This window comes from Pseudacidovorax sp. DMC4 (genome assembly GCF_056314265.1).
Window position 1 is genome coordinate 278,989 of the sequence record NZ_JBQUYR010000001.1, and the last position, 112,736, is coordinate 391,724.

The 112,736-nt window shown below is 69.2% G+C and carries 95 protein-coding genes (2 of these 95 only partly in view); 36 read left to right on the forward strand and 59 right to left on the reverse strand.

Features of this window, described 5'->3' with window-relative positions; all coding sequences use genetic code 11:
* Nucleotides 1-638, forward strand: partial view of a TonB-dependent siderophore receptor gene (locus tag ACT54X_RS01225; protein WP_294366394.1) — the 3' end only. Its footprint begins 1,606 nt before the window's first position; only the last 638 of its 2,244 coding nucleotides appear in the window; its start codon lies off the left edge, out of view; its stop codon occupies nt 636-638.
* Between the two features lie 935 nt (nt 639-1,573).
* On the opposite strand, the gene ACT54X_RS01230 is transcribed toward ACT54X_RS01225, so the two are convergent.
* From ACT54X_RS01230 to ACT54X_RS01240, 3 genes are all read right to left on the reverse strand, one after another.
* On the reverse strand, nt 1,574-2,428 hold the full coding sequence (locus ACT54X_RS01230) for an alpha/beta hydrolase (protein WP_294373736.1): 855 nt from the start codon (nt 2,426-2,428) through the stop codon (nt 1,574-1,576).
* A gap of 99 nt (nt 2,429-2,527) precedes the next feature.
* The gene (locus ACT54X_RS01235; RefSeq protein ID WP_017760462.1) at nt 2,528-2,725 is read right to left on the reverse strand and encodes a YgaP family membrane protein; all 198 of its coding nucleotides are present in this window, start codon (nt 2,723-2,725) and stop codon (nt 2,528-2,530) included.
* A 41-nt stretch (nt 2,726-2,766) separates the two neighbouring features.
* On the reverse strand, nt 2,767-3,114 hold the full coding sequence (locus tag ACT54X_RS01240) for a carboxymuconolactone decarboxylase family protein (RefSeq protein ID WP_476344570.1): 348 nt from the start codon (nt 3,112-3,114) through the stop codon (nt 2,767-2,769).
* Between the two features lie 118 nt (nt 3,115-3,232).
* On the opposite strand from ACT54X_RS01240, the gene ACT54X_RS01245 reads away from it, so the two are divergent.
* The gene (locus ACT54X_RS01245; protein ID WP_294373749.1) at nt 3,233-3,544 is read left to right on the forward strand and encodes an ArsR/SmtB family transcription factor; all 312 of its coding nucleotides are present in this window, start codon (nt 3,233-3,235) and stop codon (nt 3,542-3,544) included.
* Between the two features lie 5 nt (nt 3,545-3,549).
* Here the strand turns inward: ACT54X_RS01245 and ACT54X_RS01250 are convergent, their stop codons facing one another.
* Nucleotides 3,550-4,449 carry a LysR family transcriptional regulator gene (locus ACT54X_RS01250; RefSeq protein ID WP_476344572.1) on the reverse strand — a complete coding sequence of 300 codons (900 nt, stop codon included), beginning with the start codon at nt 4,447-4,449 and terminating at the stop codon, nt 3,550-3,552.
* Nucleotides 4,450-4,576: 127 nt separating this feature from the next.
* Here ACT54X_RS01250 and ACT54X_RS01255 point away from each other — a divergent pair, with 127 nt between their 5' ends.
* A complete protein-coding gene (locus tag ACT54X_RS01255) occupies nt 4,577-5,857 on the forward strand; it encodes an alpha-hydroxy acid oxidase (protein WP_476344573.1) in 1,281 nt (426 codons plus the stop codon).
* On the opposite strand, the gene ACT54X_RS01260 is transcribed toward ACT54X_RS01255, so the two are convergent.
* The 5 genes from ACT54X_RS01260 to ACT54X_RS01280 form a co-directional block, all read right to left on the reverse strand.
* On the reverse strand, nt 5,829-7,937 hold the full coding sequence (locus tag ACT54X_RS01260) for an ATP-binding protein (RefSeq protein ID WP_476344574.1): 2,109 nt from the start codon (nt 7,935-7,937) through the stop codon (nt 5,829-5,831). The genes ACT54X_RS01255 and ACT54X_RS01260 overlap by 29 nt on opposite strands.
* 153 nt (nt 7,938-8,090) lie before the next feature.
* On the reverse strand, nt 8,091-8,729 hold the full coding sequence (locus ACT54X_RS01265; protein WP_476344575.1) for a DUF2894 domain-containing protein: 639 nt from the start codon (nt 8,727-8,729) through the stop codon (nt 8,091-8,093).
* On the reverse strand, nt 8,729-9,397 hold the full coding sequence (locus tag ACT54X_RS01270) for an OmpA family protein (protein WP_476344576.1): 669 nt from the start codon (nt 9,395-9,397) through the stop codon (nt 8,729-8,731). The genes ACT54X_RS01265 and ACT54X_RS01270 overlap by 1 nt, the downstream gene beginning before the upstream one ends.
* Before the next feature lie 205 nt (nt 9,398-9,602).
* On the reverse strand, nt 9,603-12,611 hold the full coding sequence (locus tag ACT54X_RS01275; RefSeq protein WP_476344577.1) for a DUF802 domain-containing protein: 3,009 nt from the start codon (nt 12,609-12,611) through the stop codon (nt 9,603-9,605).
* Nucleotides 12,608-13,339 carry a DUF3348 family protein gene (locus tag ACT54X_RS01280; protein WP_294373765.1) on the reverse strand — a complete coding sequence of 244 codons (732 nt, stop codon included), beginning with the start codon at nt 13,337-13,339 and terminating at the stop codon, nt 12,608-12,610. The genes ACT54X_RS01275 and ACT54X_RS01280 overlap by 4 nt, the downstream gene beginning before the upstream one ends.
* Nucleotides 13,340-13,475: 136 nt before the next feature.
* Between ACT54X_RS01280 and ACT54X_RS01285 the strand changes: the two genes are divergently transcribed.
* The 5 genes from ACT54X_RS01285 to ACT54X_RS01305 are packed head-to-tail and all read left to right on the forward strand — an operon-like array spanning nt 13,476 to nt 21,592.
* Nucleotides 13,476-15,086, forward strand: a complete 1,611-nt coding sequence (locus tag ACT54X_RS01285; protein WP_476345088.1) for an efflux transporter outer membrane subunit — start codon at nt 13,476-13,478, stop codon at nt 15,084-15,086.
* Nucleotides 15,087-15,107: 21 nt separating this feature from the next.
* On the forward strand, nt 15,108-16,346 hold the full coding sequence (locus ACT54X_RS01290) for an efflux RND transporter periplasmic adaptor subunit (RefSeq protein WP_476344579.1): 1,239 nt from the start codon (nt 15,108-15,110) through the stop codon (nt 16,344-16,346).
* Nucleotides 16,343-19,519, forward strand: a complete 3,177-nt coding sequence (locus tag ACT54X_RS01295) for an efflux RND transporter permease subunit (RefSeq protein WP_476344580.1) — start codon at nt 16,343-16,345, stop codon at nt 19,517-19,519. The genes ACT54X_RS01290 and ACT54X_RS01295 overlap by 4 nt, the downstream gene beginning before the upstream one ends.
* Nucleotides 19,519-20,217 carry a heavy metal response regulator transcription factor gene (locus ACT54X_RS01300; RefSeq protein WP_114804383.1) on the forward strand — a complete coding sequence of 233 codons (699 nt, stop codon included), beginning with the start codon at nt 19,519-19,521 and terminating at the stop codon, nt 20,215-20,217. The genes ACT54X_RS01295 and ACT54X_RS01300 overlap by 1 nt, the downstream gene beginning before the upstream one ends.
* A 4-nt stretch (nt 20,218-20,221) precedes the next feature.
* A complete protein-coding gene (locus ACT54X_RS01305; RefSeq protein WP_114804361.1) occupies nt 20,222-21,592 on the forward strand; it encodes a heavy metal sensor histidine kinase in 1,371 nt (456 codons plus the stop codon).
* 216 nt (nt 21,593-21,808) lie between these two features.
* On the opposite strand, the gene ACT54X_RS01310 is transcribed toward ACT54X_RS01305, so the two are convergent.
* The 6 genes from ACT54X_RS01310 to ACT54X_RS01335 form a co-directional block, all read right to left on the reverse strand.
* A complete protein-coding gene (locus ACT54X_RS01310) occupies nt 21,809-23,056 on the reverse strand; it encodes a porin (protein WP_476344581.1) in 1,248 nt (415 codons plus the stop codon).
* Between the two features lie 211 nt (nt 23,057-23,267).
* Nucleotides 23,268-23,903 carry a class I SAM-dependent methyltransferase gene (locus ACT54X_RS01315; protein WP_476344582.1) on the reverse strand — a complete coding sequence of 212 codons (636 nt, stop codon included), beginning with the start codon at nt 23,901-23,903 and terminating at the stop codon, nt 23,268-23,270.
* Nucleotides 23,904-24,037: 134 nt separating this feature from the next.
* Complete coding sequence (locus tag ACT54X_RS01320; protein WP_476344583.1) at nt 24,038-25,465, reverse strand: carboxylesterase/lipase family protein; 1,428 nt, start codon at nt 25,463-25,465, stop codon at nt 24,038-24,040.
* A gap of 58 nt (nt 25,466-25,523) precedes the next feature.
* Nucleotides 25,524-26,516 (reverse strand): Bug family tripartite tricarboxylate transporter substrate binding protein, encoded by a 993-nt coding sequence (locus tag ACT54X_RS01325; protein WP_476344584.1) that lies wholly within the window; start codon nt 26,514-26,516, stop codon nt 25,524-25,526.
* Between the two features lie 60 nt (nt 26,517-26,576).
* Entirely contained in the window at nt 26,577-27,266 is a 690-nt protein-coding gene (locus ACT54X_RS01330; protein WP_476344586.1) for a TetR/AcrR family transcriptional regulator, read from the reverse strand.
* A 169-nt stretch (nt 27,267-27,435) separates the two neighbouring features.
* On the reverse strand, nt 27,436-28,359 hold the full coding sequence (locus ACT54X_RS01335; RefSeq protein ID WP_354321778.1) for a LysR family transcriptional regulator: 924 nt from the start codon (nt 28,357-28,359) through the stop codon (nt 27,436-27,438).
* Nucleotides 28,360-28,492: 133 nt separating this feature from the next.
* Between ACT54X_RS01335 and ACT54X_RS01340 the strand changes: the two genes are divergently transcribed.
* The 6 genes from ACT54X_RS01340 (at nt 28,493) to ACT54X_RS01365 (ending at nt 35,679) form a co-directional block, all read left to right on the forward strand.
* A complete protein-coding gene (locus ACT54X_RS01340) occupies nt 28,493-29,704 on the forward strand; it encodes an MFS transporter (protein WP_476344589.1) in 1,212 nt (403 codons plus the stop codon).
* Nucleotides 29,705-29,795: 91 nt separating this feature from the next.
* Nucleotides 29,796-30,611: a 2,5-didehydrogluconate reductase DkgB gene (gene dkgB, locus ACT54X_RS01345; protein WP_476344591.1), complete on the forward strand. Its 816-nt coding sequence runs from the start codon at nt 29,796-29,798 to the stop codon at nt 30,609-30,611.
* A 37-nt stretch (nt 30,612-30,648) separates the two neighbouring features.
* Complete coding sequence (locus ACT54X_RS01350) at nt 30,649-31,647, forward strand: LysR family transcriptional regulator (protein ID WP_476344593.1); 999 nt, start codon at nt 30,649-30,651, stop codon at nt 31,645-31,647.
* 210 nt (nt 31,648-31,857) lie between these two features.
* Nucleotides 31,858-33,399 carry an AMP-binding protein gene (locus ACT54X_RS01355; protein WP_476345090.1) on the forward strand — a complete coding sequence of 514 codons (1,542 nt, stop codon included), beginning with the start codon at nt 31,858-31,860 and terminating at the stop codon, nt 33,397-33,399.
* Nucleotides 33,400-33,413: 14 nt separating this feature from the next.
* On the forward strand, nt 33,414-34,628 hold the full coding sequence (locus ACT54X_RS01360) for an acyl-CoA dehydrogenase family protein (protein ID WP_476344595.1): 1,215 nt from the start codon (nt 33,414-33,416) through the stop codon (nt 34,626-34,628).
* A gap of 64 nt (nt 34,629-34,692) precedes the next feature.
* A complete protein-coding gene (locus ACT54X_RS01365) occupies nt 34,693-35,679 on the forward strand; it encodes a tripartite tricarboxylate transporter substrate binding protein (RefSeq protein ID WP_294373796.1) in 987 nt (328 codons plus the stop codon).
* A 169-nt stretch (nt 35,680-35,848) separates the two neighbouring features.
* On the opposite strand, the gene ACT54X_RS01370 is transcribed toward ACT54X_RS01365, so the two are convergent.
* The 4 genes from ACT54X_RS01370 to ACT54X_RS01385 form a co-directional block, all read right to left on the reverse strand.
* Nucleotides 35,849-36,991 carry a zinc-binding dehydrogenase gene (locus ACT54X_RS01370; protein WP_476344597.1) on the reverse strand — a complete coding sequence of 381 codons (1,143 nt, stop codon included), beginning with the start codon at nt 36,989-36,991 and terminating at the stop codon, nt 35,849-35,851.
* A gap of 239 nt (nt 36,992-37,230) precedes the next feature.
* Nucleotides 37,231-38,754 (reverse strand): tripartite tricarboxylate transporter permease, encoded by a 1,524-nt coding sequence (locus ACT54X_RS01375; protein ID WP_294373801.1) that lies wholly within the window; start codon nt 38,752-38,754, stop codon nt 37,231-37,233.
* Between the two features lie 16 nt (nt 38,755-38,770).
* Nucleotides 38,771-39,196, reverse strand: coding sequence for a tripartite tricarboxylate transporter TctB family protein (locus ACT54X_RS01380; protein ID WP_114804351.1), 426 nt, complete (start codon nt 39,194-39,196; stop codon nt 38,771-38,773).
* Between the two features lie 368 nt (nt 39,197-39,564).
* On the reverse strand, nt 39,565-41,586 hold the full coding sequence (locus ACT54X_RS01385; RefSeq protein WP_354321521.1) for a DNA repair helicase YoaA: 2,022 nt from the start codon (nt 41,584-41,586) through the stop codon (nt 39,565-39,567).
* Nucleotides 41,587-41,758: 172 nt separating this feature from the next.
* Between ACT54X_RS01385 and ACT54X_RS01390 the strand changes: the two genes are divergently transcribed.
* The gene (locus ACT54X_RS01390; protein WP_476344600.1) at nt 41,759-42,586 is read left to right on the forward strand and encodes a PP2C family protein-serine/threonine phosphatase; all 828 of its coding nucleotides are present in this window, start codon (nt 41,759-41,761) and stop codon (nt 42,584-42,586) included.
* A 118-nt stretch (nt 42,587-42,704) separates the two neighbouring features.
* Here the strand turns inward: ACT54X_RS01390 and ACT54X_RS01395 are convergent, their stop codons facing one another.
* The 9 genes from ACT54X_RS01395 to ACT54X_RS01435 form a co-directional block, all read right to left on the reverse strand.
* Entirely contained in the window at nt 42,705-43,376 is a 672-nt protein-coding gene (locus ACT54X_RS01395; protein ID WP_294373809.1) for a hypothetical protein, read from the reverse strand.
* Nucleotides 43,373-44,479, reverse strand: coding sequence for a cell division protein ZapE (gene zapE / locus ACT54X_RS01400; RefSeq protein ID WP_294373811.1), 1,107 nt, complete (start codon nt 44,477-44,479; stop codon nt 43,373-43,375). The genes ACT54X_RS01395 and zapE overlap by 4 nt, the downstream gene beginning before the upstream one ends.
* Nucleotide 44,480: 1 nt before the next feature.
* Nucleotides 44,481-45,911, reverse strand: a complete 1,431-nt coding sequence (gene lpdA, locus ACT54X_RS01405) for a dihydrolipoyl dehydrogenase (RefSeq protein WP_294373812.1) — start codon at nt 45,909-45,911, stop codon at nt 44,481-44,483.
* A complete protein-coding gene (locus tag ACT54X_RS01410; protein WP_294373814.1) occupies nt 45,908-46,141 on the reverse strand; it encodes a DUF2283 domain-containing protein in 234 nt (77 codons plus the stop codon). The genes lpdA (ACT54X_RS01405) and ACT54X_RS01410 overlap by 4 nt, the downstream gene beginning before the upstream one ends.
* Complete coding sequence (locus ACT54X_RS01415) at nt 46,138-46,380, reverse strand: hypothetical protein (RefSeq protein ID WP_294373816.1); 243 nt, start codon at nt 46,378-46,380, stop codon at nt 46,138-46,140. The genes ACT54X_RS01410 and ACT54X_RS01415 overlap by 4 nt, the downstream gene beginning before the upstream one ends.
* A 20-nt stretch (nt 46,381-46,400) precedes the next feature.
* Nucleotides 46,401-47,669 (reverse strand): 2-oxoglutarate dehydrogenase complex dihydrolipoyllysine-residue succinyltransferase, encoded by a 1,269-nt coding sequence (gene odhB, locus ACT54X_RS01420; RefSeq protein ID WP_294373818.1) that lies wholly within the window; start codon nt 47,667-47,669, stop codon nt 46,401-46,403.
* Nucleotides 47,670-47,776: 107 nt separating this feature from the next.
* A complete protein-coding gene (locus ACT54X_RS01425; protein ID WP_234192088.1) occupies nt 47,777-50,650 on the reverse strand; it encodes a 2-oxoglutarate dehydrogenase E1 component in 2,874 nt (957 codons plus the stop codon).
* Between the two features lie 210 nt (nt 50,651-50,860).
* A complete protein-coding gene (locus tag ACT54X_RS01430; RefSeq protein ID WP_294373825.1) occupies nt 50,861-52,762 on the reverse strand; it encodes a propionate--CoA ligase in 1,902 nt (633 codons plus the stop codon).
* 150 nt (nt 52,763-52,912) lie between these two features.
* Nucleotides 52,913-53,515 (reverse strand): isochorismatase family protein, encoded by a 603-nt coding sequence (locus tag ACT54X_RS01435; RefSeq protein ID WP_295380527.1) that lies wholly within the window; start codon nt 53,513-53,515, stop codon nt 52,913-52,915.
* Between the two features lie 263 nt (nt 53,516-53,778).
* Between ACT54X_RS01435 and ACT54X_RS01440 the strand changes: the two genes are divergently transcribed.
* Nucleotides 53,779-54,453 (forward strand): alpha/beta hydrolase, encoded by a 675-nt coding sequence (locus ACT54X_RS01440; protein WP_294374158.1) that lies wholly within the window; start codon nt 53,779-53,781, stop codon nt 54,451-54,453.
* 64 nt (nt 54,454-54,517) lie between these two features.
* Here the strand turns inward: ACT54X_RS01440 and ACT54X_RS01445 are convergent, their stop codons facing one another.
* The gene (locus ACT54X_RS01445; protein ID WP_476345092.1) at nt 54,518-55,597 is read right to left on the reverse strand and encodes a PQQ-dependent sugar dehydrogenase; all 1,080 of its coding nucleotides are present in this window, start codon (nt 55,595-55,597) and stop codon (nt 54,518-54,520) included.
* Nucleotides 55,598-55,849: 252 nt separating this feature from the next.
* Between ACT54X_RS01445 and ACT54X_RS01450 the strand changes: the two genes are divergently transcribed.
* Nucleotides 55,850-56,392 carry a C40 family peptidase gene (locus ACT54X_RS01450; RefSeq protein ID WP_234192093.1) on the forward strand — a complete coding sequence of 181 codons (543 nt, stop codon included), beginning with the start codon at nt 55,850-55,852 and terminating at the stop codon, nt 56,390-56,392.
* A gap of 272 nt (nt 56,393-56,664) precedes the next feature.
* Here ACT54X_RS01450 and ilvD read toward each other — a convergent pair whose 3' ends face one another.
* The 4 genes from ilvD to aceE all read right to left on the reverse strand — a co-directional run bounded on the left by ilvD (nt 56,665) and on the right by aceE (nt 64,979).
* Nucleotides 56,665-58,524 carry a dihydroxy-acid dehydratase gene (ilvD, locus tag ACT54X_RS01455; protein WP_354321518.1) on the reverse strand — a complete coding sequence of 620 codons (1,860 nt, stop codon included), beginning with the start codon at nt 58,522-58,524 and terminating at the stop codon, nt 56,665-56,667.
* Between the two features lie 174 nt (nt 58,525-58,698).
* Complete coding sequence (gene lpdA / locus ACT54X_RS01460; RefSeq protein WP_476344605.1) at nt 58,699-60,528, reverse strand: dihydrolipoyl dehydrogenase; 1,830 nt, start codon at nt 60,526-60,528, stop codon at nt 58,699-58,701.
* A gap of 12 nt (nt 60,529-60,540) precedes the next feature.
* Nucleotides 60,541-62,220, reverse strand: coding sequence for a dihydrolipoyllysine-residue acetyltransferase (gene aceF / locus ACT54X_RS01465; RefSeq protein ID WP_476344607.1), 1,680 nt, complete (start codon nt 62,218-62,220; stop codon nt 60,541-60,543).
* A 44-nt stretch (nt 62,221-62,264) separates the two neighbouring features.
* Nucleotides 62,265-64,979, reverse strand: a complete 2,715-nt coding sequence (aceE, locus tag ACT54X_RS01470; RefSeq protein ID WP_476344609.1) for a pyruvate dehydrogenase (acetyl-transferring), homodimeric type — start codon at nt 64,977-64,979, stop codon at nt 62,265-62,267.
* A 191-nt stretch (nt 64,980-65,170) separates the two neighbouring features.
* Here aceE and ACT54X_RS01475 point away from each other — a divergent pair, with 191 nt between their 5' ends.
* The 5 genes from ACT54X_RS01475 to ACT54X_RS01495 all read left to right on the forward strand — a co-directional run bounded on the left by ACT54X_RS01475 (nt 65,171) and on the right by ACT54X_RS01495 (nt 72,170).
* Nucleotides 65,171-67,765 (forward strand): PAS domain-containing sensor histidine kinase, encoded by a 2,595-nt coding sequence (locus ACT54X_RS01475; RefSeq protein ID WP_294373852.1) that lies wholly within the window; start codon nt 65,171-65,173, stop codon nt 67,763-67,765.
* Nucleotides 67,766-67,782: 17 nt separating this feature from the next.
* A complete protein-coding gene (locus tag ACT54X_RS01480) occupies nt 67,783-68,406 on the forward strand; it encodes a response regulator transcription factor (RefSeq protein WP_043115575.1) in 624 nt (207 codons plus the stop codon).
* Nucleotides 68,407-68,492: 86 nt separating this feature from the next.
* Entirely contained in the window at nt 68,493-69,347 is an 855-nt protein-coding gene (folD, locus tag ACT54X_RS01485) for a bifunctional methylenetetrahydrofolate dehydrogenase/methenyltetrahydrofolate cyclohydrolase FolD (RefSeq protein ID WP_294373866.1), read from the forward strand.
* Between the two features lie 97 nt (nt 69,348-69,444).
* Nucleotides 69,445-71,520: a M3 family metallopeptidase gene (locus ACT54X_RS01490; protein WP_294373868.1), complete on the forward strand. Its 2,076-nt coding sequence runs from the start codon at nt 69,445-69,447 to the stop codon at nt 71,518-71,520.
* Nucleotides 71,517-72,170, forward strand: coding sequence for a glutaredoxin family protein (locus ACT54X_RS01495; protein WP_294373871.1), 654 nt, complete (start codon nt 71,517-71,519; stop codon nt 72,168-72,170). The genes ACT54X_RS01490 and ACT54X_RS01495 overlap by 4 nt, the downstream gene beginning before the upstream one ends.
* A 30-nt stretch (nt 72,171-72,200) precedes the next feature.
* Here the strand turns inward: ACT54X_RS01495 and rpiA are convergent, their stop codons facing one another.
* Entirely contained in the window at nt 72,201-72,887 is a 687-nt protein-coding gene (rpiA, locus tag ACT54X_RS01500; protein WP_294373873.1) for a ribose-5-phosphate isomerase RpiA, read from the reverse strand.
* Nucleotides 72,888-72,929: 42 nt separating this feature from the next.
* Here rpiA and ACT54X_RS01505 point away from each other — a divergent pair, with 42 nt between their 5' ends.
* Nucleotides 72,930-73,991: a quinone-dependent dihydroorotate dehydrogenase gene (locus ACT54X_RS01505; protein ID WP_294373875.1), complete on the forward strand. Its 1,062-nt coding sequence runs from the start codon at nt 72,930-72,932 to the stop codon at nt 73,989-73,991.
* A gap of 58 nt (nt 73,992-74,049) precedes the next feature.
* Here the strand turns inward: ACT54X_RS01505 and ACT54X_RS01510 are convergent, their stop codons facing one another.
* The 3 genes from ACT54X_RS01510 to ACT54X_RS01520 all read right to left on the reverse strand — a co-directional run bounded on the left by ACT54X_RS01510 (nt 74,050) and on the right by ACT54X_RS01520 (nt 75,530).
* On the reverse strand, nt 74,050-74,754 hold the full coding sequence (locus ACT54X_RS01510) for a phage holin family protein (RefSeq protein WP_294373876.1): 705 nt from the start codon (nt 74,752-74,754) through the stop codon (nt 74,050-74,052).
* Nucleotides 74,755-74,803: 49 nt separating this feature from the next.
* A complete protein-coding gene (locus tag ACT54X_RS01515) occupies nt 74,804-75,115 on the reverse strand; it encodes a glycine zipper domain-containing protein (RefSeq protein WP_017760725.1) in 312 nt (103 codons plus the stop codon).
* A gap of 202 nt (nt 75,116-75,317) precedes the next feature.
* A complete protein-coding gene (locus ACT54X_RS01520; RefSeq protein ID WP_476344613.1) occupies nt 75,318-75,530 on the reverse strand; it encodes a hypothetical protein in 213 nt (70 codons plus the stop codon).
* 289 nt (nt 75,531-75,819) lie between these two features.
* Between ACT54X_RS01520 and ACT54X_RS01525 the strand changes: the two genes are divergently transcribed.
* The 4 genes from ACT54X_RS01525 (at nt 75,820) to ACT54X_RS01540 (ending at nt 79,448) form a co-directional block, all read left to right on the forward strand.
* Nucleotides 75,820-76,443 carry a YitT family protein gene (locus tag ACT54X_RS01525; protein ID WP_234192105.1) on the forward strand — a complete coding sequence of 208 codons (624 nt, stop codon included), beginning with the start codon at nt 75,820-75,822 and terminating at the stop codon, nt 76,441-76,443.
* Between the two features lie 158 nt (nt 76,444-76,601).
* Nucleotides 76,602-78,125 carry a polyhydroxyalkanoate depolymerase gene (locus ACT54X_RS01530; protein WP_476344615.1) on the forward strand — a complete coding sequence of 508 codons (1,524 nt, stop codon included), beginning with the start codon at nt 76,602-76,604 and terminating at the stop codon, nt 78,123-78,125.
* 20 nt (nt 78,126-78,145) lie between these two features.
* Entirely contained in the window at nt 78,146-78,799 is a 654-nt protein-coding gene (locus ACT54X_RS01535) for an RnfABCDGE type electron transport complex subunit B (protein WP_294373891.1), read from the forward strand.
* A gap of 13 nt (nt 78,800-78,812) precedes the next feature.
* A complete protein-coding gene (locus ACT54X_RS01540) occupies nt 78,813-79,448 on the forward strand; it encodes a LysE family translocator (protein WP_294373894.1) in 636 nt (211 codons plus the stop codon).
* 72 nt (nt 79,449-79,520) lie between these two features.
* Here ACT54X_RS01540 and ACT54X_RS01545 read toward each other — a convergent pair whose 3' ends face one another.
* Genes ACT54X_RS01545 through scpA form a run of 6 tightly spaced genes read right to left on the reverse strand, consistent with a single transcriptional unit; the run spans nt 79,521 to nt 87,934 of the window.
* Nucleotides 79,521-80,009 carry a VOC family protein gene (locus tag ACT54X_RS01545; RefSeq protein WP_294373897.1) on the reverse strand — a complete coding sequence of 163 codons (489 nt, stop codon included), beginning with the start codon at nt 80,007-80,009 and terminating at the stop codon, nt 79,521-79,523.
* Nucleotides 80,006-81,034, reverse strand: a complete 1,029-nt coding sequence (bioB, locus tag ACT54X_RS01550; RefSeq protein ID WP_294373899.1) for a biotin synthase BioB — start codon at nt 81,032-81,034, stop codon at nt 80,006-80,008. The genes ACT54X_RS01545 and bioB overlap by 4 nt, the downstream gene beginning before the upstream one ends.
* Nucleotides 81,035-81,058: 24 nt before the next feature.
* Nucleotides 81,059-83,113: an acetyl-CoA carboxylase biotin carboxylase subunit gene (locus ACT54X_RS01555; RefSeq protein ID WP_476344618.1), complete on the reverse strand. Its 2,055-nt coding sequence runs from the start codon at nt 83,111-83,113 to the stop codon at nt 81,059-81,061.
* Between the two features lie 20 nt (nt 83,114-83,133).
* A complete protein-coding gene (locus ACT54X_RS01560; RefSeq protein ID WP_294373905.1) occupies nt 83,134-84,666 on the reverse strand; it encodes an acyl-CoA carboxylase subunit beta in 1,533 nt (510 codons plus the stop codon).
* Entirely contained in the window at nt 84,663-85,769 is a 1,107-nt protein-coding gene (meaB, locus tag ACT54X_RS01565; protein ID WP_476344621.1) for a methylmalonyl Co-A mutase-associated GTPase MeaB, read from the reverse strand. The genes ACT54X_RS01560 and meaB overlap by 4 nt, the downstream gene beginning before the upstream one ends.
* A gap of 11 nt (nt 85,770-85,780) precedes the next feature.
* Nucleotides 85,781-87,934 carry a methylmalonyl-CoA mutase gene (gene scpA / locus ACT54X_RS01570; RefSeq protein WP_476344623.1) on the reverse strand — a complete coding sequence of 718 codons (2,154 nt, stop codon included), beginning with the start codon at nt 87,932-87,934 and terminating at the stop codon, nt 85,781-85,783.
* 139 nt (nt 87,935-88,073) lie between these two features.
* Between scpA and ACT54X_RS01575 the strand changes: the two genes are divergently transcribed.
* Nucleotides 88,074-88,721 carry a GntR family transcriptional regulator gene (locus ACT54X_RS01575; RefSeq protein WP_476344624.1) on the forward strand — a complete coding sequence of 216 codons (648 nt, stop codon included), beginning with the start codon at nt 88,074-88,076 and terminating at the stop codon, nt 88,719-88,721.
* Between the two features lie 96 nt (nt 88,722-88,817).
* Here ACT54X_RS01575 and dusA read toward each other — a convergent pair whose 3' ends face one another.
* Nucleotides 88,818-89,831 carry a tRNA dihydrouridine(20/20a) synthase DusA gene (dusA, locus tag ACT54X_RS01580; protein ID WP_476344626.1) on the reverse strand — a complete coding sequence of 338 codons (1,014 nt, stop codon included), beginning with the start codon at nt 89,829-89,831 and terminating at the stop codon, nt 88,818-88,820.
* 233 nt (nt 89,832-90,064) lie between these two features.
* Between dusA and ACT54X_RS01585 the strand changes: the two genes are divergently transcribed.
* Together ACT54X_RS01585 and ACT54X_RS01590 are read left to right on the forward strand one after the other, a co-directional pair.
* On the forward strand, nt 90,065-90,577 hold the full coding sequence (locus ACT54X_RS01585; protein WP_476344628.1) for a MarR family winged helix-turn-helix transcriptional regulator: 513 nt from the start codon (nt 90,065-90,067) through the stop codon (nt 90,575-90,577).
* Nucleotides 90,574-92,100: an MDR family MFS transporter gene (locus ACT54X_RS01590; RefSeq protein ID WP_476344630.1), complete on the forward strand. Its 1,527-nt coding sequence runs from the start codon at nt 90,574-90,576 to the stop codon at nt 92,098-92,100. Before ACT54X_RS01585 ends, ACT54X_RS01590 begins: the two co-directional genes overlap by 4 nt.
* 19 nt (nt 92,101-92,119) lie before the next feature.
* Here the strand turns inward: ACT54X_RS01590 and ACT54X_RS01595 are convergent, their stop codons facing one another.
* Complete coding sequence (locus ACT54X_RS01595) at nt 92,120-92,566, reverse strand: hypothetical protein (RefSeq protein WP_295373352.1); 447 nt, start codon at nt 92,564-92,566, stop codon at nt 92,120-92,122.
* Nucleotides 92,567-92,922: 356 nt separating this feature from the next.
* Between ACT54X_RS01595 and ACT54X_RS01600 the strand changes: the two genes are divergently transcribed.
* Nucleotides 92,923-93,327, forward strand: coding sequence for a hypothetical protein (locus ACT54X_RS01600; protein ID WP_476344633.1), 405 nt, complete (start codon nt 92,923-92,925; stop codon nt 93,325-93,327).
* On the opposite strand, the gene ACT54X_RS01605 is transcribed toward ACT54X_RS01600, so the two are convergent.
* The 10 genes from ACT54X_RS01605 to ACT54X_RS01650 all read right to left on the reverse strand — a co-directional run bounded on the left by ACT54X_RS01605 (nt 93,322) and on the right by ACT54X_RS01650 (nt 102,994).
* Nucleotides 93,322-95,040: a cation:proton antiporter domain-containing protein gene (locus ACT54X_RS01605; protein WP_476344635.1), complete on the reverse strand. Its 1,719-nt coding sequence runs from the start codon at nt 95,038-95,040 to the stop codon at nt 93,322-93,324. The genes ACT54X_RS01600 and ACT54X_RS01605 overlap by 6 nt on opposite strands.
* 133 nt (nt 95,041-95,173) lie before the next feature.
* Nucleotides 95,174-95,911, reverse strand: coding sequence for an acetoacetyl-CoA reductase (phbB, locus tag ACT54X_RS01610; RefSeq protein WP_017758534.1), 738 nt, complete (start codon nt 95,909-95,911; stop codon nt 95,174-95,176).
* Nucleotides 95,912-96,141: 230 nt separating this feature from the next.
* Nucleotides 96,142-96,642 carry a disulfide bond formation protein B gene (locus tag ACT54X_RS01615; protein WP_294373941.1) on the reverse strand — a complete coding sequence of 167 codons (501 nt, stop codon included), beginning with the start codon at nt 96,640-96,642 and terminating at the stop codon, nt 96,142-96,144.
* Nucleotides 96,639-97,745, reverse strand: coding sequence for a sulfate/molybdate ABC transporter ATP-binding protein (locus ACT54X_RS01620; RefSeq protein ID WP_294373945.1), 1,107 nt, complete (start codon nt 97,743-97,745; stop codon nt 96,639-96,641). Before ACT54X_RS01620 ends, ACT54X_RS01615 begins: the two co-directional genes overlap by 4 nt.
* A 68-nt stretch (nt 97,746-97,813) precedes the next feature.
* Nucleotides 97,814-98,719 carry a sulfate ABC transporter permease subunit CysW gene (gene cysW / locus ACT54X_RS01625; protein WP_476344638.1) on the reverse strand — a complete coding sequence of 302 codons (906 nt, stop codon included), beginning with the start codon at nt 98,717-98,719 and terminating at the stop codon, nt 97,814-97,816.
* Nucleotides 98,720-98,780: 61 nt separating this feature from the next.
* Nucleotides 98,781-99,668, reverse strand: coding sequence for a sulfate ABC transporter permease subunit CysT (cysT, locus tag ACT54X_RS01630; protein ID WP_476344640.1), 888 nt, complete (start codon nt 99,666-99,668; stop codon nt 98,781-98,783).
* A gap of 4 nt (nt 99,669-99,672) precedes the next feature.
* Nucleotides 99,673-100,683: a sulfate ABC transporter substrate-binding protein gene (locus tag ACT54X_RS01635; protein ID WP_476344642.1), complete on the reverse strand. Its 1,011-nt coding sequence runs from the start codon at nt 100,681-100,683 to the stop codon at nt 99,673-99,675.
* Nucleotides 100,680-101,258 (reverse strand): RBBP9/YdeN family alpha/beta hydrolase, encoded by a 579-nt coding sequence (locus tag ACT54X_RS01640; protein WP_476344644.1) that lies wholly within the window; start codon nt 101,256-101,258, stop codon nt 100,680-100,682. The genes ACT54X_RS01635 and ACT54X_RS01640 overlap by 4 nt, the downstream gene beginning before the upstream one ends.
* A 13-nt stretch (nt 101,259-101,271) precedes the next feature.
* Nucleotides 101,272-101,913: a peroxiredoxin gene (locus ACT54X_RS01645; protein WP_294373963.1), complete on the reverse strand. Its 642-nt coding sequence runs from the start codon at nt 101,911-101,913 to the stop codon at nt 101,272-101,274.
* Between the two features lie 154 nt (nt 101,914-102,067).
* The gene (locus ACT54X_RS01650) at nt 102,068-102,994 is read right to left on the reverse strand and encodes a LysR substrate-binding domain-containing protein (RefSeq protein ID WP_354321491.1); all 927 of its coding nucleotides are present in this window, start codon (nt 102,992-102,994) and stop codon (nt 102,068-102,070) included.
* 118 nt (nt 102,995-103,112) lie between these two features.
* On the opposite strand from ACT54X_RS01650, the gene ACT54X_RS01655 reads away from it, so the two are divergent.
* Nucleotides 103,113-103,736 carry an FMN-dependent NADH-azoreductase gene (locus tag ACT54X_RS01655; protein ID WP_294373970.1) on the forward strand — a complete coding sequence of 208 codons (624 nt, stop codon included), beginning with the start codon at nt 103,113-103,115 and terminating at the stop codon, nt 103,734-103,736.
* A gap of 91 nt (nt 103,737-103,827) precedes the next feature.
* Here ACT54X_RS01655 and metE read toward each other — a convergent pair whose 3' ends face one another.
* The gene (gene metE / locus ACT54X_RS01660) at nt 103,828-106,170 is read right to left on the reverse strand and encodes a 5-methyltetrahydropteroyltriglutamate--homocysteine S-methyltransferase (RefSeq protein ID WP_476344647.1); all 2,343 of its coding nucleotides are present in this window, start codon (nt 106,168-106,170) and stop codon (nt 103,828-103,830) included.
* A 70-nt stretch (nt 106,171-106,240) separates the two neighbouring features.
* Between metE and ACT54X_RS01665 the strand changes: the two genes are divergently transcribed.
* Entirely contained in the window at nt 106,241-107,167 is a 927-nt protein-coding gene (locus ACT54X_RS01665; protein ID WP_476344649.1) for a LysR family transcriptional regulator, read from the forward strand.
* A 6-nt stretch (nt 107,168-107,173) separates the two neighbouring features.
* Here ACT54X_RS01665 and ACT54X_RS01670 read toward each other — a convergent pair whose 3' ends face one another.
* The 3 genes from ACT54X_RS01670 to ACT54X_RS01680 form a co-directional block, all read right to left on the reverse strand.
* A complete protein-coding gene (locus ACT54X_RS01670) occupies nt 107,174-107,731 on the reverse strand; it encodes an NADPH-dependent FMN reductase (RefSeq protein WP_294373979.1) in 558 nt (185 codons plus the stop codon).
* A 127-nt stretch (nt 107,732-107,858) separates the two neighbouring features.
* Nucleotides 107,859-108,776 carry a serine O-acetyltransferase EpsC gene (epsC, locus tag ACT54X_RS01675; protein WP_017758690.1) on the reverse strand — a complete coding sequence of 306 codons (918 nt, stop codon included), beginning with the start codon at nt 108,774-108,776 and terminating at the stop codon, nt 107,859-107,861.
* 172 nt (nt 108,777-108,948) lie between these two features.
* Nucleotides 108,949-109,968 (reverse strand): sulfate ABC transporter substrate-binding protein, encoded by a 1,020-nt coding sequence (locus tag ACT54X_RS01680; protein ID WP_234192760.1) that lies wholly within the window; start codon nt 109,966-109,968, stop codon nt 108,949-108,951.
* Between the two features lie 162 nt (nt 109,969-110,130).
* Between ACT54X_RS01680 and ACT54X_RS01685 the strand changes: the two genes are divergently transcribed.
* The 3 genes from ACT54X_RS01685 to ACT54X_RS01695 form a co-directional block, all read left to right on the forward strand.
* Entirely contained in the window at nt 110,131-110,406 is a 276-nt protein-coding gene (locus tag ACT54X_RS01685; protein WP_058643489.1) for an oxidative damage protection protein, read from the forward strand.
* A 59-nt stretch (nt 110,407-110,465) separates the two neighbouring features.
* Complete coding sequence (mnmC, locus tag ACT54X_RS01690) at nt 110,466-112,340, forward strand: bifunctional tRNA (5-methylaminomethyl-2-thiouridine)(34)-methyltransferase MnmC2/FAD-dependent 5-carboxymethylaminomethyl-2-thiouridine(34) oxidoreductase MnmC1 (RefSeq protein ID WP_476344653.1); 1,875 nt, start codon at nt 110,466-110,468, stop codon at nt 112,338-112,340.
* Nucleotides 112,341-112,415: 75 nt separating this feature from the next.
* Nucleotides 112,416-112,736: the 5' end (the start) of a transglutaminase family protein gene (locus ACT54X_RS01695; protein ID WP_294373996.1), read on the forward strand. 594 nt of this gene lie beyond the right edge of the window; only the first 321 of its 915 coding nucleotides appear in the window; the start codon lies at nt 112,416-112,418; its stop codon lies off the right edge, out of view.

Consider the following 112,736-nt stretch of genomic DNA (forward strand, 5'->3'; position numbering starts at 1 on the left):
GCGACGCCAACAACAACCCGCTGGCGCCGGTGACGGGCAGCAATGCGGAGATCGGCATCAAGGGCAACCTGCTGGACGGTCGCCTCACGGGCAACTTCGCGATCTACGAGACCAAGCAGGACAACTTCGGTGTGCGCGACTCCAGCGTGCCGGCCGGCACGCTGCCCGATAACAGCTCGGCCTACCGGGCGGTGGACGGCACGCGCTCGTACGGCTTCGAGGCCGAACTGGCCGGCTTCGTGACACCGCGCTGGCGTGTGAGTGCGGGCCTGACGCGCACGAAGGTGGAGCGCAATGCGAGCGACCTGATCTACGCCAATTTCCCGGAATATCTGCTGCAGTTGTCGACGGACTATCAGCTGAGCGGCCCGCTGTCGCCGCTGTCGGTGGGCGGCGGGCTGCAGTGGCAGACCAAGATCGAGGGCTTCAACATTCCGCATCCGATCCTGGGCACGGTGACGGTGACCGATCCGCCGGTGGCGGTGCTGAACCTGCGAGCGACGTGGAAGTTCAACGAGCGGCTGAGCGCGACGCTGAACATCAACAACGCGACGAACAAGAAGTACTGGGCCAACCTGGACTACGCCAATTACGCGGATCCGCGCAACATCATGCTGACCTTGCGGGCGAAGTTCTGAGGGCTGGTTGCTGTGGGTTGAGCTGACGGTTGCTTGGGCCTGGGGTGTTTTGCTGCTGCGTCCGGTGGCGGTGATAGTGGTTTGCGGTTTGCGGTCCGCAGTCGGTAGTCGGTAGTCGGTAGTCGGTAGTCGCGGTCGATGGTCCGGCCCTGGCGCCGGTGAGGGCGTGTCGGCGCTTCAAGTGGGGCGGTCGGCGCTGCGCGCCGACTCCCCTCCGGTGCTCGGACAGACGGGCCGCGGCAGAACTCGCTACGCGCTTCGCGCTGCGCTCAAACAACTGCCGCGAGTCAGATCACGAAGCGGGCCTGTCCTTCGGCAGGCCCGCAGCCCGTCCGCCCTGCGCTGCTCGGCACCCCACAGGCGCGCCGCCACGCCCTCACCGGCACCAGGGCCTGCGTTGCGGTTGATCGGCTGGCATCACGTCCTGCGCCCCTCACCGCTCACCGCTTACTGCTCACTGCTCACCGCTCACCGCTCACTGCTTATCTTGCCGCCCTGGCCGGACTCCGTCCCCCGCTGGGGAAGGCAGGGATGGGGGCCGGTGCGCCACCGTGGTTGATTTCCGCGCAACTCCGGCCTCTTGGATGCCCAACGCCCGCCTCCACGCGCCGGCGCCGGGCCCAGGGCGCGAGGGCGATTTCGGGGTCGGCGAGGCGCGCAGGATGGACGGGCTGCAGGCCTGCCGAAGGACAGGCCTGCTTCGTGAACTGACTCGCGGCAGTTGTTTGAGCGCAGCGCGAAGCGCGTAGCGAGTTCTGCCGCGGCCCGTTCATCCGAGCACCGCAGCGGAGTCGGCCCACAGGGCCGACCGACCCCGTATGAGCCCGCGCGCCCTGGGCCCGGCGACGGCGCGCACCCCAGCGACAAGCAAGGCCCCAAACGCCAAAAAGGCCCAAGACCTGAAGAAACCTGGGCTCCAGGGCCTTCAACCCACCCTACCCCCCGATCGTCCGATCCAGAAAGCCCACGATCCGCGCCGTCACCTCGTCGCGGTTCGTCTCGTTCAGCAACTCGTGCCGGGCCTGCGGATACAGCGTCAGCTCCACATCCTTGACACCCGCATCGCGGTAGCGCTGCGCCACCACTTCAAGGGCCGCCCCGCCGCCCGCGATGGGATCGGCATCGCCCGAGAGGATCAGGATCGGCAGATCGGACCGGATACCGGCCAGCACCGCCGGGTCCGCGGCGCGGGCCAGCGTCTCGATGCCGGTGAAGGGCTCCGGAACGAAGCCACAGGCCGGGTCGGCGCAGTAGCGGTCCACCTCGGCCGCATCGCGGCTCAGCCATTCGAAGCCGGTGCGGTGCTCGAAGCCCTGGTTCAGCGAACTCAGGTCCACGGGCCCCGGCGCGGTCATCATGGCCACGATGCCGGAGACTTCGGTCGAGCCCAGCAGGACCGCCGCCTCCACGTCCCGCGAATGGTCGAGCAGGAACTGCTGCGTGGCGAAGGAGCCCATGCTGTGGCCGATGAGCGCCAGCGGCAGGCCGGGATGGTCCTGGCGGATGCGGTGGTTGAGTTGCAGCAGGTCGTCCACCCAGCCCGGCCAGCCGTCGCGGCCCCAATGGCCATATCGGCCCTGCGCCGTGCGGCCCGATCCGCGGCCATCGGGCGCATAGACCAGGTAGCCCGCGGTGGCCAGCGCCTCGCCGAAGCGGCGGTAGCGCCCGCCGTGCTCGCCCAGCCCATGCTGGACCTGGACGATGCCGCGCGGCGCACCCTCGGGCGACCAGCGCCAGGCCTGGATGCGGATGCCGTCGCGCGAGTTGAACTCGATGCTGTCTTCTGTCATGGAACGTCTCCTGGATGAGGGCAACGAACCATTCTAGGAAGCGACCCCGGCCGGGCCGGACGCGCCGGCGTCAGCGCGCCGAGCGCGCGCCGGCCGCCCTCAGCGCGACGAATTGGCCGGACAGGTGCGCAGGCCGAGCAGCGTGTAGGCCGGGCAGAAGCGCAGCAGCCCCGTGGCCAGCGGCACCAGGCCGATCCAGCCCCAGGCACCGATCACGCCAGCCAGCGCCAGGCCGATGAGCACGAGGCCTGCCACGATCCGCAGCACGCGGTCCAGGGTTCCGACATTGGGGGTCATGAGTGCTCCTCGATGAGTGAGATGGACAAGGGCGCCGCCACTCAGGCGGACGCCGCAGAGAACTGGCGGAAGGCTTCCACGGCACTGGCGGCGCACATCGCGGACGGCCCGCCGCCCATGTAGATGGCCACGCCCAGCGCCTCGTGCACCTCGGCCTCGGTCGCGCCCAGCCGGGCCAGCGCCTTGGTGTGGAAGCCGATGCAGCCCTCGCAGTGGGCCGCGACGCCCGCGGCCAGCGCGATCAGCTCCTTGGTCTTGGCACTGAGCGCGCCCTCGGCCATGGCGGCCTTGCCCATGTCGGCGAAGCCCTTCATCACGCCGGGCACGGTCTGCTGCAAGGGCACGAGTTGCGCGGAGATGTCGTGGGTGATCTGTCGGTAGTCGGTCATGGCGGATTCCTGCTCGGCAGGGCCGGCCACGAAGCCGCGACACTCGACCCAGCACAAGGCCATCATATTAGGAAGACCTAATATTCAACCAACGCCGGCCAGCGCGTTTGCACCATCCATGACCCACATCAACCCCGAGCACGCCCTGCTCCAGGAAGGCGCCCAGCAGGCCGCCGCCTTCCTGCGTGCGCTGGGCAACGAATCCCGTCTGCTGGTGCTGTGCCTGCTGGGCAAGCACGGCGAGCTGTCGGTGGGCGCGCTGCAGGCGGAGGTGGGCCTCGGCCAGTCGGCGCTGTCGCAGCACCTGGCCCGCCTGCGCGAGGACGGCCTGGTCGCCAGCCGGCGCGAGGGCCAGACGGTGTACTACCGCATCGACGATCCCAGGGCCGGCCGCATGATCGACCTGCTGGCCGAGCTGTTCTGCCCCTGAGATTCTCAGAAGAAGGGCCCGGGCACGTCGAAGTCCGCCGTCTCCAGGCAGGCCTCCCGCAGCGCCGCCACCAGGGGCCGCGGATCGTCGTGGCGGAAGTGGAAGCCGTAGTCCAGCGTCGCCAGCGGCTCCGTGGCGGCCAGGCGGCAGAGCACGCCGCGCTGCACCAGTCCGTCGGCCAGCCCGCGCGGCAGCATGCCGATGCCCTGCCCCGCCGCCAGCAGGCTGGCGACCGCGCCCCATTGGCTGCAACTCAGCACCGCGCGCGGCCGGGCACCGGCGCGGGCCATCCAGCCGTCCTGCAACTGCGTGACGCCCGAGCCGCGCGGCAGCGCGACCAGCGTGTGGCGCGACCAGGACTCGGCATCCAGCCGTTCGACGCCGGCCGCCAGCGCGGCCGAGGCGCACCAGACGAAGGCCGCCTGCCCGAGAGGCACGGCGCTCAAGGTCGGCCGCGAGGCGGCGCCCGAGATCACGGCGGCGTCCAGCTCGGCCTGCGCGACACGCCGCGCCAAGTGCGCGCCGATGTCCACCTCGATGCGCAGCTCCAGCGCCGGATGACGCGCGCGCAGCCAAGCCACGGCGCGCGCCAGCCAGGTCATGGACGCGAGTTCGCCCGTGCCCAGGTGCGCGGTACCGCCCAGCGCCGCGCCGGGCCCCACGGCCATCCGGGCCTGCTCGGCACGCTGCAGCAGGTCGGCCGCCAGCGGCAGCAGGCGCTGGCCGGCCTCGGTGAGCCGGGCGCGATGGCCCGCGCGGTCGAACAGCGGCGCGCCCAGGGCCGACTCCAATTCGGCCAGCCGCTTGGAGAGCGACGACACGCTCAGGTGCAGCCGCTCGGCCGCCAGCGCAAAGCTGGCGCAGGTCGCGGCCCAGTAGAAGGCTTCCAGTTGCTTGAGCGTCACTTGTTCGATTTCCGTGGAATGGACTGCGCCGGATTATTCGCTTTCACTCACTCGCAGGACTGCCTAAAGTCCCACCTCGTCGCCCGCCCGCCGATCCGGCGCAGGCCGACAGCTTCACCCTCTGCCCATGACCCAGCCCTCGACACCCGCCGCCGACGCCGCCGACGCCGCCCTCGCCCCACCGCCCGCCACCGCCCCGGCGCCGGCCCACGACCCCTGGCGCGCCTTCAGCGGCGGCGCCGCGCGCGGCCCGCTGGCCGAGGTGCTGGCCCTCGACGACTTCCAGCGCCTGGCCGCGCGTCGCCTGCCGCGCGCCATCTATGGCTACGTGGCCGGCGCCGCCGAGACCAACAGCAGCCTGGACGACAACCGCCGCGCCTTCGCCGACTGGGGCTTCGTGCCGCGCGTGCTGGCCAACGTGTCGCAGCGCGACCTGGGCACGGAGCTCTTCGGCCGCCGCTACGCCGCGCCCTTCGGCATCGCGCCGATGGGCATCGCCGCGCTCTCGGCCTACCGCGGCGACGAGTTCATGGCGAGCGCCGCCGCACGCGCCGGCATCCCCTACGTACTGAGCGGCAGCTCGCTCACGCCGATGGAGAAGGTCATCGCAGCCGGCCCCGGCAGCTGGTTCCAGGCCTACCTGCCGGGCCAGCCCGAGCGCATCGACGCCCTGCTCGACCGCGTGGAGCGCGCCGGCTTCGAGACGCTGGTGATCACCGCCGACGTGCCCGTGGCCGGCAACCGCGAGAACAACATCCGTGCCGGTTTCTCGACCCCACTACGCCCCAGCCTGCGCCTGGCCTGGGACGGGTTCACCCACCCGCGCTGGACGCTGGGCACGCTGCTGCGCACGCTGGCCGACGGCATGCCGCACTTCGAGAACTCCTTCGCCGAGCGCGGCGCGCCGGTCATCTCCCGCAACGTGGAGCGCGACTTCTCCAAGCGCGACCATTTCGACTGGTCGCACATCGCCCGCATCCGCCGCCGCTGGCGCGGACCGCTGGTGGTCAAGGGGCTGGTGTCGCCCCAGGACGCCGCGCTGGCCCGCCAGCATGGCGCCGACGGCATCGTGCTCTCCAACCACGGCGGGCGGCAGCTCGACGGGGCCGTCTCGGCACTGCGCACCCTGCCGGCCGTAATGGACGTGGCCGGCGATATGGCGGTGATGATGGACGGCGGCATCCGCCGCGGCAGCGACGTGCTCAAGGCCCTGGCGCTGGGCGCGCGCTTCGTGTGGGTGGGCCGACCCTTCAACTTCGCGGCGGCGGTGGCGGGCGAGGCGGGCGTGGCCCATGCCATTCAGCTGCTGTCGGCCGAAGTGGACCGCAACCTCGCCATGCTCGGCGTGACGCGGCCGGGTCAGCTCTCGCGCGACTTCCTCATGCCGCGGGGTCCGCTGCCGGTGTGATGGGCCAGGCCTGCTGCAGGCGCCGCAGCTCGCTGGTGAGCTGGTGCACCGAAAAGGGCTTGGTCAGTACCGCCATGCCCGGCTCCAGCTGGCCGTCCCTGAGCAGCGCGTTTTCCGCATAGCCAGTGATGAAGAGCACCGGCAACGCCGGTCGCAGGCTGCGCGCCGCGTCGGCCAGTTGCCGCCCGTTCATGCCACCCGGCAGGCCCACGTCGGTGATCAGCAGGCGCACCTCGGGCGAATCGCGCAGCATCGCCATGCCGGCCAACGAGTCGGCGGCCTCCAGCACCCGGCAGCCCAGGTCGCGCAGCGTCTCGGCGACGATCTGGCGCACGGCCTCCTCGTCCTCCACCACCAGCACGGGCCAGTCGGCCTGCGCCGCCATGTCGGGCTCGGCCTGCATGCCGTTCGATGCCGCGGGTACCGCGCCCTCGAGCGCGCGGGGCAGGTGGATCGACACCACCGTGCCCTGCCCCACCTCGGATGCGATGCGCACCTGCCCGCCGGACTGGCGCGCGAAGCCGTAGATCATCGACAGCCCCAGCCCCGTGCCCTGTCCCAGCGGCTTGGTGGTGAAGAAGGGATCGAAGGCCTTGCCCAGCACGTTCGCCGGCATGCCCACGCCGTTGTCGGTCACGCGCAACAGCAGGTAGTCGCCCTCGGGCAGGTCGTGGGCGCGGGCGGCGGCGCCGGCCATGTGGACATTGAGCGTCTCGATCAGCACCTGCCCGCCATCGGGCATGGCGTCGCGGGCATTGATGCACAGGTTGAGCAGCGCGTTCTCCAGTTGAGACGGATCGACCAGCGCCGGCCAGGGGGCCGGCTCGGCATGCGTGACGATGTGCACCTGCGGGCCCACAGTGCGCTGGATGAGCTCGACCATGCCGGCCGCCAGCTCGTCCACCTGCGTGGGCCGCGGCGCCAGCGTCTGCCGGCGCGAGAAGGCCAGCAGCCGGTGCGTGAGCGCGGCTGCGCGGCGCGTGGCGTCCTGCGCCGTGCGGATGTAGCGGGCCAGGTGCTCGGGCTGGTTCTGCCGCAGCCGAATGTCCATCAGCTCCAGCGCGCCGGAGACGGCCGCCAGCATGTTGTTGAAGTCGTGGGCCAGGCCGCCGGTGAGCTGGCCGATGGCTTCCATCTTGCGGGCCTGGTGCAGCGCCTCCTCGGCGGCCTCCAGCTCGCGGGTGCGTTCGCTCACGGCGTCCTGCAGGGCGTCGCGGGAGCGGCTCAGCATCTCGCGCGCGTCGATGATGGCGTCCATCTCGGTGCAGATGCCCACCCAGGCCATGGCGCTGTCGGCCTCTCCCGCCACGGGGTGCGCGCGTGACAGCCACCAGCGGTAGCCCTCGCGGCGGCTGCGCATGCGGAACTCCGCCTCGTAGGGCATGCGGGCCTTCACCGCGCGCTGCCAGGCGCCGGCCAGCGCCGGCAGGTCGTCCGGATGCACGAAGTCGCCCCAGCCTTCGTCCAGGAAGCGCTCGCGCGGCTGGCCGCTGAAGGCCGTCCAGCGCGGGCTGACGTAGCGCACCAGCCCGGCCCGGTCGGCCGTCCAGACGAAGCCGGGCAGCTCGTCGAGGATGCGTCGCTGCTGCTCGGCCTCGGCCGCCAGTTGCTGCTGGGCCAGCACACGGGCCGTGGTCTCGGTGGTGAAGCAGAACACGCCGCGCACCAAGTCGCCGTCGTAGATGGGCGAGTACGAGTACGACCACCAGGTCTGCTCCTCGCGGCCATAGCGCGCCATGGTGATCGGCACATCGACGAAGCGGCTGGCCTGGCCGGCCAGCGCCTGCTCCAGCGGGCCACGCACGGCCTCCCAGGCGTCGGACCACAGCACGGGCAGCGACTGGCCCAGCGCGCCATCCAGCCGCGGCCCCAGGATCGGCCGGTAGGCGTCGTTGAAGAAGAAGGTCAGCGCATCGCCCCAGACCAGGTACATGCTCTCGGGCGAATTGAGCATGAGCCCCAGCGCGTTGCGCAGCGCGCCCGGCCATTGCTCCGCGGGCCCGAGCGGCGTCGCGGCCCAGTCATGGGCCCGCACCGCCGCGCCCATGGCGCCGCCGTCGACAGGAAGGGGGGAATTCATCTGCGCTGTGATCTGGTCAGGGCCCGTCGGCAAGACGGCGGGTGGTGGCCGCCGGGGCGACGGCCGACATTGTCGCGAACTGTGAATCGAAGCCTGCGAATCGCCCTGCTTTTCCGTCATCCCGCGCGGCAAGCGGCGCCGACCTGCAGGCGTTCAACGGCCCCGCGCCGACTTGCGGCGCGGCGTCGCGGCGCGCAACTCGCCCTTGACGGGCGGCGGCGGGGGCGGCGACTGCAGCTGCTCGATGGACAGCAACGCATCCACGTGGCCGACGAAATGCTCCAGGTAGCCCGGCGACAGCTGCTGCATCAGCGCCAGCGCCCGGTGGACCAGGTGGTGCGAGTTGAGCGGCCCCGCCTGCGCCGGCACCTGCGCGGTGGCCTCGCGCAGCCGCTGCTGGGCCGACAGGCGCGACCAGGTGCCGCGGAAGCGCCGCAGCGCCTTGAGCTCCGGCGGCCGGGATTGCCCCTCGGCCGTCGCCAGCAGCGGTGGCCCATCCTCGGGGGCGCTGCGGCCACGCTGCGCCAGGGCATCGGCCAGCTGGCCGAGGGCGCCGCGCGTCGCCGTCGCCGGCGCTTCGCTGGCCTGACCCGGCCGCGCAGCCAGGCCGGCGGCATAGCGATCGAGGGCTGCCTCCAACCGGGGCATGAGTAGGTGCTGGATCCGCTGCGGCTGCCCGACGGTGCGCCGCGCCAGCGCTTCCATCGCGAGGAATGCGGCGGGATCGGCCCGGTCCGCCCCGGCATCGCGCCAGGCGGCGAGGCGCGCCTGCAGTGCGGTCATCGCACTCATCAGGGCTTGGCCGCGGCCTTGCCGGCCTCGGTGCGGGCGGGCCGCGGCATGGGCGCCATCTCCACGCGGCGGTTGCGGGCGCGGCCGTCGGCGTCGGCATTGGAGGCGACGGCCTGCTGCGAACCGAAGGCCGCGGCGAACACGGCATCGGCCGGAATGCCCTCATCGATCAGCGCGCGGGTCACGGTCAGCGCCCGCTGGGCGGACAGCTCCCAGTTGTCGGCGAAGCGGCGACTGTCGCCGCGCACCTGCCGGTCATCGGTGAAGCCGCTGACCATCAGAATCTCGCCGCGCTCGCGCAGGTAGCGGCCCAGCGGCCCGGCCAGGGTCTTGAGCAGCTGGCGGCCCTCGGGCTGCAGCTCGTCCGAGGCGAAGGCGAAGAGCACGCTGCCGCTGATGCCGATGCGGCCGTCCGCCAGCGTCACGCGGCCGGCGGCCAGCGGGCCGGCCAGGGCCTGCTCCAGCGTCTGCAGCCGGCGGGCGGCCTGCTCGCGCTGCTGCACCTCGGCCTTGAGGCGATCGGCCAGCTCCATCTGCATGCCCAGCGCCGCGACGAGGATGAGCGCGAAGGCGCCCAGCACGCCGGCCATCAGGTCGCCGAAGACGGCCCAGACCGGCACCGCCGGCTCGGCGCCGCCGTCGACGAGGTCGTCGTTCAGGGCTGCCATGGTGCGGCTCCGCCGGATGCGCCTTGCTCCTTCCCCCCCTTGGGGAGGGCTGGGGCGCCGGATGCGCCTTGCTCCCTCCCCCCCTGGGGGAGGGCTGGGGTGGGGGCCTGCGGCGCCTCGATCAGCGCCTGCGTCATGCTGGCCCCCATCCCTGCCTTCCCCCAGAGGGGGAAGGAGTTCCAACGCGACTCTCGCGCGGCGCCGGTCACGCGGCGGCCTCCACCCCGCGCTGGGCGGCCAGGTGCTGCAGGTCGTCGATGATCTGTTTCTGCGCGCCGATGCTCAGCTCGATCACCTCGCGGGCCTGGGCCACGTAGTAGTCCAGCTGCTCGTCGCTGCGGGCCAGGGACTTGGTCAGCGCCGTCTCGATGCCCTTGAGCTGGGTCAGCAGCTCGGCGTTGGCCTGGCCGAAGAGCTGCACGGCGCCGCCGAAGGCCTCGCCCAGGCTGGCCACTTCGACCGCGCTGGCGCCCAGCTGCGTGCCGGCCTCGTCCAGGCGCGCGGCCTGGGCGTCCAGCGCCTGGCCGAAGCGCTCGACCTGCGCCTGCAGGGTCTCGCCGAACTGGCCGCTGGCGCGCTCCATCAGGCCGGCGGTGGTGTCCACCAGCGCATCGATGGCGCCGCGCTGCTCGGTGGCCTGGCGGTTGAGCGCCTCCAGCAGCGTGCCCAGGGTCTGCATCAGGCGCTCGCGTTCCTCCAGCGTGGCCTGGTCGCGGGCCATGCTGTCGCTGATGCGCTCGCGCAGCTCGCCCATGACCTCGGCCGCGGCGCGGGGTGCTTCGGCGGCGGCCTGCACCAGTTGGCCGATCTCGGCCAGGGTGCGCCGGGCCTGCGCCTCCATCTGCGTGCTCATGTCGGTGGCGGTGCGGGCCAGGGCGGCGCCGGCTTCGCGCAACTGGCCGGTGGCGTGCTCGCCGGCCGCCTCCCACTGCGTGCGCAGGGTGGCGACGGTGGTTTCGAGGGCGCCGGTCCAGGCCGCCTGACGCTCGGCCTCCTGCGCGGCGCGCTGCTCGATCTGCGCCAGGGTGCGCTCGGCCTGGGCCTGGGCGGTGCTGCCGATGTCGATGGCGGCCTGGCGCAGCTGCTCGCCCACCTGCTGCCATTGGCCCACGGCCTCGCCGGTGGCGCGCTGCAGGCCTTCGGCCACCTGTCCGGTGGCCTGCTGCAACTGGCCGGCGGCCTGGCTGCTGGCCAGGGCCAGGGCCTCGGCGGCGCCGGTGCTGGCGCGTTCGAGCTGACCGGCGATCTGGCCGCTGGCACGCTCCAGTTCGGCAGAGGCGGCGCGGCCGGCCTGCAGCCACTGGTCGGCGGCGGCACTGCCGGTCTGCTGCCATTGCTCGCGCAGGTTGGCCGCCATGGTCTCCAGGGCGGCCGTCCATTGCTGGAGGCGGCCGTCGTCCAGCGCGGCGCGGCGTTCCATCTCGGCCAGGGTGCGGCGGGCCTGCGCCTCGGCATGGCCCCCCACCTCGGCGGCGGTGTGGCGCAGGGCGTCGCCCAGCTGCTGCCACTGGCCGGCGGATTCGGCGCCGGCGGCGCGCCATTCCTCGCGCAGCGCGGTGGCGGTGGTTTCGAGCGCGGCGCGCCAGTCGGCCAGGCGGCTTTCGTCGGCGGTGGCACGGCGGTCCAGGTCGGCCAGCAGGCGCTGGGCCTGGGCCTCGGCACCGGCGGTGATGTCGCGCACGCTGCGCGACAGCGTCTCGCCGACGCACTGCCATTCGCCGGTGGCCTGGGCGCCGGCCTGCTGCCACTGCTGATGCAGTTCCTCGGCCAGGCTGCGCAGCGCGCCGGTCCAGGCGGCCAGGCGGGTGTCGTCGTGGGCGGCCAGGCGGGTCTGCAGCTCGGTATGGGCGGCTGCGACGCCTTCGCGCAGGGCGGCGGCCTGGCCGACGAAGCCTTCGGCAGCGCGCTGCAGGGCGGCCTCGTGGCGCACGGCCATCTGCTCGGCACCGGCGGCCTGCTGCGACAAGGTCTCGGCCCATCGCTGGCCGAGGGTTTCGGACTGGCGGTCCAGGTGGGCCGCCAGGTCATCGGCCAGCGCCAGACTGTGCTGCTGCGTGTGCTGGGTGAAGCGGGCCAGCGCCTCGTCCAGGGCCGCATCGCGCTGCTCGGCATGACCGGAGAAACGGGCCAGCGCCTCGTCGAAGGCGCGGCTGCCGGCGGTCTGCGCCGCCTGCTGCTCGGCCAGGGCATTGCGCCACAGGCCGGCGACCTCGGTGGTGGCCTGGCCGAAGCGCTCGGCCACGCCGTCGAGCTGGCGGCGCACCTGCTCGGCCATGGCGGCCTGCAGGCGGCCGCTTTCCTGGGCCAGGCCGGCCAGCGTGGCCTCGATGGCGGGCTGGATGGCGGCGCCGCTCAGGCGCGCGCCCTCGGCCACGCTTTCCTTGAGGCTGCGCTCGACCGAGGCGGCCAGCGCGACATAGGCCGATTCGGCCTGGGTGTGGAAGCGGGCCTGATCGGCGGTGAGCCGCTCGTTCAAGGCCTGCTGCTGGCGCTCCAGCGCCTCCATGCTGGCCTGCAGCCGCTCGACCAGCGTGGGCAGCAGGCCGGCCTGCTGTTCCATCAGCTTGAACGAGGCTTCGCGGTGGTGCGTGGCCGAGAAAGCGCGCAGCGGGCCGGCGATGGCGGCGTCCAGCTGCTGGCCCACCTGCACCCGCTCGCGGCGGGCCAGGGCCGACATCAGGCCCAGCGCCGCCGAGGCGGCCACGCCGGCCACCGAGGTGCCGAAGGCCAGGCCCAGGCCACGCACCGGGGCCGACAGCGCATCGCGGATGCCCTGCAGCTCGGTCGCCCCAGTCAGTGCGGCGCCGGTGCCGTCCAGGGTGACGACCATGCCCATGAAGGTGCCCAGCATGCCCAGCAGCACCAGCAGGCCGGTGATGTAGGGCGCGAGCGCAGGGCCGGGCAAGGCGACGCGGCCGCCTTCGATGCGCTGGCGGACGGCGCCCTGCAGCGCGGGCTCGACCGGGACCAGCCAGGCATGGCGGGCATCGGCCGGGGCGCTGCCGAGGCTGTCGAGCGCGCGGGCCAGTGCGCGGGTCGCGCGGTCGAAGCGCAGCAGCTCCACGCCACCCACCAGATAGAACACACCGATCAGCACCATCACCGCCAGCGCGAGCGGCTGGCGGCCCAGGTAGCCGGCGCCCACCCACAGCACGGCGGCCAGTCCGGCCGCGAACACCGCCCCTTGCAGGGCCTTGGCAATCAGTCTCGTCATTCGTCCTTGTTTCCTGGTGTGGCCACCGTCGGCGCGGCGGCGCCCGGTGGCCGGAGGGCTTCGAGCAGGGCCAGCGCGGGCTGCATCCGCAGCTCCAGCTCGGCCAGCAGCACGGTGTGCAGGTCCTGGCGGAAGGGTTCCTGCCAGCTTTCGTCCTCGGGCCCATGCGCCTCGGCGAGGCGGCGGAAGTGCTTCTCGAGCATCGGCGCCACGCCGGCCATGAGCCGGTCCTCATGCGGGCCCAGGGTCTGGGCCATCACGGCATCGACGGCGGCCAGCCGCGCCAGTTCGGGCGAGCGGGCCGCCACCACGGCACGCAGCCGCTCGCGCAGCAGGCCAATGGCCATCTCCATCGCCTGCTGGCGCGCCAGGTAGCGCTGCCGATAGGGCGAGAAGCCGATGCCCTGCTCGAAGGTGGAGCGGCCGGCGGCGGCGGCCTCCTTGGCATGGCCGTGAGCCAGCACGGCGCGCACGCGCTCGACCTCGGCCTGCTCCTGCGGCCAGGGATCGTCGGTGGTGGAAGGGGCGCCGGCAGCGCTCGGGGCCGGCAGCGGCCGTTCGAGGGCCGCTGACAGCGAGATGGCGTCCGTCCAGCCGAGCCAGTGGCTCAGGCGGTCGGCGAAGGCGTCTCTGGAATCCCGGACCTGCGCCCGCGGACCGGCAAGGCCGGCCAGCAGTCGCACAAGCGCCGCACCGGTCAGGCCCGTGCGCACGGTGGTGAGCGCCATGGGGGTTGCCGGATCGAAAAACCGCGCAGTCTACACCGGGGGTGCGTCGGCTCCGGCCGCGCCACCTGACAGCTTTGTCATCTTGCCGTCAGCGAGGCGTCGGCCCCCGGCGCCCACAGTGGCGGCCGTGTCTGCCATGCTGCCCATGCCTTCCCTCGCCCACGACCGCTTCCCGCGCCGCGAGCGCCCTGCCCTTGCACGGCGGCGCTCGCCCAAGCTCCCGCTGACCGCCCTGTGCGCCGCCCTGCTGATGGCGGGCTGCGCCGTCGGTCCCGACTACCAGCCGCCGCCCGTGCCCAGTGGCGCCAGCCAGGGCGCCTTCAAGGAAGACGGCCCCTGGCGCCCCGCGGCGCCGAAGGCGGCCGATGCCGACTCGCCATGGTGGAGCCAGTTCGGCGATCCGCAACTGGACGCGCTGGTCGCCCAGGCCATGACGGCCAGCCCCACGCTGGCCCAGGCCTCGGCCACCTACCGCCAGGCGCAGGCGCTGGTCGACGGCGCCTCAGCCGGCTTCTTCCCGACCGTGGGCGCCAGCGCCTCGGGCGGGCGCGGGCGCAGCAAGAGCAGCGGCACCTCGGTGCTGGGCGACACCCATGCCTGGTCGCTGCAGGCGGCCTGGGAGCCGGACTTCTTCGGCAAGGTGCGCCGCGGCGCCGAAGCGGCGGCCGACAGCGCCCAGGCCAGCGCCGCCGACCTGGCCGCGGCCCGGCTCACGCTGCAGGCGGCCGTGGTCAACGACTACATCCAACTGCGCCTGGACGACCGCCAGAAGGCGCTCTACGTGCGCACCGTGGCGGGCTACCGCGATTCGCTGCGGCTGGCGCAGGCGCAGTACCGCGCCGGCACCGCATTGCGCTCGGACGTGGCGCTGGCCGAAAGCAACCTGGCCTCGGCCGAGGCCCAGGCCATCGACATCGACCTGACCCGCCGCCAGCTGGAACATGCGCTGGCCGTGCTGCTGGGCAGGACGCCGGGCGAGTTCTCGCTGGAGCCACTGGCCGGCGAGGCGCCCTCCGCGCTGGCGCTGCCCGTGATGCCGCCCGGCCTGCCGTCGCAGCTTCTGGAGCGCCGCCCCGACATCGCCGGTGCCGAACGCCGCGTGGCCGCCGCCAATGCACAGATCGGCGTGGCCACTGCCGCGTACTACCCCGACTTCACGCTCAGTGCGAGCGGCGGCTTCTCGGGCGCCGGCCTCACCGCCTGGGCCCGCACGCCCGACAAGGTGTGGGCGCTGGGCTTCGCGCTCGCGGCCTCGATCTACGACGGCGGTGCCCGCAGCGCCAAGGTGGCGCAGGCGCGCGCCGCCTTCGACGGTGCCGCCGCCGGCTACCGCCAGACGGTGCTCGCCGCCTTCCAGGACGTGGAGGACAACCTGGCCGCCCTGCGCGAGCTGGCCCGCGAGCGCGAGGCGCAGAACCGCGCCGTGACCGCCGCCCGCGACTCGCTGCGCGTGGTGCTGAGCCAGTACCGCGCCGGCACCGCCAACTACACCACCGTCGTCACCACCCAGGCGCTGGCGCTGACGGCCGAGCGCAGCGCGCTGCAGCTCGAAGGCCGGCAGTACGCCGCCAGCGTCGCGCTGGTCAAGGCGCTGGGCGGCGGTTGGGGCACGGGCCAGTTGCCCGCCATCCCCCACGCCAGCGACGCCGCCGACGCCGCGCCTGCCGGCACGCCTGCCGCGACGCCCACGGCGGCGTCCGCCCCCTCCGCCGAAATCGCTGCCTCCGCCAGCCCCGCCACGCGCTGATCCGTCTTTCCGTCGAACGCCATGTCCCTGCCCCATCGCACCCCCCTCGTCTCCCGCCGCGGCCGCACGGTCGGCGCGGCGGTCGCCACCGTCGCCCTGCTGATCGCCGCCTGGCATCCCGGCCTGCACCGTGACGCGCACGCCGCCGAGCCCGCCAAGGCCCCAACCGCCGTGCCGGTGCGCCTGGCCACGGTCCAGCGCAAGGACGTGCCCCTGGCCATGACCGGCATGGGCAGCGTGCTGCCCATGGCCTCGGTCACCGTCCGCACGCGGGTGGACGGCCAGTTGGAGGCCGTCAACTTCAAGGAAGGCCAGGACGTGAAGGCCGGCCAGGTGCTGGCGCGGCTCGATGCCCGCGCCCTGCAGGCGGCCCTGGCCCAGGCCCAGGGCACGCTGGCGCGCGACAACGCGCAGCTGACCAATGCCCGCGCCGACCTGCAGCGCTATACGGAGCTGCAGCAGCAGGACGCCGCCACCCGCCAGCAGCTGGACACCCAGGCCGCCCTGGTGCGCCAGCTCACCGCTACCGTGCAGAGCGACACCGCCGCCGTCTCGGCCGCGCAGGTGCAGCTGAGCTACGCCACGCTCGCCGCGCCGCTGTCGGGCCGCATCGGCGCCCGGCTGGTGGACCCCGGCAACATCGTCCACGCCACCGACGCGGCCGGCCTGCTGGTCATCAACCAGATCGACCCCATCGCCGTGCAGTTCACCCTGCCCGAAAGCGCCTTCCAGGCCATCAACACGGCCCTGCACGGACCGGCGCCGCTGCAGGTGCAGGCCATCGACCGCGCTACCCATGAGGTGCTGGCCACCGGCGAGCTCACGCTGCTGAACAACCAGATCGACGTCACCACCGGCACCATCGCCATGAAGGCCCGATTCGCCAACCCCGACCACAAGCTGTGGCCGGGGCAGTCGGTGGATGCCCGGCTCGTCCTGGGCCAGCGGCGCGATGCGCTGACCGTGCCCGTCTCCGCCGTGCAGCGCGGCCCCAACGGGCTGTTCAGCTACGTGGTCGATGCCGACAACAAGGCGCGCGTGCAACCCATCGAGGTGGGCAGCAGCGAGGGCAACACCGCCGTGGTGACGAAGGGCCTCAAAGCGGGCGACCGCGTGGTGACCGACGGCCAGTTCCGCCTGGCGCCCGGCACCGCTGTGCGCGAGGCCAGAGAAGGCGGCGAGGGCAAGGGCGCCGCCCCGGGCGCCGACAAGCCTGCCGGCGCCAAGGCCGCCAACGGCCCACAGGGAGCCGCCTCGTGAGCATTTCCGCCGCCTTCATCCGCCGGCCCATCGGCACCTCGCTGCTGGCCGTGGCGCTGCTGCTCATCGGCCTGGTGGCCTGGCCGATGCTGCCCGTGGCACCACTGCCGCAGGTGGACTTCCCGACGCTGCAGGTCACCGGCCGCCTGCCGGGCGCCAGTCCCGAGACCATGGCCTCGAACGTGGCGCAGCCGCTGGAGCGGCAGTTCTCGTTGATCCCCGGCCTGTCGCAGATGACCTCGACCAGCTCGCTGGGCCTGACGCAGATCACGCTGCAGTTCGACCTGGACCGCAACATCGACGGTGCCGCGCTGGACGTGCAGACCGCCATCAACTCGGCCACCGGCCAGCTGCCCAAGAACCTGCCCAGCCCGCCGAGCTTCCGCAAGATCAACCCGGCCGATGCGCCGGTGCTGATCCTGGCCGTGCAGTCGCAGGTGCTGCCGATGACGCAGGTGGACGACTACGCCGAGAACATCCTCGCGCAGCAGATCTCGCGCATCGAGGGCGTGGGCCTGGTCAACGTGTTCGGCCAGCAGAAGCCGGCCGTGCGCATCCAGGTCGACCCGGCCAAGATCCGCGGCCTGGGCCTGAGCCTGGAGGACATCCGCGGCGTGATCGCCAACACCACGGTGAGCGCACCCACCGGCACGCTGGACGGCGCCGCGCAGGCCATGAACGTCTACACCAACGACCAGTTGCTCAAGGCCGCACCGTGGAACGACATGGTGCTGGCGTATCGCAACGGCGCGCCCATCCGCGTGCGCGACGTGGGCGTGGCCGTGGACGGGCCCGAGAACGCCAAGATCGCCGCCTGGGCCTTCCCCGGCAAGGCCGAGCCCGAGGGCAGCCACATCGAGCCGGGCCAGGCCATCTCGCTGGCCATCACCAAGATGCCGGGCGCCAACGTGATCGACACGGTGGACCGCATCTTCGCGGCGCTGCCCAAGCTCAAGGCCTCGATCCCGCCCAGCGTGACGGTCAGCACCATCATCGACCGCACGCAGACCATCCGCGCCTCGGTCAAGGACGTGGAGTTCACGCTCGTGCTGTCGGTGGCGCTGGTGGTGGCGGTGATCTTCGTCTTCCTGCGCAGCATGACCGTCACGCTGATCCCCAGCGTGACCGTGCCGCTGGCCCTGCTGGGCACGGCGGCCGTGATGTACGTGCTGGGCTATTCGCTGGACAACCTCTCGCTCATGGCGCTGACCATCGCGGTGGGCTTCGTGGTGGACGACGCCATCGTGATGCTGGAGAACATCTACCGCCACATCGAGGACGGCATGCCGCCGATGCAGGCGGCGCTGCAGGGGGCGCAGGAGATCGGCTTCACCATCGTCTCGATCTCGGTCTCTCTAGTGGCCGTGTTCATTCCGCTGCTGCTGATGGGCGGCATCGTGGGCCGCCTGTTCCGCGAGTTCGCGGTGACGGTGACGCTGACCATCGCGGTGTCGGTGGTGGTATCGCTCACGCTCACGCCCATGCTGTGCGCCAAGTTCCTGAAGAACCCGCATGGCGACGGCACGCATGCCGCACCGAAGCACGGCAAGCTCTTCGACCTGTTCGAGCGCGGCTTCGAGGCCATGATCGGCGGCTACCGCCGTGCGCTGGAAGTGGTGCTGCGCCATCCCTTCATCACGCTGATGAGCTTCATCGCGACGGTGGCGGCCACGGTGGCGCTGTTCATCGTGATCCCCAAGGGCTTCTTCCCGCAGCAGGACACGGGCTACATCTTCGGCACCGCGGTGGCAGGGCAGGACTCCTCGTCCGAGGCCATGCACGGGCGCATGCTGGCCCTGGCCGACATCGTGCGGCAGGACCCGGACGTCACCGCCTTCGGCCTGCAGGCCGGTGCCAGCACCTTCAACTCGGGCAACTTCTTCATCGGCCTCAAGCCCAAGGAAGACGGCCGCACCGAGACCGCCGATGAGATCATCGGCCGCCTTCGGCCCAAGCTGGCGCGCGTGCCCGGCATCACGCTCTACATGCAGGCCGGGCAGGACATCAACGTCGGCGGCCGGCTGGCGCGCACGCAGTACCAGTACACGCTCACCGACACCGACCTGGGCGAGCTCGACACCTGGACGCAGCGCATCACCCAGCGGCTGCAGCAGCTGCCCGCCCTGACCGACGTGAGCTCCGACCAGCAGAACGCCGCGCCCATGGCCAGCCTGACCATCGACCGCCAGCGCGCCTCCAGCTATGGCATCACGCCGGCACTGATCGACGCCACCCTGTACGACGCCATCGGCCAGCGCCAGGTGGCGCAGTACTTCACCCAGCTCAACAGCTACAACGTGGTGCTGGAAGTGACGCCTGCACTGCAGCAGGACCCGAGCCTGTTCGACCGGCTGTTCATCACCTCGCCCATCAACGGCCAGCAGATCCCGCTGTCCACCTTCGTGAAGCTGGACACCACCCGCACCAGCTACCTGGCCGTGAACCACCAGGGCCAGTTCCCGGCGGCGACCATCTCCTTCAACCTCAAGCCCGGCTTCGCGCTCGGCCAGGCGGTCGAGCAGATCCAGCAGGCGCAGGCCGAGATGGGCGTGCCGCCCACGCTCACCGGCAGCTTCCAGGGCACGGCGCAGGCCTTCAGCGCATCGCTGCGCACGCAGCCCTACCTGATCCTGGCGGCGCTGATCGCGGTGTACATCGTGCTGGGCCTGCTGTACGAGAGCTACATCCACCCGCTCACCATCCTCTCCACCCTGCCCTCGGCCGGCGTGGGGGCGCTGCTGATCCTGATGGCGGGCGGCTACGATCTGAGCGTGATCGCACTCATCGGCATCATCCTGCTCATCGGCATCGTCAAGAAGAACGGCATCATGATGGTGGACTTCGCCCTGCATGCCGAGCGCGACCGCGGCATGAGCCCGCGCGACGCCATCTTCGAGGCCTGCGTGCTGCGCTTCCGCCCCATCATGATGACCACCATGTGCGCCCTGCTCTCGGGCCTGCCGCTGATGCTGGGCCACGGCGCCGGCTCCGAGCTGCGCCGGCCGCTGGGCTATGCCATGGTGGGCGGGCTGCTGCTGTCGCAGGTGCTCACGCTCTTCACCACGCCGGTGGTCTACCTCTACCTCGACCGCGCCCACCACTGGTACATGCGCCGCAAGGCCGCGGGTGCCGCACGCGCCGCCACGCCGCGGCTGGAGGCCGCCCAGCCATGATGCGGGTGCTGATCGTCGAGGACGAGCGCAAGACGGCCGACTACCTCAGCCAGGGCCTGACCGAGCAGGGCTGCACGGTGGACGTCGCCTACGACGGCATCGACGGCCAGCACCTGGCGCTGCACCACGACTTCGACGTCATCGTGCTCGACGCCATGCTCCCGGGCCTGGACGGCTTCGAGGTGTTGCGCTCGCTGCGCGCCGTCAAGGGCACGCCGGTCATCATGCTCACCGCCCGCGACGGCGTGGAAGACCGGGTGCGGGGCCTGCAGGGCGGCGCGGACGACTACCTGGTCAAGCCCTTCTCGTTCATCGAGCTGCAGGCCCGGCTGCAGGCCCTCACGCGCCGCGGCCGCGCGCAGGAGCCCACGCTGCTGCGCGTGGGCGATCTGCAGATCGACCTGATCAGCCGCCGCGCCCTGCGCGCCGGCCAGCGCATCGACCTCACGGCCAAGGAATTCGCGCTGCTCACCCTGCTGGCACGGCGCCAGGGCGACATCCTGTCCAAGACCGCCATCGCCGAGCAGGTGTGGGACATGAACTTCGACAGCAACACCAATGTGGTCGAGGTGGCCATCAAGCGCCTGCGCGGCAAGATCGACCTGCCCTTCGCCCAAGCGCTGCTGCACACGGTGCGCGGCATGGGCTATGTGCTGGAAGAGCGCGCGCCGGGCACTGCCGGCGGCGACGACGACTGAGGGCATGCGCCGCGGCTCCATCGCCCTGCGTCTGGCGCTGATGTTCACCGCCGTGGCGGTGTTCATCTTCGCGCTGCTGGGTGTGGCGCTGTTGCAGGTGTTGCGGCACGAGCTGCGGCGCCACGAGCGCGAAGAGGTGCAGAGCCGCCTGGAGGATGTGCGCTACATGCTGGAGCATGGCCGCTCGTCGCAACTGGGCCTGCGTGTCCGCGAGAAGATCTCCGCGCTCGAAAGCCGCAACGGCGAGGTGCGCTACTGGATGTGGAGCGAGGCGCCCGGCTTCCGCTGGGCCGACGGCGCCCAGGCCATGGCGGATGCGCTGCACGAGGAGGACGGGGTGGTCGAGCTGCCCCTCGGCCCCAACGGCCGGCCCATGGCGCTGATGTCGGCACGGCTGCCGGCCAACGACGTGCGGCCCGAGGTTCAGCTCATCGCCGGCGTGAGCGGTGCCGCGCCGCGCCAGACCCTGCACACCTTCGAGGCCGCCATGGCCCTGCTGGCGCTGACCGGCGCGGGCGTGGCTGCACTGATGGGCTATTGGGTCGCTCGTGTCGGCCTGCGCCCGCTGCAGCGCCTGTCGGCCGAGGCCCAGGGCATCGGCCCGGACAACCGCGGCCAGCGGCTGCAGTTGCCCGCCCTGCCCATCGAGCTGACGGACATGGGCCAGTCCTTCAACGCCGCGCTGGACCGGCTGGACGGCGCCTACCGCCAGCTGGAGACCTTCAACGCCGACGTGGCCCACGAGTTGCGCACGCCGCTGGCCAACCTGATCGGCCAGACGCAGGTGACGCTGGCACGCGAGCGCGACGCCGCCGCGCTGCGCGAGGTGCTGCAGTCCAACCTGGAGGAGCTGGAGCGGCTGCGCTCCATCGTGGCCGACATGCTCTTCCTGGCCCGCGCCGAACAGGGCGAGCGCGCCCGGCGCCTGGTCGACGCGCCGCTGGCGCTGGAAGTGGCCAAAACGGTGGAGTTCTTCGACGTGCTGCTGGACGAGGCCGGCCTGCGCGTGGACGTGCAGGGCGACGCCATCGCACCCATCGAGACCGCCCTCTTCCGCCGCGCGCTGAGCAACCTGCTGCACAACGCCATCCAGCACTCTTCGGGCGGCGACGTGATCGGCGTACGCATCGAGCCGCTGGCCGGTGGCGCGCGCGTCAGCGTGAGCAACCCCAGCGCGCCCCTGGCGCCCGAGGCGCTAGCACGGCTGTTCGACCGCTTCTACCGCGGCGACAGCTCCCGGCCCAACAGCGGCGAGAACCACGGGCTGGGCCTGTCCATCGTGCGCGCGGTGGCGGCCATGCATGGCGGGCAGGTGTTCGCGCAGTGGGCCGATGGCGAGATCACCGTAGGCTTCACCGTGGCGCCCCGGCGATGAAAAAGGCCCGCACGCAGGCGGGCTGAAGTGAACCTGCAGGAGGTCCTTGGAGTCTTGCGGCGCGGGCGTGGACAACAGCCCATGCCCGGCGGGAGACACCCCTCATCGGCAGGCAGGCCGCCGTGAAGGATGGTGGCAGGCCCTGCGGCCCGCCCCCCGGGCGTCGCGGTCGAATGCGCCAGCAGACCGCGGCACCCGGGGCGGCTTGCGTCAGGCTCAGAAGGAGTGACGCACGCCGAACTCGTAGCCGGTCGAGCTCTTGGCCTGGTAGCCCACGCCGGTCAGGCCGGCCGGGATGGTGGGCGCCACGAAGGCGGGGCCGCCGACCGTGACGTTGGCGCCGTTCTTGTTCGTCACGCGCGAGACGGTGGCGTACAGGGCGGTGCGCTTGGACAGGTTGTGCTGGTAGCCCAGGGCGAACTTGTTGGCTTCGCGCTTCTCGGGCTGGAACAGCGCCACGCTGTCGTTGTCGTAGCGCACGTTGGCATACGACGCGCGGATGATGCCGGCGCCCACGGGCACGCTCACGCCCAGAAGGTAGCCCTGCGTCTTCACCGTGGGGCGCACGGTCAGCACGCCGGCCACGTAGTCGCGGGCCAGCAGTTCGCGGTCCAGCTCGCGGCGCGAATACTCGCCAAAGAGCTTGGCGACGCCGAAGTCCCAGGTGGCGCCGAGGCTGAAGATCTTGTCCTTGAAGCGGCGGTCGGTCAGCACGCTGATCGTGTCCTTGCCCTTGTTGGCGCCGTCCACGTTGTCGAGCTGGCCATAGGCCAGGGCCACGTCCAGCGGGCCGTTGGCGTAGCCGACACGGGCACCGGCGTAGCGGCCTTCGTCGGAGTCGCGCTGGTTCAGGCCCAGGGGCGAGATGCTGGCGCGCTCGGACATGCCATACATCACGTTGCCGTAGACGCCGGCCAGGCCGGCAGGCAGGTAGTACTGCAGCGCATTGCTGACGCGGCCGTGGCTGTAGGCCGAGGCGATCAGCGAGCCGCCGACGCCGGTGGCGCCGAAGGGATCGAAGGTGTCGTCGTTGACCTTGGCCGGCGAGTTGTCGCGACCCAGGCGCACTTCACCGAAGCTGCCGGCCAGGCTCACGGTGGAGCGGCGCTGGAAGTTCAGCGCGCCACTGGCAGCGCCGGTGCCGTCGTCGTTGTTGAGGGCACCTTCGAGCCAGAAGCTGGCGCTCAGGCCGTTGCCCAGGTCCTCGACGCCCCGGAAGCCCAGGCGGCTGGAGCTCAGGCCCGAATTGCGCAGCTCGGTGCGGCTGGCCTCGACCGACTGCGGCAGCAGGGCGAGCGAAGGGTTGACCAGCGTGGCCAGCGTGGGGTTGGTCAGGACCAGCTCGCCCTTGTTGCTGGTATGGCTGACGGCGGCGTCGAGCACACCGAACAGGGTGACCGTCGACTGCGCGGACGCGGCGCCACACACCACCATGGCGGCCAGTGCCGCGAGACTCTTTTTCATGCGTTGAACTCCAGATGAAGCGTTTTGCTTCTCTTGACGGAAGCGGTTGGAAGCGCCCAGAAGGCCTGGGCTGAACGCGAGTCTGCAACGCCAAAAAGTCTCCTAAATTACATGGTATTAACCCTTAACTCCCAGTACTTTTTCTTGGATTCATCGCCTTTTCACCCATGTCTGACAGCGAGCTGACCAAGATCGCCAGACCACCCGGGCGTCACGCGCGCAGCGAATAGGACAGCGCCCAGAAGTGCTGCCACACGCGGTATTCGCTGATGCGCGCATAGGGCGCCACGGCCGACAGCAACGCGTCGCGGCTGGGAAAGTTCTTGAGCACGCGATGCACGGAGCCATCCGCCAGTCGCCGCAACTGCCAGGTGTTGCCGTCACCGTCCTGCTCGGCGATGGGCGTGCTGCTGCCGGGCACGAAGAGGTTGTCGATGAACACCAGCTGGGCGCCGGGCTTGAGCGTCCGGTGCAGGCCCTGCAGGAAGGCGTCGATGCGGCCCAGCGGAATGTGCGACCACCAGAAGCCGGCAAAGGCGCCATCGAAGGCGTGCGCCGCCACCGGCAGCGCATAGGCGTCGCCCTGCAACCAGCGCACCGGCGCATGGGGCAGCCGGCGCTCGGCGATGCGCAGCGTCTCCACCGCGCCGTCGAGCGCCACCACGCCGGCGGTGGCCGCTGCGTAGAACTGCGTCCAGTAGCCCGTGCCGCAGGCCACCTCCAGCACATGGCGGCCGGCGAGCACGGTCGGCAGCCAGGCCTCCATCGCCCGAAGGTCGGCCTGCCGTTCGGGCTTGGCGTAGATGCGGTCGTATTCGGCGGCGCGGGCGGCGTAGTAGTCGTGCATGGCGGTGTCTCCTCGGATCGCGGAACGCCACGCCCCCGGGGCGCGGCGGCGCATTGTGCGGCGCCCTGGCTGACGGCAAGCATCGACGAGAGCGCCGGGGACGGCCACCGACGTCGTCACTCAGACGCCGTCGCTCACGGGGGCGCCGGGGCCCCGAGCTCGCCGAAGACCTGCACGCAGGGGAGCTCGAGCCGGTGCGCGGCCCAGCCCGGATCGCCGGTCTTCGCAAAGCGCACCCAGGCCTGCTGCATCTGCTGCGACAACGCACGCGGGGGCGAGGTGCCCGTCAGCTCGCGCGCCGCCGCGTTGTCGAAGTTGCCGAACACGAAGGGCAACTCGACGCCGTGCGCCGCGCCCAGGTGCCCGTCGAAGCCGGGCGACGGCCAGACGAAGCGGTAGCGATGGGCCGAGGCTGCGCGCGTGGCCGCCAGGTGTGCGAGCGCCGCCGCGGGCGCGGCGTAGTGGTAGTCGGACTGCAGGGCGCACAGGCGCTCGCCGGAGGTGCTTGCCTGCGCCACGGGAAGCGCCACGCCGGCGCTGCGGGCGAAGTCCTCCACATCGGCCTCGGTGATGCGCGCCAGCCCGCCGCCGGGCACGTGGTACAGCCGCATCTCGTCGGCGTTGTGGCCCACCAGCAGTTGCAAGGACGAGGGTTGCTGCCACGCCGTCTGCAAGGCCTGCAGGGGTGGCGCCACCAGCATCCGGCCGTCGAGCACCGTCCGCAGCGGAAAGAGATGGCGGCTCGCCAGCCCCATCGCGCGGCGCAGACCGGCATCCTGCGTCAGCCGCTGCACTGCGCGCAGCAGCGGGGCCAGCGGCGCCTGGGCCAGGCCCCCCCGATCGGGCGCCACGCCGGCCAGCTCGCCGATGGCCGCAAGGGCAGCCTGGGCCTCTTCCACCGTCTGGCAAGCCACGCTGGGACTTTGCAGGATGACGCGCTGGAACAGCCCGCGGGCCTCAGGCAGGCCCATCAGGCAGGCAATGGCCCCCGCCCCCGCCGATTGGCCGAAGGCGGTGACCCGCGCTGCATCGCCGCCCCAGGCGCCGATGTGGTCCTGCACCCAGCGCAGGGCCATCAGCTGGTCGAGCAAGCCGCGATTGGGCGGCGCATCCGGCAGGTGCGCGAAGCCGTCGACGCCCAGTCGGTACTGGATGGAGACGAACACCACGCCCTGCCGCGCAAAGGCCGCGCCGTCGTACAGCGGCTCGGACGCGCTGCCGCGCACGAAGCCGCCACCGTGCACCCAGACCATGACGGGCAGGCGCGCGTCGGCCGGCGCGTCGGGCGCCCAGACGTTGAGCGACAGTGCATCCTCGCCGCCCACCGGATCGGCGTCGGGCGCGGCATGGCGCGGCCAGTGGGGAAAGGCGGGGCCGAAGTCGAGCGCCTCGCGCACGCCCTGCCACGGCGCAGCGGCAACGGGTGGCGCGAAGCGACGCGTGCCGAAGGGCGGCAGCGCGTAGCGGATGCCCTTGAAGACGCGAAGCCCGGCCTCCCGCCGGCCACGAAGGCGACCGCCGTGCGAGAGCTGCACTTCGGGCGCGCCGCGCGCTTCAGTCACGCTCGCCATTGCGCAGGGCGCTCGGGCCTCGTGCCAGTCTTGCGACGCGGTCCTTCGCTCATTCGGTGGCCAGGCCCAGCTTGTCGATGAGCGGCCGCCACACCGCGGCGTCGCGCGCAGCCCAGGCGCGCACATCGGCCGGCTTGGAGGCCGTGAGCGTCACGCTCATCGTCTCCAGTCGCTGGAGGTACTGGGCATTGCTGCGGCAGCCCTCGCTGACCGCATTGAGCCGCGCCAGCAGTTGCGGCGGCGTGCCGGCCTTGGCCACGATGGCGATCCACGAGGGCCGAGCCAGGTCGGCAGCGGCGGGCAGCAGCTCGGCGATGGTGGGGACGTCCGGCATCAGCGCGGAGCGCTGGCTGTCGAAGACCGCCAGCGCCACCAGCTTGCCGGCCTTGACCTGGGGAGCCGCGGTGCCACCGACCAGCGTCATGGCCTGGATCTGATGGCCCATCAGCGCCGCCATGCCTGCGCCCTCGCCCACGAAGGGCACATGGGTGCCGGCCACGCCCAGCCTGTCGAGCAGGGCCGTGGTCAGCAGGTGCGCGGGGCTGCCCTTGCCCGGCGAACCGAAGTTCAGCCCACCGGGCGTGGCCGCCGCCAGCTTCTGCAGGTCCGCCAGCCGAGCCACGCCCTCGCCAGCGGGCACCGTCAGCACCAGGGGCGAGGTGCCCAGCACGGCCACGCCGTCGAAGTCGGTCGACGGGTCGTAGGGATGCTGGCGATAGGTGTAGGGCGTGATGCTCATCTGCGACATGCCGATGCTCATCAACGTGTACCCGTCGGCCGCCTGGCCCTTGAGCGCGCTGACAGCCAGGATGCCGTTGGCGCCCGGCCGGTTCTGCACCACGACGGGCTGGCCCAGCGCCTGCGCCGCGCAGTCGGCCCAGACCCGCGTCATCGCATCGGACCCGCTGCCCGGCGGCTGCTGGGCGATCAGCTGGATGGGCTTGGTGGGATAGGCGGGCGCCTGCGCGCTGGCCGCTGCGGCAACGAAGAGCGAGCCGAGGCCCGCCAGGGCGGCAAGCCGCCGGCGAAGGGAAATCGTCATGGTGTCTCCTGAGGTCTTGTGAGGGATCGGGGAAAGCAGCGGGCGTACGGCGTCGAGGGATCAACCGGGGGGCGCGCGACGGCGGGCGGGCTTGGCCCTGCGCGAAGGTGGCTCGGCGGCCGGTGCCGCGCACCGCGCCGCGATCAGTTCCGCCAGCAACGCGAGCTGGGCCGAGGCGGAGGCAGAAGGCTGCGTGCGGCCGTGGCCCTCGAAGAGCTGCAGCAGGCCCAGCCCGCGCAGCGTCGAGAACACGAGGCCCAGCAGCGCCTCGCGGTCAGGCTGCGCCGCCAACTCCGGAAAGGTGGCGAAGAAGCCCTGCGACAGCTGCGCATCGAGCGCATCGCGCTGCCGGGCAATGTGGTCCAGCACCTCGGGCTGGCCGCGCGAGCCCAGGTAGATGTTCCAGGCCACCAGGAAGCGCGGCTGGGCATAGACCAAGGTATGGAGCGTCTGCAGGAAGCGCGCGGCGCGCTCCTGCGCGCCCAGCGCGACAGGCGGCCAGAACTCGCCGGCGTCGATGTGGCTGCGCAGCAGCTCGTCGAGCACCCGCATCATCAGCACGGCCTTGGACTCGAAGTGGTGCTGCACGGCGCCAGAGGTGAGCCCCGCGCTGCGGGCCAGCGCGTGGATGGACATCTGCCCGAAGCCCTGCTGCCCGATCAGGTCGATGGCCGTGCTGATGAGGTGCTGGCGCGTCTGCGCGCTGCGCTCGGCATGGGAGCGGCGGCCTGGACGTGACGATGCGGTCATGGGAGCGCCTTCGGATGGGACAGTCGCACAAACGCCGCGGAGGGCGGCCACTGCGGCTGGCCTGCATTCACATTTTGCATTTCGAGCGTAATGTATTTGTGCGCCGAGGAGCCGCACCTTGGGGTATGCCCGCGTGCCCCCGGGCCGGCATGCACAAGCGCCGTTGCCTTCAGCGTTGCCTCGATGCCCTTCCCGCAGCCACCGGCGCATCCGGCCAGTGGGCAGCCAAGTGGTCGATGAAGGACGCGATCCGCGCCGTGAGCGGCGTGTTGCGGTAGTACACCGCCTGCACGGCCTGCCGTACGTCGCGCGTGAGCCGCGGAAGCACTGGCACCAGCCGGCCTTCGGCGATGTCGCGCGCGGTCAGGAAGTCGGCCAGGCAGGCGATGCCCGCCCCCTCCAGCGCCAATTGCCGCAGCGTCTCACCGCTGGAGGCCGCGAGGGCGGGCTCGATGCGCAGCGGATGGCCTTCGGCATCGGCCACCGGCCATTCGTTGAGGCTGCTGGGCGTCGTGAAGCCCAGCAGCGTGTGTCGCGCGAGCTCGGCCACGCGGCGCGGCGTGCCGGCCGCGGCCAGATAGTCCGGCGACGCCAGCAGCCGCAGCGCGCTGCTGCCCAGCGGCCGCGCATGCAGCGTGGAGTCGCGCAGGCGGCCGATGCGGATGGCCACGTCCACGCGGTGTTCGAGCAGGTCGATCAAACCGTCGTGGCTGTGCAATTCCAGCGTGACCTCCGGGTAGCGCGCCCGGTAGCCCGCGACCAGCGGCACCACCACATGCAGCATGAAGGGCGAGGCGGCGTCCACCCGCAGCCGGCCGGCGGGGCGCTCGCGGCGTGCGGCCATGTCCTCTTCGGCGGCATCGACGCTGGCCAGGATGGCGCGTGCGCGCGCCAGGAAGGCGGCGCCTTCCTCCGTCAGTTCCAGCCGGCGGGTGGTGCGGCGCATCAGCGTGGTGCCGAGCTTCTGCTCCAGCCGCGCCAGCGTGCGGCTGACGGCCGAGACGGTCATGCCCAGCTGATCGGCCGCCCGCGACAGGGCGCCGGTGTCGACCACGGCGGCCAGGGTGTGCATCTCGTCCAGCGTCGTCTTCATTCTTGATTCCAGATCAAAAGTGTTTGGTTTATAGACGGGTTTTTCGCAAGAGCGCGTGGGCGGAGACTGGCGGCCTTCCATCCTGATCGACCTGTTCGACTGCTTGTGCGGCCCCGGCCGCGAGGTGCCTTCCATGCCCATTGCCCTGTTCGCGCTGACGCTCAGCGCCTTCGCCATCGGCACGACCGAGTTCGTGATCGTCGGCCTCATCCCCACCATTGCCGCCGACCTGGGCGTGACGCTGCCCTCGGCCGGTCTGCTGGTGAGCCTCTATGCCCTGGGCGTCGCCGTCGGCGCGCCGCTGCTCACCGCGCTGACCGGCCGGCTTCCGCGCAAGGCGCTGCTGTTGGGGCTGATGCTGCTGTTCACGCTCGGCAACCTGGTGGCCTGGCGCGCGCCGGGTTACGAGTCGCTGATCGTGGCACGCGTGCTCACCGGCCTGGCCCACGGCGTCTTCTTCTCCATCGGCTCGATCATCGCGGCCAGCGTGGTGCCGAAGGAGAAGGCGGCCAGCGCCATCGCCCTCATGTTCACCGGCCTCACCGTGGCGCTGGTGACGGGCGTGCCGCTGGGCACGCTGATCGGCCAGCACCTCGGCTGGCGCGCCACCTTCCTGGCCGTCGCCGGCCTGGGCGTGGTGGCGGTGCTGGGCAGCGCCGTGTTCGTGCCGCGCAACGTGCCGCACAGCCCGCCGGCCGCCCTGCGCGAGCAACTGGCCGTGCTGGCCCAGCCGCGGCTGCTGCTGGTCTATGCGATGACGGCGGTGGGCTATGGCGGCTCATTCATCGCCTTCACCTTCCTGGCGCCACTGCTGCAGCAGGTGACGGGCTTCTCGGCCAACGCCGTGAGCGGCGTGATGCTGGCCTACGGCCTCTCGGTGGCCGTGGGCAACCTCTGGGGCGGCCGGCTGGCCGACCGCCTGGGTCCGGTGCCGGCGCTGCAGCGCATCTTCCTGGGCCTGGCCGCGGTGCTGGGCGTGCTGAGCCTGACCGCACCGCATCCGCTGCTGATGGTCGCCACGGTGCTGGCCTGGGGTGCGGTGGCCTTCGGCAACGTGCCGGGCCTGCAGGTCTACGTGGTGCAGCAGGCGCAGCGCTTCAGCCCCAAGGGCGCGGACGTGGCCTCGGGCCTGAACATCGCGGCCTTCAACCTGGGCATCGCCGGTGGCGCGGGGTTGGGCGGCCTGATCGTCGAGCGGATGGGCCTGGTGCACACCGGCTGGATCGGCGCGCTGGTGGTGCTGGGCGCCTGGGCGCTCACCACCTGGGCCGGCCGGCTGGACCGCCGCGATGCGCAAGGCTGCTCAAACGCCCGCAAGAACGGCGACGACTGCGTCGCCTGCTGACGCACGGCGCGGTCATCGGCCGCCAGCCGCGCGTTGCCGCGGCGGCTAGGCTTCATCCAACCCTTCACGCCTGTCACGAGGACATTCCATCATGAGCATCCCCGCCCCCATTCCCGCCTTTGGTCTGGGCACCTTCCGCCTCAAGGGCCAGACCGTCATCGATTCCGTCCGCAATGCGCTCGACGTGGGCTACCGTGCCATCGACACGGCGCAGATCTACGGCAACGAGGCCGAGATCGGCCAGGCCATCGCCGAATCGGGCGTGCCCCGTTCCCAGCTCTTCCTGACCACCAAGGTCTGGGTCGACAAGCTCGGCGCAGACGCACTGATCCCCAGCCTCAAGGACAGCCTGCAGAAGCTGCGGACCGAGCAGGTCGACCTGACGCTGATCCACTGGCCGTCGCCCGGCCGCGCCGTGCCGCTGCGCGAGACGCTGGAAGCGCTGGCCGAAGCGCAGAACCAGGGCCTGACGGCGCAGTTCGGTGTCTCCAACTTCACCATCGCGCTGCTGCAGCAGGCCATCGAGCTGGCCGGCAAGGGCGCCATCGCCACCAACCAGGTCGAAATCAGCCCCTATCTGCAGAACGTCAAGCTGGTCAACTATGCCCGCATGCAAGGCGTGCACCTCACCTCGTACATGACGCTGGCCTACGGCAAGGTGCTGCAGGAGCCCGCGCTGGCCGAGATTGCGCAGCGGCACGGGGCCACCCCGGCCCAAGTGGCGCTGGCCTGGGCGTTGACCCAGGGCTTCTCGGTCATTCCGTCTTCCACCAAGCGTGAGAACCTGGCCTCCAACCTGAAGGCCAAGGACCTGAAGCTCACGTCGGAGGACATGGCCGCGATCGCCGCGCTGGACCGCAACGAGCGCCTGGCCAACCCGGAGAACCTGGCGCCCGCCTGGGACTGACACCGCGCCGAGTGCGCGGCTATGCTGCGCGCCACCCATGGACCTGCGCAGCCTCCGCTACTTCATCGCCGTGCTCGAAGCGGGCAGCCTCTCCCGCGCAGCCGCCTCGCTCTACATCGCACAGCCCGCCCTGACGGCGCAGATCAAGAAGCTGGAGGCGGAGCTCGACACGCAACTGCTGGAGCGCTCGCATGCCGGTGTCACGCCCACCTCCGCCGGCCTGCAGCTCTACGAGGACGCCCGGCGCCTGCTGTCGGACGCCGACGCCATGCGCGACCGCATCCGGCAACTGCCCCAGGGGCCGGAGGGCTCGGTGACGATCGCCCTGCCCTTCCTGCTCGCCTCGCTGCTGATGGGCCCGGTGCTGATGGCCCTGCGCGAGACGGCGCCGCGGGTGCGGGTCTTTGTGCTCGACGACCTGAGCCTGATGGTCAAGAAGGCCATGCTGGACCGCCGCGCCGACCTGGGCGTCCTGGTGGACACGCCGGCCGTCGACGGGCTGGAATGCCGGCCGCTGGCACGCGAGGCCATGTTCGTCTGCGGACAGGACGCCGATGGCGGCGTTCGGGCTCTGCTTCAGCCGTCCACACCCAAGGGCCGGCGCAAGGCGGCCACGCCGCCCGGCCGCCCCACGCTGGACTTCGACCATGCCGCCCGCCTGCCGCTGGTGCTGCAGTCGCGCCGCTTCTCGATCCGCCGCAGCGTGGAAGAAGCCGCGGCCGCGCGGGGCACCGCGCTGCACATCGTCCACGAGCACGACTCCGCACGCGTGATCCGCTCGCTCTACCTGCATGGCGCAGGCTTCACCTTCACGCCGGCCTGTGCGCTGCACGATGCGCCGCCCGCCCGCGCCGACTGGGTCGTCGCCCGCGTGGTGCAGCCCGAACTGGTGCGGACCTACAGCCTCGCCCTGCCTGCCGGACGGGTGCGGGATGCCGCCACCCAGGCGGTGATGGAGGCCCTGCTCAGCCAGTCGCGCCGGCTGATCGACCAAGGCGCCTGGGAAGCCGAGTGGCTGCATCGCGAACGGCCCTGAACGGCGACGCGCGCCCGCCTGCCTGCGGCGGGAGGCCATCACTTGCATTGATGCCCCGGCATCAGCAAACGGTATTTCCGCGATGACCGGCCTTCTGGAACAGTGACCGACACCGCCGCAGGACGCGCACGCAGTCCGCGCGGCAGCCGGTCGAGATTCCAGGAGACAGCCATCAACAACGCCAGCCCTTCCGCGCCCGCCGTCCGTCCGGTGACGAACGTGGCCACCCTCGTCGCCCGCAGCGCCCGTGCCCATGCGCGGCAGGTCGCGGTCCGCAGCGCCGATCGCAGCCTGACCTATGCCGAGCTGGAGCAGCGCGCCTGCCGCCTCGCCAACGCCTTGCTCGGCCTGGGCCTGGTGCGCGGCGACCGCGTCGGCATCTACCTGCCCAACTGCCCCGAGATCGTGGAACTGGAGCTGGCCTGCTACAAGGCCGCCCTGGTCAAGGCGCCCTTCAACGCACGCCTGTCGCCGGCCGAGGTCGGCGAGGTCGCGGCCAACAGCGAGGCCACGCTGATCGTCACCACCGCCGAGCGGGCCGAGGCCATCCGCCCCCACCTGCGCGGCACGCCGTGGCTGGTGCTGCTGGACGCGCCCGGCGACGAAGGCTACGAAGGCCTGCTGGCCCGCGCCAGCGACCGCTTCGACGCCGTTCCGGTGCACGCCGACGAACTGGCCGTGCTGCACTACACCTCCGGCAGCTCGGGCGTGCTCAAGGCCGCCATGCAGACCTTCGGCAACCGGCTTGCACAGCTGCGCAAGTTCCTCATCCGCAGCGAAGGCATGCGCAGTGGCCATTCACTGGGGCTGGTGGGGCCGATCACTCATGCCTCGGGCATGCAGATCGTGCCGGCCCTGTGCAGCGGCGTGACCATCCGCATCTTCAACGGCTTCGAGCCCGCGCGCTTTCTCTCCGACATGAAGGCCGAGCGCATCACCCACACGTTCATGGTGCCGACCATGATCAACATGCTGCTGGCCGAGCTGGAGGGCCAGTACCGCCCGCTGCCCGACCTGCAGCGGCTGGGCTATGGCGCGGCGCCGATGGCACCCGCGCGCATCCTTCGCGCCATGGACGTGTTCGGCCCCGTGCTGTCGCAGGGCTACGGCGCGGGCGAGACCACCTCCGGCGTGTGCGCCCTCAGCACCGAGGACCACCTGCATGCCCGCGCCGCCCGCCCCGAGCGCCTGGCCTCCTGCGGCCGGCCCTTCCTGGAGTGCGACGTGCAGATCCTGGACGACGCGGGCGAACCCGTGGCCATGGGCGAGATCGGCGAGATCGTGGTCGGTGGCGACGACGTGTTCGCCGGCTACTGGCGCGCGCCCGAGCTGACGGCCGAGGTGCTCAAGGACGGCCGCTACCACACCGGCGACCTGGCCCGCATGGACGAGGACGGCTTCGTCTACATCGTCGACCGCAAGAAGGACATGGTCATCAGCGGCGGCTTCAACGTCTATCCCTCCGAGGTCGAGGCCGTGCTGTACCAGCACGAGGCGGTGCAGGACGCCTGCGTCTTTGCCATCCCCGACGACAAATGGGGTGAGGCGGTGGCGGCGCATGTGGTGCTCAAGCCCGGCCGCACGGCGGATGCGGGGCTGATCGACGCCTTCTGCAGCGCGCAGCTGGCCGGCTTCAAGCGGCCGCGGCACATCGAGTTCGTGGCGGCGCTGCCGCGCAACCCCAACGGCAAGGTGATGCGCCGCGCGGTGCAGGCGCCGTACTGGCAGGGCCAGTCGCGGATGGTCAATTGAACGAGGGCGATGCCATGACGAACGCAACGACCTCCGCCCCTCTCTTCCGCGGCCCCTTCGAAGGCAGCGAGCGCGCCGCCGAACTGATCTCACGCATTCAGCACTTCATGAATGGTGAGTTGGCCGACCTGGCGCGCGAACACCAGCTCGACCACGAGCACAGCCCCGACCGCGCCCTGCTGCGCCAGGTCTGGCGACGCTCGCACGAACTGGGCTTCTACGGTCTCACCCTGCCCGAGCAGCTGGGCGGCCTCGGCCTGTCGGTGCTGGACCATGTGCTGGTCAAAGAAGCCATCTACGCCACCGGCTCACCCTTCGCGCCGCATGTGCTGGGCGAGCTGAGCGGCCCGCCGCGCGTGGGCGCACTGGTGCGCCATGCCACGCCGCAGCAGATGGCCCAGTTCATCCTGCCCGTGGCACAGGCCGAGCTGGCAATCTGCTTCGCCCTCACCGAGGCCGAAGCCGGCTCCGACGCCGGCGCGGTGCAGACGCGTGCGGTTCGGGATGGCGACGACTACGTCCTCACCGGCCGCAAGCGCTTCATCTCGGGCTCGCCCTTCGCCGATGCGGCCGTGCTGATGGCCTCGACCGCGCCCGAGGGCAGCGAGCAGCGCGAAGTGACGGCCTTCTTCGTCGACCTGCGTGCGCCGGGCGTGCGCGTCGAGTGCAACTACAAGACCATGGCCGGCCAGAGCAGCACCGGCGACATCGTGCTCGAGGGCTGCCGCATACCGGCCGGCCAGCGCATCGGCGAGCCCGGCCGCGGCTTGGCGCTGGCCCTGGGCCGCATCACGGTCAACCGGCTGCTGCATTGCCCGGCGATGGTGGGCCTGGCACAGGTGGCGCTGCGCGATGCGCGCGACTACGCGATGCAGCGCAGGCAGTTCGGTCGCGCCATCGCGCAATTCCAGGCCATCCAGCACATGCTGGCCGAGGCCGCCACCGAGCTGGCGGCGGCGCGCGCGCTGATGATCGCCACCGCCCGCCAGCTCGATGCCGGCGGCGACGCGCGGGCCGAGGCCTCCATGGCCAAGCTCTTCTGCTCGGAGACCGCCTTCCGTGTGGCCGACAAAGCGGTGCAGGTGCATGGCGGCGAAGGCATCGTGCAGGGTCGGCGCGTGGAGTTCCTGTTCCGCATGCTGCGCATGTATCGCGTGCTCACCGGCACCAGCGAGATTCAGAAGAACACCATCGCCAAGGAGCTGCTCGCGCCCGACAACGCCGGCTGACGCCCGGCACTGGCCGGCGCCGTGGACGCCCGCCCTCTCAAGAATCAAAAAGGAGACAAGCAAGATGACCGACATCAACCGCCGCCGCCTGGTGGGGGCTGGCCTCGCCGCCGCCCTCGCGCCCCTGGCTGCACCCCTCGCCCGTGCCGCCGAGCCCTACCCCAGCCGGCCCATCAAATGGGTGCTGCCCTACCTGGCCGGCACGGGCCCGGACAACACCGCACGCATCCTGGCCGAGGCAGTCGGCCCGATGCTGGGCCAGAGCGTGGTCATCGAGAACCGCGGCGGCGCGGGCGGCAACATCGGGGCCAAGCTGGTGGCCCGCGCGCCGGCCGATGGCTACACCTGGATCTACTCGGCCGCGCCCATGGCGGCCAACATGTTCATGTACAAGAGCCCGGGCTTCGACGCGCTCAAGGACTTCCGCCACATCATGCGGCTGACCAGCGCCGACGTGGTGCTGATCGTGAACGCCGACTCGGACATCCGCAGCGTGGACGACCTCGTCCGGCAGATCCGCGCCCGGCCCGGCAAGGTGGAGTACGCCTCGGGCGGCGTGGGCACGCCCTCGCACCTCGGCGTTGAGATGTTCCTGGACGCGATCAAGGGCAGCGCGCTGCACGTGCCCTACAAGGGCGCGTCGGAGCTGTGCACCGCGGTGCTCGGCAACCAGGTGGTGTTCGGCGCGCCCATCCTGGCTGTGGCCTATCCCCAGATCCAGGCGGGTCGACTGCGTGCGCTGGCGGTGACCGGTCCGCGCCGCAACGCCGTGCTGCCGCAGGTGCCGACGCTGGCAGAGGCCGGCGTGCCCGGCGTCGAGCTGATCTCGTGGGGTGGCATCTCGGTGCCGGCCGGCACGCCCGATGCGGTGGTCGAGCGCATCCAGGCCGCCTTCGTGCAGGCGCTCAAGCAGCCGCGCGTGATCGCCCAGCTGCAGGAGCAAGGCGGCCAGGTGGACATCCAGGAAGGCAGCGCCTATGTCGATGGCTTCAAGCGCGAGATGCGCTCGACGCAGGCCATGATGAAGAAGGTCGGACTGGAGCCGCTCTGACAGCAGCCAAGGGGCTCCACAGGCGCACCGATTCGAATCATGCGGCCGCGGAGCAGGCCATGCCAGGGCACCCGCGGAACTGGCTTCGCCAGGACGCGGGGTGCGCCCCCTCCAAGCCGAAGGCGCGAGAGAGGCGGAGCCGCGAAGCGGCATGGGGGTGCTTTTCAGTTCAGCGCGACGGATCGATCAGCACCTTCGCGCCCGTGTTTCGCGCGCCGTAGAAGGCGATGGCATCGGCACTCAGTGCGCCCGCCAGCGACACGGTCCGCGCGTAGTGGCTCGCAAAGGTCGTCTTGAGCTCGGCCGCGACGCGCGCACGCAGCGCCTGCGCCGCCGGCTCGCCAATCTTCTGCAGGAAGGGAAAGAGCAGCCAGCCGCCCACGCCCCAGGCCATGCCGAAGCTGCGGTGGATCTCGGTGGGCCGCGTGTCCAGGCCACCGTACAGATAGACCTGCTTGTGCACCGACGAGCCGTAGCGGCTGTATTCGCTGGGCGTTCGGCGCGCAATGGACGCCTCCATGCACTGCAGGATCTGGCCGGCCAGCGTGCCGCCGCCGGTGGCGTCGAAGCCGATGGTCGCGCCGGTGGCTACCAGCGCCTCGGTGAGCTGGGCCATGAAGTCCGGCGCGCTGCTGTCGCACACATGCACGGCCCCCTGCCCGTGAAGCAGCGCCGCCTGCTCGGGCTTGCGCACGATGTTCACCAGGCCGATGCCGTCCTTCAGGCAGATGCGGTTGAGCATCTGGCCCAGGTTGCTGGCGGCCGCCGTGTGCACCAGTGCCGTGTGGCCCTCGCGCTTCATGGTCTCGACCATGCCCAGCGAGGTGAGCGGGTTGACGAAGCAGGAGGCGCCATCCGCCGCCGTTGCATCCTCGGGCAGCAGCAGGCACTGGGCCGCAGGCATGGTGCGGTACTGCGCATACATGGCGCCGCCGATCAGGGCCACGGTGCGGCCCAGCAGCGCCTGCGCGGCCGGCGAGGAACCTGCGGCCACCACCAGGCCGGCGCCTTCGTTGCCCACCGGCAGGCTCTGGCCCACGCGGGCGGCCACGGCGGGCATGGCGCGCTCCGGGATGCGCGCAATCACCACGGGGCGCTCCGCGCTGCCCGAGACCTGCACGGTCGAAAGGTCCGCAGGGCCGAGCAGCAGGCCGATGTCGGAGGGATTGATGGGCGTAGCCTGCACGCGGATCAGCACCTCGTCGGCGCCAGGTTGCGGTACGGGCACCTCTTCCAGGCTGATCCGCAGCGTGCCGTCGGCCTGGACGAGCGAGCGCAGTTGCAGGGCGGTGGCGGGGAGGATCTCGGGCATGGACGTCTCCGGAAGAGGGATGAAAGCGCCGCAGCGGATGGCAGCGGGCGACGGGACGCTCATTGTGGGTGCCGCCAGCAATCGCTGCTGTCGCGGGGCCATCAGACCGGCGCCGGTGGCATCGCGGGGATCGGCCCGCGCGAGGATGCGGGCCTCAACCCGCCCATGGGCACTGTGCGGCCGCGCCCAAAAAGCAGAAGGGGCCCGAAGGCCCCTTCTGCAGCAGATTGCACGCGCGCTCAGGCGGTCTCGTGCGCCGCCGGCAATGCGGCGGCTCCGTTCTTCTGCTTCTTCGTCTTGATGAAGAAGCCGATGGTCTGCCATGCGATGAACACCCCGATCAGCGACAGCAGCGTGCCGCTGATGGGCCGGTCGAAGAAGATGCCGAAGCTGCCGCGGCTCAGCAGCAGCGTGCGGCGGAAGTTCTCTTCCAGCATCGGGCCCAGGATGAAGCCCAGCATCAGCGGCGCGGCATCCAGGTCGAACTTCATGAACAGGAAGCCCAGCAGGCCGAAGGCGGCGGTGATGTACAGGTCTTCGAGGTTGTTGTTGACGCTGTACGTGCCGATGCAACAGAAGAACAGGATGCCCGGGAAGAGCACGGCGTACGGGATCTTGAAGACCGACAGCCAGTAGCGCACCAGCGGCACGTTCAGGATGATCAGGAAGCAGTTGCCGACCCACATCGAGGCGACCAGGCCCCAGAACAGTTCCGGGTGACCGGCGATCATGTTCGGGCCGGGCTGGATGCCCTTGATGATGAAGGCGGCCATCATCAGCGCCATCACGGCGTTCTCGGGGATGCCGATGGACATCAGCGGAATGAAGCTGGTGCGGGCTGCGGCTTCGTCGGCTGCGGCCTGGCCGGCCACGCCTTCGATACAGCCGGTGCCGATCTCGTGCTTGTACTTGCTGACCTTCTTGTCGATGGCGTAGGCCGCGAACTGGGCGATGGCCGGGCCGCCGCCGGGCAGGATGCCCAGGAAGGAGCCGATCACGCTGCCGCGCAGGGCGCTGGGGATGATCCGCTTGAACTCTTCCCAGGTGGGCATCAGGTGGATCTTGCCGTTGAAGGGCGAGCGCTCTTCACCGCTGTCGAGGTTCTTGGTGATCTCGGCGATGCCGAAGCAGCCCAGCGCGATGCTGACCAGGCCCACGCCGTCGGCGAGGAAGGGCAGGTCCATGGTGTAGCGCTGCACGCCGCTGTTGACGTCGGTGCCGATCTGGCCGAGCAGCACGCCGATCAGGCACATGGCCAGGCCGTTGAGCAGGCTGCCGGTGGTCACGAAGCTCACGCAGACGAAGCCCACCATCATCAGCGCGCAGTAGTCCGCGGGGCCGAACAGGAAGGCCACCTCGCCCAGCTTGGGTGCCAGGAAGGTCAGCACGATGATGGCCACGGTGCCGCCGATGAAGCTGGAGAAGCCGGCCGTGAACAGCGCTAGGCCCGTCTTGCCCTTGAGCGTCATCGCGTAGCCGTCGATACAGGCCACGATCGAACTCGCGTGCGGGATCTTCATCGTGATCGCCGACACGCTGTCGCCGTACTGCGCCCCGTAGTAGATGCCGGCCAGCATGATCAGCGCGCCGGTGGTGTCGATGGAATACGTCAGCGGCAGCAGCAGGCTGATGGTGGCCAGCGGGCCCAGGCCGGGCAGCAGGCCCACCAGGGTGCCGACCACGCAGCCGATGGCGCAGTACATCAGGTTGTGGATGGTCAGCGCGTGCTCGAAGCCGAACGCCAGGTTATGGAGAGCTTCCATGGTGTGCAGGCTCCGATCAGTACAGGGGAAGGTTCAGGCCCAGCAGCTTCTGGAAGCCGAAGGCGAAACCCACGAGCACCACCGCCACCTTGACGTTGCGTACCCAGGAATACTTGCCGCTGGCCGCCAGCGAGGCGATGAACACCATGACGACGATGCCCACGGTCATGTTCACGTAGGTGGACACGAGCGCGAAGGTGCACAGGCTGGCCAGGATGATCGCGATGTTCTTGAAGTTGACCGACATCGGGATCGGCTTGACGAAGCGCGAGCGGATCACGGTGATGATCCCGATGGCCAGCAGCATGCCGCTGACCATGGCCGGGAACAGGCCCGGGCCGGCGTGCGCGAAGCTGCCGATCTGGTAGTTGAAGGCCGGCACGCCGAACAGCAGTGCAAGCGCGATGAGGAACAAGCCTCGGTTGAGGTTGCGATCGTTCATAAGGGGAGGCGAAGCGTCGTCATGTTGATGTTGTGGATCGGTTGGTCCCTCTCGCGCCGGGGGATCCGGCGGGGTGCCAATGTCTCCTTTGCAGCCGCAGCTGCTGGGGCGGAGGGGATGCTCCGGCTGCCACACTGATCGGAATCTGACCGACTGCAGAGGGGAATTACGTACCGGAGGGCCCCTGCGGCGCGCAGGCGTCGCATCGGTGACTTTTCCTCCGGGTTAACACGAAGAAGCGGCTACGCAAATACACGTAGACGCCCGTTTTCCCGGGCTTCGCCGGGTCATCGACGGCGACCGAAATACCCATGAAAAAGCCGCCCGAAGGCGGCCTCTGGAACATGGGCGCGCGGCCTTTCGTCCGTTCAGCCGGGGGGCTGCGTCAGATCGTCGAGTGCCTGCTCGAAGTCGGCCTCGGCCGCCAGCCGGCGCATGGGCGGCAGCGCGGCGAGCAGGCGGCGGCCGTAGCCCATGGACACCAGGCGCGTGTCGCACACGACCAGCACGCCACGGTCGCTTTCGCGCCGGATGAGCCGGCCCGCGCCCTGCTTGAGCGCCACGGCCGCCTCGGGGATGGAGTAGTCGCCGAAGCCGCTGCGGCCCTGCGACTCCAGCCGGCGCGTGCGCGCCTCCACCAGCGGATCGCCCGGCGGCGGGAAGGGCAGCTTGTCGATCACCACGAGTTGCAGCACATCGCCCGGCGCGTCGAAGCCCTCCCAGAACGAGGCGGAGGCCACCAGCACGCAACCGGTCGCGCCCGCGTCGGCGCCCGCGCGGAAGCGCTCCATCAGTACGCGCTTGGGCCACTCGCCCTGCACCAGCACATCGACGTCGCTGCCGGCGGCACGCAGGCGCTCGCGCAGGCCGTCGCCGATGGTGCGCAGCGCGCGCAGCGTGGTCGTCAGCACCAGCGTGCGGCCACCCAGCCGCAGCGCGCCCTTGGCCGCCAGCGCCGCCACGGCGTCCGGATGGCCGGCATCGGCGGGCCGGGGAAACTGCCGCGGCACATAGAGCGCGGCCTGCTGCGCATAGTCGAAGGGGCTGGCCACGCGCAGCACCTGCGCTTCGTCCAGGCCGCACGGCTCGGTGAACCAGCGCAGTTGCGGGTCGTCGCCCAGCGTGGCCGAGGTGAAGATCCAGGCACGGCTGCGCGACTCCCCGCCCTGCTCCTGCGGGGACGGCGCCGGGCGGTCGGCCTTGAGCACGCGCTTGCGCACCGCATCGGCGATGTCCAGCGGTGACTGCACGAGTCGCAGCTGGGTGCCGATGTCGACCCAGCGCACCGCATCGGGCGGGCACGGTTCGGTCAGCAGGCCTGCCCGCTCGACCAGCAGGCCGGCGCGCTCGGCCAGGCGGACGAAGTCGGGGGAAAGCTCGCTGACTGTGTCCAGCGCGACAGCGGCGTCTTCCGCGGCGCGGCGCAGGGTGTCCAGGCCGCCCTGCCACTGGGTGGCGCCGATGCCTTCGGGGGCGGCGCCGTTCCAGCGCAGCTTGGCGCCGGGCCAGCCCTTGCCGGCCACCATGCGCAGTTCGCGGGCCGCGTGCTCGAGCTTGCCGGCCACGTCCTGCCAGTCGGCCAGGCCGCGTGCCTGCTGCAGCCCGGCGGCGAGCAGGTCGCGCGCAAAGTCCAGCACCTGCCCGGTACCCAGTTGCAGGCCCAGGAACTGCACGCCCGTCTCGTTGAGCTGGTGCGCCTCGTCGAAGATCACCACGCGCACGCTGGGCAGCAGCTCGGCCATGCCCGACTCGCGCACCGCGAGGTCGGCGAAGAACAGGTGGTGGTTGATGACCACCACGTCCGCCGCCAGCGCCTCGCGCCGGGCCAGGTTGACGTGGCAGGCCTTGAACTGCGGGCACTGCTGGCCCAGGCAGTTGTCGCGGGTGGAGGTGACCAGCGGAATGACCGGCGAGCGCTCGTCCAGGCCCGGCAGCTCGGCCAGGTCGCCGGTGCGCGTGGTGAGCGCCCAGCGCTCGACCTTGGCCAGCGCATGGGCCACGCCCCGCTCCCCCCCGGCGTCATGCCGGGCCTGGGCCATGCGGTGCAGGCAGAGGTAGCTGCCCCGTCCCTTGAGCAAGGCAGTGCGCAGCGGCAGGTTGAGCGCCTCCAGCAGACGTGGCAGGTCGCGCCCGAAGAGCTGGTCCTGCAAGGCCTTGGTGGCGGTCGACAGCAGCACACGCTCGCCACTCAGCAAGGCCGGCACGAGGTACGAGAAGGTCTTGCCCACGCCCGTGCCCGCCTCCACCACCAGTTGCCCCCCTTCGGCCACGGTGTGGGCGATGGCCAGCGCCATCTGCGTCTGGCCCTCGCGCACGCGGAACTGGTCCGCCGCCTGCGACAAGGCCCCGCCGTCGGCGAAGACATCCATCACCTCGTCAGCGAGCGCCATCTAGCCTTTCCTCCCGGTCGAAGGGCGCCTGGGCGTCGCTCCTGGCAGACACAAGCTTTCGACAAAGGAGAAACTGTGAATTGTGTTTAACGGTGTCACTGGATCGCTCGATAATGGGTGTCAGACAGCCACATAGCCTTCTCGTTGGCGCGCCGCGGCGCCGACCGCGCCAATGCCTCACACCGGTTTCCGATTGTCCGCTGCCACGGGTCTCCACCAGGGAGACCGGCCTTACCAACAGGATCAGGTCGCCCTGATCGGGCATCCCCAGCGCCCGGGCTGCCTCCTCGCGGTGGTCGCCGACGGCATGGGCGGCCGCAGCGGCGGCCGCAAGGCATCGGAGCAGGTCATCATGACGGCGCAGCAGCTGTTCGCCCGCTATGCACCGGGCACGGACGATCCCGACCGGCTGCTGCGCCAGCTGGTCGACGAAGCCCACACCGTGATCCGGCTGACCGCGCTGTCGAGCGAGCAGGAGCCGCACAGCACCGTGGCGGCCTTCCTGCTCGACCCCGATGGCCGGGGCGCCTGGATCCACGCCGGCGATTCGCGCATCTACCTGTTCCGCCGCGGCCGCCTGGTGCGCCGCACGCGCGACCATTCCTATGTCGAGGTGCTGGTGCAGCGCGGCGAGCTGGACGAGGACGAGGCCTTGCGCCATCCGAAGGCCAACATCCTCGTGGGCTGCCTCGGCATGCAGTCCACCCTGCCGCCGATGGACCTCGAGGCCATCGATGGCGTCCAGCCCGGCGACGCGTTGATGGCCTGCTCTGACGGGCTCTGGCACTACTTCACGCCCGAGGAGCTCGGAGCGGTCATCGCGCGATACCCGGCCCGCGCAGCGGCCGAGATGCTGGTGAACGAGGCGCGTCGCCGCGCCGGCGGGGCGGGCGACAACCTGTCGCTGATCCTGGTGAAGGTGGAGGAACTGCCCGGCAAGCCGGCCACGCCCTCCTCCGCCGCGCTCGACGCGTTCATGGACAGCAGCCCGCGGCGCTGAGCACGGCCGCCGATACGGCGGCTTCAGCCTCTCGCCGCCAAGCCGGCGCCCGCCCTGCAACATGGAGGGCCCGCCCCATAAGCGGGCACCGCCGCGGCACGTCTTGGCGAGTGCGGACTCAGGGCTTGGCTGCCGGATCCGGCAGCGGCGCCGCCGGCGGCTTGGTGCGCTCGGCATTGCGGCGCTGGGCGTCTGCGCGACGCTGCTGGGCGTCGACCTGTCGACGCTCGTAGCGTTCGCGCTCTGCGGCATCCTGGGTGCGCCGCTGGGCCCGCTCGGCCGCCTTCTCGGCCTGCGCCTTCTGCCGGTCCTCGAACTGCTGCCGGCGCTGCGACGCCTGCGCGGCGGTGGCGGCCCGGCTGGCCGCATGGTCGGCGTTGCGCTGCTCTCGGTCCTGCTGGGCCTGCCGGTTCCGGTCGCGTTCCTGGGGCAGGTCCCGCGCAGGCGGGTTGGCCTGTTTGTCCTGGATGCGGCGCAGGGCGTCTTCGCCTCGTTGGCGGCGCTCCGCATCATTGAGCACGGCTTCACGCCGCTTGAGCCCATCCAGCGTCTCGCGGTGCAGACGGCTCTCGGCATTGAGGCAGTCATCGACGGCGAAGCGCTGGTAGCACTGAGCCCGGCGGGCCGAGTAGCGCACCTCTTCGGCCTTGCGCTCGACGCCGATGCGCTCGCGTTCGTCCGCCGCCTGTGCCGAACCGGGCGCAGCCGCCGACACGGCGGATTGGGCAAGCACGGTGCCCGCCGGCACGGCGACCAGCATCAACGCGACAAGGCGAAGGGAAAAGCTCATGTGAGGCGGGTGTCCACGGTACGGCGCTCCAGCGCCAGGAACTCGGCCGACTGCATTTCGTTCAGTCGCGAGACGGTGCGCGGAAACTCGTGCGCCAGCGGCCCTTCGGTGTAGAGCTGCTCCGGCGGCACCGCGGCCGAGAGCACGAGCTTCACCCGGCGATCGTAGAACACGTCCACCAGCCAGGTGAAACGCCGCGCTTCCGAGGCCATGCGCACCGGCATCTCGGGCACGTCGGACAGCAGCACGGTGTGGAACTGGCTGGCAATCTCAAGGTAGTCGTTCATCGAGCGCGGGCCGCCGCACAGCGTGCGGAAGTCGAACCACACCACGCCGCCAGCACGACGCCGGGCGCGGATCTCGCGCTTCTCGATGTTCAGCACCGGGTTGTCGTCGCCCTTCTCCGCCAGCTTGTCGAAGATCTTGCGCAGCTCCTTCTCGGAGCCACTGTCGTTGGGCGTGATGTACAGGCGCACCTGCTCCAGCGTGCGGCGCCGGTAGTCGGTGCCGTTGTCCACGTTGATGACCTCGAGCTTCGCGTTGAGCAGGTCGATGGCCGGCAGGATGCGGTCGCGGTGCAGCCCGCCGGGGTACAGGTCGTCGGGCTTGAAATTGGAGGTGGTGACGAAGCCCACGCCGTTCTCGAACAAGGCCACCAGCAGGCGATGCAGGATCATCGCGTCGGTGATGTCGGCGACGTGGAACTCGTCGAAGCAGATCAGCTTGAAGCGCTTGGCGATGCGCTTGCCCAGCTCATCGAGCGGGTTCTGGATGCCCTGCAGGTCTGCCAGCTCACGGTGGACCTCGCGCATGAACTCGTGGAAGTGCAGGCGTGTCTTGCGGTTGATGGGCACCGCATTGAAGAAGCAGTCCATCAGGAAGCTCTTGCCGCGCCCGACGCCGCCATACATGTAGACACCGCGCGGCACGGCCGGGCGATGGATCAGCTTCTTGAAGGCGTTGGAGCGCTGGGCCTTGTACTCGGCCCACTCGCGGGCGCAGCGGTCCAGCGCGTCGACCGCGCGCAGTTGCGCGGGATCGGCGGTGTAGCCGCGGCCCTTGAGTTCGGCCTCGTAGGCCTCCTTGACGGACGGGAGCGCCAACTCAGAAGTTCAGCGTGCGCTTGTCGACGGCCAACGCGGCTTCCTTGGTCGCCTCGGAGAGCGACGGGTGCGCGTGGCAGATGCGGGCGATGTCCTCGGCCGAGGCCTTGAACTCCATCGCGACGACGGCTTCCGAGATCAGCTCGCTGGCCATGGGGCCCACGATGTGCACGCCCAGAATCTCGTCGGTCGTTGCATCGGCCAGGAACTTCACCATGCCCGTGGTGTCGCCCAGCGCGCGCGCGCGGCCGTTCGCCAGGAAGGGGAAGGTGCCGGCCTTGTATTTCACGCCATCGGCCTTGAGCTGCTGCTCGGTGCGGCCTACCCACGCGATCTCGGGGCTGGTGTAAATCACCCAGGGGATGGTGTTGAAGTTGACGTGCCCATGCTGGCCGGCAATGCGCTCGGCCACGGCCACGCCCTCTTCTTCCGCCTTGTGCGCCAGCATCGGGCCGCGCACCACGTCGCCCACGGCCCACACGTTGGGCAGGCTGGTCTTGCACTCGTCGTCCACGATGATGGCGCCGCGGTCGTCCAGCTTCAGGCCCACGGCCTCGGCATTCAGGCCGATGGTGTTGGGCACGCGGCCGATCGAGACGATCAGCTTGTCGGCTTCCAGCTTCTTGGCTTCGCCCTTGGCATCGGTGTAGTCGATGGTGACGCCGGCCTGGGTCTTGGCGACCTCGCCCACCTTCACACCCAGCTCGACCTTCAGGCCCTGCTTGTCGAAGGCCTTCTTGGCTTCCTTGGCGATCTGCTCGTCCACGGCGCCCAGGAAGGTCGGCAGACCTTCGAGGATGGTGACGTCCGCACCCAGGCGGCGCCACACGGAGCCCATCTCCAGGCCGATCACGCCGGAGCCGATCAGCGCCAGCTTCTTGGGCACGGCACCGACGCGCAGCGCGCCGTCGTTGGACAGCACGGTCTCCTCGTCGAAGGGCACGCCGGGCAGCTGGCGGGCGTTGGAGCCCGTGGCCACGATGATGTGCTTGCCGACCAGCGTCTCTTCGGCAGCGCCGGCGACCTTGATCTCGTAACCGCCTTCGGCTGCCTTCGCGAAGGAGCCGCGGCCGTGGAAGAAGCTGACCTTGTTCTTCTTGAACAGGTACAGGATGCCGTCGTTGTTCTGCTTCACCACGCCGTCCTTGCGGGCCAGCATCTTGGCCACGTCCATCTTGACGTCGGAGGCCGTGATGCCGTGCTCGGCGAAGTGCTTGTTGGCGTGCTCGAAATGCTCGGACGACTGCAGCAGGGCCTTGGATGGGATGCAGCCCACGTTGGTGCAGGTGCCGCCCGGTGCCGGGCCGCCCTTGCCGTTCTTCCATTCGTCGATGCAGGCGGTGTTGAAGCCCAGTTGGGCCGCGCGGATGGCAGCGATGTAGCCGCCGGGGCCACCGCCGATGACGATGACGTCGAATTGCTTGGTGCTCATGGGTGTCCTTGGTGCGGTTGCGCGCCGACGGGGCGTGCGGCAACCTGCTCGAATGAAAAGGCGGGAATGTCTGCGCGTTCGCTGGCGTGTTCGATCGTCATGGCGCACATGCGGCCCCGGTCGTCGAACTCCAGCAGCGTGCTCTCGTCGAGGTCGCGCGTCTCGGCCACCTGGCCGCTGCGGAACTCGATGTAGAGGGTGTCCGTGTCCTGGAAGTACGTGACCTTCATGGCCTGAAGCTCCGATCGAAAAACGCATTGTGGACGGTCTCGCCGTCCTCCAGGAGCACGACGCGCAGCCATCGGCCTTCCGCCTCTGGCACCGGCGCCCACAGGCGCCTGCGGCCGTCTTCCTGGAGATGGCGATGCTGCGGCGCCTGCACCACCCGCTCAATCCACGCGAGCTCGATCGACTTGCGGTCGTCGCGCTCGCGCGTGGCGAGAAAGTACTGGGTGCAGCGCAGCGCCATCGCTCACGCAGCCGGGGCGATCAGATGTCGAAGAGCAGGCGCGAGGGATCTTCCAGCGCTTCCTTCATCGCGACCAAGCCCAGCACGGCTTCGCGGCCGTCGATGATGCGGTGGTCGTAGCTCATCGCCAGATAGTTCATCGGGCGCACCACGATCTGGCCGTTCTCGACCACGGCACGGTCCTTGGTGGCGTGCACGCCCAGGATGGCCGACTGGGGCGGGTTGATGATGGGCGTCGAAAGCATGGAGCCGAAGGTGCCGCCGTTGGAGATGGAGAAGGTGCCGCCGGTCATCTCGTCGATGGACAGCTTGCCTTCCTGGGCCTTCTTGCCGAACTCGGCGATCTTCTTCTCGATGTCGGCGAAGCTCATCTGGTCGGCATTGCGCAGGATCGGCACCACCAGGCCGCGCGGCGAACCGACGGCGATGCCGATGTCGAAGTAGCCGTGATAGATGATGTCGTTGCCGTCGACCGAGGCGTTGAGCACCGGGTACTTCTTGAGGGCGTGCACGGCCGCCTTGACGAAGAAGCTCATGAAGCCGAGCTTGGTGCCGTGCTCCTTGGTGAAGGCGTCCTGGAACTTCTTGCGCAGGTCCATCACGGGGGCCATGTTCACCTCGTTGAAGGTGGTCAGGATGGCGTTGGTGGACTGCGACTGCAGCAGGCGCTCGGCGATGCGGGCGCGCAGGCGGCTCATCGGCACGCGCTCTTCGGGGCGGTCGCCCAGGTTGGCAGCGGTGGGGGCGGCGACCTGCGGCAGCGAGGTCTTGGGGGCACCGGTCGGGATCTGAACGGCAGGTGCCTTGGCGGCGGTGGCGCCACCGGCCACGGCCGACAGCACGTCGCCCTTGGTCACGCGGCCGTCCTTGCCGGAGCCGGCGACGTCGCTGGTCTTCAGGCCGTTGTCGGCCAGCAGCTTGGCGGCGGCGGGCATGGCCACGTCGGACTTGGCGCCACCGGTCGCGGCGGGCGCTGCGGCAGCCGGGGCCGATGCGGCGGGCGCAGCCGCGGCGGCAGCCGGTGCGGGCGCGGCTGCGCCGGCCTTGCCTTCGGTGTCGATCTTGGCGATCAGCTGGTCGGCGACGACGGTGGCGCCGTCGGCCTGGACGATCTCGGCCAGCACGCCGGACGCCGGGGCCGGCACTTCGAGCACGACCTTGTCGGTCTCGATCTCGATCAGGATTTCATCGGCCGTGACGGCTTCGCCGGCCTTCTTCTTCCACTGCAGCATCGTGGCTTCTGCCACGGACTCGGACAACTGGGGAACCTTGACTTCAACGATGGACATTTTTATGGACTCTGCTTATTCGAGGGAAACACGCCCGCGAACGACAAAAAAATGGGGCGCGCAAGAACAGCAGGCCGGCGCAACGCGCCGGCCTCCGTGGCGGGGACTTACTTGGTCAGGACGAAGCCCTTGAGCTTGCCGAACGCGCCGTCGACCAGCGCCTTCTGCTGCTCCTGGTGCAGGTGGGCGTAACCCACGGCCGGCGACGCGGAGGCGGCACGCCCGGAGTAGCCCAGCTTCTGGCCGTCGAGCATGTTCTCGTGGATGTAGTGCTGCACGAAGAACCAGGCACCCTGGTTCTGGGGCTCGTCCTGGCACCACACGATGTCTGCCGCATTGGGGTACTTCTTGACCTCGGCCGCGAAAGCCTTGTGCGGGAAGGGGTAGAGCTGCTCGACGCGGATGATGGCCACGTCGTCGGCGCCCTTCTCCTCGCGCTTCTTGGCCAGGTCGTAGTAGACCTTGCCCGAACAGGCGACGATGCGCTTGACCTTGTCGGCCTTCAGTTCCTTGACGTCCGGGATGACCGTCTGGAAGCCGCCCTTGATGAACTCCGACACCGGCGAGGTCGCGTCCTTGTTACGCAGCAGCGACTTCGGGGTCATGATGACCAGCGGCTTGCGCAGGTTGCGCACCATCTGGCGACGCAGCAGGTGGAAGATCTGACTGGCCGTCGTGGGCTGCACCACCTGGATGTTGGTGTCGGCCGACAACTGCATGAAGCGCTCCAGGCGGGCCGAGCTGTGCTCGGGGCCCTGGCCTTCATAGCCGTGCGGCAGCATCAGGGTCAGGCCGTTCAGGCGGCCCCACTTCACTTCACCCGAGGCGATGAACTGGTCGATCACCACCTGGGCGCCGTTGGCGAAGTCGCCGAACTGGGCTTCCCAGATCACCAGGGTGTTCGGGTCGTTGGACGCATAGCCGTATTCGAAGCCCAGCACCGCCTCTTCGGACAGGATGGAGTCGATGACGACGAACGGGGCCTGGTTCTCGGCCACGTTCTGCAGCGGCACGTAGGTGCCGGTGTCCCACTTCTCACGGTTCTGGTCGTGCAGCACCGAATGGCGGTGGGTGAAGGTGCCGCGGCCGCAGTCCTCGCCCGACAGGCGCACCGGGTAACCGCTGGCCACCAGCGAGGCGAAGGCCATGTGCTCGCCCATGCCCCAGTCGACGTTGACGTCGCCGCGGCCCATGGCGGCGCGGTCGTCCAGCACCTTCTTGACCAGCGGATGCACCGTGAAGCCTTCCGGCACCGTGGTGATCTTCTCGGCCAGTCGCTTCCACTCGGCCAGCGGCAGCGCGGTCTCGGCAGCGTCGGTCCACTTCTTATTGGCGAAGGCGCTCCAGTCGACAGCGTACTTGCGCTTGAAGTCGGTGAGCACCGGGTCGACGGTGTTCTTGCCGGCGTCGAAGGCGGCGCGCTGGGCCTTGACCATGTCGTCACCCAGCGTCTCGCCCAGGCCCTGGGCCGCCAGCTTGTCGGCGTACAGCTTGCGCGTGCCAGGGTGGGCGGCGATCTTCTTGTACATCAGCGGCTGGGTGAGCGAGGGGGTGTCCTGCTCGTTGTGGCCCAGCTTGCGGAAGCAGATGATGTCGACGACCACATCCTTGTTGAACTCCTGGCGGTATTCCAGGGCCAGTTGCATGCACAGCACCACGGCCTCGGGATCGTCGCCGTTCACGTGCAGCACGGGCGCCTCGATCATCTTGACGACGTCGGTGCAGTACAGCGTGGAGCGGCTGTCGCGCGGATCGGAGGTGGTGAAGCCGATCTGGTTGTTGATGACGATGTGGATCGTGCCGCCGGTGTAGTAGCCGCGGGTTTCGGCCAGGGCCAGCGTTTCCATGATGACGCCCTGGCCGGCGAAGGCCGCGTCACCGTGCACCAGCACGGGCAGCACCGAGGCGCCGCGCTTGTCGCCGCGACGGTCCATGCGGGCGCGCACCGAGCCCTCGACCACCGGGTTCACGATTTCCAGGTGCGAGGGGTTGAAGGCCAGGCTCAGGTGCATCGGGCCGCTGGGCGTGGTCACGTCCGAGCTGAAGCCCTGGTGGTACTTCACGTCGCCGCTGGGCAGGTCTTCGGGCGCGGTGTGGTCGAACTCGGCGAACAGGTCCTTGGGCGCCTTGCCCAGGGTGTTGACCAGCACGTTCAGGCGGCCGCGGTGGGCCATGCCGATCACGATTTCCTGCACGCCCTTGGCGCCGGCACCGTTGACCAGCTCGTCCATGGCGACGATGAAGCTTTCGCCGCCTTCGAGCGAGAAGCGCTTCTGGCCGACGTACTTGGTGTGCAGGAAGCGTTCCAGGCCTTCGGCGGCCGTCAGGCGTTCGAGCACATGCTTCTTCTTCTCGGCGCTCAGCTTGGGGTTGGTGCGTGCGGCTTCGAGCTTCTGCTGCCACCAGCGCTTCTGCGCCTGGTCGGTCATGTACATGTACTCGACGCCGATGGTGCCGCAGTACGTCTCGCGCAGGGCGTTCAGCAGGTCGCGCAGCGACATGGTGTCGCGGCCGAAGAAGGTGTTGCTGGTGTTGAAGACCGTCTCGAGGTCGGCGTCGGCGAAGCCGTAGAACGACGGCTCCAGCTCGGGGATGGCCGGGCGCTCGGCGCGCTGCAGCGGATCCAGGTTGGCCCAGCGGGCGCCGACGTTGCGGTAGGCGGCGATCAGCTGCTGGACGGCGGTGCGCTTGCGACCCAGCTCGGAGTCGGCGCCGCTGGCCTCGACCACGCGGGTGCCGCCCTGCTTGGCGCGCTCGGCGAAGGCATTGATGACAGGCTGATGCGGAACATCGCGGGAATCGCTTCCGTCCGACGCCGGCACGTGCTGGAGTGCATCAAAGTACGAGCGCCAGTTGTCGGGCACGCTTCCCGGATTGGCGAGATAGTTCTCGTACATCTCTTCGACATAGGGCGCATTGCCGCCGAAGAGGTAACTGTTGCCTTGGTAGGCGTTGTAGATGGACGCGGGGGAATCGCTCATGTTCCGCTGACCTCCGCTTCCCTTGGGGAAGCATTAGCTGGTTAAGAAAACCTTCCGCGACACGGCTGAACCGGATGGCGGATGCGACTGTGGCTGGGGAAGGGCCTGAGTACACCCGGGATTGTGCCACGCCGCACGCGCGCACTGCCGCGGTGATTCGGAACGCACCATTGTGCGCCGCGAATCTGACAACAGAACACACCACGAAGTTCAGCCGATCAGGCGCTGGATGGCCTGAAGGCTGGTCGGGTCGTCGATGGTGGTCAGATCGCCGGGATCGCGCCGCTCGCACACGGCCTGCAGGGCGCGGCGCAGCAGCTTGCCGCTGCGCGTCTTGGGCAACGCCGCCACCGAGTGCACCCGCGCCGGCCGCGCCAGCGCACCCAGGTTGTCGGCGACGGTCTTCATGACCTCGCCCTCCAGCCTCAGGGCGGCGGCCTCGTCGCCGACGCCCGCGCGCGGCACCACGAACGCCACCGCGACCTGGCCTTTGAGCGCATCGGCCACGCCGACCACCGCCACCTCGGCGACGGCCGGATGGGCGGAAATGGCCTCTTCGATCTCGCGCGTGCCCAGCCGATGGCCGGCCACGTTGATCACATCGTCCGTGCGGCCCAGGATGTAGAAGTAGCCATCGGCATCGCGGATGCCCCAGTCGAAGGTCGAATAGACCTCGATACCCGGGATGCTTCGCCAGTAGGTGTTGATGAATCGCTCGTCGTCGCGCCACACGGTCTGCATGAAGCCGGGCGGCGTGGGCGACTCGATCACGACCACGCCCTTCTCGCCCGGCGTCGTGAGGTCCTCGCCGGTGGTTTCGTGGACCAGCTTGACCTTGAAGCCATACATGGGCACGCCCGGACTGCCGAACTTGGTGGGCTGCTTCTCCACGCCGTGCGCCACCGTCAGGATGGGCCAGCCCGACTCGGTCTGCCAGTAGTTGTCGATGATCGGCACGCCCAGGCCGTCGCTGATCCAGCGGGCGGTCGGCTCGTCCAGCGGCTCGCCCGCCAGGAACAGCGCCCGCAGACTGGAAACGTCGTGCTTGCGCAGCAACGCAGGATCCTGCTTCTTGAGCACCCGCACGGCCGTCGGCGCGGAGAACATCACGTTGACCTTGTACTTCTCGACCAGTCGCCACCAGATGGCCCCGTCGGGCCGACCGTCCAGCCCCTGCGTGGGCAGCCCCTCGTACACGATGGTCGCCATGCCCGCAATCAGCGGCCCGTACACGATGTAGCAGTGGCCAACCACCCAGCCAATGTCGCTGGTACAGAAATAGGTCTCGCCCGGGCTGGCCTGGAAGATGTGTCGCATGCTGGCGGCCAGCGCCACGGCGTAGCCGCCCACGTCGCGCTGCACGCCCTTGGGCCGGCCCGTGGTGCCGCTGGTGTAGAGCGTGTAGCTCACGTCCGCCGCGTCCATCCATTCGCAGGGCACCTCGGCCTGAGCATGGGCCGGCGCCAGTTCATCCATCCGGTGGTCGCGGCCCGGGACCAGGTCCATGGGCGCCAGGGCACGGTCGGCCAACAGCACGGACGACGGCTTGTGCGTGGCGAGCCGGATCGCCTCGTCCAGCAGCGGCTTGTATGCCACCACCTTGCCGCCGCGCGAGCCGGCGTCGGCACTGATGATCACCTTCGGCTGCGCATCGTCGATGCGCGACGCGAGCGAAGCGCTGGCGAAGCCGCCAAAGACCACGCTGTGGATGGCACCCAGCCGGGCGCAGGCCAGCATGGCGAACACGGCGGGAGCGACCATGGGCATGTAGATCAGCACCCGGTCGCCGCGCCCCACCCCGAGGCTGCGCAGCATCGAGGCCATCTGCTGCACCTCGCGGTGCAGTTCGCCGTAGGTGTAGGTGCGCTCGGTGCCGGTCTCGGTGGAGACGGCGATCACCGCCGGCGCATTTTGCCGCTGCGGCAGGTGGCGGTCGATGGCGTTGTGGCAGAGGTTGGTGGTGCCGCCACCGAACCAGTTGGTGAACGGCAGCCGGCTGCGATCGAGGATGGTGGTGGGCGGCTGGCGCCAGTCGATCAGCCGGGCCTGCTCGGCCCAGAAGGCCTCGGGCGCGTCGATGGAACGACGGTAGAACTCCTGATAGCTGCTCATGGCCTGCTTGTCTCCTTGTCGTGGGCGTCGAAGGTGCGCCTTGTGGACGGCACCAACCCGAAAGGGCAGCACCGCATTCGCGATTATTGGAGACGGCCTTGCGACAGGCTGACAGGGTGCACCCTCGTGCGCTCCCGCCACCGCGCCGGATCAGCGGATCAGGGCCTGCAGTTCCTTGAAGGCCGGATGCTCGGCGCTGCGCAGCCACTCGAAGCCGACCATTTCCGTCGTCACCAGCTCCGCGCCGGCGCCAGCGAGACGGTCGAAGGCCGCATCGCGGTTGCGTTCGGTGCGCGAGCCGCAGGCATCGGTCACCACCCAGACCTCGAACTCGTCCTCCAGCAGTTCCAGCGCCGTCTGCAGCACGCAGACATGGGCTTCGCAGCCGGCGATGACGATGCTGGCGCGCTCGGGTGCCGCGGCCTGCGGCTTCTGCAGGTGGCGCGGCAGGCTGCGCGCATTGCCTTGCACAGGCCGGGCCGGCGGACGCAGCCATTCACCCAGGCCCTCGGCCACGGCACTGAACTGCATCTTGGCCATCACCCGGCGGCAATGGTCGCGCAACTCGGCCGGCATCTGACCCAGGCGGGAGGGGTTCTGCTCGGTGCCGAACACCGGCACATCGGCCAGGCCGGCCATCTGCGCGAGCCGCTGCGCATTCGCCAGGATCGCCTCACCCTCATGGATGGCGGGCATCAGCCGGGGCTGGTAGTCGATGAGCAGGAGTTGGGATTGGTCGGCGTCGAGGAGCATGGGGCGCGAAAGAGAAGAAGCAGGACGGAAAAACACGAGATGGCCACAATGGGCCGCATGCTGGCGATTGTCCCTCCCCCTGCTCCATCTGTTGCGCCCCGCCCGCCTCTGCGGCACGCCAGGGCGGCGAAATCCGCGACGGAGGGGGCGGCGCCATGAAGGCGCCGGTCCGGCGCCGAAGCGCCCTCGCCTGGGCGACCGCAGCCCTCGCCGCGACGGGGCTGCCCGGCTGCAGTTGGTTGCCACGGACGCCCGTCGTGCCGATGCCCACGGTGCGCGACGCCGGTGCCTGCAGTCCCGCCGATACGTTGATCGTGCTGCTGCCCGGCCGCGGCATGGCGCTGGACGAGCTGTCGAGCGAAGGCTTCATCGAGACCTTCCACACGGCCGGCCTTCGGGCCGATCTCGTCCGGGCGGACGCCCACATGGGCTACTACAAGGACCGCAGCGTGGTCGACCGGCTGCATGCCGACGTGATCGCGCCAGCGCGGGCGCAGGGCTACCGCCACATCTGGCTGGCCGGCATCTCGCTGGGCGGCCTGGGCGCGTTGCTCTATGCCGACGAGCATCCTGCGGAGGTCGACGGGCTTCTACTCATCGCCCCCTACCTGGGCGAGCCGCAGACCGCCGCCGCGGTGGCTGCCCAGGGCGGCCCGGGACGCTGGCGTCCACCGGCCGAGACGGCCGATGCCATCGGCGTGCGGGCCTGGACCTGCCTGCAGCGTTATGTCGGGCCCGGCGCGGTCCGCATGCCGCTCTACCTGGCCTTCGGCGTCGACGACCGCCTGGCGCCCACGCACCAGGTGCTGGCCCCAGCCTTGCCGCCGCAGCGCGTGCTGACAGCGCCGGGCGGGCACGACTGGCCAGCCTGGCGCCCGCTCTGGCAGCGGCTGCTGGCCCAGGCTCCGTTGCCGCGCTGCAGCGCGACGGGCCCCTGAGAAGGCCGCACTCGCCCGCCATCTCCCGGCGGGGCCACGACGATGGCCCGGCGTCGTTTGGTGCTCACGGCTGCAGCCTGATCAGCTTGCCGTCGTCATCGTCCGTCAACACGTAGATGAGCCCGTCCGGCCCCTGCCGCACGTCGCGGATGCGTTCGCGCGCGGACGCCAGCAGCTTCTGCTCGCCGACCACCTTGCCGTCCCGGATGTCGATGCGGTCCAGGTGGCCGAACTTGAGCGAACCGACCAGGAGGCTGCCCTTCCACGCCGGCCCGTAGCGGTCACTGGTCAGGAAGGCCATGCCAGAAGGCGCGATGGATGGCGTCCATTGGTGCAGGGGCTGCTCCATCCCTTCCTTGGCCTTGATGCCCTCGCCGATGGGCGCGCCGCCGTAGTTGACGCCGTGCGTGATGACCGGCCAACCGTAGTTGCGGCCGGGCTGCGCGATGTTGATCTCATCGCCGCCCTGCGCGCCGTGCTCGTGGGTCCAGAGGCGCCCATCGGGCCCGATGGTGGCGCCCTGCATGTTGCGGTGTCCGTAGCTCCAGATCTCGGGCAGAGCACCGGGGCGGCCGACAAACGGGTTGTCGGCGGGTGCGCGGCCCTCGGCATCGACGCGGATGACCTTGCCGAGGTGGTTGTCCAGCCGCTGGGCGTCCGCGCTGCGCGAAAAGCGATCGCCCGTCGTCAGGAAAAGCTTGCCATCCGCCGCCTGGGCGATGCGGCAGCCAAAGTGCGCCCGGCTCGCCACCTTGGGCCGTTGGCTGAAGAGCACGCGGACCTGCTCAAGCCGCCGTGCGTCGGCCGACAGCACGGCACGTGCAAGCGCCGTGCTGTTGGTTTCCCCGGGGCCGGGCTCCGCGAAGCAGAAGTACAGCGTGCGGTTGGCGGCGAATCCGGCATCCAGTGCCACGTCCAGGAGGCCGCCCTGCCCTTCGGCGGCAACGGGCGGCAGGCCCTCGACGGGTGGGGCCATGTGGCCGTCGGACCCGATCACCCGAAGGCGGCCCGGGCGCTCCGTGACGAGAAAACGCCCATCCGGCAGGAAGGCCAGCGCCCAGGGGTGCTCGAGGCCCGAGACGATGGTCTGCGGGCGCGGCGGCAGTTCCTGAGCGCTGCTCGCTCCAGCGCTCAGGGCCGCCATCGCAGCGGCCAACAAACGGGCAGACAAGTTCATCGCAACTCCTTCACCAGATCGTGTTTTCCGACAACTATTTCACGCTGACAGGAGGAGCGGGCGGGAGGTTCAATCTACCTGGGGCAATGAAGAGCGCCGCTGTTACAACCGAATTTTTCAGCATTCGCTGAAAGCGCTTGCAAATCAATGACTTAAGCCTGACTTCCAATTCGCGAAATTGGTTGACACGCCCAGGTGTCGTCCATATCCTACGGGCCCATGCGAATTTTCGTCCTGCCCGCTCTGGCCCTGCTCCTTGCCACCGCAGCACACGCTGCCCCAGCAACCGACCGGACGACGGAAATGGACAAGCTCCTTGCCGACAAAGGTCTTCTCGGCCGCGTCGAGCACGCACGTCAGGCCGTGGCCGACAAGACCTCCGACCTGGTGGTCAGCGCGATGAGCTTCCTGGGCGTGCCCTACCGCCGCGGCGGCAACAACGCCGAGACCGGTTTCGATTGCAGCGGTTTTGTCCGCGCGATGTACAACCAGACCATCGGCATGGTCCTCCCCCGCCGCGCCGAAGAGCAGGCGGCCGCCACCGAAAAGATCGACCGCAGCGAGCTCAAGCCCGGCGATCTGGTCTTCTTCAACACCATGCGCCGCGCCTTCAGTCACGTAGGCATCTACGTGGGCGATGGCAAATTCATTCACTCCCCCCGCTCCGGCTCGGAAGTGCGTGTGGAAGACATGAACCAGAGCTACTGGACGAGCCGCTTCAACGGCGCCCGCCGGGTGCTGTCCGAATCGGCTGGCGAATAAGCCGCACGGCTCTTTCCTTTCCAACACAAAGCCCGCTCTCGCAGCGGGCTTTTTCATTTATGGCGCCGGCGGATCGTGGCGCGGCGTTGCCGCCGCGCCGGATCGCCAGCCTCAAAAGGTGTGAATGAATCCGGCGTGGCCAAGCGGGCTGCCAAAACGCGGCCAATCAAGGCGCAAGGCGCAGCCATAGCTCGGGCTATGGCGAGCATTTGCAACGCGAAGTGGGCGTGTTTTGGCAGAACGAGCGGCATGTCGGGTTTGCTCACACCTTCTCAGTCTTCCAGCTTCGACAGGTCGCGCACGGCGCCCTTGTCTGCCGATGTGGCCAGCAGCGCGTAGGCCTTCAGCGCCGCGGACACCTTGCGCGGGCGGGGCTGTGCGGGCTTCCAGCCCTTGGCATCCTGCTCGGCGCGGCGCTTCGCCAACTCCTCGTCGCTCAACAGCACGTCGATCGTTCGGTTGGGAATGTCGATGCGGATGCGGTCGCCCGTGCGGACCAGGCCGATGGCGCCACCGGCTGCGGCCTCCGGCGAGCAATGGCCGATGGACAAGCCCGAGGTACCGCCCGAGAAGCGGCCGTCCGTCAGCAACGCACAGGCCTTGCCCAGGCCCTTGGACTTGATGTAGCTCGTGGGATAGAGCATCTCCTGCATGCCGGGCCCACCCTTGGGGCCTTCGTAACGCACCACCACCACATCGCCGGCCTTCACCTGGTCGTTCAGGATGTGCTCGACGGCCTCATCCTGACTCTCCACCACGTGCGCTGGGCCTTCGAAGACCAGCAGACTGTCGTCCACGCCCGCCGTCTTGACCACGCAGCCGTCCTTGGCGATGTTGCCGGTCAGCACCGCCAGGCCGCCTTCCCTGGAAAAGGCATGGTCGATGCTACGGATGCAGCCCTCGGCCCGGTCCATGTCCAGGCTGGGCCAGCGCGTGTCCTGGCTAAAGGCGATTTGCGTCGGAATGCCGGCCGGGCCGGCCATGTAGAAGCGCTTCACGGCATCGTCGCTGGTACGCAGGATGTCCCACTGTTCCAGCGCGTCGCCCAGCGTGGGTGCATGGATCGTCGGCACGTCCAGGTGCAGGCGGCCGGCGCGTGCCAGTTCGCCCAGGATGGCCATGATGCCGCCGGCGCGGTGCACGTCCTCGATGTGGTACTTGTTGGTGTTGGGCGCGACCTTGCACAGCTGCGGCACCTCGCGCGACAGGCGGTCGATGTCGGCCATGTCGAAGTCGATGCCGGCCTCCTGGGCCGCAGCCAGGATGTGCAGGATGGTGTTGGTCGAGCCGCCCATGGCGATGTCCAACGTCATCGCGTTCTCGAAGGCCTTCTTGCCGATGGCACGCGGCAGCACGCTGGCATCGTCCTGCTCGTAGTGGCGCTTGGCCAGTTCCACGATCAGGTGGCCGGCCTTCTTGAACAGGCCCTCGCGGTCGGCATGCGTGGCGACCACCGTGCCATTGCCCGGCAGCGACAGACCCAGGGCTTCGGTGAGGCAGTTCATCGAGTTGGCGGTGAACATGCCCGAGCAACTGCCGCAGGTCGGGCAGGCCGAGCGCTCGACCTCGGCCAGGTCGGCATCGCTGACCTTGCTGTCGGCCGCCATCACCATGGCGTCGATCAGGTCCATCTTGCGGATCTCGATCTTGGCCGTGCCGGGCACCGCCAGGCGCACCTTGCCGGCTTCCATCGGCCCGCCGGAGACGAACACCACCGGGATGTTCAGCCGCATGGCCGCCATCAGCATGCCCGGGGTGATCTTGTCGCAGTTGGAGATGCACACCAGCGCGTCGGCACAGTGGGCGTTGACCATGTACTCCACCGAGTCGGCGATCACGTCGCGGCTGGGCAGCGAATACAGCATGCCGTCGTGGCCCATGGCGATGCCGTCGTCCACGGCGATGGTGTTGAACTCCTTGGCGACACCGCCGGCGGCCTCCACCTCGCGGGCGACGAGCTGGCCCAAGTCCTTCAGGTGCACGTGGCCGGGCACGAACTGGGTGAAGCTGTTGGCGATGGCGATGATCGGCTTGGAGAAATCGTCATCCTTCATGCCGGTGGCGCGCCACAGGGAACGGGCGCCCGCCATGTTGCGGCCGGCGGTGGAGGTCTTGGAACGGTAGGTGGGCATGGGTCGCTCTGTGCGCTCTCGTGAGGCAGGAATCGTCGGGGCCGGCATTGTCTCAGGCCCCACGCCACGACAGCGGGCAGCGCGCCCATGGCAAAGCGGCCCGGCAGGACGACCCGAAGGTCGCCCGGCCGGGCCGCCGGACGCAGCCTCGAAGCTGCGCCTAGGTGCTGCCGGTCAGCGCTTCTGCGGCGGCAGGTCCGTGCAGGTGCCGTGCGCCACTTCCGCCGCCATGCCGATGCTCTCGCCCAGCGTAGGGTGCGGATGGATGGTCTTGCCGATGTCGATCTCGTCGGCGCCCATCTCGATGGCCAGGGCCACCTCGCCGATCATGTCGCCGGCATGGGTGCCGACGATGCCGCCGCCCACGATGCGGTGCGTCTCGGCGTCGAACAGCAGCTTGGTGAAGCCTTCGTCGCGGCCGTTGGCGATGGCACGGCCGGAGGCTGTCCACGGGAACAGGCCCTTCTTGACCTTGACGCCCTGCGCCTTGGCCTGGTCCTCGGTCAGGCCCACCCACGCCACCTCGGGGTCGGTGTAGGCCACGCTCGGGATCACCCGTGCATTGAAGGCGGCGCTCGCCAGTTCCTTGTCGCCCTTCTGCTCGCCAGCGATCACCTCGGCCGCCACATGCGCCTCGTGCACCGCCTTGTGGGCCAGCATGGGCTGGCCGACGATGTCGCCGATGGCGAAGATGTTCGGCACATTGGTGCGCATCTGGATGTCGACCGGAATGAAGCCACGGTCGGTCACCGACACGCCGGCCTTCTCAGCGCCGATCTTCTTGCCGTTGGGCGTGCGGCCGACGGCCTGCAGCACCAGGTCGTAGACCTGCGGCTCCTTGGGTGCGCCCTCGCCTTCGAACATGACCTTGATGCCGTCCTTGGTCGCCTCGGCGCCCACGGTCTTGGTCTTGAGCATGATGTTGTCGAAGCGCGGCGCGTTCATCTTCTGCCACACCTTGACCAGGTCGCGGTCGGCGCCCTGCATCAGGCCGTCCATCATCTCGACCACGTCCAGGCGCGCGCCGAGCGACGAGTACACCGTGCCCATTTCCAGGCCGATGATGCCGCCGCCCAGGATCAGCATGCGCTTGGGCTCGGTCGCCAGGGACAGTGCGCCGGTGGAGTCCACGACGCGCGGGTCGTCCTTGGGCATGAAAGGCAGGTGCACCGCCTGCGAGCCGGCCGCGATGATGCAGTGGCGGAAGCGGATCACCTGCTTCTTGCCGGTGGTGGCCCGACCCTCGCCGGTGCTCTCGTCCACTTCGAGGTGGTAGGCATCCAGGAAGCTGCCGACGCCGCGCACGGTAGTCACCTTGCGCATCTTGGCCATGGCCGTGAGGCCGCCGGTGAGCTTGCCCACCACCTTGTTCTTGTGGGCGAGCAGCTTGGCGCGGTCCACCTTGGGCGCGCCGAAGTCCACGCCCAGGTCCGCGAAGTGCTTGACCTCGTCCATCACCGCCGCCACGTGCAGCAGCGCCTTGGAGGGGATGCAGCCCACGTTGAGGCAGACGCCGCCGAGGGTGGCATAGCGCTCCACCAGCACCGTCTTCATGCCGAGGTCGGCACTGCGGAAAGCAGCAGAATAGCCACCGGGGCCAGCGCCGAGCACGAGGGTGTCGCACTCGATGTCGACCTGGCCGCTGTAGCTGCCGGCGGGCGCCGGAGGCACAGCCGGCGCCGCCGGTGCGGGCGCAGGCGCCGCCTTGGGCGCCGCCGCTGCAGGCGCCGGCGAGGCAGCCGGTGCGGGCGCCGAAGCAGCCGCCTCTGCCGCGTCGATGGTCAGCACCACCGAGCCTTCACTCACCTTGTCGCCCACCTTCACGGCCACCGACTTGACCACGCCGGCGTGGCTGGAGGGAATCTCCATCGACGCCTTGTCCGACTCGACCGTGATCAGCGACTGCTCGACCTTGATGGTGTCGCCCGGCTTGACCAGCACCTCGATCACGGCCACTTCGCTGAAGTCGCCGATGTCCGGAACCTTGACCTGTTGTTCGCTCATGCCGTGGTCTCCTTACAGCACGATGCGGCGGTAGTCCGCCAGCAGCTGACCCAGGTAGGCATTGAAGCGCGCGGCCAGGGCGCCATCGATGACGCGGTGGTCGTACGACAGCGACAGCGGCAGCGTCAGGCGCGGCACGAACTGCTTGCCGTCCCACACCGGCTTCATCTGACCCTTGGACAGGCCCAGGATGGCCACTTCGGGTGCATTGATGATGGGCGTGAAATGCGTGCCGCCGATGCCGCCCAGTGAGCTGATCGAGAAGCAGCCGCCCTGCATGTCAGCCGCACCCAGCTTGCCGTCGCGGGCCTTCTTGGCCAGCTCGCCCATCTCCTGGCTGATCTGCAGGATGCCCTTCTTGTCGGCGTCCTTGAGCACCGGCACCACCAGGCCGTTGGGCGTGTCCGCCGCGAAGCCGATGTTGAAGTACTGCTTGTAGACCAGGGTGTCGCCATCCAGGCTGGTGTTGAACTCGGGGAACTTCTTCAGGGCCGCGACCACGGCCTTGATGACGAAGGCCAGCATGGTGACCTTCACGCCCGACTTCTCGTTCTCCTTGTTGGTGGAGACGCGGAAGGCTTCCAGCTCGGTGATGTCCGCTTCGTCGTTGTTGGTGACGTGCGGGATCATGACCCAGTTGCGGTGCAGGTTGGCGCCGCTGATTTTCTTGATGCGCGACAAGTCCTTGCGCTCGACGGCGCCGAACTTCGCGAAGTCGACCTTGGGCCAGGGCAGCAGGCCCAGGGCCGCGCCGTCCGCGCCGCCACCGCCGGCCGGGGCCTTCGCCGCCTGCGCCTTGGTCTGCGTCGCACCGGCCATCACCGACTTGGTGAAGCCCTGCACGTCCTCCTGGGTGATGCGGCCCTTGGGCCCGCTGCCCTTGACCTCTTCCAGCGGCACGCCCAGCTCGCGGGCGAACTTACGCACCGAGGGCGAGGCATGCGGCAGGCCGGTGGCCGGCGTCTTGGTCGGGTCGTGCGCAGGCACGCTGGCAGCCGCCGGTGCGGGCGCCGCGGCCGCCTGGGCAGGCGCGGGGGCCGGGCTCGCCGCCGGGGCCGGTGCCGGTGCGGGTGCAGCCGGGCCGGCAGCGGGCGCGGCGCCGGCGGCGCCTTCCAGCATGCCGATCAGGTCACCGATGTTGACCGTGTCGCCCACCTTGACCTTGAGTTCCTTGATCGTGCCGGCGGCCGGCGACGGAATCTCCATCGAGGCCTTGTCCGACTCGACCGTGATCAGCGACTGCTCGGCCTTGACCACGTCGCCAGGCTTGACCAGCACCTCGATCACCGCGACGTCCTTGAAGTCGCCGATGTCGGGCACCTTGATATCGACCGGGCCCGAGGCCGCAGCCGGCGCCGCGGCGGCTGGTGCCGGCGCGGGCGCGGCCTGCGGCGCCGGGGCGGGCGCGGCGGCCTCGGCCGGCGCTGCAGCCGGTGCGGCCGGCGCGCCAGCGCCCTCGCCTTCCAGGATCAGGACGATCGAGCCTTCCTTGACCTTGTCGCCGACCTTGACCTTGACTTCCTTGACCACGCCGGCGGCCGACGACGGAATCTCCATCGAGGCCTTGTCCGATTCGACCGTGATCAGCGACTGCTCGGCCTTGACCGTGTCACCGGGCTTGACCAGCACTTCGATCACCGCGACTTCGTCGAAGTCGCCGATGTCGGGCACTTTCACTTCCACTGCTGCCATGTTCGTGTCTCCCGCCTTCGAGGCGTTTCAGTTCCGTGGGTGGATTACGCGTAGAGCGGGTTGATCTTGTCGGCGTTGATGCCGTACTTCTTGATGGCCTCGGCCACCTTGGCGGCCGGCACCGCGCCGTCCTCGGCCAGGGCCTTGAGCGTGGCGACCACGATGTAGTGGCGGTTCACCTCGAAATGCTCGCGCAGCTTGCTACGGAAATCCGAGCGGCCGAAGCCGTCGGTGCCCAGCACCTTGTAGTTGCGGCCCTTCGGGATGAAGGGACGGATCTGCTCGGCATAGGCCTTCATGTAGTCGGTGGACGCGACCACCGGGCCCGTGGTCTTGCCCAGTTGCTCCGCGACGAAGGGCACGCGGGCCGTCTCGGTCGGGTGCAGCAGGTTCCAGCGGTCGGCGTCCTGGCCGTCGCGGGTCAGCTCGTTGAAGCTCGGGCAGCTCCAGACCGATGCGGCGACGCCCCAGTCCTTCTCCAGCAGTTCCTGGGCGAAGAAGGATTCGCGCAGGATGGTTCCGCTGCCCAGCAGCTGCGCCGTCGGCGCCTTGCTGTCCAGGGCCGGCGCCTGGCGGACCATGTACATGCCCTTGATGATCTGTTCTTCGGTGCCGGGCTGCAGGCCGGGCATCGCGTAGTTCTCGTTGAGCAGCGTCAGGTAGTAGTAGACGTTGTCCTGCTTCTCCACCATGCGCTTGAGACCGTGATGCAGGATCACCGCCACTTCATGCGCGAAGGTCGGGTCGTAGCTGACGCAGTTGGGGATGGTGTTGGCCAGGATGTGGCTGTGGCCGTCCTCGTGCTGCAGGCCTTCGCCGTTCAGCGTGGTGCGGCCCGAGGTGCCGCCCAGCAGGAAGCCGCGGGCCTGCATGTCGCCGGCCGCCCAGGCCAGATCGCCGATGCGCTGGAAGCCGAACATCGAGTAGTACACGTAGAACGGCACCATGATGCGGTTGTTCGTGCTGTACGAGGTGGCGGCGGCGATCCAGCTGGACATGCCACCGGCCTCGTTGATGCCTTCCTGCAGGATCTGGCCGGCCTTGTCTTCCTTGTAGTACATGACCTGGTCCTTGTCGACCGGGGTGTACTGCTGGCCATGCGGGTTGTAGATGCCGACCTGGCGGAACAGGCCTTCCATGCCGAAGGTGCGGGCCTCGTCGACCAGGATGGGCACCACACGCGGGCCCAGGGCCTTGTCGCGCAGCAGCTGCGTCAGGAAGCGCACGTAGGCCTGGGTGGTCGAGATCTCGCGGCCTTCGGCCGTGGGCTCGAGCACGGCCTTGAAGGTGTCGAGCGAAGGCACGGTGAAGCTCTCGTCGGCCTTGGTGCGGCGGTGCGGCAGGTAGCCGCCCAGTGCCTTGCGGCGCTCGTGCAGGTACTTCATTTCCGGCGTGTCGTCGGCCGGCTTGTAGAAGGGCAGGTCCGCGATCTGGCTGTCGGGGATCGGGATGTTGAAGCGGTCGCGGAAGGCCTTGATGTCCTCGTCGCCCAGCTTCTTGGTCTGGTGGACCGTGTTCTTGCCCTCGCCAATCTTGCCCATGCCGAAGCCCTTGACCGTCTTGACCAGCAGCACGGTGGGCTGGCCGGTGTGGTTTTGCGCGGCGTGGAAGGCGGCGTAGACCTTCTGCGAATCATGGCCGCCGCGCTGCAGGTTCCAGATCTCGTCGTCGGTCATGTGCTCGACCATCTTGGCCGTGCGCGGATCGCGGCCGAAGAAGTGCTTGCGGACGTAGGCGCCGTCGTTGGCCTTCATGGCCTGGTAGTCGCCGTCGTTGCACTCCATCATGATCTTGCGCAGGGCGCCGTCATGGTCCTTGGCCAGCAGGGCGTCCCAGCCCTTGCCCCAGATGAGCTTGATGACGTTCCAGTTGGCGCCGCGGAATTCGCCTTCGAGCTCCTGGATGATCTTGCCGTTGCCCCGCACCGGGCCGTCCAGGCGCTGCAGGTTGCAGTTGATGACGAAGATCAGGTTGTCGAGGTTCTCGCGCGCGGCCAGGCCGATGGCGCCCAGCGACTCGACCTCGTCCATTTCGCCATCGCCGCAGAACACCCACACCTTGCGATTGCTGGTGTCGGCGATGCCGCGGGCATGCAGGTACTTGAGGAAGCGCGCCTGGTAGATGGCCATCAGCGGGCCCAGGCCCATGGACACCGTCGGGAACTGCCAGAACTCCGGCATCAGCTTGGGGTGGGGATAGCTGGACAGGCCCTTGCCGTCGACCTCCTGGCGGAAATTCAGCAGTTGCTCTTCGGTGAGGCGGCCTTCGAGGTAGGCGCGCGCATAGATGCCGGGCGAGACGTGGCCCTGGATGTAGAGCAGGTCGCCGCCGTGCCCTTCGGTTTCGGCGTGCCAGAAGTGATTGAAACCGGCGCCGAACATGCTGGCCAGCGAGGCGAAGGAGCCGATGTGGCCGCCCAGGTCACCGCCCTCGGGCGGATGGTGGCGGTTGGCCTTGACCACCATGGCCATGGCATTCCAGCGCATGTAGGCGCGCAGACGCTGCTCGATCTCGAGGTTGCCGGGGCTGCGGGCTTCCTCGCTGGGCTCGATGGTGTTCACATAGCCGGTATTGGCCGAGAAAGGCATGTCCACCGTGTTCTGGCGCGCATGCTCCAGCAGCTCTTCGAGCAGGGCATGCGCCCGATCGGCGCCTTCGTTCTGGATGACGGCCGACAGCGCGTCCTTCCATTCCTGCATCTCTTGCACGTCAGCTTCGTTTGCTGCGGCGCCAGTGGGTTTCTCGGGGTTGGCCGACATCCGGGTCTCCTTGAATCGGTGTGTACGTGGCGTACGTTAATTGAGAGAGGAAGAAAGGCCGCATCGCGCGGGCGGCGCAGTGTCTCATAAAAAAAAGGCGATTCCAAATGGTGCCATGGCGTTTCTTAATATGAAATTCATGCTGCTTTGCAGCAGAAATTGCGGGGCAGGCGCTCTTCTAAACTCGCGTGATGCGTTCCCCCCCCGAGCCCACCGCCGGCCATCCTCTCCCACTCGTGTCGTGGTGGCAACGCTGGTGGAAACGCCAGACCCCGCCGCTGCAGGACAGTGTGGCGATGCTGGTGCCGATGGCGGCGGTGCTGCTCTTCCTGGCCGCCATCGTGGCGGCCTTCTGGTATCTGCGTGCCGAGGAACTGGAGCGCGAACGCGAATCCGTGCGCCGCGATGTCGAATATGCGCAGCAGCGGCTGCGCCTGCGCCTTCTGGAGCGGCAGGAGCAGCTGATGCGCCTGGCGCGCGACGCCAGCAACCATGAAGTCGACGCCATCGAATTCACCAGCCGCGCCGAGTCGCTGGTCAGCCAGTTCCCGGAGCTGCAGTCGGTCAGCTGGATCGACGACCGGCGGGTCTGGCGCGCAACCTATGCCTCGCCCAGCGTGCCGCCCGCGCAGCAGCACATGGCCGGCGACCTGCTGCGGCCAGGCGACATCGAGACCCACTACGCGCTCGCGCGCGAGCTGGCCCAGCCGGTCTACTCGCAGCCCAACGCCACAGGCGACCGCACTGCGCCGCTGCAGCTTCACATTCCCCTGTTCGACCAGGGCCTGTTCGCGGGCACGGTGCTGGGCGAGTTCTCGGTCGACGGGCTGCTGCGCTATGGCATCCCGCCCGAGGTCTCGGCCAAGTACGCCGTCTCGCTGCTGGACAGCACCGGCAAGCTGCTGGCCGGCACGACGACCAACAGCCGCAGCCCGGCCGAATCGCGGCCGCTGCCCTGGGCGGAGCCCACCAATGAATACGAGGTGCCCGTCTCTCCGGTCGGCAACAGCCTCGTGCTGCGTGCGCAGGCCTGGCGAACCTCGCTCGGCCTGATCGGCAACGGGCTGTTCTGGCTCGTGGCGGCCCTGTCGGTGCTCACCAGCGGCCTCTTGATCGGCACCTGGCGCCACACCCGCCGGCGCCTGGCCGCTCAGCAGGCGCTACAGGCCGAGACCAACTTCCGCCGCGCCATGGAAAACTCCATGCTGACCGGCATGCGCGTACTCGACCTGGACGGCAGCATCAGCTACGTCAACGCCGCCTTCTGCACCATGACCGGCTGGAGCGAGGAAGAGCTCGTCGGTCGCAAGCCGCCCTTCCCCTACTGGCTGGAGACCGACACCGAACTCATGAATGAGCGCCTGGAGGAGGAGATCCACGGCCGGGCGTTGCCGGGCGGCTTCCAGGTGCGGGTGCGGCGCAAGAACGGCACGATCTTCCCGGCCCGGCTGTACGTGTCCCCACTGGTCGACGCCCACGGCCACCAGACCGGCTGGATGACGTCGATGACCGACATCACCGAGCCGACCCGTATCCGCGAGCAGCTGTCGGCCTCCCACGAGCGTTTCACCACCGTGCTGGAGGCGCTGGACGCCTCGGTGTCGGTGGCGCCGCTCGGCAGCGAGGAACTGCTTTTCGCCAACAAGATGTACCGGGCGTGGTTCGGCTCGGACACGGTGGGCCACCTGGGCATGGTGGCGCAGGCCGGGGCCGCGCCCTCGCCCAGCAACGAGAACGATCTTGACGATGTCGACCCGCTGGCCGGTCTGCCCACCGACACGCTCACCGCGGCCCAGCCCGCCAACAACGAGATCTTCGTGCCGCACCTCAACAAGTGGCTGGAGGTGCGTTCGCGCTACCTGACCTGGGTCGACGGCCGCCTGGCGCAACTGGTGATCGCCACCGACATCACGGCCCGCCGCGATGCCGAGGAGCAGGCCGCCCAGCAGGCCGACCGCGCCCAATCCGCCAGCCGCCTCATCACGATGGGCGAGATGGCCTCCAGCGTGGCGCACGAACTCAACCAGCCGCTCACGGCCATCAGCAACTACTGCAACGGCATGATGTCGCGCATCCGTGGCCAGCAGATCGACACCGAGGCCCTGCTCGGGGCGCTGGAGAAGACGGCCAAGCAGGCCCAGCGGGCGGGGCAGATCATCCAGCGCATCCGCACTTTCGTGAAGCGCAGCGAGCCCAACCGAACGCCGTCCGAGGTCGCCACCATGGTGGGCGAGGCGGTGGAACTGGCCGGCATCGAACTCAAGCGGCGCAACGTGCGGCTCAACCACTATGTGGCGGCACGGTTGCCGACGGTGCATGTCGACCCCATCCTCATCGAGCAGGTGCTGGTCAACCTGATGAAGAACGCCGCCGAGTCCATCGACATGGCCCAGCGCCCGCCGGCGCGCCGTACGGTGGAGTTGCGTGTGGTGCCGCGCAAGGTCGAGGGCCACCAGGCCATCGAGTTCGCCGTTCAGGACACCGGCAAGGGCCTGGCGCCCGAGGTGATGGAGCGGCTGTTCGAGGCCTTCTTCTCCACCAAGGCCGAAGGCATGGGCATCGGCCTCAATCTCTGCCGCAGCATCGTCGAGTCGCACAGGGGCAGGATGCAGGCGGAGAACCTCTACAATGGATCGGAGGTCGTCGGCTGCCGTTTCTCCTTCTGGATTCCAGTGGACGGCGCTCCGGATTCCGTAGCGACCGACGACCGTTCCCCCGACTGGACCGCCACCGGCCAACCGCCCGCCGCGGCAGGCAAGGCCGGCGCAGGCTCCTCGATTTCCTGAGAGGCAAAGGTAAGCGCATGAGTTTGATCCCCAAGAAGGGCACGGTCTATGTGGTGGACGACGACGAGGCCGTCCGCGACTCGCTCCAGTGGCTGCTCGAAGGCAAGGACTACCGGGTCCGCTGCTTCGAATCCGCCGAGTCCTTCCTGGCCCGCTACGACCCGCGCGAAGTGGCCTGCCTGATCGTCGACATCCGCATGGCCGGCATGTCGGGGCTTGAGTTGCAGGACAAGCTCATCGAGCGCAAATCGCCGCTGCCCATCGTGGTCATCACCGGGCACGGCGACGTGCCGATGGCGGTCGATTCGATGAAGAAGGGGGCGATGGACTTCATCCAGAAGCCCTTCAACGAAGAAGCCCTGGTGTCGCTGGTCGAGCGCATGCTCGAACACGCCCGCACCGCCTTCGCGCAGTACCAGCAATCGGCCAGCCGCGACGCCCTGCTGTCCAAGCTCACTGGCCGCGAATCGCAGGTGCTCGAGCGCATCGTCGCCGGCCGCCTCAACAAGCAGATCGCCGACGACCTGGGCATCAGCATCAAGACGGTGGAGGCGCACCGCGCCAACATCATGGAAAAGCTCAACGCCAACACGGTGGCCGATCTGCTGAAGATCGCCCTGGGCCAGACCGCCAAGGCCTGACGCCGCCGCTACGCCCCGCCGCTCCCTCACCACGCCCGTTCGGCCTTGGCCGCGGGCGTTTTTCATTCCACTTTCCAGCAAATCCCATGACCGCACAACTCATCGACGGCAATGCCGTGGCCCGCACGATCCGCGCCGAAGTGGCCGAGCGCACTGCCGCCCTCAAGGCCCGCGGCATCACGCCGGGCCTGGCGGTGATCCTGGTCGGCGAAGACCCGGCCAGCCAGGTCTACGTCGGCAAGAAGGTCGACGCCTGCCAGCAGGCCGGCATGCACTCGGTGCTGGAGCGCTACGAGGCCACGATGACCGAGGCGGACCTGCTGGAGCGGGTGCGCGCCCTCAATGCCGATCCGGCGATCCACGGCATCCTGGTGCAACTGCCGCTGCCGAAGCACATCGATGCCGACAAGGTCATCGAGACCATCGCGGCCGAGAAGGACGTGGACGGCTTCCACGTGGCCAGCGCCGGCGCGCTGATGACCGGCCTGCCGGGCTTCTGGTCCTGCACACCCTACGGCTGCATCAAGCTGCTGGAGAGCACCGGCGTGCCCATCAAAGGCAAGCATGCGGTGGTCATCGGCCGCAGCAACAACGTGGGCAAGCCGATGGCGCTGATGCTGCTGGCCAAGAACGCCACCGTCACCATCTGCCACAGCGCCACCGCCGACCTGGCCCACCATGTGCGCCAGGCCGACATCGTGGTGGCCGCCGTGGGCCGCCGCAACACGGTGACGGCCGACATGGTCAAGCCTGGCGCCATCGTCATCGACGTGGGGATGAACCGCAACGAGCAGGGCAAGCTCTGCGGCGACGTGGACTTCGCGGCCGTCAAGGAGGTGGCCGGCTGGATCACGCCGGTTCCCGGCGGTGTCGGCCCCATGACGGTGACCATGCTGCTGGTCAACACGCTCGAATCCGCCGAGCGCGTCGCCGCAGCCTGAGCCACCGCGGATGCCGGGGCCGCAATAGCCGGCCTGCATCGCGGCCATGGCGATGTCCGCCGCTTGAAGCGCCGGGCTTTGCCTCAAAATCGGCAGCATGACCTCCAATCCGCTGCTCGACTTCTCCGATCTGCCCCTGTTCGACCGCATCCAGCCCGAACATGTGGCCCCCGCCATCGACGCGCTGCTGCAGCAGGCCGAAGCGGCACTGGAGGAGGTCACGGCCCCCGCCTTCCCCGCCGAATGGGGCGCCATCGCCCGGGTCCTGGACGTGGCCACCGAGCGCCTGGGCCGGGCCTGGGGCGCCGTAGGGCATCTCAACGCCGTGGCCGATACGCCTGCGCTGCGGGCGGCCTACAACGAGGCCATGCCGCGCGTCACCGCCTTCTGGACGCGCCTGGGCGCGGACGAGCGCCTCTACGCCAAGTACAAGGCCATCGACGTCGCCACACTCAACGCCGAGCAGCGCAAGGCCCACGCCAACGCGATGCGCAACTTCGTGCTGGGCGGCGCCGAGTTGCAGGGCGCGGCACGCGAGCGCTATGCAGAGATCCAGGAACGCCAGGCCGAGCTCAGCCAGAAGTTCAGCGAGCACGCGCTGGACGCCACCGACGCTTTCGCCTTCTATGCCGAGCTGTCTGACCTGGACGGTGTACCAGCAGACGTGGTGGCGGCCGCGCGCGCTGCGGCAGAGGCTGACGGCAAGGCCGGCTACAAGCTCACGCTCAAGATGCCCTGCTACCTGCCGGTGATGCAGTTCGCCCGCAGCAGTGCGCTGCGCGAACACCTCTACCGCGCCTATGTCACCCGCGCCAGCGAGTTCGGTGATCCGGCCTTCGACAACACCCCGCTCATCCTCGAGATCCTGAAGCTGCGCCAGGAAGAGGCGCAACTGCTGGGCTACCGCAACTTCGGCCAACTGTCGGTGGTGCCCAAGATGGCGGAATCGCCCGAGCAGGTGATCGGCTTCCTGCGCGACCTGGCGGCCAAGGCCAAACCCTACGGCCAGCGCGACGTGGTGCAGCTGCGCGACTTCGCCAGCCGCGAACTGGGTATCGCCGATCCGCAGCCCTGGGACTGGAGCTACATCGGCGAGAAGCTGAAGGAAGCCCGCTACGCCTTCAGCGAGCAGGAGGTCAAGCCCTACTTCCCGGCGCCCAAGGTGCTCGACGGCCTCTTCAAGATCGTGCAGAACCTGTTCGAGGTGCAGATCCGCCGCGACGAGGCACCGGTGTGGCATCCGAGCGTGGTCTTCTACCGTATCGAGCGTCAGACGCCCCAGGGCGCGCAGAAGGTGGGCCAGTTCTACCTGGACCCCTCGGCCCGCGCGGCGAAGCGTGGCGGCGCCTGGATGGATGACGTGCGCGCACGCTGGCTGCGCCCCGACGACCAGCGGCTGCAGACGCCCGTTGCGCACCTCGTGTGCAATTTCGCCGAGGGCGTGGACGGCAAGCCGCCGCTGCTCACGCACGACGACGTGATCACCCTCTTCCACGAGTTCGGCCACGGCCTGCACCACATGCTGACGCAGGTGAACGAGCACGACGTCTCGGGCATCAGCGGCGTGGAGTGGGACGCCGTGGAGTTGCCCAGCCAGTTCATGGAGAACTTCTGCTGGGAATGGGACGTGCTGCAGAACATGACGGCCCATGTCGATACCGGTGCGCCGCTGCCCCGCGCGCTCTACGACAAGATGATCGCCGCCAAGAACTTCCAGAGCGGCATGCAGACGCTGCGCCAGATCGAGTTCGCGCTGTTCGACATGCTGCTGCACACCCAGCTCGACGCCAGCCAAGCCAAGCCCGGCGCCGTGATGGCGCTGTTGAACGAAGTGCGCGCCGAGGTGGCCGTGCTGCCCTCGCCCGAATTCAGCCGCACGCCCATGACGTTCACCCACATCTTCTCGGGCGGCTATGCGGCCGGGTACTACAGCTACAAGTGGGCCGAGGTTCTGTCGGCCGACGCCTATGCGGCCTTCGAGGAGACGGTCGATGCCCAGGGCCTGCCCAGCGTGGAGACCGGCCGCCGCTACCGCAAAGCGATCCTGGAAGCGGGCGGCAGCCGCAGCGCGATGGAATCGTTCAAAGCCTTCCGTGGCCGCGAGCCGAGCATCGACGCCCTGCTGCGCCACCAGGGCATGAGCGAGCCGCTCGCAGAAGAAGCGTTGGCGTGAGCGCCGCGCTTACCGCCCCCGCCCTGCGCCGCCGGACTGCGTGGCTGCTCGCTGTGGGCCTGGCCGCCGCCGGGCTGTGGGGCGCGGCGTGCGCCCAGCCCCTGTACCGCTCCATCGACGCGCAGGGCCGGGTCACTTTCTCGGACCGTGCGCCCTCCACGGCCGCCCGGCCGGTCGAAGCGCCCAGCGGCAACGACATCGACACGGGCGCCGCAGCCCTGCCCTTCGAGCTGCGGCAGCTTGTGCAACGCTACCCGGTCACGCTCTATACCCAGCGGGACTGCGCCCCCTGCGATGAAGGGCGCTCCATGCTCCGCAGCCGCGGCATCCCCTTCCAGGAGCGCACGGTCAATACCAATCTGGAGATCGAGGCGCTGCAGCGCCTCAGCGGCCAGACCGGCCTGCCGCTGCTGGCCATCGGCAGCCAGCAGCTGCGCGGCTATGCCGATGCCCAGTGGTCGCAGTATCTCGATGCGGCCGGCTATCCGGGCCGCAACAGTCTGCCGCCGGGGTACACCCCGCCCCAGGCCCGTCCGCTCATTGCACCCGTAGCCACACCCGCTGTGCCGGCGGCCCCCGAAGCGCCAGCGCCCATCATCCCGCCACCAATCGGGCCGACGCCTGCCAATCCGGCAGGCATCCGCTTTTAAGCACCGAGGCGGGAGTGCCCCGGCTGGCGGTCAGTAGCGCAGCGTCTGCACGCCTTCCGGCGTGGCCAGCAGGCACAGGCTGGCCTTCTGGTGCGCAAAGACGCCCACGGTGACCACGCCCGGCCACTGGTTGACCTCCGACTCGAAAGCGAGCGGCTCACGGATCGACAGGCCGTTCACGTCCAGGATGTGCTGGCCGTTGTCCGTCACCAGCGGCTGGCCGTCCTTCGTGCGCAGCGTGGCCGTGCCGCCCTGGGCCGCAAACTGGCGCACCACCCGGCGCGCCGCCATCGGGATCACCTCCACCGGCAGCGGAAAGCGGCCCAGCACCTCCACGCGCTTGGAGGCGTCCGCGATGCAGACAAAGCGGCGCGACTGGGCCGCGACGATCTTCTCGCGGGTCAGCGCCGCGCCCCCGCCCTTGACCATGTAGCCGCGGCCGTCGATCTCGTCCGCCCCGTCGATGTAGACCGCCAGTTCATCGACCTCGTTGCTGTCGAACACAGGAATGCCCAGGGCCTTCAGGCGCTGCGTCGAGGCTTCCGAACTGGACACGGCGCCCTTGATCTGGTCGCGGATCGTGGCGAGCGCCTCGATGAACTTGTTGACCGTGGAGCCCGTGCCAACGCCCACGATCTCGCCCCGGACCACGTGGTCGAGGGCGGCGCGGCCCACCTGGGCCTTGAGTTCATCCTGGGTCATGGCGGCGTTGGGCATCGGGGAGAATCCTGGGTTGTCCGAAAAAACGCGAATTATCAGATGCCCGCTCCCGCCACCGGCCTCTACGGCCTTGCCCGCCCCTTCCTGTTTCGCATGGATGCGGAAGCGGCCCACGAGCTGACGCTGGCGCAACTGGCAAGGACGCAGAACACGCCCCTGGCCGCGCTGTACACGGCCAGGCGGGTGGAAGACCCCATCGAACTGGCGGGCCTGCGCCTGCCCAACCGCGTGGGACTGGCCGCGGGCCTGGACAAGAATGCCCGCTGCATCGACGCCTTTGCGGCGATGGGCTTCGGCTTCGTGGAGGTGGGCACGGTCACCCCCCGGGCGCAGCCGGGCAATGTGCGCCCCCGCATGTTCCGGTTGCCGACGGCCGAGGCCCTGATCAACCGGCTCGGCTTCAACAACGAAGGCCTGGACAGCTTCGTGACCAACGTGAAGCGCGCGCGTTTCCGCCAGCGCCGCGGCGGCCTGCCGATGCTGCTCGGACTCAACATCGGCAAGAACGCGAGCACGCCGATCGAGCGGGCTGCCGACGACTACCTCGCCTGCCTGGACGGCGTCTATGCCCACGCGGACTACGTGACCGTCAACATCTCGAGCCCCAACACGGCCAACCTGCGCAGCCTGCAGAGCGACGAGGCGCTCGACGCCTTGCTGGGAGCGATGGCCGACCGGCGGGCGCAGTTGCACGAGCGCACCGGCAAGCGCACGCCCATCTTCCTGAAGATCGCCCCTGACCTGGAAGACGCGCAGGTGGCCGTCATTGCCGGCGCTCTGCGTCGCCAGGGGATGGACGGCGTGATCGCCACCAACACCACGCTCGCGCGCGATGCGGTGCAAGGGCTGCCGCATGGGCAGGAAGCTGGCGGGCTTTCCGGGGCACCGGTGCGCGAAGCGAGCAACCGCGTGATCCGGCAACTGCGGGAAGCGCTGGGCGCCGATTTCCCGATCATCGGCGTCGGCGGCATCCTGAGCGGTGCCGATGCGCAGGCCAAGATCGCCGCGGGCGCCGATGCGGTGCAGATCTACACGGGTCTGATCTACCGCGGTCCGGGCCTGGTGACCGAGGTGGCCAAGGCGCTGCGCGGCGCCCGCTGACCTACACGGCGGCCGGAAAAAAGCGCGAGACCGGCGCTGGGGCCGGCCTCGGCGGCATTCAGCGCAGTTTCCAGAGGATCGGCAATGCCCAGCCGGCCCAGCGGACCAGCCGCCGCGGGCCCAGCACCGCAACCATGGCAGCGGCTGCGGCACCGGTCGCGATGGGATGCTCACGCGCCATGCGCATGGCAGTGGCCGACAGAGGCTGCGTTGGCGGTTGCGCTGCAGCACGGGCTGCGGCCTCGGCCTCGGCGGCCGCACGGCGCTCCTGCAACAACGCCCGCCGCGCGCGTTGCTCGGCGATCCGGGCCAGGACTTCTTCACGCATTGCCGCGACTTGAACGGGATCGGGCCGCGCCGGGGCGGCGTCGGGCTCTGCACCGCCGGACAGGTCGCGCCGCAGTTCCTGCGCCAAGGGATGGACAGCCTGCGAGGTCTGCCTCACCCGCGCCAGCAGCAACGCCAGCAGCACGACCCAGACGACGGTCCACGCCAGAGCCACCCACCAGGCCGCGCGGACACGAAACGGGCCATCCCAGTAGTGGACGACCACGGCCGCCGAAAGAACGACACCCACCACAACACTGACCAGGGCCAGCAGCGCCGACAGCAGCGCCGATTGCGCCAGCGGCGCACGGGCATCCTGCCAGGCGAGGCCCGCCAGTTGCGCACGGTCGTGGACACCCAGCGCGGCCTCCGCACCGGCCGCCTTCCAGCGCCGCAGCCGCGGACCCAGGCCCAGCATGTCGAGCAGTCGGCTCATGCCCGACCTCCTCCGCAGGGGCGCGGGTGGCGACTCAGGATGGTCGCCATCAACGGCGGCTGCCGATCAGCAGGCCCACCAGCACGCCGACGGCCAGGGCCGCACCGGCGATCTGCCAGGGCTCATCGTGCGCATAGGCATTGGCGGTCTGGGCAGCCTCCTTGGCCTTCTTGGCCGCTACCTTGCTCTTCTCGGCGGCCAGCTCACGGGCGATCGCGAGCTTGGTGTCGACGCGCTGCTTCAGCGCCTTGAGCTGGGGAACGCCTTCGAGGTCCTTGTTGGACAGAACGCCGCGGACATCGCTGGCAAGGTCTTCGACCACGGCGTTGGCAGCGGCTTCGAGATTCTGGGTGACGGACATGAAATACCTTCCCTCGTATTCAGGACATCGGCGACGCGCCGACAACGAAAACCACCTGAAGGCGGTATGGAAGGATATTAATCCCCGCATCGCATCACATTGCCCACGGACAGGCACACGGTCGGCATTAGTGACCCGGCTTGCGTCGGCATTCACCACCTGTTAGGCCAGCACAAAGCTGGCCCGACGATGGCGCCGGCGCTCAGAGGGTGCGCCACCTGAAGGCGGCGGCACGCATGAAGGAGTGATGCACCCGCATGCGCAGGGACACCTTGCCACGCATGGCCGGCACCACCGGCGACGGGGGCAACTGCCCGGGCGTCGGTGGCGTGCCGCGGTCGGGCTGGACCGGCAATTCGGCCGGGTCGGCTGGCGGCGTGCTCATCGTGGACAGGCGGGCAGAGACTTGCAGCATCACGGTCGAACTCCTTCAATGGTCGGCTCTGGGCAAGGCGGTCACAGCGGACTTTCTTGCGGGGTGACCACACTGTTGCCCCTCGCCGGCGCCTACAGGCCGGGCGTTGCGCGCCAAGACGTGTCAGCAGGCAAAACCATTGCCTGAGGCAGGGTCACCCACGGGCATGAAGGTCATTTCTGGCAAGCCGTGCCGTCGGCGGCGCAAGTCGTGGATTTCCCGGATTGCAATCCGTAAATTTCATTCGGAAGCGAAGGCACTCGGCGCACTTCTTGCGTAGCATCCCCCCATGGACATCTCCGGTCGCCCTCCCTTGCCGTCGCTGCGTCATTCCCGTTTCGAGGATATCCAGGCCCTGTGCGCCGGCACGCTGTTCGTGGCCATGGCGCTGGTGCTCTTCGGCCAGGCGGGTCTGCTCACGGGCGGCACCGCCGGTGCGGCCTTCCTGCTGCACTACGCCACCGGGATCGGGCTCGGACAGGGGTTTTTCCTGCTGAATCTGCCCTTTTACGGCTTTGCCTGGAAGCAGATGGGCGGCGAGTTCACCGTCAAGACCTTTGCGGCGGTGCTGCTGCTGTCCGTGCTGACGGAGTTGGCGCCCCGCTTCATCTCGATCCAGGCGCTGCACCCGGCCTTCGCCGCCGTGTTCGGCGGCCTGATGCTGGGCACAGGTTGCCTGTTCCTGGCCCGCCACCGGGCCAGCCTGGGCGGAGCCACGGTCATCTCGCTCTATCTGCAGGAGCGCCGCGGCTGGCGGGCCGGCAAGGTGCAACTGGCCATCGACTGCGCCGTGCTGCTGGCCGCCCTGTTCGTGGTGGAGCCGGCACGGGTCGGCTGGTCGATCCTCGGCGCCGTGGTGATGGGCGGGTTCCTCTGGATCAACCACCGGCCGGGCCGCTACGTCGGCAGCTGAACGCCCGATTTCTGCGGCGTTCAAGGACGCGGGCGCCCCTTTCACATCCTGATCCGCGACTTGTGCCGCGCGGCGCCACTGCCGCAGCCGCCCGCGCGCCCTCACGTCAGGACCCGCTGCTATATTGCGGCGCAGCGAAACTTGCGCCTCCAGACCCCATGCTGTACCACCTCTATGAAGCCCAGCGCTCGTTGATGGAGCCCTTTGCGGACTTCGCACGGGCCGTCTCCAAGCTCTACGGCAACGGCTCCATGTTCAGCCAGTTGCCGATGGCCCAGCGGGTGGCCGCCGGCTACGACCTGCTCTACCGACTGGGCAAGGACTACGAGAAGCCCGAGTTCGGCATCCAGTCCGTCGAGGTGGACGGCGCCGACGTGGTCATCCACGAGATCGTGGAGGTGGACAAACCCTTCTGCCAACTGCGCCGCTTCAAGCGCTACACGGACGACCCGGAGGTGCTGGCCACGCTCAAGAGCCAGCCCGTCGTCCTGATCGTGGCGCCCCTGTCGGGCCACTATGCCACGCTGCTGCGCGACACCGTACGCACCATGCTGCAGGGCCACAAGGTCTACATCACCGACTGGAAGAACGCCCGTACGGTGCCCCTGTCCGACGGCGAGTTCCACCTGGACGACTACGTCAACTACGTGGAGGAATTCATCCGCCACGTTCAAGCCGAGTACGGCAACTGCCATGTGATGAGCGTCTGCCAACCAACGGTGCCCGTGCTGGCGGCCATCTCGCTGATGGCCAGCCGCGGCGAGGCCACGCCGCTCACGATGACGATGATGGGCGGCCCCATCGACGCGCGCCGCTCACCGACCTCCGTCAACAACCTGGCGACGAACAAGAGCTTCGAGTGGTTCGAGAACAACGTCATCTACCGCGTGCCGCAGGGCTTTCCTGGCGAAGGGCGCCGGGTCTACCCCGGCTTCCTGCAGCACACCGGCTTCGTGGCGATGAACCCCGACCGCCACGCCACCAGCCACTACGACTATTTCAAGGATCTGGTCAAGGGCGACGATGCCAGCGCCGAGGCCCACCGCAAGTTCTATGACGAGTACAACGCCGTTCTCGACATGGATGCGGATTACTACCTGGAGACGATCAGCACCGTCTTCCAGGAGTTCAAGCTGGTGCATGGCACCTGGGACGTGCGCAACGAGGCAGGCCAGATCGAGCGCGTGCGGCCACAGGACATCCGCCAGTCGGCGCTGCTGACCGTGGAAGGCGAACTGGACGACATCTCCGGCTCGGGCCAGACCCGTGCCGCACACGACCTGTGCACGCAGATCCCCGCGGAGCACCGCGAGCACTACGAAGTCGCAGGCGCCGGCCACTACGGCATCTTCAGCGGCCGCCGCTGGCGCGAGAGGGTCTATCCGAAGGTGCGCGCCTTCATCGCCGCGCATGACCAGCCCCAGACGCGCGATGACGCTCCGCTGGCCGCGGAAGATGTTCGCCGCCGCCCCCCACGTGCGGTCACGCCCGCCGCTGTGCCGGCCGAGCAAGCAGCGCCCGCCCCTTCTGCAGCGGCCCCGGCGCCCCGCAAGGCGGCCGTCCGCAAGACGTCACAGCCCGCCCGCAAGGTGGCCGAGCCGCCGCCTGTGGCAGCCGCCTCGCCGTCGGCAGCTGACGCTGCCCCCCGCAAGTCCCCCGCACGCCGGCGCACCCGCGCCTGAGCAACGAACCTGCGAAGCCCATGCCCCGCATGCATAGGGACCGCCTGCTCGACGCCCTGCCCCAGACGCAGTGCACCCGATGCGGCTACCCGGACTGTGCCGGTTATGCGGCGGCAATGGCCGATGGCAGCGCCGACATCGACCGCTGCCCACCGGGCGGCGCCGAGGGCGTGCGGCGGCTGGCGCAACTGCTCGGCCGGGACGAACGCCCACTCGACCCCGAATGCGGCAGTGAGGGCGCCCGAACCCTGGCCGTGATCGATGAAGCCTGGTGCATCGGCTGCACCCGCTGCCTGGAGGTCTGCCCCACGGACGCCATCCTGGGGTTCCACAAGCGCATGCACACCGTGATCGAAGCCCACTGCACGGGCTGCGAACTGTGCGTGCCGGTGTGCCCGGTGGATTGCATCGGCCTGGAAGTGGTCACGCCTGGCCTCAGCGGCTGGGCCGCATGGTCACAGAAGCAGGCGGACCATGCCCGCCAGCGATACCTTGCGCGCACACATCGGCTGGAAATGGGGAACGCGGTTGCTGGTCAGTCGCCGCCCGACAATGCGCCCGCGACGCAGGGGTCGCAGCAGATGCCGGATGAGACCGCGGAACGCAAACGCCGTACCGTCGAGGCGGCAATGGCCCGCGCCCGCGCCGCGCGGCAGCCGAGCTCGCACCACTGAGCACGCCAGAGGCATGGCTGCGGACACCCTCGCCCTCTACGCGCTGACCTCCGCCATCCTCGCGATCACCCCGGGCCCGACGATGCTGCTGGCCCTGTCCAACGGGATTGCAGGCGGCATGCGGCGGGCTGCGTGGGGCATCGCCGGTGCAAGCCTTGGAAGCACGGTGGTCATCAGCGTCGTGGCGCTGGGCCTGGGCTCGGTCCTGGCGGCCTCCCGCTGGGTCTTCGATGCGCTGCGTGTGGCAGGGGTGCTTTACCTGGCGTGGCTTGGCCTCAGGATGTGGCGCAGCGCCGCGCCCGACCTGCGCACCGCCATCGCTGCCACACCCGACGGTCCGGCCCAGGGCAGCAAGGCCCTGTTGCGCAGCCTGGCAGTGGCCCTGACGAATCCGAAGGCCCTGCTCTTCTTCGCAGCCTTCCTGCCGCAGTTCGTGGACGTGCATGCGCCTCAGGCAGCGCAGTACCTCGTCCTGGGTTGCGTATTCATCGCCATCGACACGGCAGTGATGCTCGCCTACGCCGGCGCGGGGACGCAGGTCGTGCGCTGGTTGTCGAAGCGCAGCCTGCAATGGCTCAACAAGGGCTGCGGCGCAGGCATGTGGCTGCTTGCAGGCGCGCTCGCCCTCTGGCGCCGCCCCGGCGTCTGAGACTACCGCCACCGGTAGGCAAACAACCTGCGCACCAGCGCTTGTCTGCCGCCCAGGACGGCGCGGGCGGCCTCAGCCAGCGCTCGCCGCCAGCGCGCCGAAGGCCTTCACCACCTCCGGCGGTGCCTGCACCAGCTCGATCAGCACGCCCTCGCCGGAGATGGGGAATTCCTCGTTGCCCTTGGGATGCAGGAAGCAGATGTCGAAGCCGGCCGCGCCGCGGCGGATGCCGCCCGGCGCGAAACGCACGCCCTGCGCCGTCAGCCATTCCACGGCGCGCGGCAGGTCGTCGATCCACAGGCCCACGTGGTTCAGCGGCGTGGTGTGCACGGCTGGCTTCTTCTCGGGGTCCAGCGGCTGCATCAGGTCGACTTCCACCTTGAAGGCACCGCTGCCGATGGCGCAGATGTCCTCGTCGACGTTCTCGCGGTCGCTCTTGAAGGTGCCGGTCATCTCCAACCCCAGCATGTCGACCCACAGCGTGGCCAGGCGCCGCTTGTCGATACCGCCGATGGCGATCTGCTGGACGCCCAGGACCTTGAACGGACGTTGGGTGCTCATTCGCATGCTCCTTCATTGGCAGCCACGTCATGGCCGCGCAGACCCAGCCTGGCCAGCAACTGCCGGTCGGCCTCCACATCGGGATTGCCGGTGACCAGCAGCTTGTCGCCGTAGAAGATCGAATTGGCGCCAGCCAGGAAGCACAGCGCCTGCACCGCGTCGCCCAGCTGCTGTCGGCCGGCCGACAGCCGCACGCGGGCCTTGGGCATCAGGATGCGCGCGACAGCGATCACGCGCACGAAGTCCAGCGGATCGATGGGATCGCTGTCGGCGAGCGGCGTACCCGGCACGCGCACCAGGCTGTTGATGGGCACCGACTCCGGATAGGGATCGAGGTTGGCCAGTTGCGCCAGCAGGCCGGCGCGGTGCACCGGCGCCTCGCCCATGCCCACGATGCCGCCGCAGCAGACGCTGATGCCGGCCGCGCGCACGTGGGCCAGGGTGTCGAGCCGGTCCTGGTAGGTGCGGGTGTCGACGATGTCGCCGTAGTACTCGGGCGCGGTGTCGAGGTTGTGGTTGTAGTAGTCCAGGCCGGCGTCGCGCAGGGTCCGGGCCTGATGGGCTTCCAGCATGCCCAGCGTGGCACAGGACTGCAGGCCCAGGCCCTTCACGGCCTGCACCAGTTCAGCCACCTTCTCGATGTCGCGGTCCTTGGGTGCACGCCAGGCGGCGCCCATGCAGAAGCGCGTCGCACCGGCCTCCTTCGCAGCCTGGGCGGCGGCGGTGACCTCTTCAACGCTCATCAGCTTCTGCGCCTTGACGCCGGTGTCGAACTCGGAGGACTGCGGACAGTAGCCGCAATTCTCCGGGCAGCCCCCGGTCTTCACGGAGAGCAGCGTCGCCAGCTCGATGTCGCCGGCCGGCCAATGTTCGCGGTGCACGGTCTGCGCGTGGAACAGCAGCTCGTTGAAGGGCAGGTCCAGCAGGGCCTGCACCTCCTCGACGCGCCACCGCGGGGCGGTGGTACCCGAGGCCGCAGGTGCCGCACGGCGCAGCACCACGGGACGTTCAAGGGTCGTGGCCATGCGCTCGGTCGTAGGCACGCCCATTCAGTTGAACTCCAGGATCACCTGATCGACCGCCAGCGATTCGCCCTTGCCGGCGGTGATCTTGCCCACCACGCCGTCCTGCGCCGCGAAAAGCACGTTCTCCATCTTCATGGCCTCGATGACGGCGAGCTTCTCGCCGGCCTGCACCTGTTGGCCTTCCTTGACGGCGACGTCCACCAGCAGCCCGGGCATGGGCGAGAGCAGGAACTTGCTCATGTCCGGCGGTGCCTTGTAGGGCATCAGCGACTGCAGGCGCGCACCCAGCAGGGACAGCACCATGGCCTCGATCTGCGTGCCGTTGTGCTGCACGCGCAGGGCCAGCGGGTTCTTGCCGGCTCCGCGCTCGACCTGGGCCGTGAACGGCTGGCCGTTCACGCGCCCTTCGACGCGGATGCCGCCGAGCGGCGAGCGGCTTTCGAGCTGGTAGCTGCGGCTCCCGACCTGCACCGCGCTCGCGCCCGTGGCGCCCTGGAAGTCGGTCACGCTCACCGGCGTGTGGCGATGCTCGCCGTCTGCGGCCAGCGTGACGACCACGAACTGCTCACCCACCTTCACGCCATGGCCCGCCAGCTGGCCGCTGATGCCCGAGGCGCGCGCACGATAGCGGCGGTGCGCATAGGCGGCCAGGGCGACAAGGAAGTCGGGGTCGTCGTGCGGCACGTCCTCGGCCCGGAAGCCATGGCCATAGTGCTCGGCGATGAAGCCGGTGTTGAAGTCACCGCTGACGAACTTGGGATGCGCCAGCAGCGCCGCCTGGAAGGGGATGTTGCTGTGGATGCCGCGGATCGCGAAGCCGTTGAGCGCCTCGCGCATCAGCGCGATGGCATGCGCGCGGTCGCGGCCGTGCACGATGAGCTTGGCGATCATCGAGTCGTAGTACATGGGGATCTCGCCCCCCTCGTACACGCCCGTGTCCACGCGCACGCCATAAGCATCGGGCGCGTTCGGCTCGGAAGCCGACAGCGACTCGGCCGGCGGCTGGAACTTCACCAGCCGGCCCGTCGATGGCAGGAAGTTGCGGAACGGGTCTTCCGCATTGATCCGGCATTCGATGGCCCAGCCGTCGCGCTTCACGTCGGCCTGGGTCAACGGCAGCGGCTCGCCGGCCGCGACGCGGATCATCAACTCCACCAGGTCCAGCCCGGTGATGCACTCGGTGACCGGGTGCTCCACCTGCAGGCGCGTGTTCATCTCCAGAAAGTAGAAGTCCTGGTTCTTGCCGACCACGAACTCCACCGTGCCGGCGGACTGGTAGTTCACGGCCTTGGCCAGCGCCACGGCCTGCTCGCCCATGGCCTTGCGCGTCGCATCGCTGATGAAGGGCGACGGCGCCTCCTCGATCACCTTCTGATGGCGTCGCTGGATGGAGCATTCGCGCTCGTTGAGATAGATGACGTGGCCCTGGCTGTCGCCCAGCACCTGGATCTCGATGTGCCGCGGCTGTTCCACGAACTTCTCGATGAAGATGCGGTCGTCGCCGAAGGAATTGCGTGCCTCGTTGCGGCAGGCGGTGAAGCCCTCCAGCGCCTCCTTGTCGTTGAAGGCGACACGCAGGCCCTTGCCACCGCCGCCAGCACTGGCCTTGATCATCACCGGATAGCCGATGCCCTTGGCGATCTCCACCGCCTGCTCGGGCGTGTCGATGGCTTCGTTGTAGCCGGGGATGGTGTTGACCCTGGCCTCGTTCGCCAGCTTCTTGGACGCGATCTTGTCGCCCATCGCCGCGATGGAATAGTGCTTGGGGCCGATGAAGACGATGCCCTCTTCCTCCACGCGCTTGGCGAAGGCCTCGTTCTCCGACAGGAAGCCATAGCCGGGATGCACCGCCTCGGCGCCGGTCTTCTTGCAGGCCTCGATGATGCGGTCGGCCTGCAGGTAGGACTCGCGCGAGGGCGCGGCGCCGATGTACACGGCCTCGTCGGCCAGCTCGACATGGCGGGCGTCGCGGTCCGCGTCCGAATACACGGCAACCGTCGCAATGCCCATCTTGCGGGCCGTCTTGATGACGCGGCAGGCGATTTCGCCGCGGTTGGCGATCAGGATCTTCTTGAACATGTGTAGCGCTCCCGGGCTCATCAAAGAGGAATGTTCCCGTGCTTGCGCCACGGGTTCTCCAGCTTCTTCTCGCGCAGCATCACCAGGCTGCGGCAGATGCGCTTGCGCGTCTCGTGCGGCAGGATCACGTCGTCGATGTAGCCGCGTGCGCTGGCCACGAAGGGGTTAGCGAAGCGGGCCTTGTACTCGGCCTCGCGGGCGGCGAGCTTTTCGGGGTCCTTCTTCTCCTCGCGGAAGATGATCTCCACCGCGCCCTTGGCGCCCATCACCGCGATCTCTGCGCGCGGCCAGGCCAGGTTCACGTCGCCGCGCAGGTGCTTGGAGGCCATCACGTCGTACGCACCGCCATAGGCCTTGCGCGTGATGACCGTGATCTTCGGCACCGTGCATTCGGCATAGGCATAGAGCAGCTTGGCCCCGTGCTTGATGATGCCGCCGTATTCCTGGCTGGTCCCGGGCATGAAACCGGGCACGTCCACGAAGGTGACGACCGGGATGTTGAAGGCATCGCAGAAGCGCACGAAGCGCGCCGCCTTGATCGAGCTCTTGATGTCCAGGCAGCCGGCCAGCACCAGCGGCTGGTTGGCGACGATACCCACGCTCTGGCCTTCCATGCGCGCGAAACCGATCACGATGTTCTTGGCGTAGTCGGGCTGCAGCTCGAAGAAGTCGCCGTCGTCCACGACCTTGAGGATCAGCTCCTTCATGTCGTAGGGCTTGTTGGCGTTGTCGGGCACCAGCGTGTCCAGCGAGAGGTCGGCCCGGTCGGCCGGATCGCCGCTGGGGCGCACCGGCGGCTTCTCGCGGTTGGACAACGGCAGGTAGTTGTACAGGCGGCGCAGCATCATCAGCGCCTCCACGTCGTTCTCGAAGGCCAGGTCGGCCACGCCGCTCTTGGTGGTGTGGGTGACGGCGCCGCCCAGTTCCTCGGCCGTGACGCTCTCGTGCGTCACCGTCTTCACGACCTCGGGGCCGGTGACGAACATGTAGCTGGAGTCCTTCACCATGAAGATGAAGTCGGTCATGGCCGGCGAATACACCGCGCCGCCGGCGCAGGGGCCCATGATCAGGCTGATCTGCGGCACCACGCCCGAGGCCATGACGTTGCGCTGGAACACATCGGCATAGCCGCCGAGCGAGGCCACGCCCTCCTGGATGCGCGCGCCACCCGAGTCGTTGAGGCCGATGACGGGTGCGCCGACCTTCATGGCCTGGTCCATCACCTTGCAGATCTTCTCGGCGTGGGCCTCGCTGAGCGCGCCGCCGAAGACGGTGAAGTCCTGGCTGAAGACGAACACCAGCCGGCCGTTGATCATGCCGTAGCCGGTGACCACGCCGTCGCCGGGGATCTTGTTGTCTGCCATGCCGAAGTCGGTGCTGCGGTGCTCGACGAACATGTCCCATTCTTCGAAGGTGCCGTCGTCCAGCAGCAGTTCAATACGCTCGCGCGCCGTGAGCTTGCCCTTGGCATGTTGCGCGTCGATGCGCTTCTGGCCGCCGCCCTGGTGCGCCTGCGCACGGCGGCGTTCGAGTTCTTCGAGGATGTCCTTCATGGTGTCCTGTCGGTTGGGGATGAGGTGGGCGGCGCATCGGTCGCCGTCCGGGATTCGGGGGATGGGAGCTCCGCGGCCAGGGCGAGCAGCTGGCGCGCGGCGGTCGACGCGGCGACATGGCCGGCGGCCACCCCCGCGGACACGCCGGCCAGCCTTTCGCGCACCTGCGGATGCTGGCGGAAGGCCTGGCGCAGGCCGGCCTCGATGCGCTCCCACATCCAGGCCAGGGCCTGCTTCTCGCGGCGCGCGGCCAGTCGGCCATTGGCCGTCTGCAACTGGCGGAACTCGGTCACGGCGGCCCAGAAGCGATCCACGCCGGCGCCCGTCAGGGCGCTGAGCTGCATCACGCGCGGCAGCCAGTGCCGCACCTCGGCGCCGGTGTGCGCGTCGTGCATCGCCTGTACATGCTGCGGGTTGCCGTGATGGCCGAAGAGCCGCAGCGCCGAGGTGATCTGCGCCTGGGCCCGGGTGGCGGCATCGGCATCGATGTCCGCCTTGTTGATGACGACCAGGTCGGCGATCTCCATCACGCCCTTCTTGATGGCCTGCAGGTCATCACCGGCATTGGGCAGTTGCAGCAGCACGAACATGTCTGTCATGCCGGCCACGGCCGTCTCGCTCTGGCCCACGCCCACGGTCTCGACGATCACCACGTCATAGCCCGCGGCCTCGCAGACCAGCATGGCCTCGCGCGTCTTCTCCGCCACGCCGCCGAGCGTGCCCGACGAGGGGCTGGGGCGGATGTACGCCTGCTCGTGCACCGAGAGACGCTCCATGCGCGTCTTGTCGCCGAGGATCGAGCCACCCGACACAGTGGACGACGGGTCGATGGTGAGCACCGCCACGCGGTGGCCGTGCTCGATCAGGTGCAGGCCCAGGGCCTCGATGAAGGTGGACTTGCCGACACCTGGGACGCCCGAGATGCCGAGGCGGAAGCTCTGGCCGGTGTGGGGCAGCAGCGCCGTGAGCAACTCGTCGGCCTGGGCGCGGTGGTCGGCGCGGGTCGATTCGAGCAGCGTGATGGCCTTGGCCATGGCGCGACGCTGGGCAGGGCCAGCTAGGCCAATGATGGCCTCGACCGAGACCTTGAATGGCGCTCCCATGCGGACAGCAATCAGGCTGCGACAGCCGCCCGGATCTGCTCCAGCACATCCTTCGCACTGGCTGGGATCGGCGTGCCGGGCCCATAGATGCCCTTCACGCCCGCCTCGTACAGGAACTCGTAGTCCTGCCGCGGAATGACACCACCGACGAAGACGATGATGTCGTCCGCGCCCTGCTTCTTCAGCTCCTCGATGATGGCCGGGACGAGCGTCTTGTGGCCGGCGGCAAGCGTGCTCACGCCCACGGCATGCACGTCGTTCTCGATGGCCTGGCGGGCGCATTCCTCGGGCGTCTGGAACAGCGGCCCCATGTCCACGTCGAAGCCCAGGTCGGCGAAGGCCGTCGCCACCACCTTGGCGCCGCGGTCGTGTCCGTCCTGGCCCAGCTTGGAGATCATCACGCGCGGCCGGCGGCCCTGGTCCTCGGCGAAGGCGTCGATCTCCTTCTTGAGCGCCTCCCAGCCTTCGGCCGAGTCGTAGGCGGCGGCATAGACGCCCGTGACCTTCTGCGTGTCGGCGCGGTGACGGCCGAAGGCCTTTTCCAGCGCGTCCGACACCTCGCCGACCGTGGCGCGCAGGCGGATGGCCTGGATGCTGAGGTCCAGCAGGTTGCCCTCGTTCTTCTCGGCCGCGGCCGTGAGTGCGTCGAGCGCCGCCTGCACCTTGGCGCCATCGCGCGCCGCGCGGATCTGCTGCAGCCGCGCCACCTGCTGGTCGCGCACCTTCATGTTGTCGATGGCAAGGATCTCGACCGGATCCTCGTTCTTGAGCTTGTACTTGTTGACGCCGACGATGACGTCGCGGCCCGAGTCGATGCGCGCCTGCTTCTCGGCCGCCGCGGCCTCGATCTTGAGCTTGGCCCAGCCGCTGTCCACCGCCTTGGTCATGCCGCCCATGGCCTCGACCTCCTCGATGATGGCCCAGGCGGCATCGGCCATGTCCTGGGTGAGCTTCTCCATCATGTAGCTGCCGGCCCAGGGGTCGATGACGTTGGTGATGTGCGTCTCTTCCTGGATGATGAGCTGGGTGTTGCGGGCGATGCGCGCGCTGAACTCGGTGGGCAGCGCGATGGCCTCGTCCAGCGCATTGGTGTGCAGCGACTGCGTGCCGCCAAACACCGCGGCCATGGCCTCGATGGTGGTGCGCACGACGTTGTTGTACGGGTCCTGCTCGGTGAGCGACCAGCCCGAGGTCTGGCAGTGCGTGCGCAGCATCAGGCTCTTGGGGTTCTTGGCGCCCGTGCCCTTCATGATCCGGCACCACAGCAGGCGCGCGGCCCGCATCTTGGCGACTTCCAGGTAGAAGTTCATGCCGATGGCCCAGAAGAAGCTGAGCCGCCCGGCGAAATCGTCCACGTCCATGCCCTTGGCGATGGCGGTCTTCACGTACTCCTTGCCGTCGGCCAGGGTGAAGGCCAGTTCCAGGGCCTGGTTGGCGCCGGCTTCCTGCATGTGGTAGCCGGATATCGAGATCGAGTTGAACTTCGGCATGTTCTTCGCCGTGTACTCGATGATGTCGCCGATGATCCGCATGCTCGGCTCGGGCGGGTAGATGTAGGTGTTGCGGACCATGAACTCCTTGAGGATGTCGTTCTGGATGGTTCCGCTGAGCTGGTCCTGCGACACGCCCTGCTCTTCCGCCGCCACCACGTAGCCGGCCAGCACGGGCAGCACGGCGCCGTTCATGGTCATGGACACGCTGACCTTGTCGAGCGGAATGCCGTCGAACAGGATCTTCATGTCCTCCACCGAATCGATGGCCACACCGGCCTTGCCGACGTCGCCGGTCACGCGCGGATGGTCGCTGTCGTAGCCGCGATGGGTGGCCAGGTCGAAGGCGACCGACACGCCCTGACCGCCCGCGGCCAGCGCCTTGCGGTAGAAGGCATTCGACTCTTCTGCAGTGGAAAAGCCCGCGTACTGGCGGATGGTCCAGGGCCGCACAGCGTACATCGTGGCCTGCGGGCCGCGGATGTAGGGCTCGAAGCCCGGGAGCGTGTCGCTGTAGTGCAGGCCCTGCAGGTCGGCCGCCGTGTAGAGCGGCTTGACCGTGATGCCGTCGGGGGTTGTCCAGTTGAGCGCCGAGACGTCGCCGCCGGGCGCAGACTTGGCCGCGGCGCGCGCCCAGTCTTCGAGGGTGGAGGGCTTGAATTCGGAATCCGCCATGCTTCGTCTCTCTCGCTTGACCTCTGGTGCCGGAAGTGCGGCCACGCTGGCCGACCCCGGGGAATCCCGCAAGTCTAGCTGTCTGTAATTATTAATTCAATTATGAATTAGGGGCTGCATCTGCGATACAGTCGCAGCCATGTCTGCCCTGACCCTCACCCCGCGCGCCCTCTATGAAGAGGTGGCGGAGCTGCTGCGCCAGCGCATCTTCCGCCGCGAACTGGAGCCCGGCAGCTGGATCGACGAGCTGCGCATCGCGGAAGAACTGGGCATCAGCCGCACACCCTTGCGCGAGGCGCTGAAGGTGCTGGCCGCCGAAGGCCTGGTGACGATGAAGCTGCGCCGGGGCGCCTATGTGACCGAGGTGTCCGACCGCGACCTGGCCGACGTGTACCACCTGCTCGCCCTGCTGGAGAGCGACGCAGCCGGCGTGGTCGCCACCCGCGCGACCGAGCCCCAGATCACCGAGCTGCGCGCCCTGCACGAGGAGCTGGAGGCCGCAGCCCGCCCCGGACACGTCGACCGGGAGCATTTCTTCGCCGTCAACGAACGCTTCCACATGCGGCTGCTGGCCATCGCCGACAACCGCTGGCGCGACCAGATGGTGGCCGATCTGCGCAAGGTGATGAAGCTCAATCGCCACAACTCACTGCTGAAGGCGGGCCGCATCGAGGAATCGCTGGCGGAGCACCGCGCCCTCGTGGCCGCCATTGAATCGCGCGACCCGCAGGCGGCCGAGACCCGCATGCGCGAACACTTCGCGAACGGGCTGGAAGCGGCCTCCTGAGGCGCGACTCGCGCTGCTTCTGCTGACGCTCTGCTGCGGCGGAACGCGGCATCGGCCGCCGGTACGGCGGCCCAGCCGACGCCGGAAGTCCCTGAGTCAGACCTCGGCCGTGATGGACGCATGCGCCCGGGCCATCACCTCATGCGGATCGAGCTCGCGCAGGCGATGGTCGCTCCACACCTGCCGCCAGCGGCGTGCGCCCGGCAGGCCGTTGCGCAGCCCCAGCATGTGGCGCGCGATCGACTGCCAGGACGTGCCATGGGCCTGCCGCTCGCGCCGCATGTAATCGCACATCTGCGCCTCGACTTCCTCGCGCGTGAGTTCGCGCGGCGCATCGCCGAAGAAGGCACTGTCCCACTGCGAGAGCCACCACGGGTTGTGGTAGGCCTCGCGGCCCACCATCACGCCGTCCAGCAGGCGCAGCTGCGCGTGCACCTGCTCCCCGGTCTGGATGCCGCCGTTGATGGCGATGAACAGCTGCGGAAAGTCGTGCTTGAGCCGGTGTACCAGCTCGTAGCGCAGCGGCGGAATCTCGCGGTTCTGCTTGGGGCTGAGGCCCTTCAGCCACGCGTTGCGGGCATGCACGATGAAATGCCGGCAGCCGGCGTCGGCCACGGTGCCGACGAAATCCCGCACGAAGTCGTAGCTCTCCACCCGGTCGATGCCGATGCGGTGCTTGACGGTGACCGGAACGCTCACCACGTCCAGCATCGCCTTCACGCCATCGGCCACCAGCGCCGGCTCGGCCATCAGGCAGGCACCGAAGGCGCCGCGCTGCACCCGTTCGCTGGGGCAGCCGCAATTCAGGTTGATCTCGTCGTAGCCCCACTGCTCGCCCAGCCGCGCGCTCGCCGCGAGATCGGCCGGCTCGCTGCCGCCCAGTTGCAGCGCCACCGGATGCTCGGCCTCGTCGAAACGCAGGTGCCGCGCGGCATCGCCGTGCAGGATGGCGCCCGTGTTCACCATCTCGGTGTACAGCAATGCGTGGCGGCTGAGCAGGCGGTGGAGGTAGCGACAGTGCCTATCCGTCCAGTCGAGCATCGGGGCAACGGAAAGCCGGCCGATGGGCCAAGACGCCTGCGGCGATGAGGGAGGGACCTGGTCGTTCATGGGGCGGGGCTGGGGACTGATCGAGCGGCTGGCCAATGAACGGCACTGGGCGCGGCCTCGTTTCGCGAATAGGAAGACACGACACCGCGCGACGCAGGGGCGCGGGCGGCGAAAGGCCGGCATTTTCCCAGGTCCTTCCAACGCGCGCGCAAAGGCCCGCCACTTGCGCCAGGTCGAGCCAGCGCCCGCGTGGTCAGCCTCATTTAATAAACATGCTTACGATATAGGTGTTTATGAAAACCGATCCCTCCAAGCGCTTCAGCTTTCTGGTCAACCAGGTGGCCAAGCTGCACGGGGCGCACTTCGACCGGCTGGCCCGCGAGCGGATGGGCCTTTCCCTTGCGCAATGCCGGCTGCTCTGGGCGCTGGCCCATCCCGAGCAGCCGGAACCGCTGTCCCAGGCTGCGCTGGCCCAGCGGCTGGAAACGAGCGCGATGGCCGTGGCCACGATGTGCGACCGCATGGAAGCCGGTGGCTGGATCCGGCGCGAACCATCGCCCAGCGACCGCCGCGTCAAGCTCATCCATGCCACGCCGCGCGCCCTCGACGCCATGGACCAGGCCCTCGCGATCAGCGACGAGGTGCTGGCCCACGGCCTCGTCACCCTCAGTGCCGCCGAGCAGGCCCAGCTCCTGGTACTGCTGGCCAAGGCCCGCGAGGGCCTGCTGGCCTGGCAACCCGAGGCGGTGCCGGCTTCGCTGCACGACGGCGGCGCGACCCGCGGCCCCGAGGAGACCGCCCCATGACCCCCACCCCCCAGAACCCCGTGCCCCACCGCGGCATGATCACCGTCTCGATCATGCTGGCGACGATCATGCAGGCACTGGACACCACCATCGCCAACGTCGCCCTGCCCCACATGCAGGGCAGCCTGCAGGCCTCGCAGGACCAGATCACCTGGGTGCTGACCTCGTACATCGTCGCGGCAGCCATCACCCTGCCTCTGACCGGCTGGTTCTGCGGCCGGTGGGGCCGGCGGCGGGTCTTTCTGGTGTCGGTGGTGGGCTTCACGGTGGCGTCGGCGCTGTGCGGCATCGCGGGCTCGCTGGTCGAGATCGTCGGCGCGCGACTGCTTCAGGGCGTCTTCGGGGCGGCCCTGGTGCCGCTGTCGCAGGCCGTGCTGCTCGACATCAACCCGCGCGAGAAGGTGGGCCAGGCCATGGCCATCTGGGGCGCGGGCATCATGATCGGCCCCATCCTGGGCCCGCTGCTGGGCGGATGGCTGACGGATCAGCTGGACTGGCGCTGGGTGTTCTTCATCAACCTGCCGGTGGGCATCGTGGCCTTCTGGGGCATCGCACGCTACCTGCCCGAGAGCCGGCCAAAGTCCGAGAAGCTCGACGTGTTCGGCTTCGCGACGCTCAGCCTGGGCATCGGCCTGCTGCAGCTCTTCCTGGACCGCGGGGAGCAACTGGACTGGTTCGACTCGTGGGAAATCCGTCTGGAGGCGGTCGGCGCCGTGGTCGCCCTCGCCTTCTTCGCCGTCCACACCTGGACCGTGCAGGGCGTGAGCTTTCTCAACCGCGACCTGCTGAAGGACCGCAACTTCGTCACCGGCCAGTTCTTCGCGTTCGTCGTCGGCATCATCCTGTTCGCGACCACCTCGCTGCTGCCCAACTTCCTGCAGGGGCTGATGGGCTATCCGGTCGTCTATACCGGCGCGGTCACGGCGCCCCGCGGGGTGGGAACGATGATCGCCATGATCGTGGTCGGGCGGTTGGTCCACCGGATCGACGTGCGCGCCATCATGGCCGCCGGCTTCGGCCTGACGGCCTTCTCGCTGTGGCAGATGACGCGCTTCACGCCGGACATGGACAGCACGCTGATCGTCACCTCGGGCTTCATCCAGGGCCTTGGCATCGGCTTCACCTTCGTGCCGCTGTCGACGGCCACCTTTGCCACGCTGCCGGCGCGGCTGCGCAACCAGGGCACTCCGATCTTCAGCCTCCTGCGCAACATCGGCAGCAGCGTCGGCATTTCGGTGGTGCAGACGCTGCTCACAGAAGGCTCGGGCCGAGCGCATGCCAATCTGGCCGCGCTGGTGTCGCCGGGCAACCAGGGGCTGCTGGCGCTGCCACCGGCCATGGACCTGGGCACCCAGACCGGCCTGGCCGTCCTGAACGCCGAGGTCACGCGTCAGGCGACCATGGTGGCCTACCTCGACGACTTCTGGATCATGATGGTGCTGACCGCGGTGACCATCCCGTTGCTCCTGCTCATCCGCAGGCCACCCAAGGCCGCGGGCGGGCCGGCCGAGGTTCCGCACTGACCGTTCGGGACCGCAGCGCTCAGCCGAACTGCCCGAACGAGGTGCGCAGCCCCTGGTAGTCGGTAGGCCCGCTGTTTTCCGGCGGATGGCCGTACAGCGCCAGCCAGCCGGCAATGCTGGGCAAGCGCTTCTCGAAGTAGCGATGCAACTGGTGCCAGTCGCCCTGCGGGGTGTGGCTGGCCACCATCTCCAGCCCTTCCACCGCCATGGCCCGCAGGCTGGTCACCATGGCCAGGCCCGAGCCGTCGATCTGCTGCAGGCTCACTTCGCGGCCCTGCGCCAGCACCTCCTGCAGAACACGCCGATGCACGGCAAAGTCGGCCCAGGCGCGCTTGATGCAAGCGTCGCTGAGCTCACGGAACACCCAATGCATGTTGGCGGCAAAGAGCGTCGCCACCTGCTCCGCCTGGCGCGCGGCCTGCCGACCCGCCACATACTGCAGGCGCAGCGCCAGACACAACGCCACCAGTACCGACGCCGCCTGGACCCACGCCGCCCATTCCCCGGAGGTTCGCGGCGGCGCGATCCACAACGCCGCCGTCGCACCGGCCAGAAGGCCGCCGATCCCGACGCAAGGAAGCCAACGAAACGCTACACCGCTTTTCATGCCGCCAATCCTAGGCGCCGAAGTCACTTCAAAGGTAGCGAAAACTTCACAATTAGAAACACGTTTCGCAACCAAACTGCAGTTATTAACAAATCCGGGCGTCCCGCAAGGGCCGATTCCTACAGGACGACGGGATGGGGCTCCCTACGTTCACAACTCCAGCTGACCTGCTACACCTTCCGGTGCCGGGCCGGCGCACGACCTCTGGAGACCCCATGAAGCCTTTCGCCCTGACCCCGGACATGCTGTCGACCCTCGGCAAGACCTTCTATCCGACCGGGCACGCACTGCTGATGTTCCGGGATGCCGAGGCGGCACGGGCTGCGGCAGAGGCCCTCGCCCAGGGCGGCGTGGCCAGCGACGACATCGCATTCGTTCCTGCCGAGGCCATCACTGGACCGATCGGCGCCACGGCATCGGACGCCGACGATCCGCTGCCCTCCCCCGGCACCGAAGGCGCGACCGTTCGCGCCTACGTGCGCCTGGCCCGCGAGGGCCATGCCGGCCTGCTGGTGCGCACCGAGGACGACGAGGACGCCGAGCGGATCCGCAGCCTGCTGCGCGAGAACCCCTTCGTGATGGGACAGCGTTACCGCGCGTTGGTCATCGAGGACCTATGACGCTGCCGCCGGCACCGGTGGCAGCGCCCGGCTGAGTACGTCGCCCGCCATGGCCTGGGCGAGTTCATGCTCTCCCAGATAGACCGTCGCCGCCAGTTCCTGCCGCAGCAGTTGCGCCTCGTCCTCGTTGTGGCTGCGCAGGACGACCTCCACTTCGGGATTGAGGGCGCGGGCCGTGTCGATCATCTGACGCACGTTCAGTGGATCGGCGATGGCCACCACCAACACCCGCGCCCGCGCGATGTGGGCCTGGATGAGCACGGACGGCTCCGCCGCATCGCCCCAGACCGCCGCACCGCCTTCCTCGCGCAGCCGCTCGATCAGCTCGCGGTTCTGGTCCGCCACCACAAAGGGGATGTCGTGGGCGCGAAGCTGCGCCGCAATGCGCCGGCCAACGCGTCCATAGCCCACCAGCACCACCTGCCGTGAAAGGTAGCGCGCCGCCGTGGTCGCGGGCAGTTCCGCCAGCGGGTCGTCGCGCGCCTCCAGCCGCCGGGCCAGCGAGGAATGCAGCCGCAACCAGTTCAGGATCGGCTGGATGGCGCTGAACCACAGCGGATTGGTCGCGATGGACACCAGCGCTCCGGCCAGCACCAGGCTCTGCGCCTCCGGCGGCAGCAGTTCCATGCGCAGGCCCAGCGCCAGCAGGATGAAGGAGAACTCACCGATCTGCGCCAGGCTGGCACTCACCGTCAGCGCGGTCGCCAGCGGATAGCGGAAGGCGAGCACCAGCAGGCAGGCCGCCACCGACTTGCCCACCACGATCACCAGCACGACGGCCAGCACCTGCAGCGGACGGCTGAGCAGGACGCCGGGATCGAACAGCATGCCCACCGACACGAAGAACAGCACGGCGAAGGCATCGCGCAGCGGCAGCGATTCCTCCGCCGCCCGGTGGCTGAACTCGGACTCGCGCATCACCATGCCGGCAAAAAAGGCGCCCAGCGCAAAGGAGACGCCGAACAAGGAAGCCGACGCAAACGCGATGCTCACCGCCGCCGCCACCACGCACAACGTGAACAGCTCGCGCGAGCCGGTGCGCGTGACCTGCCACAACAGCCAGGGAAAGACGCGGCGGCCCACGATCAGCATCAGTGCGACGAAGCCACCGACCTGCAGCAGCGTGACGCCCAGCGTGCGGGCCAGCGACGCCATGGAGCCATCGCTGCCCTCCTCGGCGCGGCCACCCAGCACCTGCGCCAGCGGTGGCAGCAACACCAGCACCAGCACCATCGCCAGGTCCTCCACCACCAGCCAGCCGACGGCGATGCGGCCGGTGTGGGTGTCCAGGATGCCCAGGCTCTCGAGCGCCCGCAGCAGCACCACCGTGCTGGCCACCGACAGCGCCAGCCCGAAGACCAGCGCCGCCCCGAGGCTCCAGCCCCACCACAGCGCCAGAAGCCCGCCCATGCAGGTGGCGGCCACGATCTGCACCAGCGCGCCCGGCAGCGCGATGCGCCGCACCTGCAGCAGGTCGTCCAGCGAGAAATGCAGGCCCACCCCGAACATCAGCAGCATCACGCCGATCTCGGCCAGTTGCGAGGCGATGTCGGCATCGGCCACGAAGCCGGGGGTGAAGGGCCCGATGATCACGCCGGCGAGCAGGTAACCCACCAGCGCCGGCAACCTCAGACGGGCGGCGATGAATCCGAGGGCGAGTGCCAGCCCCAGGGCGGCTGCGATCGTGCTGATGAGGGAGGCGCCATGGTGCATCGACCCATTTTGCAGGACGCCGCCGGGCGCACCGCGACGCCGGGCTTTGCCTGGCCCCGGAAGCGCGAAGCCCGCGCAAGGCGGGCTTCGACGTGCCCCGGCGGCGCCGGGGCGGATGGGCACACGGCCCTGCTCAGTGCATGTGCAGGCCGCCGTTGACCGGGAAGTCGGCGCCCGTCGAATAGCCGCCTTCGCTGGAGGCCAGCCAGGAGATGATCGAGGCGATCTCGCTCGGCTCGCCCAGGCGCTTGACCGGGATGGTGCCGACGATCTTGTCCAGCACTTCCTGACGGATGGCCTTGACCATGTCGGTGCCGATGTAGCCCGGGCTCACGGTGTTGACCGTCACGCCCTTGGTGGCAAGTTCCTGCGCCAGCGCCATCGTGAAGCCGTGCATGCCGGCCTTGGCGGCCGAGTAGTTGGTCTGCCCGGCCTGGCCCTTGGCGCCGTTGACCGAGCTGATGTTGATGATGCGGCCCCAGCCCTTCTCAACCATGTCGCCCACCACCTGCTTGGTGACGTTGAACATGCTGTTGAGGTTGGTCTCGATGACGGCATTCCAGTCGTCGGGCGTCATCTTCACGAACATGCGGTCGCGGGTGATGCCGGCGTTGTTGACCAGCACATCGATGCTGCCGTGCTCGGCCTTGGCCTTGGAGAACGCCTCCACCGTCGACTCCCAGTTGCCGACGTTGCCGACGGAAGCGTGGAACTCGAAGCCTTCTTCCTTCTGCTCCGCAAGCCACTTGCTGAAATCGCGGGTCGGCCCGCAACCGGCGATCACCGTGAATCCATCCTGATGCAGGCGGCGGCAGATTGCGGTTCCGATGCCTCCCATGCCTCCGGTGACGTAAGCGACTTTCTTGCTCATTCCTGTGCTTTCCTTGGGTTGATCCGGCTTCCTTGCCGGCTTGGTCACTTTAGCGACATTTCTCCAGGTTTCAGTGGCATGGCCCCTCTAAAGAGATGAGGACAAACCGCAGGTCCAACCCAGGCAAGCAACGGCGTGCACACCCTCCGTGCATGCAAAAGCCCCGCCGGGCACATCGTGCACCACGGCGGGGCCTTGGCGAGAGACAGGACGATGTCTGGGCGCGCCGGTCAGCGGCGGCGCTGACGCTGGAAGAGCAGCGCCAGAAACACCAGCCCGAAGGCGACGAAGCACAGGAAGGACCAGTTGGCGATCGACAGGCCCAGGAAGGTCCAGTCGATCTGCGAGCAGTCGCCGCTGCCGCGGAAGATCATGGGCACGACGCGCTGCAGCGGGAAGGTCTCGATCATTCCGTAGATGTCGCGGCCGCAGCTCGCGAATTCCGGCGGATGCCATTGCAGCCAGCTCTGGCGCGCCGCCGTGAAGGCGCCGCCTGCCGCGAACGCCAGGGCCACGAAGCCCCAGAACTTGCGCAATCCACTGCCGCCGGTGGCGGCCGCCAGGGCGCTGAATACCGCCACCAGGATCAGCGCATAGCGCTGGACGATGCACATGGGACAGGGCTCGAGCCCCACCACATGCTGCAGGTACATCCCAAATGCCAGCATGGCCACGCAGGCCGCGGCGATGAGCCCGTGAATGCGCCGGGGCGCGTCGAAGAGTTGGTTCAAATCCCTGATCCTTGGTCAACGAAGACGCGGGCCCGGCGCGGGCTCGCGACCACCGTGTCGCCCTCGCGCAGACCCAACTCGCGGAACTGCTGGGCAGGAATCTGCACCTCGATCACGGTTCCACCTCCGGGATTATCCGGATTCGTTTCCACCGGTTCGAGTTCCATCCGCGCGATCGGACCGACCACGATGGCACGGGTGAGGCGCGCGACGATGCCGTGCGCCTGCGACTGGCCGCCCGCGTAGGGCGCGATGTCGAAGTCGTGCGGACGCACATAGGCCAGCGCCTTGGCGTCCTGAACACGGTCTGCCTCCGTCGCAGCAAAGCGCATGCCCTGCTGCAGCTCGACCTCGCCCTCGTGGGCCCGGCCGTGGAACAGGTTCACGTCGCCCAGGAAGCCGTAGACGAAGGGGCTGGCCGGATGGTCCCAGACCTCCTGCGGCGAGCCGACCTGCTCGATGTGGCCACTGTTCATCAGCACCACGCGGTCGGCCACCTCCAGCGCCTCCTCCTGGTCGTGCGTCACGAAGATGGAGGTGACATGCAGCTCGTCGTGCAGCCGGCGCAGCCAGCGGCGAAGTTCCTTGCGCACCTTGGCATCCAGCGCGCCGAAGGGCTCGTCCAGCAGCAGCACCTTGGGCTCCACCGCCAGCGCACGCGCCAGGGCGATGCGCTGGCGCTGGCCGCCCGACAGCTGGGCCGGGTAGCGGTCGGCCAGCCAGTCCAGCTGCACCAGCTTGAGCAGGTCCAGCACCTTGGCCTTGATCTGCGCCTCGCTGGGCCGATCCCGGCGGGGGCGGATGCGCAGGCCGAAGGCGACGTTGTCGAACACCGTCATGTGGCGGAACAGCGCGTAGTGCTGGAAGACGAAGCCCACCTGCCGCTCGCGCACGTGCACGTCGGTGGTGTCCTCGCCGCTGAACAGGATGCTGCCTGTGTCGGCGGTTTCCAGGCCCGCGATGATGCGCAGCAGCGTGGTCTTGCCGCAGCCCGAGGGGCCCAGCAGCGCGAACAGCTCGCCCGAATCGATGTTCAGGCTGACGTCGCGCAGCGCATGGAAGTCGCCGAAGCGCTTGCTGACGTTGCGGATTTCGATGCTCATGGTTTGGCTAACTCTTGTTCTGTTCGGGCGCCCGCCACGCGGGCGGCGGGCCACTCTGGAAGGCGGACTCAGGCGGTGGGCGCCGGCCGCTCGGGCGGCAGTTCGGCCAGGGCCTTCATCTCCCGCTCGTGGCGCCACTCGGCCACCGTCTTGATCACCAGCGTGACCAGGGCCAGCACCGCCAGCAGCGAGGCCACGGCGAAGGCGGCGACGGACTGGTACTCGTTGTAGAGCACCTCCACGTGCAGCGGCATGGTGTTGGTCTGGCCGCGGATGTGGCCCGAGACCACCGACACCGCACCGAACTCGCCCATGGCGCGCGCGTTGCACAGGATCACGCCGTACAGCAGGCCCCACTTGATGTTGGGCAGCGTCACGTGCCAGAAGGTCTGCCAGCCGCTCGCACCCAGCACGATGGCGGCCTGCTCCTCCTCGGTGCCCTGCGCCTGCATCAGCGGGATCAGCTCCCGCGCGATGAAGGGGAAGGTCACGAACACGGTCGCCAGCACGATGCCGGGCACGGCGAAGATGATCTTGATGTTGTGCTCCGACAGCCACGGCCCCAGCCAGCCCTGCGCGCCGAACACCAGCACGTAGATCAGGCCGGCGACGACGGGCGAGACGGCAAAGGGCAGGTCCACCAGCGTCGTGAGGAAGGCCTTGCCCTTGAACTCGTACTTGGCGATGGCCCAGGCCGCCGCCACGCCGAACACCAGGTTCAGCGGCACCGAGATGGCGGCGGTGATCAGGGTCAGCTCGATGGCGGACCAGGCGTCGGGCTCCTTCAGCGCCTCCACATAGGCGCCCCAGCCCTTGCGCAGCGCCTCGGTGGCGACGGCAGCCAGCGGCAGCACCAGGAAGAAGAACATGAAGACCAGCGCCAGGCCGATCAGCGTCCAGCGCACGGCGGGCGATTCGGTGGTCCCCGCGCGCTCCCGGCCGCTGCCGGCGCGCATTCCGGTCGCACCACTCATTTGAATGCCTCCGCGCTGCGCGCTACGGCGCGAGCGCCCTTCGGGGCGGCCGTGCGGGTGCTCATGCCGACACCCGCCGCTTGCGCTGCCAGGCCTGGAGCGCGTTGATGACCAGCAGCATCAGGAAGGAGAAGACCAGCATCACCAGCGCCACCGCGGTGGCGCCCTGGTAGTCGTACTGCTCCAGCTTGCCGATGATGATGAGCGGCGTGATCTCGGAAATCATGGGCATGTTGCCGGCGATGAAGATGACGGAGCCGTACTCGCCGATGGCGCGGGCGAAGGCCATGGCGAAGCCGGTGAGCAGCGCCGGCGTGATCGAGGGCAGGATCACCAGCCGGAAGGTCTGCCAGCGCGTGGCGCCGAGCGAGGTGGCGGCTTCTTCCAGTTCCTTCTCGGTGTCTTCCAGCACCGGCTGCACCGTTCGCACCACGAAAGGCAGCCCGATGAAGATCAGCGCGATCACCACGCCGGCCGGCGTGAAGGCGAGCTTGATGCCCAGCGGCTCCAGGTACTGGCCGATCCAGCCGTTGCCGGCGAGCAGCGCGGTGAGCGAAATGCCGGCGACGGCGGTGGGCAGCGCGAACGGCAGGTCCACCAGCGCGTCGACGAGCTTCTTGCCCGGAAACTTGTAGCGCACGAGCACCCAGGCCACCAGCAGGCCGGCGAACAGGTTGACCAGCGCGGCCAGGAAGGACGCGCCGAAGGTGAGCCGGTACGAAGCCAGCACACGCGGTGCGGTGACGGCCACCCAGAACTGGTCCCAGCTCATGGTGAAGGTCTTGAAGACCAGGGTGCTGAGCGGAATCAGCACGATCAGGCACAGATAGAAGATCGTGTACCCGAGCGTCAGGTGAAAGCCCGGCAGCACCCGCTTGGCACCGCCGGCCCTTGAACGTGAAACCGGCGCTGCCGGGGTCGGCAGCGCCGGTGAAGTCACACCAGCCATGGAATCAGCGCGTGCCGGGGGTATAGAGCTTGTCGAACTGGCCGCCGTCGTTGAAGTGCACCTTCTGCGCTTCACCCAGGCTGCCGAAGAGCTCCTGCACCGTGAACAGCTGCAGCGGCTTGAAGGTGTCGGCATGCTTCTTCAGCACGGCCGGCGAACGCGGGCGCAGCGCATGCTTGGCGGCAATTTCCTGGGCCTCGTCCGAATACAGGTAGTTCAGGTAGGCCTTGGCCAGTTCGCCGGTGCCCTTCTTGGCGACCGTGCGCTCGACCACCGCCACCGGGTTCTCGGCCAGGATGCTGATGCTCGGATAGACGGCATCCACTTTGCCGGTGCCGAAGTCGCGGTCGATGGAGACCACCTCGGACTCGAAGGTGATCAGCACGTCGCCGATGCTGCGCTGCAGGAAGGCCGTGGTGGCATCGCGGCCGCCGCGGGCCAGCACCGGCACGTTCTTGAACAGCTTGCCGACGAATTCGGCAGCCTGGGCGTCGGTGCCGCCCTTCTTCTTCACATAGCCCCAGGCGGCCAGATAGGCATAGCGGCCATTGCCACCCGTCTTGGGATTGACGACCACGACCTGCACGCCGGGCTTGATCAGGTCGTCCCAATCCTTGATGCCCTTGGGGTTGCCGTTGCGCACCAGGAACAGCATGGTCGAGGTGGTGGGCGAGGCGTTGTCGGGGAACTTCTTGGTCCAGTCCTTGGCCACGACGCCCCTGTCGGCCAGGAAGTCGATGTCCGTGCTGGTGTTCATCGTCACCACGTCGGCGTCGAGCCCGTCGGCCACCGAGCGGGCCTGGGCGCTGGATCCGCCGTGCGACTGGTCGATCTTCACGTCCTTGCCCGTGGTCTTCTTGTAGTGGGCGACGAAGGCAGCGTTGTAATCCTTGTAGAACTCGCGGGCCACGTCGTACGACGCGTTCAGCAGCTGGTTCTGGGCGAAGGCATTGCCGGCGAAGGCCGAAGCGGCCACCGTCAGGGCCGCGGCGAAGGTCTTGATCTTGGAATTCATAAGGTCGCGGAGTGTTGCACGGAAGACCGGTCCCCGGCCGTCAGACGGCTGGGGGCATCGGTCAGGGATTCGAGCAGCGCCAGGCCGAGCGGCCAGTCGCCGTGGCCCGAATCCACGTTGATGTGGCCCGCATTCTGGATGCGGACGAATTCGCTGCCCCAGGCCCGGGCATAGGCACCGGCCAGGCGCACCGGGCAGAAGGGGTCGGTGGTGCTGGCCACGACGATGCTGCGGTAGGGCAGGCGCGCGTAAGGAACGGGGGCGAAGTCGACCAGCGCGGCGCGGCGCTCCGGATCGGCCGGCGCCACCAGCAGCGCGCCCTCGACGCGGGCCGCGGCCTCGGCGCCCAGGTGGCTGGTCGCGATGCAGCCCAGGCTGTGCGCCGCGATCACCACCGGCTCCGGCCGCGCCAGGATCAGCTGCTCCAGCGTGCCGACCCAAGCCTCACGCCGGGGCGACACCCAGTCGTCCTGCACCACGCGCTCGGCGTCCTGCAGGCGCTCGGCCCACAGGCTCTGCCAGTGGCCAGGACCAGAGTCGCGCCAGCCCGGCACGATGATGATGCGCTGTGTCATGGCCGCGGGCGGCTCACTTGTTGGGCTGCGGCGTCACGCGCAGATAGGGCCGCACGGCGTTCCAGCCCTTCGGGAAGCGGGCCTTCAGCTCTTCGGGGTCCTGGATGCTGGGCACGATCACGACGTCGTCGCCGTCCTTCCAGTTGGCGGGTGTCGCCACCTTGTGGCTGTCGGTGAGCTGCAGCGAGTCGATCACGCGCAGGATCTCGTCGAAGTTGCGGCCGGTGCTCGCCGGGTAGGTGATGGTGGCGCGCACCACCTTCTTCGGGTCGATGATGAACACGCTGCGCACCGTGGCGGTGGCCGACGCGTTCGGGTGGATCAGGTCGTACAGCTCGGCCACCTTGCGGTCGGCGTCGGCCAGGATCGGGAAGTTGACGGTGGTGTTCTGCGTCTCGTTGATGTCGCCGATCCATTCCTTGTGCTTGTCCGCCGGATCGACGCTGATGGCGATGGGCTTGACGCCGCGCTTGGCGAATTCGCCGCCCAGCGCCGCGGTCTTGCCCAGCTCGGTGGTGCACACCGGCGTGAAGTCGGCGGGGTGCGAGAACAGCACCACCCAGGCATCGCCCGCCCAGTCGTAGAAATGGAGAGCGCCCTCGGAGGAATCCTGGGTGAAGTCGGGGGCGGTGTCACCGAGTCGCAGCGTGGCCATGGCGTGATCCTTTGTCAGGTGGAAGCAAGGGAGTCTGGATTCTGAAGACAAGCGCTTCGATCACAAACGAATATCTCCTTGTTTGGTTATGCGATCCCGACCATAAGCATCACTCCGACGCTGGAAGACCCGGGCCGGCCCTGCGCAGCCGGCGTCAGGCCAGCGGACTGCGCTCGGGCGGCTCGGCCAGCACCTCGCCGAGGAAGTCCAGCACCGCCCGGACCGCGGGGACCAGCGCTCGGCGCGGCGTGAACATGGCATGCACGAGGCCGGGCGGCGGCTGCCAGTCGGGCAACACCGACTGCAGCCGGCCCGCTTGCATGGCTTCGCGGCAGAGGTAGTCGGGCAGGAAGCCGATGCCCACGCCCTGCTCCACCGCGAAGCTGAGCGTCAGCAGGTCGTTCGCCAGGTAGCGCGGCGTCTGCATCAGCAGATGGGTGGCACCGCCCGGGCCCTGCAGCAGCGTGCCGGCGCGGGCATCCGCGGCCGACATCGCGACGCATTCCACCTGCTCCAGCGATTCGGGATGCGTCAGCGGCCCGTGCCGCGCCAGCAAGGCTGGCGTGCCGACCAGGAGCAACTTGCTGCGGCCGAACACACGGGATGCGAGCGTGGCGCTGTTCTCGACCTCGTTGCGCACGCGCAGTGCGACGTCCACGCCCTCTTCCACCGGATCCACCGGCCGGTTCACCACCCGCATCTCCAGCTGCACGCCGGGATGGCGACTAAAGAATTCCGGCAGCGCCGGGCCCACGTTGCTCTGCGCCAGCGTGACCGGGCAGCTCAGTCGCACCAGGCCTCGCGGCTCCTTACGCACCTGGGCTACTTCGGCAGCGCCGGCCTCGGCGGCCTCGCGCACGGCGATGCAGTGGCGCAGATAGACCTCGCCGGCGGGCGTGAGCGACAGCCGGCGCGTGCTGCGCTGGAGTAGCTGGACGCCAAGCGAGGCCTCCAGCTGTGCAATGCGGCGCGACAGGCGCGATTTGGGCACGTCCAGCGCGCGGCTGGCGGCGCTGAAGCCGCCGCGCTCCACCACTTCGGCAAAGAAAACCAGGTCGTTGAGGTCCTGTACTGGGCTCATTGTTCCATCCAAAGAACGAATGGTCCCGATTTTGGCGACTTATCGTCCCGTTGTCCCAGTTTTAGACTTCTTTCATCGCTCGAATCCGTCGGGCCCGTCTCTCTCAGGAGTGAACAACATGAAACTGCTGCACATCGATTCCAGCGTCCTCGGCGCCAATTCCGTCTCCCGCCTTCTCACGGCCGAAGTGGTCCGCGACTGGGTGGCCGCCCATCCCGGTACCGAGGTGGACTATCTGGACTTGGCGGCCAACGCCCCGGCCCACTTCGGTGCCGACGCCCTGGGCGTGAAGGTCGGCGCCGAGCCGACCACCGAGGCGCAGAAGCAGGAGAACGCGGTCTCCGAAGCGCTGGTCAGCCAGTTCCTGGCTGCCGACGTGATCGTCGTGGGCGCACCGCTGTACAACTTCTCGATCCCCAGCCAGCTCAAGGCCTGGATCGACCGTCTGGCCCAGCCCGGCCGCACATTCAAGTACACCGAGAAGGGCCCGCAGGGCCTGGCCACCGGCAAGACGGCGATCGTCGTTTCCACCCGCGGCGGCCAGTACTCCACCTCCGAAGCCGGCCAGGCGGCCGAGCACCAGGAAAGCTACCTGAAGGTGGTGTTCGGCTTCTTCGGCATCACCGACGTGCGCTTCGTGCGCGCCGAAGGCCTGGCCATGGGTGAAGCAGCACGCGCCGCAGCACTGGAGGCCGCCCGTGCCTCGATCCCGGCCGCGGCCGGCGCCGCGGTCGCCGCCTGAGGCCGACGCCGCGCGCATGGCGCGGCGCCAACCAGCAACAAGAGGGTCCTGCGGGACCCTCTTTTCATGGGGCGAACGGCGCCAGCCCGCCTCAGGCTTCAGCCAGTTCAGCGCCGCCGGGTGCCGCGACCTGCGTACCCAGACCCAGCTCCGCGCGCATCCGCTTCGCTGCGGCGACCATGTTGGCCAGGGCGGCCTCGGTCTCCGGCCAGCCCCGGGTCTTGAGGCCGCAGTCGGGATTGACCCACAGATGGCCCGGCGGCACCACGTCGGCGGCCTTGCGCAACAGGCGCAGCATCTCCTCGACCGGCGGCACGCGCGGCGAGTGGATGTCGTACACGCCCGGGCCGATCTCGTTGGGATAGCGCATCGCCCCATCCCCGCCGAAGCCGCGCAGCAACTCCATGTCGGAGCGGCTGGTCTCGATGGTGATGACGTCGGCGTCCAGTGCGGCAATCTCCGCCAGGATGTCGTTGAACTCCGAGTAGCACATGTGGGTGTGGATCTGGGTGTCGTCGCGCACGCCCGAGGCGCACAGGCGGAAGGCGCGGCCGGCCCAGTCCAGGTAGGCCTTCCAGCCGGCGCGGCGCAGCGGCAGGCCTTCGCGGAAGGCCGGCTCGTCGATCTGGATCATGCCGATGCCGGCGCGCTCCAGGTCGCACACCTCGTCGCGCAGTGCCCAGGCGATCTGCTCGCAGGTGAGGCTGCGCGGCTGGTCGTCGCGCACGAAGGCCCACTGCAGCATCGTGACCGGCCCGGTGAGCATGCCCTTCATCGGCCGCCGCGTGAGGCTCTGCGCATGGGCGGTCCATTCGACCGTCATGGCCGCGGGCCGGGCCACGTCGCCATAGATGAGCGGCGGCTTGACGCAGCGCGAGCCATAGGACTGCACCCAGCCGTTGGCCGTGAAGGCATAGCCGTCCAGCTGCTCGCCGAAGTACTCGACCATGTCGTTGCGCTCCGGCTCGCCATGCACCAGCACGTCCAGGTCCAACGATTCCTGGGCCCTCACCACGCGGGCGATTTCATCGCGCATGGCCTGGGCATAGGCTTCGGCCGACAGCGCGCCGCGCCGATGTGCCGCCCGCTGCGCCCGGATGACGCCGGTCTGCGGAAAGGAGCCGATGGTGGTGGTGGGCAACGGCGGCAGCGCGAAGCGGCGCCGCTGGGTCGCCTGCCGCTGCGCGAAGGGCGCGGCGCGGCGGTCGTCGCCGTCCACCCGGCGCGCGAGGCGCAGGGCGACGTCGGCCCGCCGGACCCGCGGGCTGTGGCGACGGCTGGCGATGGCGGCACGCGCTTCGGCCAGGGCGGGCTCGATGTCGGCATCGCCGGCCAGCGCCCGGCGCAGCAGTTGCAGCTCTTCCAGCTTCTCGCAGGCGAAGGCCAGCCAGCTGCGCAGTTCGGCATCCAGTCCCTGCTCGGCCTGCAGCCCGAAGGGCACATGCAGCAACGAGCACGAGGGCGCCAGCCACAGCTCGCCCCGGTGCTTGGCGGCCACGGGCTTCAGCCGGCCGAGCGCCGCGTCCAGGTCGGTGCGCCAGATGTTGCGGCCGTCCACGATGCCGACCGACAGCACCTTGTGCGCGGGCAGCCAGTCGGCCACGCCGGTGAGCTCCTCGGGCGCCCGCACGGCGTCCACATGCAGCCCGGCCACCGGCAGCTGGCAGGCCAGACGCAGGTTCTCCTGCAGCGGCGAGAAATAGGTCGCCAGCAGCAGCCGCGGCGCGTTGCGCGCGATCTGCCAGTAGCTGCGCTCGAAGCTCTGCCGCCAGGACTCGGGCAGGTCCAGACCCAGGATAGGCTCGTCGATCTGCACCCACTCCACACCCTGCGCCTTCAGCCGCGCCAGCACCTGTTCGTAGACAGGCAGCAGCGCGTCGAGCAGGGACAGCCGGTCGAAGCCCGGGGCCTTCTCCTTGCCCAGCCACAGGAAGCTCAGCGGCCCCAGCAGCACCACCTTGACCGGATGGCCCAGCGCCTGCGCCTGGGCCACCTCGTCGAACAGGCGTTCGCTGGCGATGCCGCCGAACACGGTCGCCGGGCCGAACTCGGGGACGAGGTAGTGGTAGTTGGTGTCGAACCACTTGGTCATCTCCAGCGCATGCGTGCCGGCCGCTTCGCCGGTGCGCACGCCGCGGGCCATGGCGAAGGCCCGGGCCAGCTCCGGCTCGTCGGCGGACAGGCCGAAGCGCTGCGGCTCGCAGCCGAGCAACTGGATGTGGTTGAGCACCTGGTCGTAGAAGGCGAAGTCGCCGACGGTGACGAAGTCCAGGCCGGCTTGGCGCTGGAGCGCCCAGTGACGTGCGCGCAGTTCGGCGCCGACGGCCTCCAGCGCGGCCGCGTCGATGTCGCCGCGCCAGTGGGCTTCGAGGGCGAACTTCAGTTCTCGGTGGGCGCCGATGCGCGGGAATCCCAGGATGTGTGTGCGAGTCATGCCGGCATCATCCCGGCGCGCCAACTATGATTCAAACGAAACTTTTTGCGGTATTGCTTGAATCAAATTCATGACACAACCCATCCTGGAAATCCGCCACCTGCGCACCCTGGCCGCCTTGCGCGACACCGGCAGCCTGGTCCGGGCGTCGCAACTGCTCAATCTCACGCAGTCCGCCCTGTCGCACCAGCTCAAGACGCTGGAGGCGCATTACGGCTGCGCGCTCTTCGAACGCAAATCGCTGCCACCCCAGTTCACAGCCAGCGGCCTGCGTCTTCTGCAATTGGCCGACAGCGTTCTGCCGCAGATGGAAGCGGCCGACCGCGACGTCGCGCGGCTGGTGAGTAGCGGCGGCGGACAGCTGCGCATCGCCGTCGAGTGCCACACCTGCTTCGACTGGCTGATGCCGGCCATGGACGCCTTCCGTCAGGCCTGGCCGGAGATCGAGCTGGACATCGTCTCCGGCTTCCATCCCGACCCCGTCGCGCTGCTGCTGCAGGACAAGGCCGAGGTCGCCATCGTCTCGGAACAGGACGCCACGGAGCCGGTCGACCATCATGCGCTGTTCCGCTTCGAGATCGTCGCGCTGATGGCCAACGGACATGCACTGACTGAAAAGCCGTATCTCACGGCCCAGCATTTCGCCGATCAGACACTGATCACCTACCCGGTCCCGGACGAGATGCTGGACGTGCTCCGTCAGGTCATGCAGCCCGCCGGCCTGCAGCCCCGGCAGCGACGCACGACGGAACTGACCGTCGCCATGCTGCAACTGGTGGCCAGCGGCCGCGGCATCGCCGCGCTGCCCTGGTGGGCGGTGCAGAGCTACCTGGAGCGCGGCTACGTGAGCGCCCGGCCCATCGGTCGCGACGGCTTGCGCGGCGAACTGCACATGGCCTGCCGGCCGGGACTGTCGGCGCAGGCCTGGCTGTCGGACTTCGTGCGGATCACGCGCGACAGCTGCTTCAAGCGGCTGCCGGATATCGAGCTGCTGTGAGAGCCCTCAGGCGCTCGCGTGTCGCTTCACCCAGGCCACGTACTTGTCCATCCAGCCCTGCAGGAACTGGCGCGTGGCCTCGATGCCGATGTGCCCCTTCTCATCGAACAGGTCGTCCTTGTTCTGGATGAAGGCCTCGGGCTGGCCCAGCGTCGGCACGTCCAGGTAGGCCAGCACGTTGCGCAGATGCTGCTGCGCCAGCGCCGTGCCGATGGCGCCCGGCGAAATGCCGATCACCCCGGCCGGCTTGCCGCCCCAGGCGTTCTGGCCGTAGGGCCGCGAGCCGTGGTCCAGCGCATTCTTCAGCACGCCGGGGATCGAGCGGTTGTACTCGGGCGTGACGATCAGCAGGCCCTGGGCGCGGGCGATCTCGGTCTTGAGCTGCTGCACCTCGGCCGGCTGCTTGCCGTCGAGGTCCTGGTTGTAGAGCGGCAGGTTGTCGATGCGCAGGTGCTCGAAGGTGAAGTCCTCCGGTGCCAGCGCGGCCAGCGCCAGGGCCAGCTTGCGGTTGAGGGAATCCTGGCGAATGCTGCCGACCAGGACGGCGACGCGGTATTGGCTCATTGAAGACGCTCCTCTTGCGGGATGGACACGAAAAACCTCGATGCTGGCGGCCGCTCGTGCGCGCGTCTGTCAGTCGTGGGCGCACGCACCGGCGGTTACACCCCGCCGGGCGCGCGATGCCTGGCGTTCAGCAATCGCCGGGACGGGATCCGCGGTTCTTCTGCAGACTGGCCTGCGTGACCGAGGCGCCCGGCAGCACGTCGTCTGTCACCCACACATTGCCGCCGATGGTGGCGCCCTTGCCGATGGTCACGCGGCCCAGGATGGTGGCCCCGGCATAGATCACCACGTCGTCCTCCACCACCGGGTGGCGCGGCAGGCCCTTCTGCGGATGGCCGTTCTCGTCGGTCGGAAAGCGCTTGGCGCCGAGCGTGACCTGCTGGTACAGGCGCACATGCTGGCCGATCACCGCCGTCTCGCCGATCACGATGCCGGTGCCGTGGTCCATGAAGAAGCCGGCGCCGATGGTCGCGCCCGGATGGATGTCGATGCCCGTCTGCGCATGGGCGCGCTCGGCCACCATGCGCGCCAGCAGCGACAGCCCCAGCCGGTAGAGCGGATGCGCGATTCGGTGGTGGATCATGGCCGTCACGCCCGGATAGCACAGCAGCACCTCGTCCACGCTCTGCGCCGCGGGGTCGCCCTGGTAGGCGGCCATGACGTCGGTGTCGAGCAGCGCGCGGATGGCGGGCAGCTGCAGGGCGAATTCGCGGATCCGCTGCTCGGCGTCGGCCCGCAGTTCGGCCGGGGTCACGGCGTCGAGCCGACGCACGTGGCGCAGCTCCTGCACCGCCTGCTCCTGCAGCTGGCGCAGCGCCTGGTCGATGGTGTGGGCGACATAGAAGTCTTCGCCCTCCTCCCGCAGATGGGCCGGCCCCAGCCGCATGGGAAAGAGCGCGCCGATCAGGCTTTCGACCACCTCGTCGACGGCGGCACGCGAGGGCAGTTGCCGCTCGCCGCCGGCCACGCGCTGCTGCGCGCTGCGCCATTCGTTGCGCACCTGGCGCAGGGACGAGACGATTTCATCGATGGGGAAGGCGGACATAGGCGTGGGCGCGGCAGTGACACAGGGCCCCGCCCGGAAAGGCGGGGCGCCTATTCTGCGCGACTGGCCGTGGGCCCGCCTTGTCCCTCGCGCGGTGGGTGAATCCGCCCACCCTGCACCGCGGCGACGCAGTCCGTGGCAGGGCGCGCGGCGTGCCCTGCCCCGCAGCGCCTCACTTCTGCTTGTTGGTGTAGATCTGGTCGAAGGAGCCGCCGTCGGCAAAGTGCGCCTTGTCCGCCTTGGCCCAGCCGCCGAACGCCTCGTCGATGGTGAACAGCGCCAGCTTGGGGAACTGCGCGGCGTACTTGGCCTTGGCCTTGTCGCCCGTGGGGCGGTAGTAGTTGCGGCCGGCGATGTCCTGGCCTTCGTCCGAGTAGAGGTACTTGAGGTATTCCTCGGCCACGGCGCGGGTGCCCTTCTTGTCGACCACCTTGTCGACCACGGCCACCGAGGGCTCGGCCAGGATCGAGATGGACGGCACCACGATGTCGAACTTGTCCGGGCCGAACTCCTTCACGGCCAGGAAGGCCTCGTTCTCCCAGGCCAGCAGCACGTCGCCCACGCCGCGCTGCACGAAGGTGATCGTGGCGCCGCGCGCGCCCGTGTCGAGCACCGGCACGTTCTTGAAGAGATTGCCGATGTATTCCTTCGCCTTGGCGTCGCTGCCGTACTTGCGCTTGGCGTACTCCCAGGCCGCGAGGTAGTTCCAGCGGGCGCCGCCCGAGGTCTTGGGGTTGGGCGTGATCACCTGGACGCCGGGCTTGACCAGGTCGTCCCAGTCCTTGAGGCCCTTGGGATTGCCCTTCTTCACCAGGAAGACGATGGTGGAGTTGTAGGGCGCCGAGTTGTGCGGCAGGCGCTTCTGCCAGTCGGCCTTGACCAGGCCGCCGTGCTCGACCAGCGCGTCGATGTCGCCGCCCAGCGCCAGCGTGGCCACGTCGGCGTCGATGCCGTCGATGATCGAGCGGGCCTGCTTGCCCGATCCGCCGTGCGACTGCTTGATCACCACATCCTGGCCGGTCTTGCCCTTCCAGTACTTGGCGAAGGCCTTGTTGTAGTCCACGTACAGCTCGCGCGTGGGGTCGTACGAGACGTTGAGCAGCGTCACGGTCTGTGCCCAAGCGGGCAGGGACAAGGCTGCCGCGGCACCGGCCGCGAGGGAAAGCTTGATAAAGTCACGGCGGAAATTCATGTTCATGCCTTGTTGTGCATAAGGTCGATGAATTGAATTCTGGATATCGCATAAGGAAAGGGGAACGACGGAGTTCTCAGTTCTAAATAGCGAAATCAGCTAAGCCGGTCGTCACCCCCGCACCGCACCCTTCCCACCGTTCTCTCTACAAGAAAGCCCCCCATGGCACGCATGGTTCAATGCATCAAGCTCGGCAAGGAAGCCGAGGGCCTCGACTTCCCGCCCTACCCCGGCGAACTCGGCAAGCGCATCTGGGAGAACGTCAGCAAGGAGGCCTGGGCCGCCTGGCTCAAGCACCAGACCATGCTGGTCAACGAGAACCGGCTGAACCTGGCCGATGCGCGCGCCCGCCAGTACCTGGCGCGCCAGATGGAAAAGCATTTCTTCGGCGATGGCGCCGACGCGGCCCAGGGCTACGTGCCCCCGCCGGCGGCCTGACCACCGCGCCAGCCCGCCCCTTCCCGGCCGCGCCCAGGGTGCGCGGCACGGTCTTCGACATGAGCGACATCCTCACCTGGACCGATGAAGGCCAGCCCTTCAGCCCCCGCTTCCAGGACGTCTATCACACCATCACCGGCGCGCTCGCCCAGGCACGGCATGTGTTCCTGGGCGGCTGCAGCCTGCCCGGCGCCTGGGCGGATGCGCCGCAGTGGCGCGTGCTGGAGACGGGCTTCGGCCTGGGCCTGAACTTCCTGGCCACCTGGCATGCCTGGCGCGAGGATGCGCGGCGGCCGCAGATCCTGCACTTCGTCTCGGTGGAGGCCTATCCGGTGTCTGCGGCGGACATCCGCCGCGCCGCAGCCCTTCATCCCGAGTTGCAAGAGCTGGGCGCACAACTGGCCGACCAGTGGCATGGCCTGCTGCCGGGCTTCCACCGCCTGGCCTTCGACGGCGGCCGCGTGCTGCTGACGCTGTGCATCGGCGATGCCCGAGCCATGCTGCGGGCGCATCAGCCCTTCGAGGCCGACAGCCTCTTCCTCGACGGCTTCAGTCCCGCCGTGAATGCCGACATGTGGTCGCCCGAGGTGTTCAAGGCCCTGGCGCGCTTCTGCCGGCCCGGCACGGCCGTGGCCACCTGGACCGTGGCGCGGGCCGTGCGCGATGCGCTCGTGCCCCTGGGCTTCGTGGTCGAGAAGGCGCCGGGCCTGCCGCCCAAGCGCGACTGCCTGCGCGGACGCTATGCGCCGGCCTGGCCGGTGCGGCGTCGACCGCAGGCCGAGGACGCCGAGCGCGCGCCATCGCCCGGGCACTGCGCCGTGGTCGGCGCGGGCCTCGCTGGCGCAGCCGTGGCCCATGCGCTGGCCCTGCGCGGCTGGCGGGTGACCGTGCTGGATGCCGCGGGCCATCCCGCCGCTGGCGCCTCGGCCTTGCCCTTCGGCCTGATGGCGCCGCATGTCTCACCGGACGATGCGCTGCTCTCGCGCCTGACCCGCGCGGGCATCCGCGCGACCTGGGCGCAGTTGACCGCCCTCGGCCTGGTGGAAGGCATCGACTGGGCGCCCACGGGCGCGGTCGAGCGGCGCGAGGCGACCTCGCTGCGGCTGCCACCGTCCTGGGCGCAGACGGAGGGCTGGACCGAGACCACGCGCGCCACGGCCGCGATGCTCGCCGACGCGGGGCTGCCGGACGACACGCCCGCCCTGTTCCACGCCCGTGCCGGATGGGTGAAGCCGCACCGCCTGGTGGCCGCCTGGCTGGACCACGCCGCCATCGCCTTCCGCAGCGGCGCGCATGTGGAAGACATCGACGCCGTGCCGGGCGGCGGCTGGCGGCTCCGGGACGCCAGCGGCCAAGTGCTGGCGAACGCGGACCGCGTGGTCGTCGCCGCCGGCCCGGCCACGCGCCGGCTGGCGCCGAGCCTGCCGCTGCAGCCGGTGCGCGGCCAGATCGTCTGGGGCGAGATGCCGCCGGCCATGGCCGCACGGAGCCATCGCATCCCGGTCAATGGGGACGGGCACCTGATCGCAGGCGTCGGCGTGCCAGCCGGCGCCGGCCACCCGCTGCAGTGGATGACCGGCTCCACCTACGACCCCGGCGACACCGACACCGCCACCAGGCCGGCGGACCGCGCGCACAACCTCGCGCGTCTGGCCCGGCTGCATCCGGTGCTGGCCCCTTTCGCGCAGGATCCGCAGACCGTCCTGCACGACTGGGCCGGCGTGCGCTGCGCCTCGGCCGACCGCCGGCCGCTGGTCGGCCCGATCGACCCCGCCGAACCGTCCGGTCCCTGGGCCTGCACCGCGCTGGGCTCGCGCGGACTGAGCTTTGCCGCCCTGTGCGCCGAGCTGCTGGCCGCGCGCTGGCACGGCGAGCCCTTGCCCGTGCCAGCGGCCCAGGCCCGGGCGCTCGACACACGTCGCCTCTGGCGCTGAACGGCAGCTGCGGCGCGCCCCTTGCGCCGGCCTGTCCATCGCCCTTGTTTCATCGCGCCTGCCTACCATCGCCCCATGGCCACCCGCTACGACATCCTCCACACCACCACCTATCGCTACAACGAGGCGGTGAACTTCGGCCTGCACCGGGTGATGTTCCGCCCGCGCGACAGCCACGACCTGCGCGTGCTGGCCACCGACCTGCAGGTCAGCCCCGAGGCGCATGTGCGGTTGATCCAGGACCCGCATTCCAACTCGGTCGCGCTGGTCCAGCCCAAGGAGCCGGCGGCCGAGCTGACCATCGCCTGCGCCTTCACCATCGAGCATGTGCCGGCGCCCGAGGACGAGCTGCAGCTGGAGCCCAGTGCGGAGTTCCTGCCCTTCGCCTATTCGCTG

Excerpts from the sequence above, each read along its gene's own strand:
- cysT (WP_476344640.1), bottom strand. The coding sequence starts at position 99,668 with ATGGCTGGTGTGACTTCACCGGCGCTGCCGACCCCGGCAGCGCCGGTT.
- folD (WP_294373866.1), top strand. The coding sequence starts at position 68,493 with ATGACCGCACAACTCATCGACGGCAATGCCGTGGCCCGCACGATCCGC.
- ACT54X_RS01645 (WP_294373963.1), bottom strand. The coding sequence starts at position 101,913 with ATGGCCACGCTGCGACTCGGTGACACCGCCCCCGACTTCACCCAGGAT.
- ACT54X_RS01240 (WP_476344570.1), bottom strand. The coding sequence starts at position 3,114 with ATGACCGACTACCGACAGATCACCCACGACATCTCCGCGCAACTCGTG.
- ACT54X_RS01445 (WP_476345092.1), bottom strand. The coding sequence starts at position 55,597 with ATGGCGGCCCTGAGCGCTGGAGCGAGCAGCGCTCAGGAACTGCCGCCG.
- ACT54X_RS01560 (WP_294373905.1), bottom strand. The coding sequence starts at position 84,666 with ATGAAGGACATCCTCGAAGAACTCGAACGCCGCCGTGCGCAGGCGCAC.
- ACT54X_RS01600 (WP_476344633.1), top strand. The coding sequence starts at position 92,923 with ATGAAGCCTTTCGCCCTGACCCCGGACATGCTGTCGACCCTCGGCAAG.
- ACT54X_RS01365 (WP_294373796.1), top strand. The coding sequence starts at position 34,693 with ATGACCGACATCAACCGCCGCCGCCTGGTGGGGGCTGGCCTCGCCGCC.
- ACT54X_RS01435 (WP_295380527.1), bottom strand. The coding sequence starts at position 53,515 with ATGCTCCTCGACGCCGACCAATCCCAACTCCTGCTCATCGACTACCAG.
- ACT54X_RS01350 (WP_476344593.1), top strand. The coding sequence starts at position 30,649 with ATGGACCTGCGCAGCCTCCGCTACTTCATCGCCGTGCTCGAAGCGGGC.
- ACT54X_RS01340 (WP_476344589.1), top strand. The coding sequence starts at position 28,493 with ATGCCCATTGCCCTGTTCGCGCTGACGCTCAGCGCCTTCGCCATCGGC.
- scpA (WP_476344623.1), bottom strand. The coding sequence starts at position 87,934 with ATGGCGGATTCCGAATTCAAGCCCTCCACCCTCGAAGACTGGGCGCGC.
- ACT54X_RS01620 (WP_294373945.1), bottom strand. The coding sequence starts at position 97,745 with ATGAGCATCGAAATCCGCAACGTCAGCAAGCGCTTCGGCGACTTCCAT.
- ACT54X_RS01440 (WP_294374158.1), top strand. The coding sequence starts at position 53,779 with ATGCCCACGGTGCGCGACGCCGGTGCCTGCAGTCCCGCCGATACGTTG.
- dkgB (WP_476344591.1), top strand. The coding sequence starts at position 29,796 with ATGAGCATCCCCGCCCCCATTCCCGCCTTTGGTCTGGGCACCTTCCGC.
- ACT54X_RS01520 (WP_476344613.1), bottom strand. The coding sequence starts at position 75,530 with ATGCTGCAAGTCTCTGCCCGCCTGTCCACGATGAGCACGCCGCCAGCC.
- aceF (WP_476344607.1), bottom strand. The coding sequence starts at position 62,220 with ATGGCAGCAGTGGAAGTGAAAGTGCCCGACATCGGCGACTTCGACGAA.
- aceE (WP_476344609.1), bottom strand. The coding sequence starts at position 64,979 with ATGTCGGCCAACCCCGAGAAACCCACTGGCGCCGCAGCAAACGAAGCT.
- ACT54X_RS01450 (WP_234192093.1), top strand. The coding sequence starts at position 55,850 with ATGCGAATTTTCGTCCTGCCCGCTCTGGCCCTGCTCCTTGCCACCGCA.
- ACT54X_RS01385 (WP_354321521.1), bottom strand. The coding sequence starts at position 41,586 with ATGGCGCTCGCTGACGAGGTGATGGATGTCTTCGCCGACGGCGGGGCC.
- ACT54X_RS01370 (WP_476344597.1), bottom strand. The coding sequence starts at position 36,991 with ATGCCCGAGATCCTCCCCGCCACCGCCCTGCAACTGCGCTCGCTCGTC.
- lpdA (WP_476344605.1), bottom strand. The coding sequence starts at position 60,528 with ATGAGCGAACAACAGGTCAAGGTTCCGGACATCGGCGACTTCAGCGAA.
- ACT54X_RS01285 (WP_476345088.1), top strand. The coding sequence starts at position 13,476 with ATGCTGCCCATGCCTTCCCTCGCCCACGACCGCTTCCCGCGCCGCGAG.
- ACT54X_RS01265 (WP_476344575.1), bottom strand. The coding sequence starts at position 8,729 with ATGAGTGCGATGACCGCACTGCAGGCGCGCCTCGCCGCCTGGCGCGAT.
- ACT54X_RS01555 (WP_476344618.1), bottom strand. The coding sequence starts at position 83,113 with ATGTTCAAGAAGATCCTGATCGCCAACCGCGGCGAAATCGCCTGCCGC.
- ACT54X_RS01335 (WP_354321778.1), bottom strand. The coding sequence starts at position 28,359 with ATGAAGACGACGCTGGACGAGATGCACACCCTGGCCGCCGTGGTCGAC.
- rpiA (WP_294373873.1), bottom strand. The coding sequence starts at position 72,887 with ATGCCCAACGCCGCCATGACCCAGGATGAACTCAAGGCCCAGGTGGGC.
- ACT54X_RS01390 (WP_476344600.1), top strand. The coding sequence starts at position 41,759 with ATGCCTCACACCGGTTTCCGATTGTCCGCTGCCACGGGTCTCCACCAG.
- ACT54X_RS01430 (WP_294373825.1), bottom strand. The coding sequence starts at position 52,762 with ATGAGCAGCTATCAGGAGTTCTACCGTCGTTCCATCGACGCGCCCGAG.
- ACT54X_RS01300 (WP_114804383.1), top strand. The coding sequence starts at position 19,519 with ATGCGGGTGCTGATCGTCGAGGACGAGCGCAAGACGGCCGACTACCTC.
- meaB (WP_476344621.1), bottom strand. The coding sequence starts at position 85,769 with ATGGGAGCGCCATTCAAGGTCTCGGTCGAGGCCATCATTGGCCTAGCT.
- ACT54X_RS01515 (WP_017760725.1), bottom strand. The coding sequence starts at position 75,115 with ATGTCCGTCACCCAGAATCTCGAAGCCGCTGCCAACGCCGTGGTCGAA.
- ACT54X_RS01535 (WP_294373891.1), top strand. The coding sequence starts at position 78,146 with ATGCCCCGCATGCATAGGGACCGCCTGCTCGACGCCCTGCCCCAGACG.
- ACT54X_RS01325 (WP_476344584.1), bottom strand. The coding sequence starts at position 26,516 with ATGACGATTTCCCTTCGCCGGCGGCTTGCCGCCCTGGCGGGCCTCGGC.
- ACT54X_RS01655 (WP_294373970.1), top strand. The coding sequence starts at position 103,113 with ATGAAACTGCTGCACATCGATTCCAGCGTCCTCGGCGCCAATTCCGTC.
- ACT54X_RS01540 (WP_294373894.1), top strand. The coding sequence starts at position 78,813 with ATGGCTGCGGACACCCTCGCCCTCTACGCGCTGACCTCCGCCATCCTC.
- ACT54X_RS01260 (WP_476344574.1), bottom strand. The coding sequence starts at position 7,937 with ATGAATTCCCCCCTTCCTGTCGACGGCGGCGCCATGGGCGCGGCGGTG.
- ACT54X_RS01490 (WP_294373868.1), top strand. The coding sequence starts at position 69,445 with ATGACCTCCAATCCGCTGCTCGACTTCTCCGATCTGCCCCTGTTCGAC.
- ACT54X_RS01475 (WP_294373852.1), top strand. The coding sequence starts at position 65,171 with ATGCGTTCCCCCCCCGAGCCCACCGCCGGCCATCCTCTCCCACTCGTG.
- ACT54X_RS01415 (WP_294373816.1), bottom strand. The coding sequence starts at position 46,380 with ATGGCGCTGCGCTGCACCCAGTACTTTCTCGCCACGCGCGAGCGCGAC.
- bioB (WP_294373899.1), bottom strand. The coding sequence starts at position 81,034 with ATGGCCACGACCCTTGAACGTCCCGTGGTGCTGCGCCGTGCGGCACCT.
- mnmC (WP_476344653.1), top strand. The coding sequence starts at position 110,466 with ATGAGCGACATCCTCACCTGGACCGATGAAGGCCAGCCCTTCAGCCCC.
- ACT54X_RS01330 (WP_476344586.1), bottom strand. The coding sequence starts at position 27,266 with ATGACCGCATCGTCACGTCCAGGCCGCCGCTCCCATGCCGAGCGCAGC.
- ACT54X_RS01590 (WP_476344630.1), top strand. The coding sequence starts at position 90,574 with ATGACCCCCACCCCCCAGAACCCCGTGCCCCACCGCGGCATGATCACC.
- ACT54X_RS01360 (WP_476344595.1), top strand. The coding sequence starts at position 33,414 with ATGACGAACGCAACGACCTCCGCCCCTCTCTTCCGCGGCCCCTTCGAA.
- ACT54X_RS01525 (WP_234192105.1), top strand. The coding sequence starts at position 75,820 with ATGGACATCTCCGGTCGCCCTCCCTTGCCGTCGCTGCGTCATTCCCGT.
- ACT54X_RS01375 (WP_294373801.1), bottom strand. The coding sequence starts at position 38,754 with ATGGAAGCTCTCCATAACCTGGCGTTCGGCTTCGAGCACGCGCTGACC.
- ACT54X_RS01315 (WP_476344582.1), bottom strand. The coding sequence starts at position 23,903 with ATGCACGACTACTACGCCGCCCGCGCCGCCGAATACGACCGCATCTAC.
- ACT54X_RS01665 (WP_476344649.1), top strand. The coding sequence starts at position 106,241 with ATGACACAACCCATCCTGGAAATCCGCCACCTGCGCACCCTGGCCGCC.
- ilvD (WP_354321518.1), bottom strand. The coding sequence starts at position 58,524 with ATGCCCACCTACCGTTCCAAGACCTCCACCGCCGGCCGCAACATGGCG.
- ACT54X_RS01290 (WP_476344579.1), top strand. The coding sequence starts at position 15,108 with ATGTCCCTGCCCCATCGCACCCCCCTCGTCTCCCGCCGCGGCCGCACG.
- ACT54X_RS01585 (WP_476344628.1), top strand. The coding sequence starts at position 90,065 with ATGAAAACCGATCCCTCCAAGCGCTTCAGCTTTCTGGTCAACCAGGTG.
- cysW (WP_476344638.1), bottom strand. The coding sequence starts at position 98,719 with ATGAGTGGTGCGACCGGAATGCGCGCCGGCAGCGGCCGGGAGCGCGCG.
- metE (WP_476344647.1), bottom strand. The coding sequence starts at position 106,170 with ATGACTCGCACACACATCCTGGGATTCCCGCGCATCGGCGCCCACCGA.
- ACT54X_RS01650 (WP_354321491.1), bottom strand. The coding sequence starts at position 102,994 with ATGAGCCCAGTACAGGACCTCAACGACCTGGTTTTCTTTGCCGAAGTG.
- epsC (WP_017758690.1), bottom strand. The coding sequence starts at position 108,776 with ATGTCCGCCTTCCCCATCGATGAAATCGTCTCGTCCCTGCGCCAGGTG.
- ACT54X_RS01545 (WP_294373897.1), bottom strand. The coding sequence starts at position 80,009 with ATGAGCACCCAACGTCCGTTCAAGGTCCTGGGCGTCCAGCAGATCGCC.
- ACT54X_RS01685 (WP_058643489.1), top strand. The coding sequence starts at position 110,131 with ATGGCACGCATGGTTCAATGCATCAAGCTCGGCAAGGAAGCCGAGGGC.
- ACT54X_RS01275 (WP_476344577.1), bottom strand. The coding sequence starts at position 12,611 with ATGACGAGACTGATTGCCAAGGCCCTGCAAGGGGCGGTGTTCGCGGCC.
- ACT54X_RS01635 (WP_476344642.1), bottom strand. The coding sequence starts at position 100,683 with ATGAATTCCAAGATCAAGACCTTCGCCGCGGCCCTGACGGTGGCCGCT.
- ACT54X_RS01245 (WP_294373749.1), top strand. The coding sequence starts at position 3,233 with ATGACCCACATCAACCCCGAGCACGCCCTGCTCCAGGAAGGCGCCCAG.
- lpdA (WP_294373812.1), bottom strand. The coding sequence starts at position 45,911 with ATGAGCACCAAGCAATTCGACGTCATCGTCATCGGCGGTGGCCCCGGC.
- ACT54X_RS01605 (WP_476344635.1), bottom strand. The coding sequence starts at position 95,040 with ATGCACCATGGCGCCTCCCTCATCAGCACGATCGCAGCCGCCCTGGGG.
- ACT54X_RS01310 (WP_476344581.1), bottom strand. The coding sequence starts at position 23,056 with ATGAAAAAGAGTCTCGCGGCACTGGCCGCCATGGTGGTGTGTGGCGCC.
- ACT54X_RS01395 (WP_294373809.1), bottom strand. The coding sequence starts at position 43,376 with ATGAGCTTTTCCCTTCGCCTTGTCGCGTTGATGCTGGTCGCCGTGCCG.
- ACT54X_RS01510 (WP_294373876.1), bottom strand. The coding sequence starts at position 74,754 with ATGAGCCGACTGCTCGACATGCTGGGCCTGGGTCCGCGGCTGCGGCGC.
- ACT54X_RS01270 (WP_476344576.1), bottom strand. The coding sequence starts at position 9,397 with ATGGCAGCCCTGAACGACGACCTCGTCGACGGCGGCGCCGAGCCGGCG.
- ACT54X_RS01680 (WP_234192760.1), bottom strand. The coding sequence starts at position 109,968 with ATGAATTTCCGCCGTGACTTTATCAAGCTTTCCCTCGCGGCCGGTGCC.
- ACT54X_RS01410 (WP_294373814.1), bottom strand. The coding sequence starts at position 46,141 with ATGAAGGTCACGTACTTCCAGGACACGGACACCCTCTACATCGAGTTC.
- ACT54X_RS01530 (WP_476344615.1), top strand. The coding sequence starts at position 76,602 with ATGCTGTACCACCTCTATGAAGCCCAGCGCTCGTTGATGGAGCCCTTT.
- ACT54X_RS01255 (WP_476344573.1), top strand. The coding sequence starts at position 4,577 with ATGACCCAGCCCTCGACACCCGCCGCCGACGCCGCCGACGCCGCCCTC.
- odhB (WP_294373818.1), bottom strand. The coding sequence starts at position 47,669 with ATGTCCATCGTTGAAGTCAAGGTTCCCCAGTTGTCCGAGTCCGTGGCA.
- ACT54X_RS01640 (WP_476344644.1), bottom strand. The coding sequence starts at position 101,258 with ATGACACAGCGCATCATCATCGTGCCGGGCTGGCGCGACTCTGGTCCT.
- ACT54X_RS01505 (WP_294373875.1), top strand. The coding sequence starts at position 72,930 with ATGCCCGCTCCCGCCACCGGCCTCTACGGCCTTGCCCGCCCCTTCCTG.
- ACT54X_RS01425 (WP_234192088.1), bottom strand. The coding sequence starts at position 50,650 with ATGAGCGATTCCCCCGCGTCCATCTACAACGCCTACCAAGGCAACAGT.
- ACT54X_RS01230 (WP_294373736.1), bottom strand. The coding sequence starts at position 2,428 with ATGACAGAAGACAGCATCGAGTTCAACTCGCGCGACGGCATCCGCATC.
- dusA (WP_476344626.1), bottom strand. The coding sequence starts at position 89,831 with ATGAACGACCAGGTCCCTCCCTCATCGCCGCAGGCGTCTTGGCCCATC.
- ACT54X_RS01280 (WP_294373765.1), bottom strand. The coding sequence starts at position 13,339 with ATGGCGCTCACCACCGTGCGCACGGGCCTGACCGGTGCGGCGCTTGTG.
- ACT54X_RS01575 (WP_476344624.1), top strand. The coding sequence starts at position 88,074 with ATGTCTGCCCTGACCCTCACCCCGCGCGCCCTCTATGAAGAGGTGGCG.
- phbB (WP_017758534.1), bottom strand. The coding sequence starts at position 95,911 with ATGAGCAAGAAAGTCGCTTACGTCACCGGAGGCATGGGAGGCATCGGA.
- ACT54X_RS01670 (WP_294373979.1), bottom strand. The coding sequence starts at position 107,731 with ATGAGCCAATACCGCGTCGCCGTCCTGGTCGGCAGCATTCGCCAGGAT.
- ACT54X_RS01305 (WP_114804361.1), top strand. The coding sequence starts at position 20,222 with ATGCGCCGCGGCTCCATCGCCCTGCGTCTGGCGCTGATGTTCACCGCC.
- ACT54X_RS01235 (WP_017760462.1), bottom strand. The coding sequence starts at position 2,725 with ATGACCCCCAATGTCGGAACCCTGGACCGCGTGCTGCGGATCGTGGCA.
- ACT54X_RS01480 (WP_043115575.1), top strand. The coding sequence starts at position 67,783 with ATGAGTTTGATCCCCAAGAAGGGCACGGTCTATGTGGTGGACGACGAC.
- ACT54X_RS01380 (WP_114804351.1), bottom strand. The coding sequence starts at position 39,196 with ATGAACGATCGCAACCTCAACCGAGGCTTGTTCCTCATCGCGCTTGCA.